Origin of the sequence: Reyranella soli, assembly GCF_007992495.1 — a bacterium.
Classification (GTDB): domain Bacteria; phylum Pseudomonadota; class Alphaproteobacteria; order Reyranellales; family Reyranellaceae; genus Reyranella; species Reyranella soli.
Map to the genome: position 1 here is coordinate 112,599 of NZ_BKAJ01000032.1, position 109,032 is coordinate 221,630.

General features: G+C 65.6%; 103 protein-coding genes, 2 tRNA genes and 1 riboswitch (1 of these 106 cut by a window edge). Of the genes, 66 read left to right on the forward strand and 39 right to left on the reverse strand.

Annotation, left to right across the window (positions count from 1 at the left end; all coding sequences use genetic code 11):
• The 3 genes from clpX to RSO01_RS09970 all read left to right on the forward strand — a co-directional run.
• Window positions 1-138: the final stretch of an ATP-dependent Clp protease ATP-binding subunit ClpX gene (clpX, locus tag RSO01_RS09960; protein WP_147148738.1), read on the forward strand. 1,134 nt of this gene lie to the left of the window's left edge; 138 of the gene's 1,272 nt are visible here — the last part of the coding sequence; its start codon lies beyond the left edge, outside the window; it ends in the stop codon at window positions 136-138.
• Window positions 139-311: 173 nt separating this feature from the next.
• Window positions 312-2,708, forward strand: a complete 2,397-nt coding sequence (lon, locus tag RSO01_RS09965) for an endopeptidase La (protein ID WP_147148740.1) — start codon at window positions 312-314, stop codon at window positions 2,706-2,708.
• Between the two features lie 193 nt (window positions 2,709-2,901).
• On the forward strand, window positions 2,902-3,234 hold the full coding sequence (locus RSO01_RS09970; RefSeq protein WP_373867887.1) for an HU family DNA-binding protein: 333 nt from the start codon (window positions 2,902-2,904) through the stop codon (window positions 3,232-3,234).
• 111 nt (window positions 3,235-3,345) lie between these two features.
• On the opposite strand, the gene RSO01_RS09975 is transcribed toward RSO01_RS09970, so the two are convergent.
• Window positions 3,346-3,420: transfer RNA gene (locus RSO01_RS09975), tRNA-Val, on the reverse strand.
• A 233-nt stretch (window positions 3,421-3,653) separates the two neighbouring features.
• Between RSO01_RS09975 and RSO01_RS09980 the strand changes: the two genes are divergently transcribed.
• The 20 genes from RSO01_RS09980 to RSO01_RS10075 all read left to right on the forward strand — a co-directional run bounded on the left by RSO01_RS09980 (window position 3,654) and on the right by RSO01_RS10075 (window position 21,821).
• Window positions 3,654-3,730, forward strand: a tRNA-Asp gene (locus tag RSO01_RS09980).
• Window positions 3,731-3,780: 50 nt separating this feature from the next.
• The gene (locus tag RSO01_RS09985; RefSeq protein ID WP_147148742.1) at window positions 3,781-4,146 is read left to right on the forward strand and encodes an NADH-quinone oxidoreductase subunit A; all 366 of its coding nucleotides are present in this window, start codon (window positions 3,781-3,783) and stop codon (window positions 4,144-4,146) included.
• Window positions 4,137-4,670, forward strand: a complete 534-nt coding sequence (locus RSO01_RS09990) for a NuoB/complex I 20 kDa subunit family protein (RefSeq protein ID WP_147148744.1) — start codon at window positions 4,137-4,139, stop codon at window positions 4,668-4,670. Before RSO01_RS09985 ends, RSO01_RS09990 begins: the two co-directional genes overlap by 10 nt.
• Window positions 4,667-5,281, forward strand: coding sequence for an NADH-quinone oxidoreductase subunit C (locus RSO01_RS09995; protein WP_147148746.1), 615 nt, complete (start codon window positions 4,667-4,669; stop codon window positions 5,279-5,281). Before RSO01_RS09990 ends, RSO01_RS09995 begins: the two co-directional genes overlap by 4 nt.
• Window positions 5,282-5,285: 4 nt before the next feature.
• Entirely contained in the window at window positions 5,286-6,470 is a 1,185-nt protein-coding gene (locus tag RSO01_RS10000) for an NADH-quinone oxidoreductase subunit D (RefSeq protein WP_147148748.1), read from the forward strand.
• 16 nt (window positions 6,471-6,486) lie between these two features.
• Complete coding sequence (nuoE, locus tag RSO01_RS10005) at window positions 6,487-7,077, forward strand: NADH-quinone oxidoreductase subunit NuoE (RefSeq protein WP_147148750.1); 591 nt, start codon at window positions 6,487-6,489, stop codon at window positions 7,075-7,077.
• Window positions 7,078-7,080: 3 nt separating this feature from the next.
• Window positions 7,081-8,364, forward strand: coding sequence for an NADH-quinone oxidoreductase subunit NuoF (gene nuoF, locus RSO01_RS10010; RefSeq protein ID WP_147148752.1), 1,284 nt, complete (start codon window positions 7,081-7,083; stop codon window positions 8,362-8,364).
• 15 nt (window positions 8,365-8,379) lie between these two features.
• Window positions 8,380-10,455 (forward strand): NADH-quinone oxidoreductase subunit NuoG, encoded by a 2,076-nt coding sequence (gene nuoG / locus RSO01_RS10015; protein WP_147148754.1) that lies wholly within the window; start codon window positions 8,380-8,382, stop codon window positions 10,453-10,455.
• Between the two features lie 8 nt (window positions 10,456-10,463).
• Window positions 10,464-11,489, forward strand: a complete 1,026-nt coding sequence (nuoH, locus tag RSO01_RS10020; protein WP_218037302.1) for an NADH-quinone oxidoreductase subunit NuoH — start codon at window positions 10,464-10,466, stop codon at window positions 11,487-11,489.
• An 11-nt stretch (window positions 11,490-11,500) separates the two neighbouring features.
• A complete protein-coding gene (nuoI, locus tag RSO01_RS10025; protein WP_147148758.1) occupies window positions 11,501-11,989 on the forward strand; it encodes an NADH-quinone oxidoreductase subunit NuoI in 489 nt (162 codons plus the stop codon).
• Between the two features lie 23 nt (window positions 11,990-12,012).
• Complete coding sequence (locus tag RSO01_RS10030) at window positions 12,013-12,627, forward strand: NADH-quinone oxidoreductase subunit J (protein WP_147148760.1); 615 nt, start codon at window positions 12,013-12,015, stop codon at window positions 12,625-12,627.
• A complete protein-coding gene (gene nuoK, locus RSO01_RS10035; protein ID WP_147148762.1) occupies window positions 12,627-12,935 on the forward strand; it encodes an NADH-quinone oxidoreductase subunit NuoK in 309 nt (102 codons plus the stop codon). The genes RSO01_RS10030 and nuoK overlap by 1 nt, the downstream gene beginning before the upstream one ends.
• Before the next feature lie 12 nt (window positions 12,936-12,947).
• Window positions 12,948-14,918: an NADH-quinone oxidoreductase subunit L gene (gene nuoL, locus RSO01_RS10040; protein WP_147148764.1), complete on the forward strand. Its 1,971-nt coding sequence runs from the start codon at window positions 12,948-12,950 to the stop codon at window positions 14,916-14,918.
• Window positions 14,919-14,922: 4 nt separating this feature from the next.
• Complete coding sequence (locus tag RSO01_RS10045; RefSeq protein ID WP_147148766.1) at window positions 14,923-16,434, forward strand: NADH-quinone oxidoreductase subunit M; 1,512 nt, start codon at window positions 14,923-14,925, stop codon at window positions 16,432-16,434.
• A gap of 16 nt (window positions 16,435-16,450) precedes the next feature.
• Window positions 16,451-17,896, forward strand: coding sequence for an NADH-quinone oxidoreductase subunit NuoN (gene nuoN / locus RSO01_RS10050; RefSeq protein ID WP_147148769.1), 1,446 nt, complete (start codon window positions 16,451-16,453; stop codon window positions 17,894-17,896).
• Window positions 17,893-18,627, forward strand: coding sequence for a biotin--[acetyl-CoA-carboxylase] ligase (locus RSO01_RS10055; RefSeq protein ID WP_218037298.1), 735 nt, complete (start codon window positions 17,893-17,895; stop codon window positions 18,625-18,627). The genes nuoN and RSO01_RS10055 overlap by 4 nt, the downstream gene beginning before the upstream one ends.
• Before the next feature lie 18 nt (window positions 18,628-18,645).
• Entirely contained in the window at window positions 18,646-19,416 is a 771-nt protein-coding gene (locus tag RSO01_RS10060) for a type III pantothenate kinase (RefSeq protein ID WP_147148771.1), read from the forward strand.
• The gene (locus RSO01_RS10065; RefSeq protein ID WP_147148773.1) at window positions 19,413-21,065 is read left to right on the forward strand and encodes a ribonuclease J; all 1,653 of its coding nucleotides are present in this window, start codon (window positions 19,413-19,415) and stop codon (window positions 21,063-21,065) included. The genes RSO01_RS10060 and RSO01_RS10065 overlap by 4 nt, the downstream gene beginning before the upstream one ends.
• A 17-nt stretch (window positions 21,066-21,082) precedes the next feature.
• Window positions 21,083-21,487: a methylmalonyl-CoA epimerase gene (mce, locus tag RSO01_RS10070; protein ID WP_147148775.1), complete on the forward strand. Its 405-nt coding sequence runs from the start codon at window positions 21,083-21,085 to the stop codon at window positions 21,485-21,487.
• 91 nt (window positions 21,488-21,578) lie between these two features.
• The gene (locus RSO01_RS10075) at window positions 21,579-21,821 is read left to right on the forward strand and encodes a DUF1467 family protein (RefSeq protein WP_147148777.1); all 243 of its coding nucleotides are present in this window, start codon (window positions 21,579-21,581) and stop codon (window positions 21,819-21,821) included.
• 274 nt (window positions 21,822-22,095) lie between these two features.
• Here the strand turns inward: RSO01_RS10075 and RSO01_RS10080 are convergent, their stop codons facing one another.
• Complete coding sequence (locus tag RSO01_RS10080) at window positions 22,096-23,388, reverse strand: NCS2 family permease (RefSeq protein ID WP_147148779.1); 1,293 nt, start codon at window positions 23,386-23,388, stop codon at window positions 22,096-22,098.
• 189 nt (window positions 23,389-23,577) lie between these two features.
• On the opposite strand from RSO01_RS10080, the gene proS reads away from it, so the two are divergent.
• From proS to RSO01_RS10175, 19 genes are all read left to right on the forward strand, one after another.
• On the forward strand, window positions 23,578-24,891 hold the full coding sequence (gene proS, locus RSO01_RS10085) for a proline--tRNA ligase (RefSeq protein WP_147148781.1): 1,314 nt from the start codon (window positions 23,578-23,580) through the stop codon (window positions 24,889-24,891).
• A gap of 3 nt (window positions 24,892-24,894) precedes the next feature.
• Window positions 24,895-26,208, forward strand: a complete 1,314-nt coding sequence (locus tag RSO01_RS10090; RefSeq protein ID WP_147148783.1) for an ABC transporter permease — start codon at window positions 24,895-24,897, stop codon at window positions 26,206-26,208.
• Complete coding sequence (locus tag RSO01_RS10095; RefSeq protein ID WP_147148785.1) at window positions 26,201-27,472, forward strand: ABC transporter permease; 1,272 nt, start codon at window positions 26,201-26,203, stop codon at window positions 27,470-27,472. The genes RSO01_RS10090 and RSO01_RS10095 overlap by 8 nt, the downstream gene beginning before the upstream one ends.
• Window positions 27,465-28,148 carry an ABC transporter ATP-binding protein gene (locus tag RSO01_RS10100; RefSeq protein WP_147148788.1) on the forward strand — a complete coding sequence of 228 codons (684 nt, stop codon included), beginning with the start codon at window positions 27,465-27,467 and terminating at the stop codon, window positions 28,146-28,148. Before RSO01_RS10095 ends, RSO01_RS10100 begins: the two co-directional genes overlap by 8 nt.
• Before the next feature lie 109 nt (window positions 28,149-28,257).
• Entirely contained in the window at window positions 28,258-31,704 is a 3,447-nt protein-coding gene (dnaE, locus tag RSO01_RS10105) for a DNA polymerase III subunit alpha (protein WP_147148790.1), read from the forward strand.
• Window positions 31,701-32,714 carry a DUF72 domain-containing protein gene (locus RSO01_RS10110; RefSeq protein ID WP_218037299.1) on the forward strand — a complete coding sequence of 338 codons (1,014 nt, stop codon included), beginning with the start codon at window positions 31,701-31,703 and terminating at the stop codon, window positions 32,712-32,714. Before dnaE ends, RSO01_RS10110 begins: the two co-directional genes overlap by 4 nt.
• A gap of 57 nt (window positions 32,715-32,771) precedes the next feature.
• Entirely contained in the window at window positions 32,772-33,761 is a 990-nt protein-coding gene (locus RSO01_RS10115) for a Bug family tripartite tricarboxylate transporter substrate binding protein (RefSeq protein WP_147148791.1), read from the forward strand.
• 182 nt (window positions 33,762-33,943) lie between these two features.
• Window positions 33,944-34,738, forward strand: coding sequence for a 30S ribosomal protein S2 (gene rpsB / locus RSO01_RS10120; protein WP_147148793.1), 795 nt, complete (start codon window positions 33,944-33,946; stop codon window positions 34,736-34,738).
• A gap of 199 nt (window positions 34,739-34,937) precedes the next feature.
• Window positions 34,938-35,864, forward strand: coding sequence for a translation elongation factor Ts (tsf, locus tag RSO01_RS10125; RefSeq protein ID WP_147148795.1), 927 nt, complete (start codon window positions 34,938-34,940; stop codon window positions 35,862-35,864).
• Window positions 35,865-35,937: 73 nt separating this feature from the next.
• Window positions 35,938-36,663, forward strand: a complete 726-nt coding sequence (gene pyrH, locus RSO01_RS10130) for a UMP kinase (RefSeq protein ID WP_147148797.1) — start codon at window positions 35,938-35,940, stop codon at window positions 36,661-36,663.
• A 2-nt stretch (window positions 36,664-36,665) separates the two neighbouring features.
• Window positions 36,666-37,220, forward strand: a complete 555-nt coding sequence (frr, locus tag RSO01_RS10135) for a ribosome recycling factor (protein WP_147148799.1) — start codon at window positions 36,666-36,668, stop codon at window positions 37,218-37,220.
• Window positions 37,220-37,960, forward strand: a complete 741-nt coding sequence (locus tag RSO01_RS10140; protein ID WP_147148801.1) for an isoprenyl transferase — start codon at window positions 37,220-37,222, stop codon at window positions 37,958-37,960. The genes frr and RSO01_RS10140 overlap by 1 nt, the downstream gene beginning before the upstream one ends.
• 37 nt (window positions 37,961-37,997) lie before the next feature.
• The gene (locus RSO01_RS10145; protein WP_246158273.1) at window positions 37,998-38,636 is read left to right on the forward strand and encodes a phosphatidate cytidylyltransferase; all 639 of its coding nucleotides are present in this window, start codon (window positions 37,998-38,000) and stop codon (window positions 38,634-38,636) included.
• A complete protein-coding gene (gene dxr / locus RSO01_RS10150) occupies window positions 38,627-39,835 on the forward strand; it encodes a 1-deoxy-D-xylulose-5-phosphate reductoisomerase (protein ID WP_246158275.1) in 1,209 nt (402 codons plus the stop codon). The genes RSO01_RS10145 and dxr overlap by 10 nt, the downstream gene beginning before the upstream one ends.
• Before the next feature lie 30 nt (window positions 39,836-39,865).
• Complete coding sequence (rseP, locus tag RSO01_RS10155; protein ID WP_147148803.1) at window positions 39,866-41,242, forward strand: RIP metalloprotease RseP; 1,377 nt, start codon at window positions 39,866-39,868, stop codon at window positions 41,240-41,242.
• 135 nt (window positions 41,243-41,377) lie between these two features.
• The gene (gene bamA, locus RSO01_RS10160; RefSeq protein WP_218037300.1) at window positions 41,378-43,681 is read left to right on the forward strand and encodes an outer membrane protein assembly factor BamA; all 2,304 of its coding nucleotides are present in this window, start codon (window positions 41,378-41,380) and stop codon (window positions 43,679-43,681) included.
• 19 nt (window positions 43,682-43,700) lie between these two features.
• On the forward strand, window positions 43,701-44,180 hold the full coding sequence (fabZ, locus tag RSO01_RS10165; RefSeq protein WP_147148806.1) for a 3-hydroxyacyl-ACP dehydratase FabZ: 480 nt from the start codon (window positions 43,701-43,703) through the stop codon (window positions 44,178-44,180).
• An 11-nt stretch (window positions 44,181-44,191) separates the two neighbouring features.
• The gene (gene gloA, locus RSO01_RS10170; protein ID WP_147148808.1) at window positions 44,192-44,596 is read left to right on the forward strand and encodes a lactoylglutathione lyase; all 405 of its coding nucleotides are present in this window, start codon (window positions 44,192-44,194) and stop codon (window positions 44,594-44,596) included.
• A 97-nt stretch (window positions 44,597-44,693) separates the two neighbouring features.
• Window positions 44,694-45,182 carry a hypothetical protein gene (locus RSO01_RS10175; protein WP_147148810.1) on the forward strand — a complete coding sequence of 163 codons (489 nt, stop codon included), beginning with the start codon at window positions 44,694-44,696 and terminating at the stop codon, window positions 45,180-45,182.
• A gap of 1 nt (window position 45,183) precedes the next feature.
• Here the strand turns inward: RSO01_RS10175 and RSO01_RS10180 are convergent, their stop codons facing one another.
• Window positions 45,184-45,393, reverse strand: a complete 210-nt coding sequence (locus RSO01_RS10180; protein WP_147148812.1) for a hypothetical protein — start codon at window positions 45,391-45,393, stop codon at window positions 45,184-45,186.
• A gap of 87 nt (window positions 45,394-45,480) precedes the next feature.
• Between RSO01_RS10180 and RSO01_RS10185 the strand changes: the two genes are divergently transcribed.
• Genes RSO01_RS10185 through RSO01_RS10195 form a run of 3 tightly spaced genes read left to right on the forward strand, consistent with a single transcriptional unit; the run spans window position 45,481 to window position 48,484 of the window.
• Window positions 45,481-45,747, forward strand: coding sequence for an acyl carrier protein (locus RSO01_RS10185; protein WP_170302968.1), 267 nt, complete (start codon window positions 45,481-45,483; stop codon window positions 45,745-45,747).
• On the forward strand, window positions 45,729-47,381 hold the full coding sequence (locus tag RSO01_RS10190) for a fatty acyl-AMP ligase (RefSeq protein WP_147148816.1): 1,653 nt from the start codon (window positions 45,729-45,731) through the stop codon (window positions 47,379-47,381). Before RSO01_RS10185 ends, RSO01_RS10190 begins: the two co-directional genes overlap by 19 nt.
• Window positions 47,382-47,440: 59 nt before the next feature.
• Window positions 47,441-48,484: a tetratricopeptide repeat protein gene (locus tag RSO01_RS10195; protein WP_147148819.1), complete on the forward strand. Its 1,044-nt coding sequence runs from the start codon at window positions 47,441-47,443 to the stop codon at window positions 48,482-48,484.
• A 155-nt stretch (window positions 48,485-48,639) separates the two neighbouring features.
• On the opposite strand, the gene RSO01_RS10200 is transcribed toward RSO01_RS10195, so the two are convergent.
• Genes RSO01_RS10200 through RSO01_RS10230 form a run of 7 tightly spaced genes read right to left on the reverse strand, consistent with a single transcriptional unit; the run spans window position 48,640 to window position 54,970 of the window.
• A complete protein-coding gene (locus RSO01_RS10200) occupies window positions 48,640-48,972 on the reverse strand; it encodes a ferredoxin family protein (protein WP_147148821.1) in 333 nt (110 codons plus the stop codon).
• Window positions 48,972-49,748, reverse strand: coding sequence for an enoyl-CoA hydratase-related protein (locus RSO01_RS10205; protein WP_147148823.1), 777 nt, complete (start codon window positions 49,746-49,748; stop codon window positions 48,972-48,974). Before RSO01_RS10205 ends, RSO01_RS10200 begins: the two co-directional genes overlap by 1 nt.
• On the reverse strand, window positions 49,745-50,941 hold the full coding sequence (locus RSO01_RS10210) for a CaiB/BaiF CoA transferase family protein (RefSeq protein WP_147148825.1): 1,197 nt from the start codon (window positions 50,939-50,941) through the stop codon (window positions 49,745-49,747). The genes RSO01_RS10205 and RSO01_RS10210 overlap by 4 nt, the downstream gene beginning before the upstream one ends.
• The gene (locus RSO01_RS10215) at window positions 50,938-52,293 is read right to left on the reverse strand and encodes an FAD-dependent oxidoreductase (RefSeq protein ID WP_147148827.1); all 1,356 of its coding nucleotides are present in this window, start codon (window positions 52,291-52,293) and stop codon (window positions 50,938-50,940) included. Before RSO01_RS10215 ends, RSO01_RS10210 begins: the two co-directional genes overlap by 4 nt.
• Before the next feature lie 25 nt (window positions 52,294-52,318).
• The gene (locus RSO01_RS10220) at window positions 52,319-53,164 is read right to left on the reverse strand and encodes an ABC transporter permease (RefSeq protein WP_147148829.1); all 846 of its coding nucleotides are present in this window, start codon (window positions 53,162-53,164) and stop codon (window positions 52,319-52,321) included.
• Window positions 53,164-53,928 (reverse strand): ABC transporter ATP-binding protein, encoded by a 765-nt coding sequence (locus tag RSO01_RS10225; RefSeq protein ID WP_147148831.1) that lies wholly within the window; start codon window positions 53,926-53,928, stop codon window positions 53,164-53,166. The genes RSO01_RS10220 and RSO01_RS10225 overlap by 1 nt, the downstream gene beginning before the upstream one ends.
• A 4-nt stretch (window positions 53,929-53,932) precedes the next feature.
• A complete protein-coding gene (locus tag RSO01_RS10230) occupies window positions 53,933-54,970 on the reverse strand; it encodes an ABC transporter substrate-binding protein (protein ID WP_147148833.1) in 1,038 nt (345 codons plus the stop codon).
• A gap of 134 nt (window positions 54,971-55,104) precedes the next feature.
• On the opposite strand from RSO01_RS10230, the gene RSO01_RS10235 reads away from it, so the two are divergent.
• Together RSO01_RS10235 and RSO01_RS10240 are read left to right on the forward strand one after the other, a co-directional pair.
• Window positions 55,105-56,049 (forward strand): LysR family transcriptional regulator, encoded by a 945-nt coding sequence (locus RSO01_RS10235; protein ID WP_147148835.1) that lies wholly within the window; start codon window positions 55,105-55,107, stop codon window positions 56,047-56,049.
• A 1-nt stretch (window position 56,050) separates the two neighbouring features.
• On the forward strand, window positions 56,051-57,325 hold the full coding sequence (locus tag RSO01_RS10240; protein ID WP_147148837.1) for an amidohydrolase family protein: 1,275 nt from the start codon (window positions 56,051-56,053) through the stop codon (window positions 57,323-57,325).
• A gap of 73 nt (window positions 57,326-57,398) precedes the next feature.
• On the opposite strand, the gene RSO01_RS48375 is transcribed toward RSO01_RS10240, so the two are convergent.
• The 4 genes from RSO01_RS48375 to gltX all read right to left on the reverse strand — a co-directional run bounded on the left by RSO01_RS48375 (window position 57,399) and on the right by gltX (window position 61,334).
• Window positions 57,399-57,599, reverse strand: coding sequence for a hypothetical protein (locus RSO01_RS48375; protein ID WP_176605665.1), 201 nt, complete (start codon window positions 57,597-57,599; stop codon window positions 57,399-57,401).
• A gap of 34 nt (window positions 57,600-57,633) precedes the next feature.
• Window positions 57,634-58,932, reverse strand: a complete 1,299-nt coding sequence (gltA, locus tag RSO01_RS10250; protein ID WP_147148841.1) for a citrate synthase — start codon at window positions 58,930-58,932, stop codon at window positions 57,634-57,636.
• An 83-nt stretch (window positions 58,933-59,015) separates the two neighbouring features.
• A complete protein-coding gene (locus RSO01_RS10255) occupies window positions 59,016-59,897 on the reverse strand; it encodes a DMT family transporter (RefSeq protein ID WP_147148842.1) in 882 nt (293 codons plus the stop codon).
• A gap of 33 nt (window positions 59,898-59,930) precedes the next feature.
• A complete protein-coding gene (gene gltX / locus RSO01_RS10260; protein WP_147148844.1) occupies window positions 59,931-61,334 on the reverse strand; it encodes a glutamate--tRNA ligase in 1,404 nt (467 codons plus the stop codon).
• 116 nt (window positions 61,335-61,450) lie between these two features.
• Between gltX and RSO01_RS10265 the strand changes: the two genes are divergently transcribed.
• On the forward strand, window positions 61,451-63,580 hold the full coding sequence (locus RSO01_RS10265) for a ComEC/Rec2 family competence protein (protein ID WP_147148846.1): 2,130 nt from the start codon (window positions 61,451-61,453) through the stop codon (window positions 63,578-63,580).
• A 523-nt stretch (window positions 63,581-64,103) separates the two neighbouring features.
• Here RSO01_RS10265 and lexA read toward each other — a convergent pair.
• From lexA to trpD, 5 genes are all read right to left on the reverse strand, one after another.
• Complete coding sequence (lexA, locus tag RSO01_RS10270; RefSeq protein ID WP_147148848.1) at window positions 64,104-64,844, reverse strand: transcriptional repressor LexA; 741 nt, start codon at window positions 64,842-64,844, stop codon at window positions 64,104-64,106.
• 129 nt (window positions 64,845-64,973) lie between these two features.
• Complete coding sequence (locus RSO01_RS10275; protein ID WP_147148850.1) at window positions 64,974-66,185, reverse strand: molybdopterin molybdotransferase MoeA; 1,212 nt, start codon at window positions 66,183-66,185, stop codon at window positions 64,974-64,976.
• Between the two features lie 75 nt (window positions 66,186-66,260).
• Window positions 66,261-66,746, reverse strand: a complete 486-nt coding sequence (moaC, locus tag RSO01_RS10280; protein ID WP_147148852.1) for a cyclic pyranopterin monophosphate synthase MoaC — start codon at window positions 66,744-66,746, stop codon at window positions 66,261-66,263.
• The gene (gene trpC / locus RSO01_RS10285) at window positions 66,743-67,549 is read right to left on the reverse strand and encodes an indole-3-glycerol phosphate synthase TrpC (protein ID WP_147148854.1); all 807 of its coding nucleotides are present in this window, start codon (window positions 67,547-67,549) and stop codon (window positions 66,743-66,745) included. The genes moaC and trpC overlap by 4 nt, the downstream gene beginning before the upstream one ends.
• Complete coding sequence (gene trpD, locus RSO01_RS10290; RefSeq protein WP_147148944.1) at window positions 67,546-68,559, reverse strand: anthranilate phosphoribosyltransferase; 1,014 nt, start codon at window positions 68,557-68,559, stop codon at window positions 67,546-67,548. Before trpD ends, trpC begins: the two co-directional genes overlap by 4 nt.
• Window positions 68,560-68,643: 84 nt before the next feature.
• On the opposite strand from trpD, the gene RSO01_RS10295 reads away from it, so the two are divergent.
• From RSO01_RS10295 to RSO01_RS10310, 4 genes are all read left to right on the forward strand, one after another.
• Window positions 68,644-68,844 (forward strand): heavy-metal-associated domain-containing protein, encoded by a 201-nt coding sequence (locus RSO01_RS10295; protein ID WP_147148856.1) that lies wholly within the window; start codon window positions 68,644-68,646, stop codon window positions 68,842-68,844.
• 204 nt (window positions 68,845-69,048) lie between these two features.
• The gene (locus RSO01_RS10300; RefSeq protein ID WP_147148858.1) at window positions 69,049-69,516 is read left to right on the forward strand and encodes a MarR family winged helix-turn-helix transcriptional regulator; all 468 of its coding nucleotides are present in this window, start codon (window positions 69,049-69,051) and stop codon (window positions 69,514-69,516) included.
• The gene (locus RSO01_RS10305; protein WP_147148860.1) at window positions 69,509-70,648 is read left to right on the forward strand and encodes an HlyD family secretion protein; all 1,140 of its coding nucleotides are present in this window, start codon (window positions 69,509-69,511) and stop codon (window positions 70,646-70,648) included. The genes RSO01_RS10300 and RSO01_RS10305 overlap by 8 nt, the downstream gene beginning before the upstream one ends.
• Window positions 70,649-70,737: 89 nt before the next feature.
• Entirely contained in the window at window positions 70,738-72,267 is a 1,530-nt protein-coding gene (locus tag RSO01_RS10310) for a DHA2 family efflux MFS transporter permease subunit (protein ID WP_246158278.1), read from the forward strand.
• 14 nt (window positions 72,268-72,281) lie between these two features.
• Here RSO01_RS10310 and pgm read toward each other — a convergent pair whose 3' ends face one another.
• Together pgm and RSO01_RS10320 are read right to left on the reverse strand one after the other, a co-directional pair.
• Window positions 72,282-73,916, reverse strand: a complete 1,635-nt coding sequence (gene pgm / locus RSO01_RS10315; protein ID WP_147148863.1) for a phosphoglucomutase (alpha-D-glucose-1,6-bisphosphate-dependent) — start codon at window positions 73,914-73,916, stop codon at window positions 72,282-72,284.
• A gap of 12 nt (window positions 73,917-73,928) precedes the next feature.
• Window positions 73,929-76,421, reverse strand: a complete 2,493-nt coding sequence (locus RSO01_RS10320; protein WP_147148865.1) for a glycogen/starch/alpha-glucan phosphorylase — start codon at window positions 76,419-76,421, stop codon at window positions 73,929-73,931.
• 252 nt (window positions 76,422-76,673) lie between these two features.
• Between RSO01_RS10320 and zwf the strand changes: the two genes are divergently transcribed.
• Window positions 76,674-78,140, forward strand: a complete 1,467-nt coding sequence (gene zwf, locus RSO01_RS10325) for a glucose-6-phosphate dehydrogenase (RefSeq protein ID WP_147148867.1) — start codon at window positions 76,674-76,676, stop codon at window positions 78,138-78,140.
• 73 nt (window positions 78,141-78,213) lie between these two features.
• Window positions 78,214-78,396: riboswitch (yybP-ykoY riboswitch) on the forward strand.
• 2 nt (window positions 78,397-78,398) lie between these two features.
• Window positions 78,399-78,962 (forward strand): TMEM165/GDT1 family protein, encoded by a 564-nt coding sequence (locus RSO01_RS10330; RefSeq protein WP_147148869.1) that lies wholly within the window; start codon window positions 78,399-78,401, stop codon window positions 78,960-78,962.
• A 236-nt stretch (window positions 78,963-79,198) separates the two neighbouring features.
• Here RSO01_RS10330 and RSO01_RS10335 read toward each other — a convergent pair whose 3' ends face one another.
• On the reverse strand, window positions 79,199-79,384 hold the full coding sequence (locus tag RSO01_RS10335) for a hypothetical protein (protein ID WP_147148871.1): 186 nt from the start codon (window positions 79,382-79,384) through the stop codon (window positions 79,199-79,201).
• On the reverse strand, window positions 79,354-79,851 hold the full coding sequence (locus RSO01_RS10340) for a sugar-binding transcriptional regulator (protein ID WP_147148873.1): 498 nt from the start codon (window positions 79,849-79,851) through the stop codon (window positions 79,354-79,356). The genes RSO01_RS10335 and RSO01_RS10340 overlap by 31 nt, the downstream gene beginning before the upstream one ends.
• Before the next feature lie 96 nt (window positions 79,852-79,947).
• Between RSO01_RS10340 and RSO01_RS10345 the strand changes: the two genes are divergently transcribed.
• The 3 genes from RSO01_RS10345 to RSO01_RS10355 all read left to right on the forward strand — a co-directional run bounded on the left by RSO01_RS10345 (window position 79,948) and on the right by RSO01_RS10355 (window position 83,026).
• Window positions 79,948-81,156, forward strand: a complete 1,209-nt coding sequence (locus RSO01_RS10345) for an ABC transporter substrate-binding protein (protein WP_147148875.1) — start codon at window positions 79,948-79,950, stop codon at window positions 81,154-81,156.
• Complete coding sequence (locus RSO01_RS10350; RefSeq protein ID WP_170302969.1) at window positions 81,153-82,208, forward strand: uroporphyrinogen decarboxylase/cobalamine-independent methonine synthase family protein; 1,056 nt, start codon at window positions 81,153-81,155, stop codon at window positions 82,206-82,208. Before RSO01_RS10345 ends, RSO01_RS10350 begins: the two co-directional genes overlap by 4 nt.
• Before the next feature lie 143 nt (window positions 82,209-82,351).
• Window positions 82,352-83,026 carry an OmpA family protein gene (locus RSO01_RS10355; protein ID WP_147148879.1) on the forward strand — a complete coding sequence of 225 codons (675 nt, stop codon included), beginning with the start codon at window positions 82,352-82,354 and terminating at the stop codon, window positions 83,024-83,026.
• A gap of 33 nt (window positions 83,027-83,059) precedes the next feature.
• Here RSO01_RS10355 and RSO01_RS10360 read toward each other — a convergent pair whose 3' ends face one another.
• A complete protein-coding gene (locus tag RSO01_RS10360; RefSeq protein ID WP_147148881.1) occupies window positions 83,060-83,338 on the reverse strand; it encodes a hypothetical protein in 279 nt (92 codons plus the stop codon).
• A gap of 720 nt (window positions 83,339-84,058) precedes the next feature.
• Here RSO01_RS10360 and RSO01_RS10365 point away from each other — a divergent pair.
• On the forward strand, window positions 84,059-84,994 hold the full coding sequence (locus RSO01_RS10365) for a hypothetical protein (protein WP_170302957.1): 936 nt from the start codon (window positions 84,059-84,061) through the stop codon (window positions 84,992-84,994).
• Between the two features lie 99 nt (window positions 84,995-85,093).
• Complete coding sequence (locus tag RSO01_RS10370) at window positions 85,094-86,299, forward strand: CaiB/BaiF CoA transferase family protein (protein ID WP_147148885.1); 1,206 nt, start codon at window positions 85,094-85,096, stop codon at window positions 86,297-86,299.
• 17 nt (window positions 86,300-86,316) lie between these two features.
• On the opposite strand, the gene RSO01_RS10375 is transcribed toward RSO01_RS10370, so the two are convergent.
• From RSO01_RS10375 to RSO01_RS10435, 14 genes are all read right to left on the reverse strand, one after another.
• Window positions 86,317-87,192: an isocitrate lyase/PEP mutase family protein gene (locus RSO01_RS10375; protein ID WP_147148887.1), complete on the reverse strand. Its 876-nt coding sequence runs from the start codon at window positions 87,190-87,192 to the stop codon at window positions 86,317-86,319.
• Between the two features lie 12 nt (window positions 87,193-87,204).
• Window positions 87,205-88,179, reverse strand: a complete 975-nt coding sequence (locus RSO01_RS10380) for a Bug family tripartite tricarboxylate transporter substrate binding protein (protein WP_147148889.1) — start codon at window positions 88,177-88,179, stop codon at window positions 87,205-87,207.
• Between the two features lie 121 nt (window positions 88,180-88,300).
• Window positions 88,301-89,047, reverse strand: a complete 747-nt coding sequence (locus tag RSO01_RS10385) for a Bax inhibitor-1/YccA family protein (RefSeq protein ID WP_147148891.1) — start codon at window positions 89,045-89,047, stop codon at window positions 88,301-88,303.
• 109 nt (window positions 89,048-89,156) lie between these two features.
• Window positions 89,157-90,131 carry a Bug family tripartite tricarboxylate transporter substrate binding protein gene (locus RSO01_RS10390; protein ID WP_147148893.1) on the reverse strand — a complete coding sequence of 325 codons (975 nt, stop codon included), beginning with the start codon at window positions 90,129-90,131 and terminating at the stop codon, window positions 89,157-89,159.
• A 22-nt stretch (window positions 90,132-90,153) separates the two neighbouring features.
• The gene (locus tag RSO01_RS47185; RefSeq protein WP_170302970.1) at window positions 90,154-90,984 is read right to left on the reverse strand and encodes a hypothetical protein; all 831 of its coding nucleotides are present in this window, start codon (window positions 90,982-90,984) and stop codon (window positions 90,154-90,156) included.
• Complete coding sequence (locus tag RSO01_RS10395) at window positions 90,977-92,404, reverse strand: deoxyguanosinetriphosphate triphosphohydrolase family protein (protein ID WP_147148895.1); 1,428 nt, start codon at window positions 92,402-92,404, stop codon at window positions 90,977-90,979. Before RSO01_RS10395 ends, RSO01_RS47185 begins: the two co-directional genes overlap by 8 nt.
• 16 nt (window positions 92,405-92,420) lie before the next feature.
• A complete protein-coding gene (locus RSO01_RS10400; protein WP_147148896.1) occupies window positions 92,421-93,242 on the reverse strand; it encodes a DUF8758 domain-containing protein in 822 nt (273 codons plus the stop codon).
• A 6-nt stretch (window positions 93,243-93,248) separates the two neighbouring features.
• Window positions 93,249-94,175 carry a DUF488 domain-containing protein gene (locus RSO01_RS10405; RefSeq protein ID WP_147148898.1) on the reverse strand — a complete coding sequence of 309 codons (927 nt, stop codon included), beginning with the start codon at window positions 94,173-94,175 and terminating at the stop codon, window positions 93,249-93,251.
• A gap of 188 nt (window positions 94,176-94,363) precedes the next feature.
• Entirely contained in the window at window positions 94,364-94,765 is a 402-nt protein-coding gene (locus tag RSO01_RS10410; RefSeq protein WP_147148899.1) for a PPOX class F420-dependent oxidoreductase, read from the reverse strand.
• 51 nt (window positions 94,766-94,816) lie between these two features.
• Entirely contained in the window at window positions 94,817-95,371 is a 555-nt protein-coding gene (locus tag RSO01_RS10415; RefSeq protein WP_147148901.1) for a cytochrome b, read from the reverse strand.
• A gap of 17 nt (window positions 95,372-95,388) precedes the next feature.
• Complete coding sequence (locus tag RSO01_RS10420) at window positions 95,389-96,450, reverse strand: catalase family peroxidase (RefSeq protein ID WP_147148903.1); 1,062 nt, start codon at window positions 96,448-96,450, stop codon at window positions 95,389-95,391.
• A gap of 26 nt (window positions 96,451-96,476) precedes the next feature.
• A complete protein-coding gene (locus tag RSO01_RS10425; protein ID WP_147148905.1) occupies window positions 96,477-97,325 on the reverse strand; it encodes a carbohydrate ABC transporter permease in 849 nt (282 codons plus the stop codon).
• Window positions 97,326-97,485: 160 nt separating this feature from the next.
• A complete protein-coding gene (locus RSO01_RS10430; protein WP_147148906.1) occupies window positions 97,486-98,415 on the reverse strand; it encodes a carbohydrate ABC transporter permease in 930 nt (309 codons plus the stop codon).
• 4 nt (window positions 98,416-98,419) lie between these two features.
• On the reverse strand, window positions 98,420-99,595 hold the full coding sequence (locus RSO01_RS10435; protein ID WP_170302971.1) for an ABC transporter substrate-binding protein: 1,176 nt from the start codon (window positions 99,593-99,595) through the stop codon (window positions 98,420-98,422).
• Window positions 99,596-99,894: 299 nt separating this feature from the next.
• Here RSO01_RS10435 and RSO01_RS10440 point away from each other — a divergent pair, with 299 nt between their 5' ends.
• The 5 genes from RSO01_RS10440 (at window position 99,895) to RSO01_RS10460 (ending at window position 106,272) form a co-directional block, all read left to right on the forward strand.
• Window positions 99,895-101,433 (forward strand): acyl-CoA synthetase, encoded by a 1,539-nt coding sequence (locus RSO01_RS10440; RefSeq protein WP_147148911.1) that lies wholly within the window; start codon window positions 99,895-99,897, stop codon window positions 101,431-101,433.
• A gap of 19 nt (window positions 101,434-101,452) precedes the next feature.
• Window positions 101,453-102,466, forward strand: a complete 1,014-nt coding sequence (locus RSO01_RS10445) for a DODA-type extradiol aromatic ring-opening family dioxygenase (protein ID WP_218037301.1) — start codon at window positions 101,453-101,455, stop codon at window positions 102,464-102,466.
• 82 nt (window positions 102,467-102,548) lie between these two features.
• Window positions 102,549-104,252, forward strand: coding sequence for an N-acyl-D-amino-acid deacylase family protein (locus RSO01_RS10450; protein ID WP_147148913.1), 1,704 nt, complete (start codon window positions 102,549-102,551; stop codon window positions 104,250-104,252).
• Between the two features lie 63 nt (window positions 104,253-104,315).
• Window positions 104,316-105,236, forward strand: coding sequence for an NADP-dependent oxidoreductase (locus RSO01_RS10455; RefSeq protein WP_147148916.1), 921 nt, complete (start codon window positions 104,316-104,318; stop codon window positions 105,234-105,236).
• Between the two features lie 145 nt (window positions 105,237-105,381).
• Window positions 105,382-106,272, forward strand: a complete 891-nt coding sequence (locus RSO01_RS10460; RefSeq protein ID WP_147148918.1) for an NAD(P)-dependent oxidoreductase — start codon at window positions 105,382-105,384, stop codon at window positions 106,270-106,272.
• Between the two features lie 62 nt (window positions 106,273-106,334).
• Here RSO01_RS10460 and RSO01_RS10465 read toward each other — a convergent pair whose 3' ends face one another.
• The gene (locus RSO01_RS10465; RefSeq protein ID WP_147148919.1) at window positions 106,335-107,396 is read right to left on the reverse strand and encodes an enolase C-terminal domain-like protein; all 1,062 of its coding nucleotides are present in this window, start codon (window positions 107,394-107,396) and stop codon (window positions 106,335-106,337) included.
• A gap of 33 nt (window positions 107,397-107,429) precedes the next feature.
• Here RSO01_RS10465 and RSO01_RS10470 point away from each other — a divergent pair, with 33 nt between their 5' ends.
• Together RSO01_RS10470 and RSO01_RS10475 are read left to right on the forward strand one after the other, a co-directional pair.
• Window positions 107,430-107,624, forward strand: a complete 195-nt coding sequence (locus tag RSO01_RS10470; protein ID WP_147148921.1) for a hypothetical protein — start codon at window positions 107,430-107,432, stop codon at window positions 107,622-107,624.
• Window positions 107,624-109,012, forward strand: coding sequence for an amidase (locus RSO01_RS10475; protein ID WP_147148923.1), 1,389 nt, complete (start codon window positions 107,624-107,626; stop codon window positions 109,010-109,012). The genes RSO01_RS10470 and RSO01_RS10475 overlap by 1 nt, the downstream gene beginning before the upstream one ends.
• Window positions 109,013-109,032 lie beyond the last annotated feature (20 nt).

Below are 109,032 nucleotides of genomic sequence, written 5' to 3' on the forward strand. Positions count from 1 at the left end.
CTCGACACGATGTACGACCTGCCGTCGCTCGACGGGGTCGAGGAAGTCGTTATCAATCGCGAAGTCATCGAAGGACGGGCTCAGCCGCTGTATGTGCACGGTGAGCGCAAGGAAGGCATCGCTGCCGCCCCGGCCTGACTTTTGCAGCGCCGGTGGCAGCCCCCGCCGGCGACCCGCCGTGGTCTTGAACAACCCTCTGTTCGGGCCAATCTTTGCTAGTGAGTGCGCGTGCCGGCAGGTCGCGGATCGCCCATTGCGGGGATCGCGGCCAGGGTGCGGGTAGCTCTAACAGCGTATGTAGCGAGGCAGTCATGAACGCCCCCACTGTAGGCACCACCTATCCCGTCCTGCCGTTGCGCGACATTGTCGTGTTCCCCGGCATGATCGTGCCGCTCTTCGTCGGCCGCGAAAAGAGCGTGAAGGCCCTCGAAGAGGTCATGAAGGACGACAAGCAGATCCTGCTGATCGCCCAGAAGAACGCCAGCCAGGACGATCCCGGGCCTGAGGACATCTACACCATCGGCACGCTCGGCACGGTGCTGCAGCTGCTGAAGTTGCCTGACGATACCGTGAAGGTGCTGGTCGAAGGCGGCAAGCGCGTCAGGATCGTCAGCTACACCGGCAAGGCGGACTTCGTCGAGGCCAACGCCGTCGACATGGAGGAGACGGTGTCGGACGCCTCCGAACTGCAGGCCGCGGCGCGGTCCGTGGTCTCGGAGTTCGAGAACTACGTCAAGCTGAACAAGAAGGTGCCGCCTGAGGTGGTCGTCTCGATCGCCAAGATCGACGAGCCCGCCAAGCTTGCCGACCAGATCTCCCAGCACCTGGCGCTCAAGGTCCCCGAGAAGCAGCAGCTGCTCGAGCTCGACTCGGTCAGCAAGCGGCTTGAGCGCATTCTCGGCCTGATGGAAGGCGAGATCGGCGTGCTGCAGGTCGAGAAGAAGATCCGCAACCGCGTGAAGCGTCAGATGGAGAAGACGCAGCGCGAATACTATCTCAACGAGCAGATGAAGGCGATCCAGAAGGAGCTTGGCGAGACCGAGGACGGTCGCGACGAGATCTCCGAGATGGAGAAGCGCATCAAGAAGACGCGTCTCAGCAAGGAGGCGCGCGAGAAGGCAAATGCCGAGCTGAAGAAGCTCCGCACCATGAGCCCGATGTCGGCCGAAGCGACGGTGGTGCGTAACTACCTCGAATGGCTGCTGTCGATCCCGTGGCGCAAGCCCACGAAGATCATCAAGGACCTCAAGTACGCCGAGGACGTGCTCAACGCCGATCATCACGGCCTTGAGAAGGTCAAGGAACGTATCCTCGAGTACCTCGCGGTTCAGCAGCGCGTCGACAAGATGAGGGGCCCGATCCTGTGCCTGGTCGGCCCGCCGGGCGTCGGCAAGACTTCGCTCGGCAAGTCGATCGCCAAGGCGACCGGCCGTAATTTCGTGCGCATGTCGCTGGGCGGCGTGCGTGACGAAGCCGAGATCCGCGGCCATCGCCGGACCTATATCGGCTCGCTGCCGGGCAAGGTCCTGCAGAGCATGAAGAAGGCGAAGTCGTCGAACCCGCTGTTCCTGCTCGACGAGATCGACAAGCTCGGCGCGGATTTCCGCGGCGATCCGTCGTCGGCGCTGCTCGAGGTCCTGGATCCCGAGCAGAACTCGACCTTCAACGACCATTACCTCGAGGTCGATTACGACCTGTCGAACGTGATGTTCATCACCACGGCGAACTCGCTGCGCATGGCGCAGCCGCTGATGGATCGCATGGAGATCATCCGGCTGGCCGGCTACACCGAGGACGAGAAGGTCGCGATCGCCCGCAAGCACCTGATCGTCAAGCAGATCGAGGCCAACGGCCTCAAGGAAGGCGAGCTCGACATCGGCGACGATGCCGTGCGCGACCTCGTGCGCTACTACACGCGCGAGGCCGGTGTGCGTAACCTCGAGCGCGAGATCGCCAACCTGGCGCGCAAAGCCACCAAGGAAATCCTCATGAAGGGGACGGCCAAGGTGAAGGTGCGGGCCAAGAACCTCGACAAGTATGCCGGCGTCCGTCGCTTCCGCTTCGGCGAGGCCGAGCTCGAGGATCTTGTCGGCATCACGACGGGTCTGGCGTGGACAGAGGTCGGCGGCGAGCTGCTGCAGGTCGAAGCCGTGCTGGTGCCCGGCCGCGGCCGGGTGACCGTCACCGGCAAGCTGGGCGATGTCATGCAGGAGTCGGTGCAGGCGGCCAACGCCTATGTCCGGTCTCGTGCCAACTCGTTCGGCATCAAGCCGGTGATGTTCGAGAAGCGCGACATCCACGTGCACGTGCCCGAGGGCGCCACGCCGAAGGACGGCCCGTCGGCGGGTGTCGCGATGATCACCTCGATCGTCTCGGCGTTGACCGGCGTGGCGGTGCGCAAGGAAGTCGCCATGACCGGCGAGATCAGCCTGCGCGGCCGTGTCATGCCGATCGGTGGCCTGAAGGAGAAGCTGCTGGCCGCGTTGCGCGGTGGTCTCAAGACCGTGCTCATCCCCAAGGAGAATGAGCGCGATCTGCCGGAGATTCCCGACAACGTGAAGAAGGGCCTGGAGATCGTGCCGGTCTCGACGGTCGACGAGGTCCTGGCCCGCGCGCTGGTCAAGCCGCTGGTCGCCATCGAGTGGCCGAACGACCTCGAAGTGGCGGCCGCCAAGCCGGCCGAAGGCGCCGAAGTCCGCGCCCACTGAGCGGTCCACAACGAACGAACGGTGAAGCCCCGGAGCGATCCGGGGCTTCGTCGTTTTGGGTTCTTCCGGACCGCCGGCCTCCGGCCGGCTCATGAGCCGGCGAGATGCCGGCGACCCGGAAGGGGGAAAAGGCCTTTCCTCGCTACCTATGCGGTTTTAGGCCCGTCTTTCCTACAAAATATGGTATTCAACGTTGACGCGGTTTTCCGCGCGCCCTTACACTCCCGCCAGCCGGATCATTGGGGGTCTGCCTGTGAATAAGCACGATTTGATTGCCGCCGTTGCCGCTTCGACCAACCTGTCCAAGACCGACGCAGCCGGCGCGATCGAAGCGATGCTGACGGTCATCACCAAATCATTGAAGAAGAAGGAAAAGGTCCTTCTGGTCGGCTTCGGCACCTTCCAGGTGTCCAAACGCAAGGCCGCCGAGGGCCGCAACCCCCAGACCGGCGAGAAGATCAAGATTCCGGCCGCCAACGTCCCGCGCTTCAAGGCCAGCAAGCAGCTCAAGGACGCGATTAACTAGACGGGGAGAGGGGTGGGGCTGGCTCGCCAAGCCGTAGCTCGCGGGCCACAAAGCCCGCCTTCGCCCTTTGGGCTTCGGCGGGCAGCCTTCACTCGCTTCGCGAGCGAAGGCTGGTGGGCGATGACGGGATCGAACCGCCGACCTGTCCCGTGTAAAGGGAATGCTCTACCGCTGAGCTAATCGCCCGGCGGCGCTTCTAGCACATCTCGACGGATTGCGGCGGCATAACGCAAGTCGTTCACAGATGTCCGGGTGACGTGCTCGCTGCAATTTGCAAATCACCCGACACTCTTTCGCGGCTCTCTGCCAACGTGCGGAAAGCGTCGATATTTCCGGCACTTACGCACGCCTTCGCGATTGCGGTATGCTTGACACTATATAGGGTGTCCTATATCTCTCGCGCGCCGTTGGGGACTTACGCGGGCGTAGTTCAGTTGGTTAGAACGCCGGCCTGTCACGCCGGAGGTCGCGGGTTCGAGTCCCGTCGCTCGCGCCAGCCCCAACGCTGGCAGCCCGAACGGGCGCCACACGCAGCGAGGGGTGGCGATGGAAGATCTTCTCAGGGAATACCTGCCAATCCTGATCTTCCTTGGCCTCGCCCTGGTTATTTGTTGTGCCGCGGTTGGTGGCTCCTACCTCGTCGCCCGCCAGAACCCGAATTCCGAGAAGCTATCGCCCTTCGAATGCGGCTTCGCGCCCTTCGACGACGCCCGTGGCCAGTTCGATGTCCGCTTCTACCTGGTTGCCATCCTTTTCATCATTTTCGACCTCGAGGTCGCGTTCCTTTTTCCGTGGGCTGTGGCGTTAGGTGACATAGGCCTGTTCGGATTCTGGTCGATGATGCTGTTCCTGGCCGTGCTCACGGTCGGATTCATCTACGAGTGGCGTAAGGGAGCGTTGGAATGGGAGTGATCACCCCAGCCAAGACCAATCCCGCTGCTGAGGCGGCGCTGTCGCGCGCGCTGAACGATGAGCTCGCCGACAAGGGCTTCGTCGTCGCTCAGCTCGACAAGCTGATCACCTGGGCGCGCACCGGTTCGATGTGGGGCCTGACCTTCGGTCTCGCCTGCTGCGGCGTCGAGATGATCCACTGCTGGATGAGCCGTTACGACCTCGACCGTTTCGGCTTCGCGCCGATGCCGAGCCCGCGCTCGGCCGACGTCATGATCGTGGCCGGCACGCTCACCAACAAGATGGCGCCGGCCCTGCGCAAGGTCTACGACCAGATGGCCGAGCCGCGCTACGTGATCTCCATGGGCTCCTGCGCCAACGGCGGCGGCTACTACCACTACAGCTACTCCGTCGTGCGCGGCTGCGATCGCATCATACCCGTCGACATCTACGTCCCGGGCTGCCCGCCGACCGCCGAGGCGCTGCTCTACGGCGTGCTGCAGCTCCAGAAGAAGGTCCGCCGGACTGGGACGATCGTTCGGTGAGCGAACCCCTTCAAGAACTCGGCGAGCACATCAAGCAGGCGACCGCTGGCGCGGTCGTTGCCGCGAATGTACGCCTGGGCGAGCTGATGCTTGAGACGACGCCAGACAAGCTGATCGCGCTGCTGACCTTCCTGCGTGACGATCCGCGCTGCCTGTTCAAGCAGCTGATCGATGTCTGCGGCGTCGACTGGCCCGAGCGCGAGAAGCGCTTCGACGTCGTCTACAATCTGCTCAGTCTCAAGAACAATCAGCGCGTCCGCGTCAAGGTCGCGACCGACGAGACCACGCCGGTGCCGTCTGCCGCGCCGCTGTTCAGCTCGGCCGGCTGGTTCGAGCGCGAGACCTACGACCTCTACGGCGTCTGGTTCGCCGACCATCCCGACCTGCGCCGCATCCTCACCGACTACGGTTTCGAGGGCCATCCGCTGCGCAAGGATTTCCCGCTGACCGGCTTCGTCGAGCTGCGCTGGGACGACCTGCAGAAGCGCGTCGTCTACGAGCCGGTGAAGCTCACCCAGGAGTTCCGTCGTTTCGACTTCCTGAGTCCGTGGGAAGGCGCGCACCAGGTGCTGCCCGGGGACGAGAAGGCCGACGAGAAGGCAAAGAGTTAGCGTCATGTCCGACGTCGAGATCAAAACGCTGACGATGAACTTCGGGCCGCAGCATCCGGCGGCCCACGGCGTGCTGCGCCTGGTCGTCGAGATGGACGGCGAGATCGTCGAACGCTGCGATCCGCACATCGGGCTGCTGCATCGCGGCACCGAGAAGCTGATCGAATACAAGAGCTACCTGCAGGCGGTGCCGTACTTCGACCGGCTCGACTACGTCTCGCCGATGAACCAGGAGCATGCCTACGCGCTCGCCGTCGAGAAGCTTTTGGGCATCACCGTACCGGAGCGCGGTCAGTACATCCGCGTCCTGTTCTCCGAGATCACGCGCATCCTCAACCACCTGCTGAATGTCACCACTTTCGCGATGGACACCGGTGCGCTCACCCCGCCGTTGTGGGGCTTCGAGCAGCGAGAGCTCCTGATGGAGTACTACGAGGGCGTCAGCGGCTCGCGCATGCATGCGGCGTACTTCCGGCCCGGCGGCGTACATCAGGACCTGCCGGATGGCATGCTCGACTCCATGGATGCGTGGATCAAGCAGTTCTACCCGTTCATGAAGGACATCGAGAATCTGCTGAACGACAACCGCATCTTCCGTCAGCGCACGGTCGATATCGGCGTCGTCAATCCGCAGCAGGCGCTCGATTGGGGATTCTCGGGCCCGATGATCCGCGCCTCGGGCCTGCCGTGGGACCTGCGCAAGTCGCAGCCCTACGACGTGTACGACCGTATGGATTTCGACATCCCGGTCGGCAAGACCGGCGACTGCTTCGCGCGCTACCTGGTGCGCATCGAGGAGATGTACCAGAGCGCCCGCATCATGGAGCAGTGCGTCCAGGCGCTGCGCACCGTGAGCGGCCCGGTGCGAGTCGACGACCGCAAGATCTCGCCGCCGCGCCGCGGCGAGATGAAGGGCTCGATGGAAGCCCTGATCCACCATTTCAAGCTCTACACCGAGGGCTACAAAGTGCCGGCCGGCGAGACCTATACCGCCGTCGAGGCGCCCAAGGGCGAGTTCGGCGTCTATCTCGTGTCCGACGGCACCAACAAGCCCTATCGCTGCAAGATCCGCGCGCCGGGTTTCCCGCATCTCGCTGCGCTCGACATGATGACCAAGGGCCACCAGCTCGCCGACATGTCGGCGAACATCGGCTCGCTCGACATCGTGTTCGGCGAGATCGACCGCTAGGAGACGATCGCAGGCCATGATCACCGCTGATCCCGTGGACGTGCCCTATGTCGAGGAATTCCGATTCACGCCGGAGTACCTGGAGAAGGTCAAAGCCCTGATCGCGAATTATCCGCCCGGCCGTCAGGCCAGCGCGGTGATCGGCGTGCTCGACCTGGCGCAGCGCCAGGAAGGCTGGCTGTCGCGCGCGGCGATGGATGAGGTCGCCAAGCTTCTCGATATGGCGCCGATCCGCGTCTACGAGATCGCGACCTTCTATACGATGTTCCAGCTCAAGCCGAAGGGTAAGTACCTGCTGCAGGTGTGCACCACGACGCCGTGCTGGCTGCGCGGCTCCGACGCGATCATGAAGGCCTGCCAGCATGCCGCCGACGGCGAGACCTTCAGCGTGCAGGAGGTCGAATGCCTCGGCGCCTGCGTGAACGCGCCGGTCGTGCAGATCAACGACGACTTCTACGAAGACCTCGACGAGGCCTCGCTGCAGAAGGTGCTTGATGCCTTCAAGCGCGGCGAGACGCCCAAGCCCGGCCCGCAGGTCGACCGCCAGACATCGGCGCCCGAAGGCGGCCCCACCACGCTGACGTCTGCCACCTTGAGGAGCGAGTAGGCGATGCTTGCCGACAAGGACCGCATCTTCACCAACCTCTACGGTTTCCACGACTGGCGGCTGCCGGCCGCCCGCGCGCGCGGCGCCTGGGACAACACCAAGGCCATCCTCGACCGCGGCGTGGACGCCATCATCGACGAGATGAAGAAGTCGGGCCTGCGCGGGCGCGGCGGCGCGGGCTTCCCGACCGGCCTCAAGTGGTCGTTCATGCCGAAAGAGGTGAAGGACCGGCCGCATTACCTGGTGGTCAACGCCGACGAGTCCGAGCCGGGCACCTGCAAGGATCGCGACATCATGCGTCACGACCCGCATCTGCTGGTCGAAGGCTGCCTGGTCGCGGGCTTCGCCATGCGCGCCAACGCCGGCTACATCTACGTGCGCGGCGAGTTTTACAACGAGGCCGAGACGCTGAAGGCCGCCATCAAGGAGGCCTACGACGCGGGACTCCTGGGCAAGAACGCCTGCGGTTCGGGCTGGGACTTCGACCTCTACGTGCATCGCGGCGCCGGCGCCTATATCTGCGGCGAGGAGACGGCGCTGCTGGAGAGCCTGGAAGGCAAGAAGGGCATGCCGCGGCTGAAGCCGCCGTTCCCGGCCGGATCGGGTCTCTATGGCTGCCCGTCGACGGTGAACAACGTCGAATCGATCGCCGTCGCCCCGACCATCCTGCGCCGCGGTGCTGCGTGGTTTGCCGGCATCGGCCGCCCCAACAACACCGGCACGAAGCTCTTCTGCATCTCCGGCCACGTGAACAAGCCGTGCAACGTCGAGGAGGAGATGGGCATCCCGCTGCGCGAGCTCATCGATCGCCATGCCGGCGGCGTGCGCGGCGGTTGGGACAACCTCCTGGCGGTGATTCCAGGCGGCGCCTCGGTGCCGCTGCTGCCCAAGTCGATCTGCGACACCGTCCTGATGGATTTCGACTCGCTGCGTGACCAGAAGTCGGGGCTGGGCACAGCGGCCGTCATGGTCATGGACAAGTCGACGGACATCGTGAAGGCGATCGCGCGGCTCAGCCAGTTCTACAAGCACGAGAGCTGCGGCCAGTGCACGCCGTGCCGCGAGGGCACCGGCTGGATGTGGCGGGTCATGGAACGCATGGTCGTGGGCAATGCGCGCATCGACGAGATCGACGCGCTCGAGGACGTCACCAGGCAGGTCGAGGGCCACACGATCTGTGCGTTGGGCGACGCGGCGGCCTGGCCGATCCAGGGCCTGATCCGCCATTTCCGGCCCGAGATGGAGCGTCGCATCCGCGCGCGCACCGAAAAGCTGGCGGCCGAGTAGGGCAGGGAGCAGGTAATGCCCAAGATCAAGATCGACGGCGTCGAGATGGAGGTCCCGGCCGGGATCACCATCCTGCAGGCCTGTGAGCTCGCTGGCCTCGAGATCCCGCGCTTCTGCTATCACGAGCGCCTGTCGATCGCCGGCAACTGCCGCATGTGCCTGGTTGAGGTGAAGCCCGGCCCGCCCAAGCCGCAGGCGAGTTGCGCGCTGCCTGTCGCCGACAAGCAGGAGATCTTCACCACCACGCCGATGGTGCAGAAGGCACGCAAGGGCGTGATGGAATTCCTGCTGATCAATCATCCGCTCGACTGCCCGATCTGCGACCAGGGCGGCGAGTGCGACCTGCAGGACCAGGCGATGGGCTACGGCTTCGACCGCAGCCGCTTCCACGAGAACAAGCGCGCGGTGCCCGACAAGGAGCTGGGCCCGCTGGTCAAGACCTCGATGAACCGCTGCATCCATTGCACGCGCTGCATCCGCTTCGCCACCGAGGTGGCGGGGACGGAAGAGCTCGGTGCCACCGGCCGCGGCGAGTCCATGGAAGTCACGACCTATGTCGAGCATGCGCTGACCAGCGAGCTCTCGGGCAACCTGGTCGACCTCTGCCCGGTCGGCGCGCTCACCTCCAAGCCCTACGCCTTCGAGGCGCGGTCCTGGGAGCTTGCCAAGACCGAATCGGTCGACGTGTTGGACGCGCTGGGTTCCAACATCCGCATCGACACGCGCGGCGCGCAGGTCATGCGCGTGCTGCCGCGGCTGAACGACGACGTCAACGAGGAGTGGATCTCCGACAAGACGCGGCATGCCATCGACGGCCTGCGCTATCAGCGTCTCGATCGGCCGTACGTGCGCAAGGGCGGCAAGCTCGTCGAGGCGACGTGGGACCAGGCCTTCACCGCCATCGTTGACAGGCTCGGCAAGCTCGAAGGCTCCAAGATCGCGGCCATCGCCGGCGACCAGTGCGATGCCGAATCGATGCTGGCGCTCAAGGATCTGATGACGGCGCTCGGTTCGCCCAACATCGACTGCCGCCAGGACGGCGCCAAGCTCGAAGGCGGGCCCCGCGGCAGCTACATCTTCAACGCGGGCATCCGCGGCATCGACCAGGCGGACGCCATCCTGCTGATCGGCACCAATCCGCGCTGGGAAGCGCCGGTGCTGAACGCGCGCATCCGCAAGCGCTACCTCCACGGCGGCTGCCCCATCGCCGGCATCGGGCTGGTTGACGACCTGAGCTACCCGGTCGAGCGCCTCGGCATGGGGCCGGCGACCTTGCGCGAGCTGGTCGACGGCAAGCTCGGCTTCTTCGAGAAGCTGAAGGCGGCCAAGAACCCGCTGATCATCCTCGGCATGGGCGCGCTCGCCCGATCCGACGGCGCCGCGGTGCTGGCGTTGGCGCGCGATCTCGCCGACAAGCTCGGCGCCGTACGCGAGGATTGGAACGGCTTTGCCGTCCTGCACACGGCGGCGGCGCGCGTCGGCGGCCTCGATCTCGGCCTGGTGCCGGGTGAGGGCGGCCGGGACGTCGAGGGGATTTTGGCCGGCTGCGAGAGGGGCGAGATCGGCGCGGTCTATCTGCTGGCCGCCGACGAGATCGACACCAAGCGGCTGGGCAAGGCCTTCGTGATCTACCAGGGCCATCACGGCGACGCCGGCGCCAATCGCGCCGACGTGGTGTTGCCGGGGGCGGCCTACACCGAAAAGCCCGGCACCTACGTGAACACCGAAGGCCGGGTGCAGCTGGCGCGCCGTGCCGCCTATCCGCCGGGCGACGCCCGCGAGGACTGGGCGATCCTGCGCGCGCTGTCGGAGCGCCTGGGCAAGACCCTGCCGTACGACACGCTCGACCAGGTCCGCGATCGGCTTATTCACATCAACAAGAGCTTTGCCGCCATCGACCAGCAGCAGGCCGGCGGCTGGGGCACGTTCGGCGCGATGGGCCCGATCGGCGACGCCATGTTCGCTTCGCCGATCGGCAACTTCTACATGACCTGCGCCATCAGCCGCTCGTCAAGGACCATGGCCGAATGCATCGCCTCGCGTGAGGAGTTTGCCAAGCGGTCCCTCGAGCGGGCGCGGAGGATGGGATGACCGCCGACCTGATCCGCTTTTTCACGACCAACTGGATCGGCCAGGCGATCGTCATCGTGGCGCAGTGCCTGGCGGTCACCATCCCGCTACTCGTCGCAGTGGCCTACATGACGTACGTCGACCGCAAGGTCTGGGCCTCGATCCAGCTGCGCCGCGGCCCCAACGTGGTCGGCCCGTTCGGCCTGCTGCAGCCCATGGCCGACGGCCTGAAGCTGGTGCTGAAGGAGACCATCGTCCCGTCGAGCGCCAACGGCGTGCTGTTCATCATCGCGCCCATGATCGCCTTCATGACGGCGCTGGTCGCCTGGGCGGTCGTGCCGTTCGACGACGGCTGGGTCATCGCCGACATCAACGTCGGCATCCTCTACCTGTTCGCCATCTCGTCGCTCGGCGTCTACGGCATCATCATCGCCGGCTGGGCCTCGAACTCGAAGTACGCCTTCCTGGGCGCGCTGCGCTCGGCGGCGCAGATGGTGTCCTACGAAGTCTCGATCGGCTTCGTGCTGATCACCGTCCTGCTCTGCGTCGGCTCGCTCAACCTCTCCAAGGTCGTGCTCGCCCAGTCCGGCTGGTTCTTCAACTGGTTCTGGCTGCCGCTCCTGCCGATGTTCGTCATCTTCTTCGTTTCGGCGCTGGCGGAGACCAACCGCACGCCGTTCGACCTGCCGATGTCGGAAGCCGAGCTGGTAGCGGGTTTCCACACCGAATACTCGGCAATGACCTTCGGCCTGTTCTTCCTTGGCGAATACGCCAACATGATCCTGTTGTCGGCGCTGGGTGCGGTGCTGTTCCTGGGCGGCTGGATGTCTCCCATCCCGTACGCGCCTTTCACCTGGGTCCCCGGCATCGTCTGGTTCGCCTTCAAGATCGCGTTCCTGCTGTTCATCTTCTCATGGACCAAGGGGACGCTGCCCCGTTACCGCTACGACCAGCTGATGCGGCTGGGCTGGAAGGTCTTCCTGCCCGTGTCGCTGGGCTGGGTCGTGCTCACCGCCGCCGTGCTGCAGTTCGGCGGCTGGGTTCCGAAGCTTTAGGGAGTCGCAGGATGGCCTCTCTCGACCGTACCGCGCGTTCGTTCCTGCTCTCCGAGCTGGTGACGGGCTTCGCGCTCACCCTGAAGTACATGTTCAAGCCCAAGGTGACGGTGAACTATCCCTATGAAAAGGGACCGCTCAGCCCGCGCTTCCGCGGCGAGCACGCGCTGCGCCGTTATCCCAATGGCGAGGAACGCTGCATCGCCTGCAAGCTCTGCGAGGCCATTTGTCCGGCCCAGGCCATCACCATCGAGGCCGAGCCGCGCGACGACGGCAGCCGGCGCACGACGCGCTACGACATCGACATGACCAAGTGCATCTACTGCGGCTTCTGCCAGGAAGCCTGCCCGGTCGATGCCATCGTCGAGGGCCCCAACTTCGAGTTCTCGACGGAGACCCGCGAGGAGCTGATGTACAACAAGGACAAGCTGCTCGCGAACGGCGACCGTTGGGAGCCGATGCTCGCGGCCAACCTCCACGCCGACGCGCCGTATCGGTGAGCCGGGACGGGTAGGGGGAGACAATGATTCTTCAGGCTCTGGCCTTTTATGTGTTCGCGTTCGTGGTCATGGCGTCTGCCGCCATGGTCGTGGTGTCGCGCAATCCCGTCTACTCGGTGCTGTTCCTGATCCTGGCCTTCTTCAACGCCGCCGCGCTGTTCGTGCTGATAGGCGCCGAGTTCATCGCCATGATCCTGGTCATCGTCTATGTCGGCGCCGTCGCCGTGCTGTTCCTGTTCGTGGTCATGATGCTCGACATCAACCTGACGGAGCTGCGCGAGGGCTTCCTGAAATACCTGCCGGTCGGCGCGCTGATCGGGCTCGTCCTGCTGGCCGAGATCCTGCTGGGACTGGGCGTGATCGGCGGCGGCACGACCAGCCTGACGGGCCTCGACAAAGCCACGCCGCAGGTCATCGCAATTGACAACACCCGCGCAATCGGGCGTGTGCTCTACACCCAGTACTTCTACCTGTTCCAGGTCGCGGGCCTGGTGCTGCTGGTCGCCATGATCGGCGCCATCGTGCTGACCCTGCGCACCCGTCCCGGCGTGCGCCGCCAGAGGGTCAGCGAGCAGCTCTACCGGCCCAAGGGCGACGCCGTCACCGTGGTCAAGGTGCCGACCCGGGGAGGCGTGTGATGGTGATCGGGCTCGGCCACTACCTGTTCGTCGCCGCGGTGCTCTTTACCCTGGGCATCCTCGGCATCTTCCTGAACCGCAAGAACGTCATCGTCATCCTGATGTGCGTCGAGCTGATGCTGCTCGCGGTCAATATCAACCTCGTCGCCTTCTCGGTCTTCCAGGGCAACGTCGTGGGCCAGGTCTTCGCCATGCTGGTGCTGACCGTGGCCGCCGCCGAGGCGGCGATCGGCCTTGCCATCCTCGTGGTCTATTTCCGCAACCGCGGGACCATCGAGGTCGAAGACATCAACGCGATGAAGGGCTAGGGACGCCGCGTCATGGATCTCGCCATCAAGCTCATCGTCCTGCTGCCGCTGCTCGCCGCCGCAATCGCCGGGCTTTTCTGTCGCGTGATCGGCGACCGCCCGGCGCAGATCGTCACCTGCGCGGCGCTCCTGATCGCCGCGGCGCTCTCGATCTTCGTGTTCGTCAAGATCGGCTTCGGCCCGGAGAACGCCAAGCTGATCGTGGTCAAGCTCTTCACCTGGATCGATTCCGGCACCTTCGACGTCGCCTGGTCGCTGCGCGTCGACACGCTGACGGCCGTCATGCTGATCGTCGTCACCGGCGTGTCGTCGATGGTCCACGTCTACTCGATCGGTTACATGGCGGAGGATCCCAGCATCCCTCGCTTCATGTCGTATCTCAGCCTGTTCACCTTCTTCATGCTGATGCTGGTGACGTCGGACAACCTGGTGCAGCTGTTCTTCGGCTGGGAAGGCGTGGGCCTGGCGTCCTACCTGCTGATCGGTTTCTGGTACGACAAGCCCTCGGCCAACGCCGCCGCCATCAAGGCCTTCATCGTGAACCGCGTCGGCGACTTCGGCTTCGCGCTCGGCATCTTCGCCGTCTGGATGCTGTCGGGCTCGGTGAACTTCGCCGAGATCTTCGCCAAGGCGCCTGAGATCGCGCAGATGCGCATCCACTTCCTGGGCATGGACCTGCCGGCGATCGAGACGGCCTGCCTGCTGCTGTTCGTCGGCGCCATGGGCAAGTCGGCCCAGCTCGGCCTGCACACCTGGCTGCCGGATGCCATGGAAGGCCCGACACCGGTCTCGGCGCTGATCCATGCCGCCACGATGGTGACGGCCGGTGTGTTCATGGTTTGCCGGCTCTCGCCGCTGTTCGAGCTGGCGCCGACCGCATCGACGGTCGTGACGCTGATCGGCGCTGCGACGGCCTTCTTTGCCGCAACGATCGGCCTCACCCAGTTCGACATCAAGCGGGTGGTTGCCTATTCGACCTGCAGCCAGCTCGGCTACATGTTCTTCGCCGCCGGCGTCGGCTCCTATCAGGCGGCGATGTTCCACCTCACGACGCACGCCTTCTTCAAGGCGCTGCTGTTCCTGGGCTCGGGCTCGGTCATCATGGCCCTGCATCACGAGCAGGACATGCGCAAGATGGGTGGCGTGAAGGAGAAGGCGCCGCAGACCTTCTATCTCATGTGGGTCGGTACCTTGGCCTTGTCGGGAATCGGCGTGCCATTCCTGCTCGGCAACGGCATCGGCTTCGCTGGCTTCTACTCCAAGGACATCATGCTCGAATCGGCCTACGGCGTGCACACCACGGTGGGCCTGATCGCCTTCTGGCTGGGCACGATCGCAGCCGGCCTGACGGCGTTCTACTCGACCCGCCTGATGTTCATGACCTTCTACGGTAAGTACCGCGGCGACCATCACACCTGGGACCACGCCCACGAATCGCCCGCCGTCGTGCTGATCCCACTTTACGTGCTGGGCGCCGGCGCGGCCCTGTCGGGCTTCATCGCCTACGACTGGTTCGTCGGCCACGACTGGCACCACTTCTGGGGCAACTCGGTCGCCGTCAAGGTGAGCGAGGAGGTGCTGCATCACGCCCACGAGGTGCCGCTATGGGTGAAGCTGGCGCCGCTGGTCTTCGCACTCTCGGGCATCGCGTTGAGCTACATGTACTACATCACCATGCCCTGGCTGCCCGACGCGACGGTCAAACGCTTCCCAGGCCTGCACGCGCTGTTCTACAACAAGTGGTACTTCGACGAGATCTACGAGGCGATGATCGTCCAGCCGGCGCTCCGGATCGGACGCTTCTTCTGGAAGAAGGGCGATGGCGCCACCATCGACGGTCTCGGCGCGGACAACATCGCCGCGCGCGCCCAGGACATGGCGGGCGTGCTGATGCGCTTCCAGTCGGGCTACCTCTACCACTACGCCTTCGTGATGCTGGTCGGCGTGGCGGCCCTCGTCACCTACTTCATGTTCGTGAGGTAGGACGATGACGAGCTGGCCCATCCTCTCGCTGGTCACCTTCCTGCCCCTGGTCGGCGCGTTCTTCTGCCTGATCGTCAACGGGCCGAAGGAGGCGGTGGAGCGCAACTGCCGCAGCATTGCGCTCGTCACCTCGGGCGTCACCTTCCTGATCTCGCTGATCCTGTGGGCGCGTTTCGATCCCACCAAGGCGGGCTTCCAGTTTGAGGAGAAGCTCGACTGGGTGCCGGCGCTCGGCATCGGCTACCACATGGGCATCGACGGCATCTCGCTGTTCTTCGTCCTGCTGTCGACCCTGCTGACGCCGATCTGCATCCTGGCGAGCTGGGAATCGGTCCATGTGCGCGTCAAGGAGTACATGGTCGCCTTCCTGGTCCTCGAGACCTTCATGGTCGGCATGTTCTGCGCGCTCGATCTCGCGCTGTTCTATGTCTTCTTCGAGGGCGTCCTGATCCCGATGTTCCTGATCATCGGCGTCTGGGGTGGCCCGCGGCGCGTCTATGCCGCTTTCAAGTTCTTCCTCTACACGCTGCTCGGCTCCGTGCTGATGCTGCTGGCCATCATCGCCATCTACTGGCAGCTCGGCACCACCGATCTCGTGGTGGCAATGGAGCGCCTGCAGCTGCCGTTCACCTGGCAGTGCTACCTGTGGCTCGCCTTCTTCGCCTCCTTCGCCGTCAAGGTGCCGATGTGGCCGGTCCATACCTGGCTGCCCGACGCTCACGTCGAGGCCCCGACGGCAGGCTCGGTGATCCTGGCCGGCGTGCTGCTGAAGATGGGCGGGTACGGCTTCCTGCGGCTCTCCATCCCGCTGCTGCCCGAGGCGACGCAGTACTTCGCGCCGCTGATCTTCGGCCTCTCGGTCGTGGCCGTGATCTACACCTCGCTGGTGGCGCTGGTGCAGGAGGACATGAAGAAGCTGATCGCCTATTCGTCGGTTGCCCATATGGGCCTGGTGACGATCGGCGCCTTCATCCTCAACATACAGGGCGTGCAGGGCTCGCTGTTTCAGATGCTGAGCCACGGCATCGTCTCGGCCGCGCTCTTCCTTTGCGTCGGGGTGGTCTATGACCGCATGCACACCCGCGAGATCGCGGCCTATGGCGGCCTGGTCCATCGCATGCCGCGCTATGCCTTCACCTTCATGGTGTTCACCCTGGCAAGCGTCGGTCTGCCCGGCCTGTCGGGTTTCGTCGGCGAGTTCCTGGTCCTGGTCGGTGCCTTCAAGGCCAACACCTGGGTGGCGACCCTGGCGGCGACCGGCCTGATCCTGGGTGCGGCCTACGCGCTCTGGCTCTACCGCAAGATCATCTTCGGCGAGCTCACCAAGGATTCGTTGAAGGGCATCGTAGACATGAACCGCCGCGAGATCGTGGTGTTCCTGCCGCTCTTGCTGCTCAGCCTGTGGATGGGCATCTATCCGGCCTCCTTCCTCGATCCCATGGCGGCCTCGGTCGACAAGCTGGTCGGCGACTACCAGGCAGCCATCAAGCTCGCCCGCACGGCGGCGTTGCCGTGACCCGGGAGTGACGAACATGGTTGTCGGTCTCGAATCCTGGACCCTGGCTCGGCCCGAGCTGTTCCTCGCGGCGGTCACGGCCCTGCTGTTGATCTACGGCGTGGTGCGCGGCGAGGCCTCGACCGCCTTCGTGGCGGTGTCGACGTCGGCGGCGTTGCTGGTCACCGCCGTCCTGCTGTTCATGCCCTATCGCGAGGGCACGGCCTTCGCCTCGCTGTTCATCGTCGACCGGCTGACCACGACCATGAAGGCGCTGGTGCTGGTGGGGGCGGCCGTCACCGTCCTGATGTCGCGGGCTTATTTCGAGCAGGCCAAGGCCTGGCGCTTCGAGTATCCGCTGCTGGTGGCGCTGGCCACCCTCGGCATGATGCTGATGATCTCGGCCAACGACCTGATGGCCCTGTATGTCGGCCTCGAGCTGCAATCGCTGGCGCTCTACGTCGTCGCCGCCTTCCAGAGGGACAGCATCCGTTCGACCGAAGCGGGCGTGAAGTACTTCGTCCTGGGCTCGGTCGCCTCGGGCATGCTGCTGTTCGGCGCCTCGTTGATCTACGGCTTCTGCGGCGGCACCGCCTTCGTGGAGATCTCCAAGGCCCTGATCGACGGCAAGGGTGCCGAGGCCGGCGTCATCATCGGCTTGGTGTTCGTGGTCGCGGGCCTCGCCTTCAAGGTCTCGGCCGTGCCGTTCCACATGTGGACGCCCGACGTCTACGAGGGCGCGCCGACGCCGGTGACTGCGCTGTTCGCGGTCGCGCCCAAGATCGCCGCCATGTCGCTGCTGGTCTCGGTCCTGATGGGCCCGTTCAAGCCGTTGTTCGCGCAGTGGCAGCAGATCATCGTCGCGGCTTCGGTGCTGTCGATGGCGCTCGGCGCCTTCGCGGCGCTCCGCCAGCAGAACATCAAGCGCCTGATGGCCTATTCCTCGATCGGCAATGTCGGCTACATCCTGCTGGGCTTGGCGAGCGGCAGCGAGAAGGGCATCCAGGCGGTGGTCTTCTACCTCGCCATCTACCTGGTCATGACGCTGGGCGTATTCGCCACCATCCTGCTGATGAAGCGTCGCGGCGTCATGGTCGAGGGCATCGGCGACCTCTCGGGCCTGGCGCGCAGCCACCCGATGATGGCCTTCGCGCTGCTGCTGTTCATGTTCTCGCTGGCTGGCATCCCGCCGCTCGCGGGCTTCTGGGGCAAGCTCTACATCTTCATGGCGGCCGTCGAAGCCAAGCTCTACTGGCCGGCCGTGCTCGGCGTGCTGGCCTCGGTGGTGGCGTCCTACTACTACCTGCGCATCGTCAAGGTGATGTACTTCGACGAGCCGGCGGCCGAGGCACTCGACCAGCCCGTGTTCGGCGTCAACCGCGTCGTGGCCTTCGCGTCCGCCGTCCTCGTGGCGGTGTTCTCGCTGGCGCCGCAGCCGCTCAGCGTCGTCGCCGCGGCCGCGGCCAAGGGCCTCTTCCCGTGAGTTCCGCACCCGTCCTGCCGGACGGGTGGCGGCTGGTCGCGCTAGAGAGCGTCGGCAGCACCAACGACGAGGCCGCACGCCTGGCCGATGACGGCGCGACCGAAGGCACCGTCGTGTGGGCGCGCGAGCAGACCGGGGGCAGGGGCCGCCGCGGCCGCCGCTGGGCCTCCCCGGTGGGCAACCTCTACACCTCGACCATCCTGCGGCCCGACTGCCCGGCCGCGCGCGCCGCCGAGCTGGGCTTCGTCTCGGCGCTTGCCGTCGCCGACATCGTGCCGGCTGGCCGCACGGTCCGCGTGAAATGGCCCAACGACGTGCTTGTCGACGGCGGCAAGGTCGCCGGCATCCTGCTCGAGAGCGCGATCGCCCAGACCGGCGTGGTGCAGCACGTCATCGCCGGCATCGGCATCAATGTCGGCTTCGCGCCCGAGCTGCCCGAGATGCGATATCCAGGTGCAGCGCTGGGCGGCTCGGTAGAGACGACGCTGGAGAAATTCACGGCAGCGCTCGCCGCGCGGCTGGCCGAATGGCGGCGTGACGGCTTCGCCGCGGTGCGCGCCCATTGGCTGGCCAAGGCCGGCCCGCTCGGCGCCGAGGTCGACGTCAAGCTGGGCGAGGAGCTGGTGCGCGGCCGTTTCGGCGGTGTCGATCACGAGGGCGCCCTACTGCTGGAGACAGCATCCGGTCCGCGCCGGATCGTGTCGGGTGAGCTGTTGGGCCGCGCGGCCTGAGTTGAGTAGGAGGACGTCATGCTGCTCGCCATCAACTGCAACAACACGAACATCAAGTTCGGCGTCGTCGACGGCGACCGCATCGTCGGCGAATGGCGTCAGCACACCTCGGCCATGCGCACCGCCGACGAGCATGCGGTCTGGCTGTTCGAGCTGATGCGCATGGAAGGCATTGATCCCAAGACGGTCACCGACGCCATCATTGGCAGCGTCGTGCCCCAGGCCAATTTCAACCTGCGCCGGCTGTGCACGCGCTACCTCAATTGCGAGCCGCTGTTCATCGGCGAGCCTAACGTCATCCACGGCATCAAGATCAAGGGCGTGGGCGCGGGCGCCGACCGGATCTGCAATACGGTCGGCGCGAGCCTGATGTTCCCCCGGACGCCGGTGGTCGTCGTTGATTTCGGCACGGCCACCAACTTCGACGTCGTCGACGAGGAAGGCAGCTACTGCGGTGGCGCCATCGCGCCAGGCCCAAATCTCAGCATCGAGGCGTTGGTCAGGGCCGCGGCGCTGCTGCCGCGAATTGTCGTGGAGAAGCCGCAGAATGTGATCGGGACTACGACGGTGGCCTGCATGCATACGGGCGTGTTCTGGGGCTATGTCGGGCTGATCGAAGGTATCGTCACCCGCATCAAAGCCGAGTTCGGCAAGCCGATGAGGGTCGTCTCGACCGGCGGCCTCGCCCCGGTGTTCGAAGGCCACATCTCGGTGATCGACCAGGTCGCGCCCGATATCACGGCGCGCGGCCTGATCGAGATCTGGAAGCGCAGCAAGAACGTGGCATGACCGTTCCGGGCAAGGACGAGCTGCTGTTCCTCGCGCTGGGCGGTGCGGGCGAGATCGGCATGAACCTCAACCTCTACGGCCATGCCGGCAAGTGGTTGATGATCGATCTCGGCATCGGCTTCGCTGACGATTCCATGCCGGGCGTCGAGGTCGTGATGCCCGATCCCGCCTTCATCGAGGAGCGCCGGGCCGACCTTTTGGGCATCGTGCTGACCCACGCCCACGAGGACCATCTCGGCGCCGTCGCCGATCTGTGGCCGCGGCTCAAGGCACCGGTCTACGCCACGCCATTCGCGGCCTCGGTGCTGCGCCGCAAGCTCGTCGAGGCGGGCCTCGTCAATGAGGTGCCGATCACCGAGATCCCGTTGGGCGGCAAGCTCAGCCTGCCGCCGTTCGAGCTCGAGCTGATCACCATGACGCACTCGATCCTCGAGCCCAATGCGCTGGCGATCCGCACCAAGCTCGGCACGGTATTCCATACCGGCGACTGGAAGATCGACCCCGAGCCGCTTCTGGGCGAGGTCACCGACGAGGCGATGCTGCGGCGCATCGGCGATGAGGGCGCTCTCGCCATGGTGTGTGACAGCACCAACGTCTTCGTCGAGGGCGAGGCGGGGTCGGAGTCGACGGTGCGCGCCAACCTCGAGAAGCTGGTGAAAACGGCCAAGTGCCGCGTCGCCGTGACCTGCTTTGCCTCCAATCTCGCCCGCGTCGAGAGCGTGGCGCTGGCGGCCGTGGCGGCCGGGCGCCACCCCGTGCTGTCGGGCCGGGCGCTGACGCGCATGGTCGAATCGGCCCAGGAATGCGGCTACCTGCTCGACTTTCCGCAATGCATCCCCGAGCAGCAAGCAGGCTACCTGCCGCGCGAAAAAGTCCTGTTCATCTGCACCGGCAGCCAGGGCGAGCCGCGCGCCACCATGGCCAAGCTCGCCAGCGGCGATCATCGCGACCTGGTGCTGGAAGACGGGGACACCGCGATCTTCTCCTCGCGCGTCATCCCGGGCAACGAACGGGCGGTCGGCCGCCTGCAGAACGCGCTGATGGCGCGCGGCGTCGAAATCATCACCGACAGCGAGGCCAATATCCACGTCTCCGGCCATCCGGCGCGCGACGAGCTGGTCCGGGTCTATCAGTGGATCCGGCCCGAGATCGCCGTGCCGGTCCATGGCGAGGTCCGCCACATGGTCGAGCACGCGGCCCTCGCCCGGGCCTGCCAGGTGCCGGAGACGGTTTTGGCGCCCAACGGCACGCTGGTCCGCCTGGCACCGGGGCCGGCCGAGATCATCGATCACGTCCATGCCGGCCGGCTGGCGCGCGACGGCGACGGGTTGGTGCCGCTCGACGGCGAATCGCTGCGCGAGCGGCGCAAGCTCCTGTGGAATGGCGCGGCGGCGGCCACGCTGGTGATCGACAAGGGTGGCCGGGCCGTGGCGCCGCCCAAGGTGTCGCTGCGCGGCATCGACGACGGCGACGGCACGCTGGGCGAGGCCATCACCGCGGGGCTGAGCGAGATGCTGGCCGATCTCAGCGCCGCCGAACGGCGCGACGATGGCCGGATCGAGGAGGCGGCGCGCCAGGCGGTGCGGCGCGTCGTGCGCGCGCACCTCGGCAAGAAGCCGTTGACGGACGTGCACATCGTCCGCATCTAAGTCCGCAGGAGACCCCGATGATCGGACGCCTGAACCACATCGCCATCGCCGTGCCCGACCTCGCCAAGGCGGCTGAGCTCTATCGCACGGTCATGGGCGCCAAGGTGAGCGCGCCCAAGGCGCAGCCGGCCCACGGCGTCACCGTGGTGTTCGTGGAACTGCCCAACACCAAGATCGAGCTCCTGCATCCACTCGGTGAGAAGTCGCCCATCGCCAACTTCCTGGCGCGCAACGCCGATGGCGGCATTCACCACGTCTGCTACGAGGTCGAGGACATCTACGCCGCTCGTGACAAGCTGAAGGCCGGCGGCGCCCGCGTGCTGGGCGACGGCGAGCCCAAGATCGGCGCCCACGACAAGCCCGTGCTGTTCCTGCACCCCAAGGATTTCACGGGCACGCTGATCGAATTGGAGCAGGTCTGAGCGGTGTCATCCCGAGCGCAGCGAGGGACCTTTGATCGGCACCGCGACAGGTCCCTCGCTGCGCTCGGGATGACAGCGAGCAGGTAGCACCATGTCTTGGGCCACCGGCATCATGGTCTACTTGGTGATCTGGTGGACGATCCTGTTCACCGTGCTGCCGCTCGGCGTGCGCAGGGTGGAAAATCCCGGTAAGGGGGAGGATCGGGGCGCCCCGGAGCGGCCACAGCTCCTCCGCAAGGCGATCATCACTTCGATCGTCGCCGCCGTTCTGTGGATCGGCTTCTATTTCCTCCACCAATCGGACGTCTTCAGCTTCCGCCGCATGGTGGAATGACCTTAATCCAATTTCTCAAGATCGTTGCCTAACCTATTGTCCCAAAAAGAAACAGCGGGCCCATGGCCCGCCGTTCCTCTACCCCCGAAACTCGTCACAGGCAGCTTGCGCTGCTCTCCTCCCTAAAACTCGGGCTGTGCCCAAGACCCAGGCTACTTAGCCGGAAGCCAGCGTCTTGCCAAGACCTTTTCTTTCGATCACCCGCTTTCAATTAGAACAATTGTAAGCGCAATGATCGTTCGACGACAAACAAATGACCGCGCTTCGGATGTGATCATCCGATGTACACGTATTTGATCACGAAGAGGACAGCGAGAATTCCGACTGCCGGATGGACATCGCGATAGCGTCCGGTCGCGACCTTGATTGCGGCGTACGAAATGAATCCGAACGCGATGCCTTCGGCAATCGAGAAGGTGAAGGGCATCGTGATCGCCGTGACGACGGCGGGCGCCGCTTCGGTCACGTCGCCCCACGCGACCTCGGTGAGGCTGCGGACCATCAGGCAGGCGACATAGAACAGCGCGGGAGCCGTGGCGTAGGCGGGGATCGAGCCCGCCAGCGGCGACAGGAACAACGCCAGGATGAAGAGGATGCCGACGGTCGCCGCCGTGAGGCCGGTGCGGCCGCCTTCGTTGATGCCCGAGGCGCTCTCGATATAGCTGGTCGTCGTCGAGGTGCCGACGGCGGCGCCGATCATGGCCGCACCGCTGTCGGCCATCAGGGCGCGATGCAGGCGCGGCACCGTGCCGTCCGGCTTCATGAAACCGCCACGATGGGCGAGCGCGATCAACGTGCCGGTGTTGTCGAACAAGTCGACGAACAGGAAGGCGAAGACCACGGTCACCAGCCCGACCTTCATTGCACCGGACAGATCCATCTGCAGCAGCACCGGGCTGAGCGACGGCGGCGTGTCGAAGATTCCGGCGAATTTCTGCTGGCCGGCGGCGATGGCGACGATGGTGACGACCAGGATGCCGATGATCACGCCGCCCATGATCCGGCGGCGTTCCAGCGCGACGATCAGGAAGAAGCCGAGCGTCGCCATGACGACGGGGAAGCTCGTGAGCTTGCCGTGCGTCACCAAGGTCGCCGGATGGGCGACGACGATGCCGGAGTTCTTGAGCGCGATCAGCGCCAGGAACAGGCCGATACCGGCGGCGATCGCCATCTTGAGCGACATCGGGATGGCGTTGACGATCCATTCGCGAATCGGCAGCACGCTGATGATGAAGAAGATGACGCCCGAGATGAAGACGCAGCCCAGCGCCACCTGCCAGCTGTGGCCCATGCCGCCGACCACGCCGAAGGCGAAGTAGGCGTTGAGCCCCATGCCGGGCGCCAGCGCGATCGGGTAGTTGGCCAGGAAGGCCATCAGGAAGCAGCCGATGGCGGCGGCCACGCAGGTCGCGGCGAATACCGCGCCGAACGGCATCTTGGCCTCGGCCAGGATCGCCGGGTTGACGAAGATGATGTAGGCCATCGTCAGGAAGGTCGTGATGCCGGCCACGATCTCGGTCCGGACGTTGGTCTTGTTCTCGCTGAGCTTGAAGACCTGCTCGAGCATTGTTGTTCTCCCCCGATTGTCGCGTGAAGTGTGCGGGCATCCGCCTGTGCAAAGCTAGCCAGCCTCTCGTTCCTCCCCCAGTTTGCCTTTAGACCCCCCGTTTCCTACAGTCCGCGGCCACCCCGCCTGCGCGGCCGAAGCCGCTACGGCGCGGCGAAGGCCCGCCAGCCCAGCAAGGATCAAACCAGAATGCGGATGAGTCAGTACTTTCTGCCGACCATGAAGGAAAACCCGGCAGAGGCGCAGATCGTATCGCACCGCCTGATGCTGCGCGCCGGCCTGATCCGCCAGACCTCGGCCGGCATCTATGCCTGGCTGCCCCTGGGCTTCCGCGTGCTGAAGAACATCGAGCGCATCGTGCGCGAGGAGCAGGACCGCTCGGGCGCCCAGGAAGTGCTGATGCCGACCATCCAGTCGGCCGACCTGTGGCGCGAGAGCGGCCGCTACGACGCCTACGGGGCGGAAATGCTGCGCATAAAAGACCGGCACGACCGCGAGATGCTCTACGGTCCGACCAACGAGGAAGTGATCACCGTGCTCTTCCGCGACGGCGTGAAGAGCTACCGCGACCTGCCGAGGAACCTCTATCACATCCAGTGGAAGTTCCGTGACGAGGTCCGCCCGCGCTTCGGCGTGATGCGCGGCCGCGAATTCCTGATGAAGGACAACTACTCCTTCGACATCGACAAGAAGGGCGCTATCCACTCCTACAACAAGATGTTCGTCACCTACCTGCGCACCTTCGCGCGCATGGGCCTGAAGGCGATCCCGATGCGCGCCGACACCGGTCCGATCGGCGGCGACCTCAGCCACGAGTTCATCGTACTGGCCGACACCGGCGAGAGCGCCGTGTTCTGCCACAAAGGCCTGGTCGACAAGGACATCCTCAGCCGCAAGATCGACTACGATTCCGACCTGCAGCCGATCGTGAACGAATGGACGTCGCTCTACGCCGCGACCGACGACATGCACGACAAGGCCGCCTTCGAGGAGATCCCCGAAGGCGAGCGGCTTTCAGCGCGCGGCATCGAGGTCGGCCATATCTTCTACTTCGGCACCCAGTATTCGGCGCCCATGAAGGCGGTGGTGGCGGGCCCCGGCGGCGAGCAGATCACGGTCGAGATGGGCTCCTACGGCATCGGCGTGTCGCGCCTGGTCGGCGGCATCATCGAGGCGAGCCACGACGAGGCCGGCATCGTCTGGCCGGAGGCGGTGGCGCCCTTCAAGGTGGCGATCGTCAACCTCAAGCCCGACGACGGCGCGGTGTCGGGCGCCTGCCAGAAGCTCTATGACGGGCTTGCCGCCAAGGGCATCGAGGCTCTGCACGACGACCGTGACCTCAGGCCAGGCGCCAAGTTCGCCGACATGGACCTGATCGGCATCCCCTGGCAGGTCATCGTCGGACCCAAGGGCGTGTCGGCCGGCAAGGCCGAGGTCAAGGACCGCAAGACCGGCCAGCGCGAGGAAGTGCCGTTCGACCAGGTCGTCCAACGCTTCGGCTGAGACATGGCCTTCGCCGCCGTCGAACGCCTCATCGCCTTCCGCTATCTGCGCGCCCGCCGCGAGGAGGGCTTCATCTCGGTGATCGCCGCCTTCTCGTTGATCGGCATCACCCTGGGCGTCGGCACCCTGATCGTCGTCATGTCGGTCATGAACGGCTTTCGCTTCGAGATGCTGCGCCAGATGTCGAGCATCAGCGGCCAGCTCGGCGTGCAGGGCAGCCGCGCTGGCATCGACGCCACGCCCGAGCTGCTGGCCGCCATGACCAAGGTGCCGGGCGTGCTGAGCGCCACGCCGACCGCCGAGGGCCAGGTCATGGCCGTGGCCGGTGACAAGGTGAGGGGGGTGGTCCTGCGCGGCGTCCGGCCCGAGGATTTCAAGGCGCGCGCACCGCTTTCGGCGGCGATCGAGGGGCCAGCAGAGCTGCGCGACCGCTATCGCGGCCTGTGCCGCGCCGACGACGACAAGCCGATCGACTGGGGATCATTGAAGGATTTCGGCAAGGACTTCTCGGTCGTGGTCGGCCGTCGGTTGGCCGACCTGTTGAAGCTCAAGATCGGTGACACCTTCCAGCTCGTCTCGCCGGTCGAGGTGGCAACGCCGTTGGGTGTCGTGCCGCGTGCGGTGCAGGCACGCGTCGCGGCGGTCTTCTGCGCCGGCATGTACGACTACGACGCCAACTTCGTCTACGCGCCGCTGCCTGACGTTCAGCGCCTGCTGAACTACGGCGACATGGTCACGGGCATAGAGGTCTTCGTGGCCGACGATGCCTCGCTCGCCGGCGCCCGCCGCCAGCTCTCACAGATCGTCGGCACGCAGGCCTGGGTGTTCGACTGGTGGCAGGCCAATATCGGCTTCTTCGCGGCGATCCAGGGCCAGACCAACGTCATGTTCATCGTGCTGTCGATGATCGTGCTGGTTGCCGCCTTCAACATCGTGTCGAGCCTGGTGATGCTGGTGCGCACCAAGACCGCCGACATCGCCATCCTGCGCACCATGGGGGCGACGCGCGGCGCCATCATGCGCATTTTCCTGCTCGACGGCATGGCGATCGGCGGCATCGGCACGCTGCTGGGTCTCGCGCTGGGCCTGGCCTTCGCCCGCAACATCGAGGCGATCCGGCAATGGCTGCAGCGCACCTTCGACATCGTCCTGTTCGACGAGACGCTCTACCTGCTGGCTGAGATGCCCTCGCGCATCGAATGGAACGAGATCGCGGTCATCGCCGTCATGGCGCTGGTCTTCGCGCTGCTCGCCTCGCTCTATCCGGCGGCGAAGGCGGCGCGGCTCGATCCGGTCGAAGGACTGCACCGTGAATGACCGCGCCGGCACGGTCGAACGCTGGCTGGCCTGGCGTTATCTCGCCACCCGCCAGCGCGAGGGCTTCGTCTCGTTCATCGCCATCTTCTCCCTGATCGGCGTGGCGCTGGGCGTGGCGACGCTGATCGTCGTGCTGTCGGTGATGGGCGGCTTTCGACAGCAGCTTCTCGGCCGCATCATCGGGCTGAACGGCCATATCGTGATCACCGCCCGCGACGGCGGCATGGTGCAGGCCACGCCCGACCTGCTGGCCAAGCTGAAGGCCTTCCCAGGCGTGCGCGCCGTCAACCTGACCCTGGAGCGCCAGGCACTGGTCACCAACGCCAACAACCAGACGCGCGGCGCCCTGGTGCGGGGCGTGCGGCCGGAAGACCTGCAGGGGCGGGACATGGTGTCCAAGAACATCGTGCATGGCGACCTCAGCGCCTTTGGCACGCGGCCCGGCGTCGTCATCGGCGAGCGCCTGCGCCAGGCCCTGAACCTCAGGGCTGGCGACAAGCTCACCCTGGTGACGCATCGGGTGAACGACAACGGCACGATCTCGCCGCGCTACTCCGACTACGAGATCCTGGCGAGCTTCATTACGCGCCGCTACGAGTTCGACAATGGCCTGGTCTTCGTGCCGCTGCCGATGCTGCAGAGCGACCTCGAATACGGCGACGAGGCGGTGAGTTCGATCGACCTCGACATCGCCGACCCGCAGGCGGCGCCGCAGTTCGCCGAGGAGCTGCGCAAGGCGCTCGGCCGTGACGACCTCAGGATCGCGCACTGGCTCGGCCTCAATGCCCGCTTCGTCGGCGCCCTGCAGGTCGAGCGCGTGATGATGTTCATCATCCTCACCCTGATCGTCGTGGTCGCGGCCATGAACGTGGTGGCGAGCTTCACCATGCTGGTGCGCGTGAAGCGCGGCAGCATCGCCATCCTGCGCACCATGGGCGCGACGCCGGGCACGATCGTGCGCGCCTTCTTCCTGTCGGCGGCGGCGGTCGGGCTGGTCGGCACGGCCGTCGGTGCCGGCCTCGGCCTGCTGGTCTGCGCCAACATGCAGGGCATCGCCCGGCTGCTCGTGCTGCTCACCAACGCCGGCGGTCCGGGGGCGGGCTGGAGCGAGGTCGAGTTCATCACCTCGGCGCCGGTGCGCGTCCAGCCGATCGAGGTGCTCTCCATCATCGCCATCGCCATCCTGCTGTCGCTGGCGGCGGCGGCCTACCCTGCCTGGCGCAGCACGCGCGTCGAACCGGTCGAAGGGCTGCGTCATGAGTGATCCCGGGTTTCCCCTGTCCGTGCGCGACATCAAGCGCACCTTCGTGCAGGGCGATCGTCGCCTGGAGGTGTTGAAGGGCATCACCCTCGACCTCCGGCCGGGCGAGATCGTGGCCCTGGTCGGCCAGTCGGGCAGCGGCAAGTCGACCCTGCTGCATATCGCGGGGCTGCTCGAGCGGCCGGACGCGGGCGACATCGTGGTCGGCGGCAAGTCGGCCGGCGCCGCCGGCGATCGCGAGCGTACGGTGATGCGCCGCCAGTTCCTGGGCTTCGTCTACCAGTACCACCATCTGCTGCCGGAGTTCTCGGCGATCGAGAACGTGATGCTGCCGCAGATGCTGAACGGCCGGTCGCGCGCCGTGGCCCGCCGCCACGCTGCCGAGCTTTTGGCCATGGTCCAGCTCAAGGAGCGCTCCGACCATCGGCCGGGCCGGCTGTCGGGCGGCGAGCAGCAGCGCGTGGCGATTGCCCGCGCCATCGCCAATGCTCCGCGCGTCCTGCTGGCCGACGAGCCGACCGGCAACCTCGATTCGACGACGGCCGACGCCGTGTTCCGGCAGCTTCTGGCGCTGGTACGCGAGACCGGCATGGCGGCACTGGTGGCGACGCACAATCCCGAACTGGCCTCGCGCATGGACCGGACGGTGACCCTGAAGGACGGGGTGCTGTCAGGCTAGCGTCATTGGAGCGCGGGCCTCTGGCCCGCATCATGAGCGGGCCAGAGGCCCGCGCTCCAATGACAAAACTTGCCTCGCTTTCCACAAGTTTGCGGCGCGATAGTGGCACGTGCCCATTGCCGATTTCGTCCATCTGAAAGTCCGGTCCGCCTATTCGCTCACCGAGGGAGCGAACAAGGTCGACAAGATCGTTTCGCTCGCCAAGGCGAACGCGATGCCGGCTGTCGGCGTCACCGACCGCAACAACCTCTTCGGCGCGCTGGAGTTCGCGCAGTATGCGGCCAAGGACGGCATCCAGCCGATCATCGGTTGCGAACTCGGGATCCGCCGAGAGGACGGCACCGGCAACGGGTCGCCCGGCAAGATCGTGCCGGCCGACTGGCTGACCCTGCTGGTCCAGAACGAGACGGGTTACCGCAACCTGATGCGCCTGGTGAGCCGCGCGCATCTGGAGTTCAAGACGGGTTCGCTGTCGACCCTGCCGCTGTCGGAACTGGAGGACAACACCGAAGGCCTGCTGGCCCTGGCCGGCTATGCCAGCAGCGCGCTCGGTCGCCTGTTGCTGTCCGGCCAGACGCCTGCGGCGGCCCACCAGCTCGAGCGGCTGCAGGCCTTGTTCGACGGCCGGCTCTATCTCGAGCTGCAGCGCCACGGCGACGATGCCGAGCGGCGGATCGAGCCCGCGCTGCTCGATCTCGCCTACGAACGCGGCGTGCCGCTCGTGGCCACCAACGATGTGCATTACCCGAAGGCCGAGATGTACGAGGCGCACGACGTGCTGCTGTGCATCGAGCAGGGCGCACATATCGAGGACCCCAACCGGCGTCGCTTGACGCCCGAGCATTATTTCAAGTCGGCCGCCCAGATGCGGGAGGTCTTCGCCGACCTGCCCGAGGCCTGCGACAACACCCTGACCATCGCCCGGCGCTGCGCCTACATGCCGACGCCGCGCAAGCCGATCCTGCCGCGCTACACCAAGCTCGCCGACCGCACCGAGAAGGAAGCGCTGCAGGAGATGGCCGAGACGGGCCTGAAGGCCCTGAAGCGAAGCGGCCGCCTGTCGTCCGACATCGAGTTCAAGGCCTACCAGGATCGCCTGAGCTACGAGCTCGACATGATCGAGAAGATGGGCTTCTCGGGCTACTTCCTGATCGTTGCCGACTTCATCCAGTGGGCCAAGGACCATGACATCCCGGTCGGGCCGGGCCGCGGCTCGGGCGCGGGCTCGCTGGTCGCCTGGTCGCTCAAGATCACCGATCTCGACCCGCTGCGCTGGGGCCTGATCTTCGAGCGCTTCCTCAATCCCGAGCGCGTGTCGATGCCGGACTTCGATATCGACTTCTGCCAGGACAAGCGCGACCAGGTCATCCGTTACGTGCGCGACGAGTACGGCCACGACCGTGTCGCCGCCATCATCACCTTCGGCAAGCTGCAAGCGAGGGCGGTGCTGCGCGACGTCGGCCGCGTCCTGGGCATGCCCTACGGCCAGGTCGACCGCATCTGCAAGCTGGTGCCCAACAATCCGGCCAAGCCGGTGACGCTCGCCCAGGCGCTGGAGAGCGAGCAGCTCCTGAAGGAGCAGTACGCCGCCGATGAGGAGATCAAGCGCCTGATCGACCTGGCGCTGCAGCTCGAAGGCCTCTACCGCAACGCCTCGACTCATGCCGCCGGCGTGGTGATCGGAGACCGGCCGCTCGACGAGCTGGTCCCGCTCTATCGCGATACCGACAACAAGGAATCGCTGCCGGCCACCCAGTTCAACATGAAGTGGGTCGAGACGGCAGGCTTGGTGAAGTTCGACTTCCTCGGCCTCAAGACGCTGACCGTGATCGAGAAGGCCTGCGAGCTGGTTGGTCGGGACAAGATCGACATTGCCAAGATACCGCTCGACGATGCGCCGACCTTCAAGATGCTGGCCAAGGGCGATGCCTACGGGGTCTTCCAGATGGAAGGCAGCGGCATGCGCGACATCCTGGCCAAGCTCAAGCCCAACCGCTTCGAGGACCTGATCGCGCTGGTGGCGCTCTATCGCCCGGGCCCGATGGACGACATCCCAACCTACATCAGCGTCAAGAACGGCCAGGAGAAGCCGGACTACCTGCATCCCTCGCTGAAGCCGATCCTCGAAGAGACCTACGGCATCATGGTCTACCAGGAGCAGGTGATGCAGATCGCCCGCGTCCTGTCGGGCTATTCCCTGGGCGGCGCCGACCTGCTGCGCCGTGCCATGGGCAAGAAGATCCAGTCCGAGATGGACGCCCAGCGCAACCTGTTCGTCGAGGGCGCCCGCAAGAACGAGGTCGAGGAAGCGCGCGCCTCGATGATCTTCGACAAGGTGGCGAAATTCGCGGGCTACGGCTTCAACAAGTGCCATTCCGCGCCTTACGCCCTGGTCGCCTACCAGACGGCCTTTCTCAAGGCTAACCACCCGGTCGAGTTCTTCGCCGCGTCGATGACGCTCGATATGGGCAATGCCGACAAGCTCGGCAATTTCCGACGCGAGCTCGAGCGCCTGCAGATCCCGCTGCTGCCGCCCGACATCAACAAGTCGATGGCCGAGTTTGCCGTCGAGCGGACGGACGAAGGCAAGCTCGGCGTGCGTTACGCGCTGGCGGCGATCAAGGGCGTCGGCCGCGACGCTATGCACCGACTGGCCGAGGAGCGCGCGACCAATGGTCCATTCAAGGACCTGTTCGACGTTGCCGAGCGGCTCGACCAGCGCGTCATCAACAAGCGCCTGCTGGAGAGCCTTGTGAAGGCCGGCGCCTTCGATTCGTTGAACAAGAACCGCGCCCAGACCTTCGTGGCGGTCGAGGCGTTGTCCCGCCATTCGCAGGCCACGCATGAATCGCGCGGCAGCAACCAGAACAGCCTGTTCGGCGACGACACGGCCCAGCGTCGGCCGCAGCTTCCCAAGGTGCCGGACTGGGCACCGATGGAGCGCCTGCAGCAAGAGTTCTCCGCCATCGGCTTCTATCTCTCGTCGCATCCACTGGCGGCCTACGAGCGCAGCCTGGAGCGACTGCGCGTGACGCGCGCCGCCGACCTGCAGGCACTGCTCACGCGTGGTGTATCCGGCCGCATCAGGCTCGCCGGTACGGTCATCGACCGCCAGGAGCGCACCTCGGCCAAGGGTAACCGCTTCGCCTTCGTGCAGTGCTCGGATCAGTCCGGCGCCTTCGAGCTCACCGTCTTCAGCGAGCTTTTAGGCAGCAAGCGCAACCTCCTGGAGCCAGGCCAGGCGATCCTGGCCTCGGCCGACGGCCGGCTCGACGGCGAGCAGGTGAAGCTGACGGCGCAGACGGTGGAGAAGCTCGACGACGCGGTCGCCAATGCCGCCGCCGGCCTGCGCATTGTCCTGTCCGATCGGGCGGCGGTCGAGCCGTTGCACAAGACGCTGCAAGGCAAGCGCGGCCGAAGCCGTGTGACCCTTGTCGTTCCGATGACGGACGACACCGAAGCCGAGGTCACCTTGTCCGAGACCTATTCCATCGCGGCCGGCCTGCGCGACGCCATCGGCGGCTTGCCGGGCATCGCGCAGGTGGAGGAGATTTGAGCCGGCAACCCGGCCTGTTCGAACAACCCGCACCTCCGCCCAAGCGGCGCGCCGCAGCCGGCGAGGTCAGGCCGGCCTGGGATTCGCCCTTGCTTGGGGCGCCGACACTGCCGGTCGACATCCGGCTCGGCACGTCATCGTGGTTCTTTCCCGGCTGGCGCGGCCTTGTATACGACGGCGTCCATCCGCAGGTGGAGCTCAGCAAGCGCGGACTGGAAGCCTACGCCCAGATCCCGCTGCTGCGCACCGTCAGCCTCGACCGAACGTTCTACGCGCCGATCACCACCGTGCAGTACCAGGGCTACGCCCGCCAGGTGCCCGATCATTTCAGCTTCGTGGTCAAGGCGCCGGCGCTGGTATGCGATGCCGTGATGCGCGACGAGGAGGGCAGGGGAAAGGTGCCCAACCCGCACTTCCTCGACGCCGCCATCGCCACGCGCGAGTTCGTCGTGCCCTGCCTGGAAGGGTTGGGTGACAAGGCAGGCCCTCTGGTCTTCCAGGTGTCGCCCCTGCCGCGCAGCCTGGTCGAGGAGGCAACGACCCTCATCGAGCGACTGGCGGCGTTCTTCGCCGCCCTGCCACAGGAGCTCGGCAAGCAGCGTCCGCTCTACGCCCTGGAGCTGCGCAACGCCGAGCTGCTGACGCCGCGCCTGATGAAGATGCTGGCGTCGTCCGGCGTGCGCTATTGCGTCGGCCTGCATGACCGCATGCCCGAGGTCGAGCGCCAGGAAGCGGCACTCCGGGCGCTGGATGGCGATACGCCGGGACCTCTGGTCGTGCGCTGGAACCTGCACCGCGGCTTCCTCTACCAGGCCGCCAGGCAACGCTACGACCCGTTCGACCGCCTGGTCGACGAGGACCCCGAAACCCGGCTGGTCCTGGCGCGTATGGCCGTCAATGCCTTCAAGGCCAAGCGCAAGGTCTGGATCACCGCCAACAATAAAGCCGAGGGGAGCGCGCCACTTTCGCTGCTCAAACTGGCCGAGGAAATCGCCAAGCTGCTTGCGTAAGTCTGCGCTTAGAATTCCCCCAGCAAAACCAATCGCTAAAAAGGGGGAGGACACTCAATGCAGGCCACGAAATGGTCCCGACGTGCTGCAGTCGCAGCAGCGATGGTGGGCATCGCCGCGGGGGCGATGCAGATACCGGCAGGCGCACAGGACTTTCCGAGCAAGCCGATTACGATCGTCGTTCCGTTCGGTCCTGGCACGGCCAACGACATTATTGCACGTCAGCTCGGGCAGGACATGACCGGGACGCTGGGCCAGAGCGTCATCGTCGACAATCGCGCCGGCGCCACTGGCAACATTGCGACCGACTTCGTCGCGAAATCGCGACCCGACGGCTACACATTGCTGATCGCCTCTACGAGCCTCCTTCTGAACCAGGTCACCGGAAACGCGACGGCTGACCTGACGAAGGATTTCACGCCTGTCGCCTTCAGCGGAAGCACAGTCTATTCGACGTTCGTGCCCAACGAGGTTCCGGCGAAGAATGTGGCCGAACTGGTCGAACTCGCCCGCCAGCAGCCCGGCAAACTCAACTACGCAGGCTATGTCGGCGGTCTGCCGCAGTTCTTGGGCGAGATGTTGAACCGTGCGGCCAAGATCAACACGGTTATGGTGCCTTACAAGAGCACCACTGACGCTCTGGTCGACTTGATGGCCAATCGCATCCAGATCTGGTTCACCCCTATCGCGTCGGGCGTTCCGGTCCAGAGCGCCAAGCAGGCCCGCATGATCGCCGTCACCGGCGAGACGCGGTCGCGCGTGCTGCCAGATATCCCGACGTTCAAGGAAGCGGGCTACCCCGACATGACTGTCGACGTCGCCTACTTTTTGCTCGCAGCGAAGGGTACACCGCAGCCGGTGGTCGACAAACTTGCCGGAGCGATCGGCAAGGCCCTCGAAAATCCAAAGATCAAAGAAGCGCTCCTCGCCCAGGGCGTTGAGGAAAAGCGGGGGACGCCCAGCGAGGTAGGCGCTTATCTCGCCGCAGAAATCCGCCGCTGGACCGATATCGCCAAGCTTTCAGCGCCGTCCGGTACCGGCAAATAGCCCTAAGTCGCTGATTTTATTGACACTTGCATTCGAGGGCGTAAGCCTTTAGAACCACGCCCACTTCGCACGCGGGTTTGCGGTCGACGGGGAGACATCCCGCCGCTCGCTCCGGTGCCCTCCGAAGCCTCGGCTGAGGAGAGCGACGCCCGCGGAGGCCCAACCGGAAAAGGAGAAACGGCATGGCTATGCCGACTTTTACAATGCGTCAGTTGCTGGAAGCGGGTGTCCATTTCGGTCACCACACCCGGCGTTGGAACCCCAAGATGAAGCCGTACCTGTTCGGGGTGCGCAACGGGGTCCATATCATCGATCTCACCAAGACCGTGCCGCTGCTGGAGCAGGCGCTGCTGCAGGTCCGCCAGGTCGTGTCCAACGGCGGCCGCGTGCTGTTCGTCGGCACCAAGGCGGCCGCGGCCGAGCGCATCGCCGATGCCGCCAAGCGCTGCGGCCAGTACTACGTCAACCACCGCTGGCTGGGCGGCATGATCACCAACTGGCAGACCATCTCTGCCTCGATCAAGCGCCTGCGCGAGCTCGATGACCGCCTGAAGGGCGACGTCGTCGGTCTGACGAAGAAGGAGCAGCTCGATCTCACGCGCGAGCGTGACAAGCTCGAGCGGTCGTTGGGCGGCATCAAGGAAATGGGCGGCACGCCCGACATGCTGTTCATCATCGACACCAACAAGGAAGCGATCGCGGTCCAGGAAGCCCGCAAGCGCGGCATTCCAATCGTGGCGGTGCTCGACAGCAACTCCGATCCCGACGGTGTTGATTACCCGATCCCGGGTAACGACGACGCCATCCGCGCTGTGTCGCTCTACTGCGAGCTGCTTTCGGGCGCCGTGCTCGATGGCATCCGTGCCGAGATCGCGGCTTCCGGCGGCGACGTCGGCGAGCTGAGCGAGCCGCCGGCCGATGAGGTTCCCGCCGCCGATACCGACGGCGCTGGCGCCGAGGCCTCGCCGGCCGAATAGCCGGCTCCGGCTCTTCCTCATACTCCTGTCCCCCTTGGGGGAGAGGCTGGGTGAGGGGGTGATGCAGGAGACAGCCTTCTCGTTGACCCCCTCACCTAACCTCTCCCCCAAGGGGAGAGGAACATGAGAGTCATGACGCGCCACTAGAGTGGCGCGCTTCAATCAGTGAACGCGCACGATGCGCGATACGGAGTGACACATGGCTGAGATCACGGCCTCCCTGGTCAAGGAACTGCGCGAGAAGACCGGCGCGGGCATGATGGATTGCAAGAAGGCGCTGGGCGAGGTCGCGGGCGATCTCGAGAAGGCGATCGACTGGCTGCGTACCAAGGGCCTGTCGGCGGCCGCCAAGAAGGCGGGCCGCGTCGCGGCCGAGGGCCTGGTCGGCGTGGTCGCCAACGGCACCCGCGGCGCGGTCATCGAGGTCAACGCCGAGACCGACTTCGTCGGGCGCAACGACCTGTTCCAGAAGTTCGTGGGCGACGCCGCGAAGCTCGCGCTCGACAATGGCGGCGACCTCGCCAAGGTCGCGGCGACGCCGTACCCCGGCACTGGCCGCGACGTGCAGGGCGAGCTCACGCATCTGATCGCAACCATCGGCGAGAACATGTCGCTGCGCCGCGCCGGCATGCTGTCGGTCTCCGACGGCGTCGTGGCGTCCTACATGCACAACAAGGTGGCGACCGATCTCGGCAAGATCGGCGTCCTGGTGGCGCTCGAATCGACCGGCGACAAGGCCAAGCTCGAGGCGCTCGCCAAGCAGCTCGCCATGCATGTGGCCTCGGCCAACCCGCAGTCGCTGACGGTGGCCGAGCTCGACAAGGCGCTCGTCGAGCGCGAGCGCGCGGTGCTGAGCGAGAAGGCCGGCCAGAGCGGCAAGGCGGCCGACATTGTCGCCAAGATGGTCGAGGGCGGCATCCGCAAGTTCCACCAGGAGGTGGTGCTGCTCGAGCAGGCCTTCATCATGGACGGCAAGACCAAGGTCTCGAAGGTCGTCGATGACGCTGCCAAGCAGGTCGGCGCCCCGGTCCGCCTGGCCGGCTACCTGCGCTTCGGCCTGGGCGAGGGCATCGAGAAGAAGTCCGAGGACTTCGCGGCAGAGGTGGCTGCCCAGCTTAAGAAGTAGTATGACAACGAACACTGGCGCGCGGGCCCCCGGGCCCGCGTTGCCCAAGAAAACTGGAGTCTGAGGCACCCCGATGCCGCCGAGCCCCCGCTATCGCCGCGTATTGCTGAAGCTCTCTGGCGAGGGGCTCATGGGGAATCGGGAATATGGGCTCGATCCCGCCATGGTCACCATGGTGGCCCAGGAGATAAAGACCGTGCACGAGATGGGGGTGCAGGTCTGCCTGGTGATCGGCGGCGGCAACATCTTCCGTGGCGTGTCGGCCGCCGCATCGGGCATGGACCGGGCGAGCGGCGACTACATGGGCATGCTGGCGACCGTCATTAATTCACTGGCTATGCAGAGCGCGCTCGAGCGCCAGGGCCTGCAGACACGTGTGCAGTCCGCCATTCCCATGACCACCGTGTGCGAGCCCTACATCCGCCGTCGCGCGGCGCGCCACATGGAGAAGGGACGCGTGGTGATCTTCGCCGCCGGCACGGGCAATCCGTTCTTCACGACCGATACAGCCGCCGCCCTGCGCGCCGCCGAGATGAGCGTCGATGCCATGCTGAAGGGCACCCAGGTCGACGGCGTCTATTCGTCCGATCCCAAGAAGGACAAGACGGCGAAGCGCTACGATTCGCTCACCTACATGGATGTGCTGCAGCGCGACCTGCAGGTCATGGACGCCTCGGCGATCTCGCTGGCCCGCGAGAACCGCATCCCGATCATCGTGTTCGACATCCACAAGCCCGGCGCGTTCGCCGCCACGATGCGCGGGGAGGGGACCTTCACCATCATCAGAGACGAGGGCTGACGATGACCGCCGATATCAAGGAACTTGAAAAACGCATGCATGGCGCCATGGATGCGCTGAAGAAGGAGCTGGGCGGTCTCAGGACCGGCCGCGCTTCGGTGAACCTGCTCGACCCGGTCATGGTCGACGCTTACGGCCAACGCATGCCCCTGAATCAGGTCGGCACGGTGAGCGCGCCCGAGCCGCGCCTGCTCGCCGTCAACGTCTGGGACAAGGGCCTGGTCGTCTCGGTCGCCAAGGCGATCCGCGAAGCAGGCCTCGGTCTCAACCCGTCGCCGGACGGACAGCTCGTCCGTGTGCCGATTCCCGAGCTCACCGCGGAGCGGCGCGGGGAGCTTGCCAAGCTCGCGCACAAGTATGCCGAGCATGGCCGGGTGGCCGTGCGCAACGTGCGCCGCGACGGCATGGAAGCGCTCAAGAAGCTCGAGAAGGACCACAAGATCTCGCAGGACGAGCACCGCCAGAAGTCCGACGAGGTGCAGAAGCTCACCGACCGCTACGTCAAGCAGGTCGACGAAGTGCTGGCCCACAAGGAAAAAGAGATCAAGACGGTCTGATGTCGACTGCGTCGCTGCCCGCCGCTGCGGACCCGACACCGGGTCCCCACCACGTCGCCATCATCATGGATGGCAATGGACGGTGGGCCAAGGCGCGCGGGCTGCCAAGGGTCGCCGGGCACCGGCGCGGCGCCGATGCGGTGCGCCGCGTGGTGCGTGGGGCGGGCGAGCTCGGCATTCCCGTGCTGACGCTCTTTGCCTTCTCGACCGAGAACTGGACGCGCCCGGCCGACGAGGTCAACGACCTGATGGGCCTGCTGCGCCACTATCTGCGCAACGAGCTCGAGGAGCTGCACAAGAACGGCGCGCGCCTGCGTGTCATCGGCAACCGCGATGGCCTCGCCGCCGACATCGTGCGCGACATCGACGAAGCCCAGAAGATGACGAAGGCCAACGCTCGCATCGACGTCAATATCTGCATCAACTACGGCGCACGTGACGAGATCCTGCAGGCGACGCGGAGCCTGGCGCGCAGTGTCGCCGCGGGCGAACTCGCCGCCGATGGAATCGACGAGGCGCGTTTTGAGCAGGAGCTGTTGACGGCGGGCGTGCCCGATCCGGACCTGCTGATCCGTACGAGCGGCGAGCAGCGCATCAGCAATTTCCTGCTCTGGCAGTGTGCCTACGCCGAGCTGGTGTTCGTCGACACGCTGTGGCCGGATTTCGGGAAGGAGCACCTGGAGCGGGCGATCGCCGAGTTCCGTCGACGTGAACGGCGATATGGCGGCGTCGGCGGCTGACGCCCCAGTCGGGCGTTTCGGGCGGCATCGTAGTCTGGTGCTGCGCATCGTGTCGGCGGTCGTCCTGGGGCCGCTGCTGTTGGCGGCGCTCTGGGTCGGCTTTCCCTGGATCGACCTGGTGGCCGCCGTTGCGGCGCCGCTGTTGCTCTCGGAATGGATCGCGCTGACACGCGGACGATGGCTGCTCCGCCTCCTTGCGATCGTCTACACCCTGGCCGCCATTGTCGCGCTGCTGTGGTTGCGCCATCAGCCGGGGGACGGGCGCGAGACCATCATCTGGATCGTGGCCTGCATCTGGGCGACCGACATCGGCGCCTATGCCGTCGGCCGCGCCGCCGGCGGGGCCAAGCTCGCGCCGCGCATTAGCCCGGGCAAGACCTGGTCAGGGCTCATAGGCGGCATGGCGTGGGCGGCGGTAGCCAGTTCGGGTGTCGGCTACGCCTTTGGCCTGGGGCATACGTTCACCCTGGCCGCCATTGGCGCTGGCCTGGCGGTGGTGGGGCAGGTCGGCGACCTGCTCGAATCGGCGGCCAAGCGCCGGGCCGGCGTGAAGGACAGCGGCACGCTGATCCCCGGCCATGGCGGCCTGCTCGACCGCGTCGATGGGCTCCTGGCTGTCCTCGTCGTTGTGGCGTTGACTAGGCTGATCTTAGATGGAGGGTGGCCATGGACATGACGGGCTGGCACGCGCCTTCCGCCGCGCGGCCGCGCGGCGTGACGATCCTGGGGTCGACCGGGTCGGTCGGTCAGAGCACCGTCGATCTCATTGCCCGCGATCCGGACAGCTATCGGGTCGAGGCGCTGGTCGCCGGCAACTCCGTTGAGGCATTGGCCGAGCAGGCGCGCCGACTGCGGGCGCGCATGGCCGTGGTGGCCAACGAGCAGCGCTACCGGGCGCTCAAGGATGCCCTGGTCGGCACCTCGATTGAGGCGGCGGCCGGCCCGGCTGCCGTCATCGAAGCGGCGGCGCGGCCGGCGGAGTGGGTGATGGCCGCCGTCGTGGGCTTTGCCGGCCTGGAATCGACGCTTGTGGCGGCGCGGCGTGGCGCCATGGTGGCGCTTGCCAACAAGGAAGCGCTGGTGTGCGCCGGCAGGCTTCTAATCGGGGCGATCGAGGAATCGGGCGGCGCACTGCTGCCGGTCGATTCCGAGCACAATGCGATCTTCCAGGTGCTCGAACCGCGCCATCGCCATGCCATCGACCGCCTGATCTTGACGGCGTCCGGCGGGCCGTTCCGCAACTGGGCGCTCGCCGACATGGCCGAGGCCACGCCCGAGCAGGCGTTGGCCCATCCCAATTGGGACATGGGCGCCAAGATCTCGATCGATTCGGCGACCATGATGAACAAGGGCCTCGAGCTGATCGAGGCGCATCTGCTGTTCGGCATGCCGGCCGAGCAGATCGAGATCGTCGTGCACCCGCAATCGGTGATCCATTCCATGGTCGCATACCGCGACGGCTCGGTGCTGGCCCAGCTCGGCACGCCGGACATGCGCGTGCCGATCAGCCATGCGCTGGGCTGGCCGTCGCGCATCGACAGCCCTGCCGAGCGGCTCGATTTCACGACCTTGGCGCCGCTCACCTTCGAGCGGCCCGATTCCGGCCGCTTTCCCTCGCTACGTCTGGCGCGAGAGGCTCTGGCTCTGGGTGGATTTGCACCGACCGTGCTCAATGCGGCCAATGAGGTGGCGGTGGCGGAGTTCCTGGCGCGTCGCATCGGCTTCCTCGACATTGCCCGCGTGGTCGAGGAGGTGCTGGCAACAAGCACCCTGTCGTCGGAGCGGGTGGAATCGGTCCAGCAGGTCCAGGCCGCCGATCGGGAGGCCCGTAGCCGGGCCGAGAAAGCCGTGAAGGGTCGCTTGCTAAGTAATTGAAGTGAAAAGAAATTCGTGGTGTACTGAACCATGTCGCTGTTCACGACCTACCTGCCGTACTTCGTCCTGGTCCTGACGCTTCTCGTGTTCGTCCACGAGTACGGCCATTACTGGGTGGGTCGCCGCTTCGGCATTCATGCTGAAGTCTTTTCCATCGGCTTCGGACCCGAGCTGATCGGCTGGACCGACCGCAACGGCACGCGCTGGAAGATCTCTGCCGTGCCGCTTGGCGGCTACGTGAAGTTCCTCGGCGACAGCGATGCGACGAGCGCAACACCCTCGGGCGAGCCGCTGACGCCCGAGCAGCAAAAGCGCGCCTTCTTCAGCCAGCCACTCTATGCCCGCGCCGCCGTCGTGCTGGGCGGGCCGCTGGCGAATCTTATCTTCGCCTTCGTGGTGCTGACCGCCGTTTTCTTCGTCGCGGGCGAGCCCTATACGCCGACCACGGTTGCCGTGCAGGTCGACGGGCCGGCAGCGAAGGCGGGCCTTCGCACCGGCGATGAGGTCGTGCGGTTGGGGGACAGCCGGGTCAACCGTTACGAGGATATCACCGAGGCGCAGTTCCTCCATCTCAGCAAGCCGATGCCCGTCGAGTATCGACGCGGCAACCAGCTGCTGAAGGGCGTGATCGCTCCGAAGTACTGCGAGCGAACCGACCGGTTCAGCAACACCATGCGGCTCGGCGATTACGGCCTGGACCAGCTGGTCCGGCCCGTGGTCGGCGGCTTCACGGCCGAAAGCCCCGCCGAGGCGGCTGGGCTCAAAGTCGGCGACCTGCTGATGGAGATCGACGGCAAGCCGGTCGACTACTTCTCGCGTATTCCGGAACTGATCGGCGATCGCGCCGGCAGCCCCGTCACCATCGCCTACGATCGCGACGGCAAGCGCGGCGAAGCGGTCGTCACCCCGATCGCCGACAAGGCCGTCGACTGCGCCGGCAAGGAATACACGATCGGCCGCCTGCGCATCCGTCCGGCGAACGTCACCGAGGTCCGCAACCATGGCCTGCTCGGCGCGATGGGCGCCGGCGTGCGCGCCGTGTGGGGCATGACCTCGATGTTCTATACGTCGATGGGTCAGATCCTGACCGCGGCTCGGCCTGTGGATGAATTGGGCGGACCGATCCGCATCGCCAAGGCGGCGGGCGAGGCGTCCTATGCCGGGTGGGCGGGTATTCTCAATCTTGTCATTGCCTTGTCGGTCGTGCTGGGCATCTTCAATCTCTTGCCGGTGCCGATGCTCGATGGCGGTCACCTGGCGATGTATCTCTACGAAGCTGTGCGCGGCAAACCGCTCAGCCTACGTGCACAGGAACTCGGTCTGAAGGTAGGCTTCAGCTTGGTGATCGGTCTCGCGCTGCTGGCGACCTTTAACGACATAAAGCAGATCCTGCGCATGTTCACGTAAGCCTTTGCTGCGGTCACGTGACGCGATCTCCGGGCTGCGGACAACCGGGGACAAAGGGGTAGCTAAGTGCGTATTGCCGGTTTATGAAATTGCGGTCCTGAAACTGGCCGGCAGGTCGTCTGGGAGATGCCCGGGGTGAGATTGATCGTTCGTTGGGCTGTTCTGGCCGTTGCGGCAATTCTGACGTTCGGCACGGCGGCGCATGCGCAGCGTGGGCCCGCCGCTGCGCCCGCTGGCGGCACGATCACGGGCGTGCAGATCCAGGGCAATGTGCGTGCCGAGCCGGAGACCATCCGCTCCTACCTGCAGCTCAAGGAAGGGCAACCCTACGATCATGCGGCTGCCGACCGGTCGCTGAAGGCGCTGTTCGGCACCGGCCTTTTTTCCGACGTCACGATCGAGATGCAGGGCTCGACCCTGGTCGTGAAGGTCGTGGAAAACCCCATCATCAATCGCGTCGCCTTCGAAGGTAACCGCAAGATCGAGGACGACAAGCTGCGCGACGAGGTGCAGTCCAAGCCGCGCCAGGTCTTCACGCGCGCCCGTGTGCAGGCCGACGTCGAACGCATCCTGACGATCTATCGGCGCAGCGGCCGCTACAACGCCTCGGTCGAACCCAAGGTCATCAAGCTCGACCAGGGCCGCGTCGATCTCGTGTTCGAGATCAACGAAGGCGACGTCACCGGCGTGCAGCGCATCAGCTTCGTCGGCAACGAGGCGTTCAGCGACGGCACGCTGCGCGGCAAGATCAGGACCAGCGAGAGCGCCTGGTACCGCTTCCTGTCATCCGACGACCGCTACGATCCCGATCGCCTCAATCTCGATCGCGAGCTGCTGCGCAAGTTCTACCTCTCGGAGGGCTACGCCGACTTCCGCGTCGTGTCGGCGGTGGCCGAACTCGCGCCCAATCGCGAAGGCTTCTTCATCACCTTCACAATCAGCGAGGGCGACCGCTACAAGTTCGGCAAGGTCGAGGTGTCGACTCGCTTCCAGGGCCTCGATGTCGACGTGCTGCAGAGTTACCTGACCATGTCGGAAGGCGAGTGGTACGACGCCGACGAGGTCGAGAAGTCGGTGACGGCGCTGCAGGACATCGTTGGTTCGCTGGGCTACGCCTTCGTCGAGGTGCGCCCCAACATCCGGCGCAACAAGGACAATCTCACCGTCGACGTCACCTTCGAGATCCAGGAAGGTCCGCGCGTCTACGTCGAGCGCATCAACATCTCGGGCAACACGCGCACGCTGGACAAGGTGATCCGCCGCGAGTTCCGCCTGGCCGAGGGCGATGCCTTTTCGACCGCCAAGGTGCGGCGCAGCCAGCAGCGCCTGAAGAACCTCGGCTTCTTCGAGAAGGTCGACATCTCCGCACAGCCCGGCTCGGCGCCGGACAAGACCAACCTCGAGGTCCAGGTGGTCGAGCAGAGCACCGGCGATATCTCGTTCGGCGCCGGCTTCTCGACGACATCGGGCGTACTGGGCGACATCGCGATCAAGGAGCGCAACCTGCTCGGCAAGGGCCAGGAACTGCGGCTCGGCGTGTCGATCGGTACCTTGAGCACCTTGATCGACTTGAGCTTCACCGAGCCTTACTTCCTGGACCGCCCGATGGCGGCAGGCTTCGACATCTTCCGCACCTCCAACGACCGCCAGGCGGTGGCCTCGTACAGCGACCGCAGCATCGGCTTCGCGCTGCGCGCCGGCTGGGCCTATACCGAGCACTTGCGGCAGAACGTCCGCTACACGCTGCGCCAGACCGACATCTACAACGTGCAGCCCTGGGCCTCGACCATCGTGCAGCTCAACGCCGGCACCTCGGTCGTCAACGAGGTCTCCGAGACCCTCGCCTGGGACACCCGCGACACCCGCCTCAACACGACCAAGGGCTTCCTGCTGCGCAACTCGATGGCAGTGGCGGGGCTGATCGGCACCGAGCAGTACTATCGAACGACGGCCGATGCGGTTTACTACCAGAGCATCTTCGAGGACGTCGTCGCCTCGATCGGCGGCTCGGCCGGCATGGTGCTGCCCTACAACGCCTCCTCGCTCAGGCTGAACAACCTGTTCTTCATTGGCGGCGATACGCTGCGCGGCTTCGCGGTCGGTGGCATCGGACCACGCGATTCGATCACTGCCGACGCGTTGGGCGGCACCTACTTCTATACCGCCACGACCGAGCTCAGCTTCCCGCTGGGCCTGCCCAAGGAAATCGGCATCTTCGGCAAGGCCTTCGTGGATGTCGGCTCGCTGTGGGGTCTGGGCGGGCCGGCGATCTACAGCAACACGGTGCTGACCAGCAATACCATGCGCATTTCGACCGGCGTCGGCGTCCAATGGATTTCGCCCTTTGGGCCGATCCGTATAGACTACGCCTTCCCGCTGCAGCAGGACCCTTGGGACAAGACGGAGGCCATCCGCTTCAGCTTCGGCACGCGCTTCTGATTGGGGGAATGGCGCCAGGATGAACATGCAAACCGACAAGACCAGCATGGCGGGGACCACGACGGCGACCGTCGCCGACATCAAGCGGATCCTGCAGCTGATCCCGCACCGCTATCCCATGCTGATGGTCGACCGGGTAACCGAGATGCGGCTCGACAGCAGCGCCATCGGCATCAAGAACGTCAGCATCAACGAGCCCTTCTTCCAGGGCCACTTTCCGTCCGAGCCGGTGATGCCGGGCGTGCTGATCATCGAGGCCATGGCCCAGACCGCCGCCGTGCTGGTCATGTCGAGCCTCGGCCAGGAGGCCGACGGCAAGCTGGTCTATTTCATGTCGATCGACGACGTGCGCTTTCGCCGGCCGGTCGTGCCCGGCGACCGCCTGGAGCTGCATGTCGAGAAGATCCAGAGCCGGGCCAATGTCTGGAGGTTCTCCGGCAAGGGGATTGTCGAAGGCAAGGTCTCGGCCGAGGCGACCTTCGCCGCCATGATCAGATAGAGGAGGGGACGATGCCCGACGCCGTAACCAACGCCCGCATGCTGCACACGATGATCCGGGTGCACGATCTCGACAAGTCGATCGCCTTCTATACCGGCCCGATGGGCATGAAGCTTCTGCGCAAGCGCGACGTGCCCGAGGGCAAGTACACGCTGGCCTTCGTCGGCTACGGCGACGAGAGTGAACACTGTGCCGTCGAGCTCACCTACAACTATGGCCATGAGCCCTACGAGCTCGGGTCGGGCTTCGGCCATCTCGCGGTCGGCGTTCCCGACGTCGCCGGGATGTGCGCCGAGGTCGCCAAGGCCGGCGGCAAGGTCACGCGCGCACCCGGGCCGGTGAAGTTCGGCACAACCGTGATCGCCTTCGTCGAGGATCCGGACGGTTACAAGATCGAGCTGATCGAGCGCAAGTAACCTCATGCTCTTCCGGACTGCGCGCTCATGATCATGAGCGCGCAGGATGCGCGCGGTCCAGAAGACTCTGTTCACCAACCCATGTGATCCAGCCGTCATGATGAAGCTTGCGCGATTCGTTTGCCTCTCGAGCCTTGTTGTCGGCCTGCTCGCCGGCGGAGATGGATCGGCAAACGCGGCGGATTGCGAAGCCACCATCGGCAAATACATGATCGGCCAGGCGCTGCTGGCGGCCAACTACGTCGCTGCCGCCGAGAAGGCCGGCATGAAGCCGGCCGAGATCAACGCCGCGCTGAAGGACATTGCCGCGAGCTCGCCGATCGAGGAGTTCTGGATCACCGATTCCAACGGCCGTGCCTATCTCACCAACACCGGCATCGATTTCACTTTCAATCGCGATCCGGCCACGCAGCCGCAGGCTTCGGCCTTCTGGCGGCTGATCGCCGGCACGGCGACGGTGGTGGTGCAACCAGCGCAGAAGCGCGAGATCGACAACCGCGTCTTCAAGTATGTCGGCGTGGCCGGGGTCGACAAGCCGCGCATCGTCCAGGTCGGCGTCAGCGCCGATAACCTGGCCTGTCGCTAGATCAGGCGTCGTCCTCCCGAATCGCCGGCATACGCGAGCCTTCCCGGGGCTTGATCGTGCAGCGCATGAGTGCGCCGGCAAGGCCGTCGCCATGACCCAGTGTCGCCGGCAGATCAGAAATCTCGAACCGCCGCCACACCAAGGCGAAGCCGATCGATTTTCCATTGCTGGGCTCCTCTCCGAGCGAGAGGGCAGGCACGTCGGTGGGCATTCGCATGCCGGCCAGGCGGTACGGCTCTGGACGATGCCGGCGTGTACGCCGTAGCATCGTCGCAATCTTACATACTTGGGGCCACCTTTGGAAAATCTGAATGAAGTAGTTCAGTGGGTGCGAGCCGAGCTGGCCCAAGTCCTCGATCGTCCGATCGAGGAAATCGATTCGAAGCAGAACTTCTCTCGACTCGGCGTGGACTCCGCTACGGCCACGCACCTCATGATCGCATTGGAAGATGCGTTGCAGGTCGAGCTCGATCCTGATGTCGTTGACCGGCTGTTCACGATCGATTCACTTGCTGCCTATGCCTTCAACCTGACCCGGGGCCAAGAGTGGAAGCCGCCGCAGTGAATATCGGTCGACGGCTCCTTCATTTGGCCGAACGAACGCCGGACGCTCCAGCTTTCGAGTTCGCCACGCGCGAAACGAAGATCGACAACCGGCTGACCTTTGGTAGTTTGGCCGCAAGATCAACTGCGCTCGCCGCGCAGCTACAGGTATTGGATGGCCGCGGCAAACGAGCCGCGCTCATCTTCTCTCCGGGTCTCGACTTCATGGTGGCATTGCTCGGCTGCATGCTTGCAGGGGTCATTGCCGTGCCCATGGCGCTACCGCGCCGACTTGCATCGCGCGATTCGGCGGATGCCATCATCCAGAACTGCACGCCGCATTTTGTTCTCACGACAAAAGCTCTGGTAACCCGTCTGAGCGCCGGCCTCGCCGACCGCCCACAGTGGCAAGGACGCACCTGGTTGGTGACCGATGCCGACGCCGAATACACCGCAATAGCAGCGAACTTCACGCCCACGCCGATCGATATTGCCATTTTGCAATACACCTCCGGTTCCACTTCAGCGCCAAAGGGCGTGATGGTCAGTCACGCCAATCTTCTCAGCAATCTCTCCATGATGCGGAAGTCCTTTGGTACATCGAGCGCTTCGACTTTCGCGTGCTGGGTTCCGTTGTTCCATGACATGGGATTGGTGGCGAATGCGTTGCATGCTTTGTTCGTCGGCGGTCGTTGCATTCTGATGGCTCCGTTGTCATTCATGCAGCGGCCGTTAGCCTGGCTGAAGGTGATCTCCGACCATCGGGTAGACGTCGCCGGGTGTCCCAATTTCGGCTATGACCATTGCGTCGACTACCTGCGGAATCGTCCCGTTGAGGGAATCGACCTGTCGTCCTGGCGAGTGGCGTTCAATGGCGCCGAGCCCATCCGGTCGGCGACTCTCGACCGGTTCGCGACCGCTTTCGCCCCATTCGGTTTCGACCGACGCGCGCTCTTTCCCTGCTACGGGATGGCCGAAGCCACTGTCATCATTTCAGGCAAGACCGATCGCAATGGTCCCGTACTCGAGTGCAGGGTCGGTAACAGGTCGCTCGTAAGCTGTGGGAGCGCCCTTGACGGCGAGGAAGTCGCGGTGGTGCATCCCGACACCTGCTCCAGGCAGGCCGCCGGCATTGAGGGCGAAATCTGGGTGCGCGGCCCACACATCGCGGCAGGTTATTGGGAGAATGCCGAGGCCACCGCCACGAACTTCAATGCCTGCGTCGAGGGTGAAGACGGGGGATGGTTGCGGACTGGAGATTTGGGATTCCTCGACGCGCGCGGCGAACTTTTCGTCACAGGGCGGTTGAAGGACCTGATTGTCGTGCGCGGACAGAACTATTACCCACAGGACATCGAGCTCTCCGTACAGGAGGGGCATGCCGCATTCGGGCAACAACTCGGTGCGGCTTTCGTCGCACCTGCGGGTCGCAACGAGTCGGCGGTCGTCGTGGTACAAGAGGCCGATCACCGCCTGCTCCGGCTGGCCTCGCCGGGCGAGCTTGAGGCGGCTGTCCGTGAAGCGGTCGCGCTGGATCATGGTCTTGCAGTGCATAAGGCCGTCATCGTGGCGCCCGGCGCCGTGCCGCGTACGACAAGCGGAAAGGTTCAGAGAGCCAAGGCGCGTGCGCTATGGTTGGCTGGCTTTTTTGGGTGAGATCGGATCGTATGTCAGGTGCACCCCAGGTTTTCGAGATTTTTAGGAGTGCGCAGTTGGTGGCGCGTGCCGTGCTGGGCATGTCGGCTGATCGATGCGTTGTGACGTTTTCACCGTTCGATGACAATCGCTCACTGGGTCGTCCCGGCTTCGAGCAGGGTTCCTTCCGCAAATCTCGAATAGATGCCATTCATGTAATCCCCGGAGGAAATCAAGGGTATCAGTACCCGGAGCTTCCGCAATTGTGCTCGCAGATAGCGGAAGTGACGGCGACCTATGAGCACGTCGTTGCTTATGGGTCGAGCATGGGCGGATATGCAGCAATACGGTACGGAGGATGGGCTGGAGCCCATGTAGCCCTTGCCCTGTCACCTCAGTTCACACTTGATCCTTCGCAGCGGCCTTACGATGGACGTTGGCGGAAGCATGTCAAAGAGGTTCGGTTTCTGCACGAGCACGGGAACAATGCCGTCAGGCAAGCCATCGTATTGTATGATCCATCGGATGACTACGATTGTGCTCACGCAGGGCTTCTCCACACGATCACAAACGTCGTCGCTGTGCCTCTGCCCGGAAGCGGTCATCCAAGCACCAGCTTCCTCTCCGAACTGGATTTACTTCATCGGATTGCTATCGAGGTCTGTTATGAGAGGTTCGTCCCCGAGCCTTTCCTCGCGGAAGTTAACCGTCGACGAGAAGAGTCGCCGCAATTTCATGTTGTGCGTGCATTGCGCGCGCGCAATCGCAAGGAGCGGTATCGCCTCATATCTCAGGCAGCAGCGCGCACGCCAACGCACTCGGGGACACTTCACGCTCTTGCTGAGATAGCCATTGAGGCAGGATTTCCGGAAGTAGCCCTGGACGCATTGGACAGAACTACAAGGGCGGAGCCGGGACGTACGCAGTATCTGCGCAGTCTGGCTCACGAGAAGGCCGGCCAGCTCGAGCAGGCCATCGAGATCATGGAAGAGCTGTGCCGGCCCAACACCGAATCGCCAGTCTATCGGTCGGCATTGTCGAGGCTCAAGCGACGAAGGACGCTTCAGGCGTGGGTACGCCAGCCCTGGCGATGGCTTGCGCGCCGCCGCCATGCCAATGACTAGACTCGCCGTGATGATGAAGGGAGCCAGTGCAGCCGGCTCAGAAGCGCGAGATCGACAATCGCATCTTCAAGTATGTCGGCGTGGCCGGGGTCGACAAGCCGCGCATCGTCCAGGTCGGCGTCAGCGCCGACAACCGGGTCTGCAAGTGGGCTGCTTCAGGGTTTGCCGACGCGAAAGGCCCCGACGAGGGGAGCGTCGAGCTTGCTGACGTGGTCAAGGGTAATGCCGCCGGGACTTCCCCAACCGGTGACCCCGGCTCCGAAGAATTCGACGTTGGCGGCAATGAAGGCCTGCTCCGCAGCCGGCACGTCGGCATCCTCATAGATCGCCTGCACCGGGCAGACCGAGACGCAGATGCCGCAATTGATGCACTCGTCGGGCTGGATGTACATCATGCGGCCGCCCTCGTAGATGCATTCTACGGGGCAGACTTTCTGGCAGATGCCGTCCTTCACGTCGATGCAGGTCGAGGTGACGACATAGGTCATTAGCGGCCCTGCCACTGCGGCGGGCGCTTCTCGATGAACGCCTGCACGCCTTCATCCTGATCCGTCGACTGGAGGGCAGCGACCAGAGCGGGCAGGCGCAGCTGCTGTGCCTCTCGCGGCGAGAGGCCGGCGCCGCTGCGCACCATCTGCTTGATCGCCTTGACCGAGAGCGGCGCGCAGGCAAGGACGTCGGCAAGCCAACGCTCGACCGCTGCGTCGAGATCGGCCGGAGGCACGACTTCGTTGACCAGGCCGAGGCGCAGCGCCTCTGCCGCCGGCACGCGCCGGCCGGTCAGCAGCATGCCCATCGCCCAGACGTGCGGGATGCGCCGCGGCAGGATGGCGATTCCGCCGTCCAGCGCCAGCCGCCCAACGCGCGGTTCGGGCAAGCCGAAGCTGGCATTCTCGGCGGCGACGACGATATCGCAGCCCAGCACCATCTCCATGCCGCCGCCCAGGGCGTGGCCGTTGACGCGGGCGATCACCGGGACATCGAGGGTATCGCGCAACGCCAGGCCGCCGAAGCCGCCGGGCCGCGCCGCTGCCCAGTATTCCAGTCCGGTCTTGTTGCCGCTCTGCTTCATGTCGGCGCCGGTGCAGAAGGCGCGCTCGCCGGCGCCGGTGAGAACGACGCAGCGCACCTGTTCGTCGCGTTCTATAGCCGACCAGATGTGCATCAGCTCGGCTTCGGACGCCTCGTCGATGGCGTTCATGCGGTCGGGGCGGTCGATCGTGACGCGCGCGACGTGGTTCTCCACGGCAAAGCGGATGGTCATGAAAGCACCTTGCCCTTGCGCAGCTCGGCGATGCGGTCGGGCGCGTAGCCCAGCTCGCCCAGGATCTCCGAACCATGCTCGCCGAGGCTTGGCGGCGCATGGCGCAGCCGGAACGCCGAGGCGTCCATGGTGATCGGCGAGGCGACCAGCTTCAGCGGCTCGTTGCGGCCGCTGCCGTTGGCGTCGAGCGACACGATCATGTTGTTCGCGGCGGTCTGATCCGACGACAGCGCCTCGCCCAGGGTCTGCACCGGCGCGCACAGGAGATCCTGCTCTTCGAGCCTGGCGAGCCAGTGTGCCGTCGTGTCGGTCGAGAGCTTGCTGCGGAACAGGCGGTGCAGTTCTGCCTTGTTCTCCACCTGCTTGGCGAAGGTGGCGTAGTTCTGGTCAGCCGACAGGTCGGGCAAGCCCAGCGCGCGGCAGATGTCCTGCAGCGGATTGGCCTTGAAGGCGCCGACGATCACCAGCGCGCCGTCGGTGGTCACGAACACGCCGGTTAGCGGGAAGGCGCCCCAGTTCAGCTCGCGCTTGCGCTGCAGCCACATCGCTGCTTCCTGCATCTGCATGGCGAGCATGGAATCGTAGAGCGACACCGAGAGGGCCTGCCCGACGCCGGTCTTCTCACGCTGCATCAGGGCGAGAAGAATGCCCTGCACGAGATGCATTCCGGCCGAATAGTCCGCCAGCGCCGTGGCATAGACCGACGTCGGCAGACTTTGGTCGGGCTTGCGCGCCATCACGCCGCTCAGCGCCTGGGCCAGGATGTCCTGGCCGCCCTTGTGCGACAGCGGTCCGCTCTGGCCGAAGCCCGAACCGAAGGCGCAGATGATGCGTGGGTTTATCTTGGAGAGCGCCTCGTAGCCGAAGCCCATGCGGTCCATGACGCCGGCGCGGAAATTGTTCACCACCACGTCGGCGGTCTTCACCAGATCATAGACGACCGCCTTGCCGGCCTCGCCGCGCAGGTCGAGGGCGATCGAGCGCTTGTTGCGGTTGAGGCTTCTGAACACTGGATTGTTGAGCCCATCCGGATCGTCGGCCAGCGACGTCCTTGACAGGTCGCCCGCGCCTGGCCGCTCGATCTTGACGACGTCGGCGCCGTAGTCGGCGAGCATTTGCGTGGCGCACGGTCCCATCATGACCTGCGTGAAATCGAGCACTTTTATGCCGGTGAGGGGCTGGGCGGCAGTCATTCGGCGGCCCTCAGGACGGTGGCGTTGGCTGCCGGTCGGTCTCCCGGATCGGCGCCGCGGTCGCGCAGGCGAGCCTGCAGCTTGCCGACGTCGACGCGGTCGAGCGCGACATCGCCTTCCAGCGCCAGCGCCGCCGCTTCGCCCGCGGCCTCGCCCATCGCCATGCAGGGCGGGATCTCGCGCGACATGCGCTGGGCCGACGAGGTCGCTGAATAATGCCGGCCGGCGACGATCAGGCCCTTGATCTCGCGCGGCAGCAGCGCGCGGTAGGGCGTGTAGTAGTCGCGGCCGCGCGCCACGCTGTCGGCGAAGTGCCGGCGTTCGGTCACGTCCTCCTTGGTCACGACATAGAGGCCCTCGAGCAGCCGGGTCTGGCGGATGCCGAGCTGGGGCGCCACGTCGACCACGAAGCAGTCGCGGAAGCCTGGCATCTTCTCGTGCAGATAATCGACCAGCTTGGCGATCCGCTTGCGGCCCTCGAAGTCGGCGCGCGTGAGGTCGTCGACCTTGAGGCCGTCGTAGTTGGCCATGTGCGGGCAGTTGCACCAGACGACGCCGGGCAGCGGCGTCTTCAGCCACCACTTGTCCCACGAGCCGCCGATCAGGCGCTTGGCCTCGCGGTCGATCGCCTTGAACGCCTCGGGCTCCTCGTATTCGAAGCGCTCGGCCGCCTCGACCTCGACGCCGCCCAGGCGAAACACGGTGGTGACGATGTAGGCGCCTTCGATGAACGGCGCGCCGGCCGAGGCGGCGACGTCGAGATCGCCGGTGGCGTCGACGACGATCTTGCCGAGGATCGCCTGGCGGCCTTCCTTGCTCTCGCAGACGACGCCCTTGATCACGCCATCCTCGACGATGGCGCGGCTGAACCAGCTATGCAGGCGCAGATTGACCTTGGCCTCGGCGATCATGTCGTTGGACACGCGCTTGAAGCCGTCGGGATCGAAGGCCGCGGCATAGACGATGGGCTGCGGCTTCAGGTGCGAGGTGAAATCGAACACGCCCCAACGCGACCATTTGTGCCACATAGCGGCATCGGACCGGCGATCGGCTTCAGGCGGTGTCACCGCGAGCCCAAGCCGCTCCAGCCGCGCGATGAGGTCGGCACAGAGGCCGCGCACGGCGATCTCCTGGCCATTGCACATGTCGTCGAGCACCAGGACCATGCCGCCGGAGGCGAGGCCGCCAAGATACGGGTAGCGCTCGAGCAAGGTGACGCTGAGGCCGTTGCGCGCGCCGGCCAGCGCCGCGGCGATCCCGGCCGGGCCGCCGCCGACGACCACGAGATCGGATACCGCAGCGACGGGCGCTTGGCCGGCCGGCTCGCTGATGAACTGGGGGGTCGAGGTCATGAGGCCTCCTTGGCTGATGAGGGGATCAGGCGTTGTGCGCTACGTTCCAGCGCAGCAGGCGCTTCTCGGCGAGCGAGATGACGCCGAAGAACAGGGCCGAGAAAGTCGAGCCGACGACGATGGTGGCGTAGAGCAACGGCGAATCGAAATTGTAGGTCGACTGGATGATCAGCGCGCCGATGCCCTTGGTCGATCCGATCCACTCGCCGACGATGGCGCCGATCACGGCGGTGGACGCGGCGATCTTCAGCGCGGAGAACAGGTAGGGGAGCGCGTTGGGCACGCGGATGCGCAGGAAGACCTCGCGCGGCGTGGCCGACAGGATGCGCATCAGCTCGAGCTGCTCGGCGCGCACGTCGCGCAGGCCGCGCGTCATGTTCACGAGCGTCGGGAAGAAGCAGATGATGGCGGCTATGGCGATCTTGGGTTCCATCCCATTGCCCAGCAGCAGCACCAGGATCGGCGCCTTGGCGACGACCGGGATGGTGTTGACCATCACGGCGATGGGGAACAGCGCCTCTTCCATGGTCTTGCGATAGACGAAGGCGGTGGCGAGCGTGATGGCGGCCAGGTTGCCCAGGATGAAGCCTGAGACGGCCTCGATCGCCGTCGGCAGCAGATTGGCCATCAGCATGTCGAAGCGATCGTAGAGCACTTTGGCCACCGCCACCGGCGAGGGCGCGATGAACGGTTGGATGTCGAAGATCTCGACCGCCTGCCACCACAGCAGCAGGAAGATGGCCACTGCGGCGACCGGCAGCAGGCGGCCGCGCCAAGCGAGATAGCGCTTGTGGGCGCGGAAGCGCGCCTGCGCCTCGGCGTCCTCGGCGAAGGCGGTGGCCATGGTGACCGGTTCGGCCTGGTTCGCCATCAGCAGGTCTCCAGCACGCGGCGCAAATGGCCGGCGAGGGCCACGAACTCCGGCGTCTCGCGCATCGCCAGCCGCCGCGGCGTCGGCAGGGTGACCGGCACCAGCTCTCGCACCCGGCCCGGCCGGGCCGCCAGCAGCAGCACCTTCTGGCCGAGGAAAGCCGCCTCGTAGATCGAATGGGTGACGAACACGATCGTGGTTCCGGTCGATTCCCAGACCTGCAGCAGTTCCTCGTTCAGGCGATCGCGGGTGATTTCGTCGAGGGCGCCAAACGGCTCGTCCATCAGCAGCAGCCGCGGGCCCGAGACCAGGGCGCGGGCGATTGCCACGCGCTGGCGCATGCCGCCCGACAGCTCATGCGGATAGGCCTGCTCCCAGCCGGTAAGGCCGACCAGGGTCAGCAGGTCCTGCGGCGAGCGCGCGCCGGGCAGGGCCTTGCCGCCGCCCACTTCGAGCGGCAGCGTGACGTTCTCGAGCACGGTGCGCCACGGCAGGAGAGCGGCGTCCTGGAAGACGAAGCCGATCTCGCGGTTCTGCCGCGCGGTCGCGGGCGCATCGTCCAGCACGGAGATCCGTCCGCCGGTGGGCTCGATCAGGTCGGCCATCACCCGCAGCAAGGTCGACTTGCCGCAACCCGAGGGGCCGAGCAGGGTGAGGAAGCTGCCGCGCGGGATCGTGAGATCGATGTTTTCCAGCGCTGTGACCGTGCCGCGCTCCGTGGTGAAGCGTACGGTGATCCGCTCGCACTGAACGGCGATGGCCATCGGCTCAGCCGACCTTGGCGCGGGCGCCCTTGGTGGCTTCGAGGATCTTGGTGGTGATCACGTCCTCGAGCTTGGGGGCGCCGGCGGAGAACTGCTTCAGGTCGTCGTAGAGCGCGATCTGCTCCTGCCAGATCGCCGGGTCGAAGGCGCCCCAGCCGTTGGCCTGCGTGTTGGCATTGAAGGCGAAGGTGAGCAGCACCTTGCTGCCCTCGACCTCGTCGGCGAGGTTGAGGTTGGAGTACTCCTTGACCAGCATCGCCGCGGCCTTGTCGGGATTCTTGAGCGCATATTCCCAGCCGCGCGACGCGGCGCGGACATAGGCGGCGAGCATCTCGGGCTTCTTCTCGATCGTGGTCTTGGTCGCGTAGTAGGGCAGTGCATAGAGCCGCACGCCGGCGTCCCACAGGCGGAGGTCGATGCGGTCGGGGCCGAGCGGCTTCAAGGTCGTGGTGTTGGTGATCCAGCCGCTCACCACATCGGTCTGGCCGGTCAGGATCGGCGTCATCTCCGAGCCGATGATCACGATCTCGACGTCCTTCTCGGCGATGCCGTGCTTCTTCATCAGCGCATTCAGGAGGACCTTGGCGGTCGCCTGGATGCCGACCTTCTTGCCGATGAAGTCCTTGGGCGCCCGTACCGGCTTCTTGGGCAGCGAGAAGTAGGCGTAGGGATGCTGCTGCAGGCCGGTGGCGAAGCACATCACCGGGATCTTCTGCGAGGCCGCCAGCATCAGCGAGGGGCTGGACGAGACCTGGCCGATGTCGTGACGTCCCGAGGCGACGACGGCGACGCCGTCGATGCTGGGCCCGCCGGGATGGATCACGACGTTGAGCTTCTCCTCCTCGAAGTAGCCGAGCTGCTTGGCGGCGATCTCGCCGATCTGGTTGTTGCCGGCGAGCCAGCCGAGCTGGAGATTGACGGTCTGGGTCTTGGCCTGGGCGAAGCCGCCTGAGGGCAGGAGGCCGGCGGCGGCGAAGCCGGTGGCCGCGGCTCCGGTCTTGAGCAGTGAGCGGCGGCGGATGCTGGAACCGAGCTGGCGCATGGCGACTTCCCCTTCGTCGTTCCCCGGTGAAACGCTATTGACGCGCGGTGCTCTAGAAAAGAACATTAATTCGCGCGGTGTGCTGCTATTTCGGCATCACCCCGCCCAGGGCCAAAAGGGGAGGCCGAATCGCCATGCATGCCGCGGTCCTGCGCTACTTCGACCATGTCGCGCGCCACGGCTCGATCCGCAAGGCCGCCGATGCCCTGAGCGTCGCCTCGTCGGCGGTCAACCGGCAGATCCTGCGGCTCGAGGACGAGATGGGCGTGACGCTGTTCGAGCGCGGCCGCAGCGGCGTGCGCCCGACGGCGGCCGGCGAATTGCTGCTGCGCCACGTGCGCGAGACGCAGAACGAATACCAGCGCACGCGGGCGGAGATCGCGAGCCTCGGCGGCACGGTGAGCGGCGACGTCCGCATCATCTCCCTGGAATCGATGCTGGTGCGCTTCCTGCCGCAGGTCGTCGACGAGATGTCGGCGCGCCATCCCAAGGTGACCTTCACCGTCCTCGCGGTGCATCCCAGCGAGATCGGCGAGGCGCTGCGGTCGGGCGACAACGACTTCGGCGTGCTGTTCGTCGATGCCCGCCATCGCGGCGTCGACGTCATCGCCGAGTTCCCGACCTCGGTCGGCGCGCTGATGCGGCCCGACCATCCGCTGGCCGGGCGAAAGTCGTTGACCTTGACCGAGTGCGTCGGCCACCCGGTGGTCATGCTGCAGGACCGCTGGCTGCTCGACGCCATCATGGCGATGGAGTTCGCGGGTTCGGGCGCGCGCCTGTCGCCACGCGTCGTCTCCAACTCCATCGAGTTCATGCGCCAAGTGATCCGCTCGGGCCTCGGCATCGGCTTCTTCACGCCGATCGGCTTCATCGACGAGATCCGTCGTGGCGAGCTGGTGCACGTGCCGTTGGTCGAGCCGGGCCTGGCGCAGAGCCGCATCGGCATCCTGGTGCCGCGCTATCGCCGCCTGTCGCCGCCCGCCCGGCTGATGATCAATCACATCAGCGAGCGGTTGGGCGCGTTCGCCGATTTTTTAGCCGCGCCGCCGCGCCGGCCGAAGCGACGGGGCAGGACCTGACATGGCGATCGTTCTCACCGGCGGCGCCGTCCTCACGGTCAATGCTGCCAACGAATTCCTGCCGTCGGCCGATATCCGGATCGAAGGCGAGGTCATCGCGGCACTCGGCCCGGCGGGCAGCCTGGCCCGGCCGAGCGACACGCTGCTCGACTGCAGCGAGGCGCTGATCACGCCCGGGCTGGTCAACGTCCACACTCATGCCGCGACCGCCTTCTATCGCGGCATGGCCGAGGACCAGCCGCGCGAATTCTGGTCGGCGGGCTATGCGATGCCTGGCCAGGAGAGCTTCACGGTCGAGGACCACGTGCTCTCCGTACGCGCCGCCTGCGCCGAGTTCCTGCTGAATGGCGTCACCTGCATCGCCGATCGGCTGGGCAACATGGACCGCATCGCGCCGGGCATCGAGGCTTCGGGCATCCGCGCCGTGGTCGGCCATTCCCTGGTCGATGCCAGGGCGCCGGCCGACTGGAAGACGGCCGACGCGGTCATCGAGCGCTATGGCACCGACCCGAGCTGCCGCATCTTCGCCGGCATCGCCCCGCACGCTCTCGATACCTGCTCCGATGCGCTCCTGAGGGAGTGCGCGCGGCGCGCCGAGAAGACGGGCGCCCGTGTCTTCATCCATGTTGCGCAGAACGAGCCGGAGGTCGCCGCCGTGCGGCGGCGCGGCCATGACGGTGCGCTGGCCTGCCTGATCGCGACCGGTCTCGCGACGCCGAGCACCGTCGCCGCGCACGCGATCTATCTCAGCGACGCGGAATTCGATGCCTGGCCGACCTATGGCATCGCCATCGCCCATTGCCCGGCGAGCAATCTAAAGATCGAGGCGCGAACTCTGCCGCTGGCATGCCTGGCAGGCCGCGTGACGATCGGGCTCGGCACCGACTGGACCGCCTCGAACAACGCCATGGACATGTTGGCCGAGGCGCGACTTGCCGCGCTGGTCGGCAAGATGCGGGCCGACGATCCGCAGGCGCTGCCGGTCCAGCAGATGGTGCGCATGCTGACCATCGACGGCGCGCGCGCCCTTGGCCTCGACGGACTCACAGGCAGCATCGAAGTCGGCAAGCGCGCGGACCTCGTCGTGTTCGACGGCAACAAGCTCGAGGCCACGCCGGTGCATGATCCGGCGGCGAACCTGATCTATTCGCTCAATCCGCGTGCGGTGCGCGACGTGCTGGTCGACGGTGCGCTGTTGGTGCGCAATGGCAAGCTGACATGGGACGACGAGGCTGCCCTGGCGCGGCAGCAGCGGACGCGTGGCGCCAGACGCTAGATAGCAGCTGCCCTTAGATCAGCTGCCCTTAGATCAGCTGCCCTTAGATCAGCTGCCCTTAGATCAGCTGCCCTTAGATCAGCTGCCAGTGCACCAAGGCACACAGGGCGACGGCAGCAGCGAACGTCCCGTACAGCGCGAGCGTCAGCGGTCGGAGCTGGCGGACATTGTCGTTGGCCGGCCGGCCGAGCCGCACGATGCGCGGCAGCGGCCTGGAGTTCTGCTCGGCCGCCCAAGTCGTTGCCAGGCGCGGCCCTCGCGATGATCTTGCCATGTCTCGCTTCCTCCCAGGATAGCGATCTGGTTCTTTAGCCTCTCATATGCAGCGGCTTGTAGGGCCGCTCGGTCTGGCCGTTGTAGAGCTGGCGCGGCCGGCCGATCTTCTGGTCAGGGTCCTCGATCATCTCGTTCCACTGCGAGATCCAGCCGACGGTGCGCGCGACGGCGAACAGCACGGTGAACATCGAGGTCGGGATGCCGATCGCCCGGAAGATGATGCCCGAGTAGAAGTCGACGTTCGGGTAGAGCTTCTTGGAGATGAAGTAGTCGTCCTTGAGCGCGATCTGCTCCATCTCCATGGCGAGCTCGAGCAGGGGGTCGTGGGTGATGCCGAGCGAGGTCAGCACCTCGTGGCAGGTCTGGCGCATCACCTTGGCGCGCGGATCGTAGTTCTTGTAGACGCGATGGCCGAAGCCCATCAGGCGGGTATGGTCCTGCTTGTCCTTCACGCGGCTCAGGAAGCCCGGGATGTTCTGCTTGCCGCCGATCTCGTTCAGCATGTTGATGACGGCTTCGTTGGCGCCGCCGTGGCTCGGGCCCCACAGCGAGGCGATGCCGGCGGCAATGCAGGCGAACGGGTTGGCGCCCGAGGAACCGGCCAGGCGCACCGTCGAGGTCGAGGCGTTCTGCTCGTGGTCGGCGTGCAGCATCAGGATGCGGTCGACCGCCTTCTCGAGCACCGGGTTGATCTCGTAGTCCTCGGCCGGAACCGAGAACATCATGCGCAGGAAGTTGCCGGCGTAGGAGAGGTCGTTGCGCGGATAGACGAACGGCTGGCCGACCGAATACTTGTAGGCCATGGCGGCGATGGTCGGCATCTTGGCGACCAGGCGGTACGAGGCGACCATGCGCTGGTGCGGGTCATGGATGTCGAGCGAGTCGTGATAGAAGGCCGAGAGCGCGCCGACCACGCCGCAACACACCGCCATCGGATGGGCGTCGCGCCGGAAGCCGCGATAAAACTGGCTGAGCTGCTCATGCACCATGGTGTGCATGGTGATGTCGTGGACGAACTTCTCCTTCTGGGCCTTGGTCGGCAGCTCGCCCTTCATCAGCAGGTAGCAGACCTCCATGTGGTCGCTCTGCTCGGCCAGCTCGGCGATGTTGTAGCCGCGGTACAGCAGCACGCCCTGGTCGCCGTCGATGTAGGTGATCTTGGAGCCGCACGAGCCGGTCGAGGTGAAGCCCGGATCGTAGGTGAACATATCCGATTCGCCGTACAGCTTGCGGATGTCGACCAGACGCGGTCCGACCGTGCCGTGGATGATGGGAAACTCGTAGGATTTGCCGGTTTCGTTATCGGTCAGCGTTGCGGTCGACTTGGCCATAGCTCACTCTTTCAGCTCGATTTCACGGGTTCGGGGGCACCCTAACAAGCCCCCTCCGGGGGCGCAATTGTACTGGCCAGCCGCTATTTCGCGGCCCGCAGCAGCCCTGCGATCCGGCCGTCGATCAGCGCCAACCCGACGCCGATCAGGGCCATTCCCGCGAAATGCCGCGGCGCCAGCCGCTCGCCCAGCACGAGCGCTCCCAAAAGGATGGCGGTGACTGGGATCAGGAATGTGACAAGCAGCAGATTGGTGGCGCCGGCGGCCTCGAGGATGCGGAAATAGAGCACATAGGCCAGCGCCGTCGACAGCAGCGCCAGGCCGACCAGCGCCAGGCACACCGTGAGTGACGGCGGCGCGGGCAGCAGCCATGGCTGGTCGACGAGCAACATGATCGGAAGAATCAACACTGCACTGGCCGTGACTTGTCCTGCCGCAGCCTCGGTCGGCGCGATCCCCATGCGCCGGAAGCGCCGGCCGTAGACGCCGGCGAAGGAATAGGAGAGGGCCGCCGCCAGGCAGGCCGTTTGGCCCCACAGCGCTGAGCCGCCGACCAGGGCGCTCCGTCCGATCAGAGTGACGACGCCCAAAAGGCCCGTCAGCAGGGCTGCGATCTTGGTGCGGTCGATCTTCTCGTCGGCCGTGAGGAAGTGGGCGACGACCAGGGTGAAGAGCGGCGTGGTGGCGTTGAGGATCGAGGCCAGTCCTGACGCGATCTCGGTCTGGCCCCAGAAGATCAGGCTGAAGGGCAGCGCGTTGTTCAGCAGGCCCATGGTGAAATAGGCACGCCATGGCGCGTCGCGCCGTAGCGGCACGACCATCGCCAGCGCCAGCGCCGCCAGCGAAACGCGGACGAACACGACGGTGAACGGACCGATCTCGCTCAACGCCACCTTGGCGAAGAAGAACGAGCCGCCCCACAGAACGGAGAGCGAGAGCAGCCAGATCCAGACGCGCGCAGCCATCCGCCGAGTGTGGCGGCCGGCTCGGCGCCGCTTCTATCCGCCGGCGGCCAGCAATCTTTTCTTGGTCTCGACGGGTCCGAGGATCGCCACGACCTCGAAGATGCCGGGCGACGCCGTCGAGCCGGTGAGGGCGACGCGCAACGGCTGGGCGACCTGGCCCAACTTCACGTTCTCGGCCTCGGCGAAGCGGCGCACGGCTTCCTCGAGCGGCTTCTCGCTCCAGTCCGTGACGCCGTCGAAAGCGGCGGCGAGCCGGGCGAGCAGCGCCTTGCTGTCGGGCGTGAGCTGGGCGCGCGCCTTGTCGTCGGCGATCGGCGGGGCGCCGTCGCTGGCATAGAAGACGAGGTTGTCGCCAAGCTCGGTCACCGTGCGCGAGCGCTGCTTGACCCCGCCCAGGCCGCGCGCGATGCGCGCCACACCGACCTGATCGACGGCGCGGCCGAGCTTCGCCTCGACGCGCGGCAGCACCAGCGGCAGCAGCTCGGCGTCGGGCGCCTCGCGCAGATAGTGGGCGTTGAGGTTGGTGAGCTTCACCGTGTCGAAGCGCGACGCCGAGCGGCCGACGCCTGGCAAGTCGAACCACTCGATCGCCTGCTTGGTCGAGATGATCTCGTCGTCGCCGTGGCCCCAGCCCAGCCGCAGCAGGTAGTTGCGCAGTGCCTCGGGCAGGAAGCCCATGTCGCGGTAGGCATCGACGCCGAGCGCGCCGTGGCGCTTGCTGAGCTTGGCGCCGTCGGATCCGTGGATCAGCGGGATGTGGGCATAGACCGGCTCGGGCCAGCCCATGGCCTTGATGATCTGCAGCTGGCGGAAGGCGTTGTTGAGATGGTCGTCGCCGCGGATCACGTGCGTGATGCCCATGTCGTGGTCGTCGACCACGACGGCATGCATGTAGGTCGGCGTGCCGTCGGCGCGCAGCAGGATCATGTCGTCGAGCTGGGCGTTCTCGACCTTGACCTCGCCCTGCACGGCGTCCTGGATCACCGTCTGGCCGTTCTGCGGCGCCTTCAGACGGATCACCGGCGCCACGCCCGGCGGCGCGTCTTTCGGGTCACGATCGCGCCAGCGGCCGTCGTAGCGCATCGGCACGCCGGCGCGCTTCTGTGCCTGGCGCATCTCGTCCAGTTCCTGGGGCGAGGCGTAGCAGTAGTAGGCCTTGCCCTCTGCCAGCATCTGGCGCGCGACCTCGGCATGCCGCTCGGCGCGCGGGAACTGGTAGATGACGTCGCCGTCCCAATCGAGGCCGAGCCACGACAGGCCGTCGATGATCGCCTCGACGGCCGCGGGCGTCGAGCGGGCGCGGTCGGTGTCCTCGATGCGCAGCAGGTACTTGCCACCGTGATGGCGGGCGTACAGCCAGTTGAAGAGCGCCGTGCGTGCGCCGCCGATATGCAGAAAGCCGGTGGGCGAGGGGGCGAAACGGGTGACGACGGTCATGACCTAGAGGGGCATTGTTCAGGGTTCGCGCGGGTTTTGCCGCATTTCGGCCGAAAAAGCGCGCCGTAGGTAGGCGAGCGTCCCAACGCTGTCAAACAACGGGAGGGGGAGACGGCGTGGCGGGCGCGCGTGCCTGGATCCTGAACCAGCTCGATGCCGAGCGCAGCCGCTGGATGCTGTGGCTGCCGGTGGCGCTGGGCCTGGGCATCGCGATCTACTTCGAACTGCCGAGCGAGCCCGCCCTGTGGCTGGGGCCGGTGCTGGCGGCCGTCGCCCTGGCGCTGGTGTTCTTCGCGCCGGCCGGCAGTCTTGCCCGCGCGGTGGCGATCGGACTGGTCGCGGCCGCCGTAGGCTTCGGCCTGATCGCCTGGCGCACGGCGAGCGTCGCTGCGCCGACGCTCAGCCGGCCATTGTTCAACGTCAACGTCGAGGGCCGCATCGCCGACATCCAGCGCCTGCCCGAGGGCGTGCGGGTCGTGCTCGAGGCGGTGCGGCTTAAGGGCAGCGGCGTGCCGCCGCCGGAGATGACGCCGGTGCGGCTGCGCGTCTCGCTGAGCAAGGGGGCACCGCCGCTGCATGTCGGCGATCGCATCCTTGTGCTGGCCAACATCTCGCCGCCCGCCGGGCCCGCGGCACCCGGCGCCTTCGATTTCCAGCGCGTCGCCTGGTACCAGCAGCTCGGCGCGGTGGGCTATGCGCTGGCGCCCGCCGCCGTCATCGAGCCCGGCAAGCCCGACGGCTTCGTGCGCGCCATCGATGCGCTCAGGGCCGACGTCGTCGACCGCATCATGAAGGCGCTGCCCGGGCCTGAAGGCGGTGTGGTCGCGGCCTTGCTGGCGGGCGAGCAGACCGCGGTCGACAAGGACGTCACCCAGGCGATGCGCGATTCGGGGCTGGCCCACATCCTGTCGATCTCGGGCCTGCACATCGTGTTCGTCGTCGCCCTGGTCATGGGCCTGGTGCGCCACGGCATCGCGCTCATCCCGCCGCTCGCCTTGCGCATCGACGCCAAGAAGATCGCGGCCGTGCTCGCTCTCATGGTGGCGTTGTTCTACACCGCGCTCGCAGGCGCTCCTGTGCCCGCGCAGCGCGCCTGCGCCATGGCGGGCTTCGCCTTGCTCGCCATCCTGCTCGACCGGACGGCCTTGTCGCTGCGCCTGATCGCCTGGTCGGCGGTGATCGTGCTGGCCATCGCGCCCGACTCGCTGACCGGCGCCTCGTTCCAGATGTCGTTCGCCGCCGTGGTCGCCCTGATCGCGGCCTGGGAAGCGGCGGCCGGCTGGCGCCGCCGCCTGCATGAGCGCGCCGACCGCGCGCGCTATCGCTGGCTGTGGCGGCTCGGCGCCGCCATCGCGGCCAGCCTCGCCACCACGCTGATCGCCTCGATCGCCACCGGCGCCTTCGCCGCCTACCACTTCAACCGCCTGTCGCTGCTCGGCGTCGTCGCCAACCTCTTTGGCGTGCCGCTCACCGGTTTCTGGATCATGCCGTGGGGGCTTCTGGCGATGCTGCTGATGCCGCTCGGGCTGGAGCGCTTCGCCCTGGTGCCCATGGGCTGGGGCGTCGACTGGCTGAACGCCATCGCCAAGTATGTCGGCAACTGGCCGGATGCGGCGACCCTGGTGCCGTCGATGCCGGGCGCCAGCCTGTGGCTGATCACCGTCGGCGGGCTGTGGTTCTGCCTGTGGCGCCATCGCTGGCGCTTCGCCGGGCTGCCGGTCGTGGTGGCCGGCCTGCTGCTCGGCCCGCCACCGGCGCCCGACCTGCTGATGAGCGACGACGGCCGCGTGCTCGGCCTGCGCGACGAGAAGGGCGTGGTCCATGTCGCGTCCTCGCGCGTCGACCGTTTCGTCGCCGACACCTGGGCGCGGCGCAGCGGCCAGGAGGGCGCCAAGCGCTGGCTCGCCAGCGCCGACGAGGAGGCTGCCGGCCTCGGCTGCCGCACCGGCCTCTGCCGCTGGCGCAAGGGGCCGTGGCGCATCGCCCTGGTGAGCGACGACCGGCGGCTGGCCGAAGCCTGCGCCGACGCCGACATCGTGCTGGCGACCGTCGACGCCCAGGGCCGCTGCCGCGGCCCGCGCCTGGTGATCGACCGCCGCGACGCCTGGCGCGAGGGCGCGCAGGCGCTGTGGCTCGACGAGCAGGGCGTGCGGCGCGAGACCGCCAATGCGCGACGCGGCGATCGGCCGTGGGTGCCGGGCAGCCCGAGCCGTCAGGCCGTGCCGGTGAAGGCGCCGGGAATCTGAGGTCGGCAGTAGGCGGCGAAGGGGTGGCGGGTTTCATCTCCCACGCGCGACGAGCGGGATCGCGTTCGCAGTGCTTCTCGCGAAATCGCCGCAAGCCATTGACGCCTCTGATCCTTCTGGCACTGGCGGCGGCCGGGCACTGTCGCCTGAACAGCAACACAAGCGACAATGCGCATTCCTCGGCGCGTTGGCGGCCGAGTGCATGCAGTGCCGCCATTGTTGGCGGAGGTTTCCGAGGTTAGCGAGGTTTCCGAGAGAGGTCGTAGCGGTGCCTCGGAGACCGACCCACTATCAATGGGCCTCGCCGGCGAATTTCGATAGTTAAGATAGTTTAAATATGGGTTTCGACGCAGGAAAGGCCGACGCGGCGTCTGCCGGGCGCGATGGACTTCGGATGAACAATGCAAAGAGCGGAGCCGCCGGGAGGCGAGCACACCGCTAATATAACTTAAGTCCTCGACAAAGTCCACTAAAGTTATATTCGGCGCTGTGCAGGCGCGCCAAAAAACTCTGCGGCGAGCCGCTAATTGTAGCGGCGGTACAGCCCGGCCAGCTTGCCCTGGATCTTGACCCGGTCGGGTCCGAAGATCCGCGTCTCGTAGGCGGCGTTGGCGGGCTCGAGCGCGATCGAGGCGCCTTTCTTGCGTAGCCGCTTCAGGGTGGCCTCGGCATCGTCGATCAGCGCGACGACGATCTCGCCCGATTCGGCGGTGTCGGCGCTCTTGATGATGGCGATGTCGCCGTTGTGGATGCCGGCCTCGACCATCGAATCGCCCTGGACCTCCAGGCAGTAATGCGCGCCCGAGCTCAGGAGCGTGACCGGCACATCGACGGTCGTGGAGTTGTCGCGCAACGCCTCGATCGGCGTACCGGCGGCGATCCGGCCGTAGAGGGGGAGGCTCAGCGCCTGCGCCTCGTTGGCGACCTGGATGGCGCCGGCCAGCGGCACCTTCTCGCCACGGATGATCTGCGGCACGAACCCTTCGCGGCTTTCGGCCAGACCCGGGCGGCTGAGCAGGGGCGTCACATTGGCTGCAGGCATCGCCGCGGCGTCGGGCAGCTTCAGAACCTGCAGGGCCCGCGCGCGATGCGGCAGGCGGCGCAGGAAGCCGCGCTCTTCGAGACCGGTGATCAGGCGATGGATGCCCGACTTTGATTTCAGGCGCAGCGCCTCTTTCATTTCGTCGAACGACGGCGACACCCCGTCGTCGTTGAGGCGCTTGTTGATGAACATGAGCAGTTCATTTTGCTTGCGGGTTAACACCGTCTTCTCCCCAGACTGCCTACCAGATTTCGGAACAAATCCTGAAACCCAGCACATGTTCTAGTTTAGTTCTTTCACAATGTCAACTTATCCCAAGGATACCGGGGACAGCCCAAGGATGAGGAGGGATCAGTAGGCGCCAGGGAGAACAGAAAGATCGATGACCTGCACGGTGTCTCCCGCTTTGCGGGCGGGATCGTGGGCCGGCCGGACCAAGAGCGCCGACGACCAGGCGAGCACGGACAGCATGGAACTGTCCTGCACGGGATGAGGTTCCACCAAAAGGCCGTCGGCCGTCCGTGTGAGCTTGGAGCGGACGTAGTCCTCGCGGGTGTCGTTCGCCTTCACGTCGACGGCAAGGCGAGCCGGCTCGGTTGCGACAAGCTCGCCCGGCTGGCCCAGCATGCGGTCGATCGCGGGCTTCAGGAACAGGAGCGCGCAGACCATGGTCGAGACCGGGTTGCCTGGCAGGCCGAGCACGCGGGCGCGGTCCTTGGCGGCGAACATCAGCGGCTTTCCCGGGCGCATGGCGATGCGCCAGAAATCCATGGCGAAGCCCTGCGCCTTGAGCGCGCCCTGGACCAGGTCGTGATCGCCCACAGAGGCGCCGCCCAGGGTGATCAGAAGGTCATGCTGGGCGCCGGCGGCGATGCGCTGCTGGATCAGCGCGGCGTCGTCGCGCGCGATGTCGAACAAGGTGGGCTCGCCGCCCCAGGCGCGCACCAGGGCGGCCACGGCGATGCCGGAGGAGGAGACGATCTGGTTGCGGCCGACCGGCTCGCCCGGCATCACCAACTCATCGCCGGTCGACAGGATCGCGACCCTGGGCTTTCGATGGACCGACAGCCACGGCAGGTTCATGGCCGCAGCCAGCGCCACGTCGCGCGTGGTGAGCGTGCGGCCCGCGGCGAGAGGGCGGTCGCCCGTCGTGAAGTCGAGCCCGGCCTTGCGGATGTGGCGGCCGATGCGCGGCGCCTCGACGATGGTAATCGTGGTCCCGTCAGCCTTGGTGTCTTCCTGGATGACGATGGCGTCGGCGCCCATGGGCAGCGGCCCGCCGGTGAAGATGCGCACCGTCTCGCCGGGTTTCAGCGCATGGTCGTAGGAGCCGCCGGCCGGCGCCTCGCCAACCAGCTTCAGCGTCATCGGCGCGGCCGGCACGTCCTCGGCACGCACGGCATAGCCGTCCATGGCCGACAGGTCGGCGGGCGGCTGGGTGAGCCGCGCCGCGGGCGAGACCGCGAGCACGCGGCCGGCCGCGTCGGCGACCGAGACCATCTCAGCGGGCAGTGCATCGAAGGCCGCGATCACGCGGGCATGGGCGTCTCGAACGGTCAGCATCTTCCGGACCGCCGGCTTCCAGCCGGCTCATGCTCATGAGGCCGGCTGGAAGCCGGCGGTCCGGAAGAGCATGAGCTACGCATTGTACGTTCCCGATTTGCCGCCCGACTTATGTAGTAACCGGACGTCGGAAATCACCATGCCGCGATCGACCGCTTTGCACATGTCGTAGACGGTCAGCGCGGCGACCGAGGCCGCCGTCAGCGCCTCCATCTCCACGCCGGTGCGGCCCTTCAGCTTGCAGGTCGCCTCGATGTCGACGGCGTTGCGCTCGGCATCGAGCGAGAGCTTCACGTTGACCGAGTTCAGGGCCAGCGGATGGCAGAGCGGGATCAGGTCGGGGGTCTTCTTGGCCGCCATGATGCCGGCAAGCTGAGCCACCGCCAGCACGTCGCCCTTCGCAGCCTTCTTGGCCGCGATCAGCTTGAGCGTCGCTGGCTGCATGCGGACGCTGGCACGCGCCACCGCGACGCGCTCGGTGACGTCCTTGGCGCCGACATCGACCATGTGCGCGTTGCCGCGCTCGTCGAAGTGCGTGAGCGTCTTCTTGCTCCTGCTCATGCCGCGGCAGCCTCGCGCACCAGGATTTCGCGCACGGCCGCCTCGACGTCGGGCTTGCGCATGAAGCTCTCGCCGATGAGGAAGGCCGAGGCGCCGACCTTGGACATGCGCAAAAGGTCAGCCGGGGAACCGAGCCCGCTCTCGGCCACCAGCACGCGGTCCTTGGGCACCTTGGGCGCGAGCTGCTCGGTCGTGGCCAGATCGACGGCCAACGTCTTGAGATTGCGGTTGTTGACACCGACAAGATCACTGTCGATGCGCAGCGCCCGCTCCAACTCGGCCGCGTCGTGCACCTCGACCAGCACATCCATGCCCCAGCGATGCGCCAGCCTCGCCAGCTCACTTGCCAGCGCATCGTCCAGGCACGCCATGATCAGCAGCACGCAATCCGCTCCCAGCGCCCGCGCTTCGACGATCTGGTAGGGATCGATCATGAAGTCCTTGCGCAGCACCGGCAGCCCGGTCGCCGCGCGTGCCTGCACCAGGAACTCGTCTTTGCCCTGGAAGTAAGGCTCGTCGGTCAGCACGGACAGGCACGTCGCGCCGCCGCGTTCGTAGGCGCGGGCGAGGGCAGGCGGGTCGAAGTCGGGGCGGATCAGTCCTTTGCTGGGCGAGGCCTTCTTGATCTCGGCAATCAGGCCGTAATGGCCCGCGGCGATGGTGGCCTTGAGCGCCTTGGCGAAGCCGCGCGGCGAATCGGTGTCGCGCGCTAACGCCTCGACCATGCGCAGCGGCCTCTGGGCCATGCGGCCGCCGACGTGACTGCGCTTGCGGGCGACGATTTTGTCGAGCGTGTCGCTCATGCGCAGATCCTTTGCAGGGTGGCGAGCGCGTGGGCCGCCTTGCCGTTGTCGATCGATTGGATGGCGAGTGCGGCGCCCTGCTTGAGGTCGGCCGCCTTGCCTGAGACCATCAGGGCCGCCGCGCTGTTCAACACGACGATGTCGCGAAACGCGTTCTTCTCGCCGCCCAGTACGGCTTTGATGGCCGCGGCGTTGTGTGCGGCATCGCCGCCCTTGAGCTCGGTCATCGAGGCGCGCTTCACGCCGACATCCTCGGGCGCGATCTCGATCTCGTGCACCTTGCCGTCCTCGAGCGAGGCCGCCCAGCTCTTGGTCGTGGTGGTGAGCTCGTCCATGCCGTCCTGCCCATGCACGACCAGCGCGCGTTCCAGCCCGAGCTGGCCCAGCGCCTCGGCCACCGGTTTCAGCCAGCGCCGGTCGAACACGCCCACGAGCTGGCGCTTCACCGCGGCGGGGTTCGACATTGGGCCCAGCAGATTGAAGATGGTGCGGGTAGGCGCGAGCTCGACGCGCGGGCCCGCGACGTTGCGCATGGAACCGTGATGGCGCGGCGCCATCAGGAAGCAGATGCGCGCCTCGACCAGCGCCTGCTCGAGCTTCTCGATCGGCAGTTCCAGGCCGATGCCCAGAGCCGACAGGACATCGGCCGCACCCGACTTGGAGGTGAAGGCGCGGTTGCCGTGCTTGGCTACCGGCACGCCGGCACCGGCGACCACGAAGGCCGAGCAGGAGGAGACGTTGTAGGTGCCATGGTGGTCGCCACCGGTGCCGACGATGTCGATGGCGCCGTCCGGCGCCTTCACGCCCTGCATCTTGGCGCGCAGCGCACGGGCGCCGCCGGCCAGTTCCTGGGCGGTCTCGCCGCGCACCTTCAGGCCCATCAGGAAGGCACCCATCTGGGCCGGGGTGGCGTCGCCCGAGGTCATGATGTCGAAGGCACGCTCGGCTTCACCGATGGTGAGCGTCTCGCCGTTGCCCACCTTGGCCAGAAGACCGCGAAAATCGTCGATGTCGCCGCTCACCAAAACCACCCCTCACCGAGCCCTGCGTATTTGCCCTTGCCGGCCGGGCCGGCGGGCGCGTAGCTATATCACATGGCTCAAGAACTCATCCTCAAGGTCACCGGCATGGATTGCGACGGCTGCGTAAAGGCCGTCACGCGTGCCGCCACGGGCGCGGGCACCGCGCCCATTTCCGTCGATCTCAAGAGCGGCGAGATGCGCCTGCCTGCCGGCGCCGACGTGCCCGCGATCAGCAAGGCGATCCAGCGCGCGGGCTTCGGCGTCGCGTCCTGAGCCTATAACCGCAGTATAGAACGTAAGACGAACGTGCGCCAGCAGGATCTGGGCGCGAACGCTTTTGCGTGCCTTTGCGCACGATAGTTTTTGCGCCCCATAGGCCGCATTAACTCCAAAAATTGGCAATGTTTTCAATGAGTTGGGGTTGGCTTGAAAATATCATGAGCATGCTTATTTTAGGCATACTTAGGAATAGGCCAAATGGACCATCTCGATCGAAATCTCGGTTTCCTGCTGCACGACGTGGCGCGGCTGATGCGCAAACGCTTCGAGCAGAATGCGCGCGAGCTCGGGCTCACGCGCTCGCAATGCTCGGTGCTGGCGCACCTGGCGCGGCACGACGGCATCCAGCAGGGCGTCCTGGCGGAAATCCTCGAGGTCGAGCCGATCACGCTGACCCGCCTGGTCGACCGCCTGGAGCAGATGGGCCTGGTCGAGCGGCAGTCCCATTCCACCGACCGGCGTATCCGTCTGCTGCGGCTGACTGAGGCCGCGCGCCCCAAGCTGGCCGACATCTTTGCCGTCGGCGCGGTGACCCGTGGCGAGGCGATGGAAGGCGTGAGCGAGGAGGACCGCGAGCGCCTGCTCGACATTCTTTCCAGCATGAAGGCCAACCTGATCGGCAAATCGTCCGCCGTCGTTGGCGAGAGGAGAGCAAGCCATGGCTAATCGCGATTTCTTCCGGCGGCTGGGGCTGGCCGACGAGGTCGCAGCCCCCGCCATTACGAAACTCGGCGCCAAGTTGAAACAGCCCAGGAACCTGCGCCGCGCCTTGCTGGCGCTCGGTCCGATCGTCGTGCTGGCGGGCGGCCTGTTCGCCTACACCACGGGCGGCCGCTATGTCTCGACCGACAATGCCTATGTGCATGCCGGCAAGCTCACGGTCGCGACCGACGTGTCGGGCATCGTGGCCGACGTCGCGGTGAAGGAGAGCCAGAAGGTCGAGAAGGGGCAGGTGCTGTTCACCCTCGACCAGGAGCCGTTCAGGATCGCGCTAGCGGGCGCGGAGGCCAATCTCGGCACGGTGCGCAACCAGCTCGTGACGATGCAGGCGACGTACCGTCAGAAGCTCGCTCAGGTGGCGCAAGCCAAGACCGACGTCGCCTTCTACGAGACCAGCTTCCAGCGCCAGCAGGATCTGTTGAAGCGCGGCGTCTCGGCCCAGGCGACCTACGACCAGGCCGGGCACGACCTCGACGCGGCGCGTGAGCGCGTGACCATGGCGCAGAACGACGCCGCGGCGACTCTGGCGCAGCTCGGCGGCAACGTCGACGCGCCGATCGAGCAGAACCCGAACTACCTCGCCGCGCAGGCGCAGGTCGACAAGGCCAAGCGCGACCTCACGCGCACCACCGTGCTGGCACCGATCCCAGGCATCGTCACCAATGTCGATGCCCTGCAGGTCGGCGAGTACCTGCCGGCGGCGCAGCCGGCGTTCAGCCTGGTGTCCTCGGCCGACGTGTGGATCGAGGCCAATCCGAAGGAATCCGACCTCACCTATCTGAAGGAGGGCGCGTCGGCCGTCGTCACGATCGACGCCTATCCCGGCCGCGAATGGAAGGCGAAGGTGACCAGCGTGGCGCCCGCGACCGGCACCGAGTTCTCGGTCCTGCCGGCGCAGAACGCCACCGGCAACTGGGTGAAGGTGGTACAGCGCGTGCCGATCCGGCTGGCCGTACATATGCCGGCCGACGCCCCGTCGCTGCGCACCGGCATGAGCGCCACCGTCGAGATCGACACCGGGCACCAGCGCAGCATCGCCGACCTGTTTGGCTCGGCGAAATCGATGGTTGGGATGTGACTCATGATCTTCCGGACCGCGAGCCTCCGGCCCGCTCAGGAGCTTGAGCGAGCCGGAGGCTCGCGGTCCGGAAGACGAAGAACATGACCATGCAGAGCAAACCCAAACACCTCGCGCTGCTGACCGTGTGCATCATGCTGGCCACGATCATGCAGGCGCTGGACACGACCATCGCCAACGTGGCGCTGCCCTACATGCAGGGCTCACTGTCGGCGACGGCCGACCAGATCAACTGGGTGCTGACCTCCTATATCGTCGCCGCTGCCATCGCGACGCCCGTCACCGGCTTCCTCGAGGCGCGGCTCGGCCGCAAGCGGCTGTTCCTGATCGCCGTCGCGGGCTTCACCGCGGCCTCGGTGCTGTGCGGCATTGCTGTCAGCCTGCCGGAGATGGTGGCATTCCGCCTGGTCCAGGGCCTGTTTGGCGCCTCGCTGGTGCCGCTGAGCCAGGCCGTGCTGCTCGACTCCTATCCGAAGGAGAAACACGGTTCGGCCATGGCAATGTGGGGCATGGGCGTGATGGTGGGCCCGATCCTGGGCCCGACCTTGGGCGGCTGGCTGACCGAGGCCTACAACTGGCGCTGGGTGTTCTATATCAACGTGCCGATCGGCATCGTCACGTTCCTCGGCCTGTCGGCCTATCTCAGCGAGACCAAGACGAGCAGGACCGGCTTCGACTGGTTCGGTTTCGCCATGCTGTCGATCGCCATCGGCTCGTTGCAGATGATGCTGGACCGCGGCGAGCAGCTCGACTGGTTCTCCGCGACCGAGATCTGGATCGAGGCGGTGCTGGCGGCGCTCGCCTTCTACCTCTTCCTGGTGCAGACCTTCACCATCAAGATCGCGGAGGGGAAGCAACCCTTCATCGATCCGTCGATCTTCAAGGACCGCAACTTCACCATCGGCCTCTGTTTCATCTTCGTGGTCGGCATCATCCTGCTGGCCTCGCTGGCTCTCATTACGCCGTACCTGCAGAACCTGATGGGCTATCCCGTGGTCACCGCCGGGCTGGTTCTGGCGCCGCGCGGCATGGGCACGATGGTGGCCATGATGATCGTGGGCCGGCTGATCAACCGCGTCGATCCGCGGATCCTGCTGGCGAGCGGCCTGCTGATGACCGCGGCCGTGCTGTGGGAGATGACCGGCTTCACGCCCGACGTCTCGGAATGGACGCTGATCCGCACCGGCATCCTGCAAGGGATGGGGCTCGGCTTCATGTTCGTGCCGCTCAGCACGATCACCTTCGCCACACTGCCGGGCAGCCTGCGCACCCAGGGCACGGCCCTCTACAGCCTGGTGCGCAACCTCGGCTCCAGCATCGGCATCTCGCTGGTGATCTTCCTGCTGACGCGCAATACACAGCTGGTGCATGCCGAGCTGGCGGGGCAGGTGACGCCATTCAACGATGCGCTGGCCGCCCTGGCGCCGGGCCGCATCTGGGACATGGCGACGACGCTTGGCAAAGCGGCGCTCAACGCCGAGGTCACCAAGCAGGCGGCGGTAGTGGCCTATGCCAACGACTTCAAGCTGATGATGGTCGTGGCGCTGGTGGCGCTGCCGCTGATCTTCCTGCTGAAGCGCGCCAAGGCGCGGCCGGGCGAGGCGGCGATCCTGGAGTAGGGGCGTCCCTGCCGTCACACGTCCTGTATGATCTGCCGCGCCTCATCCACGATGGTCTCGAGGTGTGCCTCGTCCCGGAAGCTCTCGGCGTAGATCTTGTAGACCGCCTCCGTGCCGGATGGGCGCGCCGCGAACCAGCCATTGGCGGTGACGACCTTCAAGCCGCCGATCGGGGCGTCATTCCCCGGCGCGCGCGTCAGTTTCCGAATGATCGGTTCGCCGGCAAGGTCGGATGCCGTGACCGCCTCGGGCGACAGCCGGGCCAACGTCGCCTTTTGCTCCGGCGTCGCGGGCTCATCGATCCGGGTGTAATGAGCGGCACCGAATTCCTGCGTAAGCGTCTGATAAAGCTCTCCGGGATCCCGGCCAGTACATGCCGTGATCTCGGCGGCCAGCAAGTCCATGACCGGTCCGTCCTTGTCGGTCGTCCACACGCTGCCGTCGCGGCGCAGGAAGCTGGCGCCGGCACTCTCCTCGCCGCCAAAACAGTAGTCGCCGTTGAACAGGCCGGGTGCGAACCACTTGAATCCGACGGGCACCTCGGACAAGCGCCGGCCGCGCTTCTGCACGACCCGGTCGATCATGCTGCTGCTGACAAGGGTCTTGCCGATTGCGGCCGATGGCGACCAGCGGGGCCGGTGGGTCAGCAGATAGTCGATGGCCACCGCCAAATAGTGGTTGGGGTTCATCAGGCCGGCACTTGGCGTGACGATGCCGTGCCGATCGGAATCCGGGTCGTTGGCGAAGGCGAGTTGATAGCGGTCCTTGAGGCTGACGAGCCGGGCCATGGCGTATGGACTCGAGCAGTCCATCCGGATGACGCCGTCATGGTCGACGGTCATGAATGAGAAGGTCGGGTCGATCACTGGATTGGTGACGACAATGTCGAGGCCGTAGAGCCGGTTGATGGGTTCCCAATACGCCAGCGCCGCGCCGCCAAGCGGGTCAACGGCAAGCGACAGCCGGGCGTTACGCACTGCGTCCATGTCGATGACATGTCGAAGGTCGTCGATATAGGGCGTCATCAGATCGCGCTGACGCGTCGTCTCCGCGGCGACCGCAACGGCAAACGCGACGCGCCGGACACCGGCATTGCCGGCAAGCAGCAACTCGTTCGCCCGGCGCTCGATCCACTGCGTCACGTCGGTGTCGGCCGGCCCGCCGTTGGTCGGATTGTACTTGAACCCGCCGTCCTCCGGCGGATTGTGCGAGGGCGTAATGACGATGCCGTCGGCGAGCCGGTCGTTCCGCCCCCGATTGTGGGTCAGGATGGCGTGCGAGATCACCGGCGTCGGCGTGAAGCCATCGTCGCGCTGGATGACGGCCTCGACATTATTGGCCGCCAGCACCTCGAGCGTCGTGCATTGCGCCGGGTTCGACAGCGCGTGCGTGTCCTTGCCGACGAACAGCGGGCCGGTCACGGAGTGCGCCTGCCGGTAGTCGCAGATCGCCTGCGTGATGGCCAGGATATGGGCCTCCGTGAACGAGCCGCGCAGCGAGGATCCGCGATGCCCGCTGGTGCCGAAGCTCACACGCTGCGCCGGATCCGCCGGATCCGGTCGCGCGGCAAAATACTCCCGTTCCAGCCGGCCGAGATCGACCAGCATCTCCTTCGTGGCCGGCTTGCCGGCGAGGGGTGACAGGGCCATGTCGCCCGGAGCCTACGCGACCGGGCAGGGTTTGACGTGCCAGATTTCCCTCGCGTATTGCGCGATGGTCCGGTCGCTGGAGAACTTGCCCGAGCTCGCGACATTGAGGATCGCCTTGCGAGCCCATGCCTCGCGATCCGCGTACAGCGAGCACAGCGCCCGGTCCGCCTCCAGATAGGCGGTCAGGTCCGCGAGATGCATGTAGTGGTCGCCGTGTTTCAGCAGCGTGTCGTGCAGCAAGCGGAAGGCCCCGCGCTCGTTCCGACTGAAGTAGTCGCTGGCGATCAGGTCGAGCGCGGCCCGCGTCTCGGTGTCGTTCTCGTAATGCCAGTACGGGCTGTACCAGCCGCGACTGTCGACGACCTGCTGCGCGGTAAGCCCGAAGAGGAACAAATTCTCTTCGCCTGCCTCTTGCGCCATCTCGATGGTCGCGCCGTCCCGCGTGCCGACGGTCAACGCTCCGTTCATCATGAACTTCATGTTGCTCGTGCCGCTGGCTTCGAAGCCGGCCGTCGAGATCTGGTTCGAAACGTCCGCCGCCGGCATCAGCCGCTCGGCCAGCGAGACGCAGTATTCCGGGAGAAAGACGACCTTGATCCGTCCGCGGATCGCGGGGTCGCCGTCGATCGTGCCTGCCAGGTTGTTGATGAACTTGATGATGAGCTTGGCAAGGCGATAGGCCGGCGCCGCCTTCCCTCCGAAGAAGAAGGTGCGGGGCGCCATATCGAGAGCCGGGTTCGCGCGCAGCCGGTTGTAGAGCACGACGATCCGCAGGGCATTGAGCATCTGGCGCTTGTATTCATGGATGCGCTTGATCTGGCAGTCGAAGATGCTGTCGGGATCGACCACCTGGCCCGAGGTCGATTTCAGCCAGTTGGCGAACCGCGCCTTGGCGTCGCGCTTGGCTTGCAGAAAGGAGCGGCGGAACGCGGCGTCTTCGGCGGCAGGTTTCAGCCGGGCGATCTTGTCGAAGTCGGTCGTCCAACCGTCGCCGATGGCACCGGTGATGGCGCCCGACAGAGCAGGGTTGGCCAGAAGCAGCCATCGCCGCGGCGTGACGCCATTGGTCTTGTTGTTGAAGCGCTCGGGAAAGAACTCCGCCAGGTCGCGAACCGTCGTCGTGCGCAGGAGCTCGGAATGGATGGCGGCAACGCCGTTCGTGCTGTGCGAGCCGACGATCGCCAAGTTTGCCATTCGGACCTTGTCCTTGTTGTCCGGGCCTTCCTCGATCAGGCTCACGCGTTCCACGCGGGCCTCGTCGCCGGGATAACGACGGCGCACGTCGCTGAGGAAGCGATGGTTGATCTCGTAGATGATCTCGAGGTGTCGCGGCAGCATCTGCTGGAAGTAGCGCAGCGGCCACTTCTCCAGCGCCTCGGGCAACAGCGTGTGGTTCGTGTAGGCCAAGGTCCGCTGCGTGAGGCCCCACGATTGTTCCCAGTCGAGGTGCGCCTCGTCGAGCAGGATGCGCATCAGTTCCGGCACCGCCAGAGTGGGATGGGTATCGTTGAGCTGGATAGCAACCTTGTCGGGAAGCAGATTCCAGTCGCGGTTGTCGCGACGGAAGCGCCGCACCAGGTCGGCCAGCGAACAGGCGACCAGGAAGTATTCCTGTGCAAAGCGCAGACCTTGCCCCATCTCGGTCGAGTCGTCCGGGTAGAGAACGCGGGTCAGCGTCTGCGCCGCGATGCCGCCGACCAGGGCGCCCACGAAGTCGCCTGAGCTGAATTCCTGGAAGTCGAACGCGTCTTGTGCTGTCGCGCTCCACAGCCGCAGGCTGTTGATCGTCTTGCCGCCAAAGCCGACCACGGGCCGGTCGTACGGAATGCCGATCAGGGTCGAGGGCCGATTGGCGACGATCTGCAGGCCGCCCCTATGCATCTCGAAGGTGCAGCCAAGCGCGACCTCGACGAACTGGCTGCGGCGCGAGACTTCCCAGGGATCCTGCCGGCGCAACCAGCCGTCCGGATGCTCGCGCTGCCAGCCGCGTTCGATCGATTGACGGAACATGCCGTACTCGTAGCGCAGCCCGTAGCCCATCGCCGGAAGCTGCATGGTCGCCATCGAATCGAGGAAGCACGCGGCCAGCCGACCGAGGCCGCCATTGCCGAGCCCGGCATCGGGTTCCTGCTCGACCAGGCCGAGCCAGTCCAGGCCGCCCTCGTGCGCCGTGCGCTCGATGAACGGTTTCAGCATCAGGTTCATGACATTGTTCGCGAGCGACCGGCCGATCAGGAACTCCATCGACATGTAGTAGATGCGCTTGGGGTTCTGCTGATCGTAGGTGCGCTGGGTCTCGATCCAGCGCCGGGAGAGGAGGTCGCGCACCGAGCGGGCGAGAGCCTCGAAGCGCTGCCGATCGTAGGCGGTGGACGGTTCGACCACGGCATCGGACAGCAGATGACGCTCGAATAGCGCATCCGGTCGACCGGAAAACGGAACGGAGCCGAATTCGTGACGTGCCGGCTGCTCCGGCTTCGCGCTCACGCTGGTGGCCTCGTTCATGATGCTCTCCTGTAAGCTGTTTCGCCTGCAACTCTATTCGACGAGACGCCGGATGACGGTGACTACGAGGGGGCATCACCGCAGCTACATTGACGGTAACGTAAATGCGAAGATTCCATGAATTTTATGGTCTGCAATCCGATTGGGAGTCGGAAAGACTTGAAACGTGGAGGCGAAGTTGAACACGATCAAGCACCAAGTCAGTCGGCAGGGGCGGGCTGGCGAGCCGTTCTACGAAGCCCTGGAGTCCACATGTTGGCGAAGAATGCTTCAAAGGTCGGTCCGCGATATCCGCAGGTCGTCGTTCTCGTGGGCGCCACGGGTGATTTGTCGCGACGGAAGCTGTTGCCGGGATTGTTCCATCTCGTCAGTTCCGGCTTCATCCCGGCCTGCCGGATCATTGGCGTCTCGCTGGACGAGCTCGACGCTGACGGCTTGCGGAAGATCGCCAGGGAAGCGATTGATCAATTCTCCAGCCACAAGGTGAACGAGGCCGACTGGACCGCTTTCTCGGCGACCCTGGAATACGTTCCGATGTCGGCCGGCCCGGTCGCCCTGAAGGCCGCGGTCGATGCGGCCGAGGCTTCCCTGGCCGGCGAGAGCCGTCGCCTGCACTATCTCAGTGTACCGCCTGTCGCCGCCCTGCCGGCGGTGCGGCTGCTGGCCGAGGCCGGCCTTGTCGACCGCAGCCGCGTCATCATGGAAAAGCCCTTCGGCACCGACTTCGCCAGCGCGGTGTCGCTGAACGCCAGGCTGCATGAAGTCTTCGCCGAGGAGCAGATCTTCCGCATCGACCACTTCCTGGGCAAGGAAGCGGCGCAGAACATCCTGGCGTTCCGCTTCGCCAACGGACTGTTCGAGCCGATCTGGAACCGGAACTTCATCGACCACGTGCAGATCGATGTGCCGGAGACGCTGGGCCTCGGCACGCGTTCCGGCTTCTATGAGGCGACCGGCGCGTTCCGCGACATGGTGGTGACCCATCTGTTCCAGATCCTCGGCTTTGTGGCCATGGAGGCTCCAACCTCCCTGGAGCCGGCGCCGATCAGCGAGGAGAAGAACAAGGTCTTCCGCAGCATGTCCGTGATCGAGCCGAGGAACGTCGTGCGCGGGCAGTACGCCGGCTATCGGTCGGAGCCGGGCGTCGATCCCGAATCGGACACCGAAACCTTCATCGCCCTGAAGTGCGGCATCGACAACTGGCGCTGGGCCGGCGTGCCCTTCTACCTGCGCACCGGCAAGCGGCTGGCCGAAGGGCAGAGGATCATCTCGCTGGCCTTCCGGGAACCGCCCAAGAGCATGTTTCCCGCAGGCTCGGGCGTCGGCGCGCAGGGACCGGATCACCTCACCTTCGACCTCGCGGATGCCTCGAAGTTGTCCTTGTCCTTCTATGGCAAGCATCCTGGTCCGGGCATGCGGCTCGACAAGTTGAGCATGCAATTTGCCATGCACGATACCGGCTGGATCGGCGACGTCCTCGAGGCCTATGAGCGCCTGATCCTGGATGCGATGCGCGGCGACCACACGCTGTTCAACACCGCCGAAGGCATCGAGCGCCTGTGGCAAGTGTCGCTCCCGCTGTTGGAATCGCCGCCGCCCGTCCGGCTCTACCAGCCGGGGTCATGGGGACCGATGTCGATCCACCAGCTCATCGCCCCGCATGCCTGGCGCCTCCCGTTCGAGAGGGGCTGGCGGGACCCCAATCGCACAGGCGCCTGAACGAGCGAGAACCGCGACGCGCCACAGGCATGTTGCCGCAGGGGGATGCACCTTTCACGCTGAGGGATTAAGAGACTTCGTCCTCGGGGAGTAACCGTCCGCGCGCATAGCGGAGCTTGCGTCAACAAACTTGGCTACGGCCATGGCGCCAGCAGCGGACCGCAAGGTCCGAATTGGCCAGACCGACGACATGGGATCCCCACTTCGGGTCGAGGGGATGTCGTGTCGTCGTGCAGCTTCGGCCCCCGGATTCGTTTCATGGAAGCCATACTGACGTCGATCGCGGTCGTTGCGATCGCAGAAATCGGCGACAAGACGCAGCTCCTGGCAATCGTCCTGGCCGCCCGGTTCCGAAAGCCGATTCCGATTGTCCTGGGCATACTCGCCGCGACTCTCCTCAATCACGCGGTTGCGGCCACGTTCGGCTACTTGATAGCCCAGTGGCTGACAGGCGAGACCTTTCAGATCGTTCTTGGTGTGGCCTTCATTGCCATGGCCGCCTGGGCGCTGGTGCCCGACAAGCAGGAGGACCCCGGGAAGCGTTCCTCGCGCGGCATCTTTGTCGCGACGCTGATCGCGTTCTTTCTCGTTGAGATCGGCGACAAGACGCAGATCGCGACCTCGCTGCTGGCGGCGCAATTCCACAACGTCACGCTCGTAACGATCGGGACAACTGCCGGCATGATGTTGGCCAACGTACCAGCCGTCTATTTTGGCGAGGCAGTGACGAAGATCATTCCACTCAAATTCGTGCGGACCGCCGCGGCGTTGATCTTTGCGGCCATCGGGCTCTGGGTCGTGCTGGCTGCCGTTGCTTTATGAGTACAGCCCTGCTTGAATTCCATTGCCCATGTGATCAGCGCTTCCGTCCGCCGCTCGTAATTCTCCGGCCGGGCGGGAAGCGTCAGCATAGGGAAACGCCGTGACCGCGCTGATCGATCGACCAGGTCGCCATACTCGACGATCCACTGTTCCACGCCGGCGCCACCGGAAAGGCCACGCGCTTGCGCCTATGGCGATTGCCCTGCTGTAAGCGCGTCGGCCGCTCTGCCGGCGCGTCAGTCCCTCACAGAAAATCGTGCCTCGGCGACCTCCTGGGCGGTGTAGCCGTCGGCTTTCAGTCGTTCGCGAGCGCGGTCGATGAAGTCTTGTTCGAACAGGGGAGCGTGGGTCATGTCCCACGCCATCGTGTAGGTTCGCACCAGGACGTCCCTCAGGAAGACGTCGACAATCTTGTCTGCCACCGGCGCCTCGTCTCTCGCTGGAGGCTGCTTAGCGGCGATGGTTGTCGGTTGCGTGAAGCTTCTGCGTCGGTCTGGCGAAAGCCTGCGCGGCCCCTCAATTCAGCCGTCGATCCGCCGGCCCGGTCCTGGTCGTGATGTCCGCGATCTGAATTGATATCCGGCAGACCGGATCTGGAAATTGCTGCGTCGGCCGGCGGCGTCGGCACGACGATGGCGCGACGCAAGCCGAAGGCGGACTGCAGTCCGGCCTCGGGCTCGGCGCAGGCGCTGATCGGATCGTTGATCGTGATCTGCACGAAGCCGCTGGCGCGCGCGTCATTGAGGATGCGGTTGACGCACTTGCGCGTCGGGCCCAACCGCTGGGCGACCGCCTCCTGTGTCTGGCCTTCTTTGAAGTAGGACCAGCAGACCCGCGCCACGACGGCGCTGTCTTCCCTTTGGCCGTCAGCTTCGCTCTCGGACTTCATGTTTCCCCATATTCCCGCATCGGCGGCCCTCGACGGTCATAAATACGCAATGGCTCATTTGTACCACAACAGGGACAAATGTGTCGGAGGGGAATCATGCGATCGATCTTGGCTTTGGGCGTCGTCGTGCTGACCGGGCTGATGGGCGCCGCCCAGGCGCAGACCGGCGACAAGTTCGTCGTCGGCGTGATGGGGGACCAGAGCGGCGTGGTGTCCGATGTCGGCGGCAAGGGCTCGGTGCTGGCCGCCCGCATGGCCGTGGCCGACTTCGGCGGCCAGGTGCTGGGCAAGCGCATCGAGATTCTGGTCGCCGATCACCAGAACAAGCCGGACGTCGCGTCGCCGATCGCGCGGCGCTGGTTCGATACGGAAAATGTCGAGGCGATCTTCGACCTGCCGCATACCGGCGTCGTGCTGGCGCTGCAGGACATCGCGCGCGAGAAGCAGAAGTCGCTGCTGGTCTCGGGGGCGGCGAGCGTGGAGATCACCGGCAAGTCCTGCTCGCCTTTCACCACGCACTGGACCGACGACACCTACGCGCTCGCCAACGCCACGGCCAAGGCGGTGACCAAGGGCGAAGGCGAGACCTGGTACTTTCTGACCGCCGACTACAGTTTCGGCCACGATCTCGAGCGCGACGCCAGCAACACCATCCGCGCGCTGGGTGGCAAGGTGCTGGGCAGCGCCCGCCATCCGCTGTCGACGCAGGACTTCTCGGCTTATCTGCTGCAGGCGCAGTCGACCAAGGCCCGGGTCATCGGCCTGGCGAGCGCCGGCGCCGACACGGTGAACGCCATCAAGCAGGCCAAGGAGTACAAGCTCGACGCCAACGGCGCGCGGCTCGCCGCTCTCCACGCCTTCATCACCGACGTCAACAGCCTCGGCCTGGCGACGGCGCAGGGCCTGATCATCACCAGCGGCTTCTACTGGGATGCGACGGACGGCACGCGCGCCTGGGCGCGGCGTTTCATGGCCGAACATGGCCGCATGCCGACCCGCGAGCAGGCCGGTGTCTACGTCTCGGTGTCGCACTATCTCAAGGCGGTCCAGGCCGTGGGCAAGGCCGACGCAGCGGCCATCAATCTTGCGATGCGCAAGATGGCGGTCGATCGCTTCGGCGAGACGGCGAAGGTGCGTGACGACGGCCGCGTCATCTACGACATCGGCGTCTATCAGGTGAAGACGCCGGCCGAGAGCACCGGTCCATGGGACTACTATCGTCGCCTTGCCACCGTGTCCGGCGCGGATGCTTTCCGCCCGATCAACGACGGCGGCTGCGCCACAGCGCAGAAGGCCGGCCAGTGAAGCCGCAGGTGTCCGGCGGCCCGATCCGGGCGACCATCGTCGGCAGCCTGCCCAAGCCCGCCTGGCTCGCCGTACCCAATATCCTGCAGGCGCCCTGGAAAGTGCCGACGGAGGATCTTCCCGAGGCGTTGGCCGACGCGACGCGGCTCAGCGTGGAAAGCCAGGTCGCCGCGGGCCTCGACGTCGTGACCGACGGCGAGCAGCGCCGGCGCCACTACATATGGGGCTTCCTCGACGGCATGGCTGCGGTCGACACGGTGAACCTGGTGCTCAAGCCGACGCGTGGCCAACGCTTCCGCGAGGAAGCGCCGGTGGCGCGCCTAGTCGGTGAGCCGGAATGGACAGGGCCGCGGCTGGTCGAGCATCTACGTGCCGTGCGCGCGCTTACCAAGCGGCCCGTCAAGGTAACCTTGCCGGGGCCGATGACCATCGTCGACAGCTTGCGGGACGAGGTCGGACGCCATTCGACGGCGGACCTCGCCATGATCTTCGCCGATCTTTTGAACCGGGAGGCCAAGGCGCTGGCCGACGCAGGGGCGGCGGTCGTGCAGTTCGACGAACCCTGCTTCAACATCTATCTCGATCAGGCACGCGAGTGGGGCGTCGTCGCCCTCGAGCGGGCCATCGCCGGCGTCGGCACCACGACGGGCGTGCACATCTGCTACGGCTATGGCGGCGCGGAGGTCAGCGACTGGAAAGCGGCCAATCGCGACTGGAGCCAATACGAGCAGAGCCTGGCGCTGGTGGCCCGCACCGACATCGACCAGGTCTCGGTCGAGACCGCGGCGGTCGGCGTCGACATCGGCGTGATCGAGTTGCTGCGTGGCAAGGACGTGCTGCTGGGGCTGGTCGATGTCGGCAAGGAGGCGGTCGAGACACCGGAGGTGATCGCCCGTGGCCTGCGGCGTGCCCTCGACCACGTCGCGCCGCAGCGGTTGTTTGCCTGCACCGATTGCGGCCTGGTGCTGCGCAGCCGTGAGGCGGCCGCGGCGAAGATGCGGGCCCTGGCCGAGGGGGCGGCGATCGTCAATCGCGAGCTGGCGGACGGGTAGGGGCGCCTTCGCCCCTTCCCGTCATGACGGGGGTGCGGTCCGTGCACGGCCCCGGCAAAAGCTGTTTCGGGCTTCGCAATGCGGGGCCTTGTTGCTAACAAGGCGCCGTCGCCCGCTTGGCCACGACGTAAGGGTAATCGGTCATGTCATCGTCTGCGGTCGCTGTCGGCCGTGTGGCACTGGTCGCGCTGATCATTGGCGCCGCCCCGGCCTTTGCGCAGCAAGCACAGCCCTCGAACGAGTCGGGCATCATTGTCGTGCATCCGGCGCGCGTGCCGGTCCCGGGCTCGCCTCAGGCCGCCGAGCGCAACGCGAACCTGCGTCCGCCGCCGCCCGGACCGATCGAAAGCCGTCTCATACCCATCCCCGAAGGCGGTCTGCGCGGGTCGCGCGACCCCTCGTCGGACCAGGCGGCCAGCGCTCCGCTGTCAGGACCGATCTTTGCGAATCCGCCTGTGGCCGCGTTGGCCGAACCGACCGGCCCCGCCGTGGCCGCCGGCCGGCCCGCCGAGCCTGCGGCTTCGGGTCCCGGGGCGCCGCTGGGCGTCATCGGCTTCGCCGGCCAGTCGGCCAATTTGACCGACGCCACGCGAGCCGAGCTCGACCAGGTTGCCAAGCGCATCGCCGACCAGGGCGTGCGCCGCATCGAGGTGCGCGGCTATGCCTTCGGCGGCAGCATCGACAGCCGCAAGGTCGCACTGGCGCGCGCCCTGGTCGTGCGCGCCTACCTGATCGACGCCAAGATCAAGGCGCGCATCGAGGTCGGCAGCTTCGAAGGCGAGGGCAGCCACGTCGAGATCCTGGCGCCCAAGTCTTGAACGCCAAGTCGTAAACCGCCTCGCAGCGTCGTCCTACTGCAGGGCCGCCTTGATGCACGCCTCTGCGGCGATCGCATTGTCGCGTGCGCTGCCGCGGGCGATCTTATTGTTCATGGCGAGGCTCCTGGTTTCCTTTTCCAAGACGTCGCGCTGGTTCTGCGTCGTCGGCTTCGCAGCCATGGTCGTCGTGTAGATGGACTGTCCGTCCGGCGTCAGGTTCGCTGCGCAGGCATTGCCCGCCGCGCTGTCCGCCAGCGCGGACGCGGTGAATGCGATCGACAAAGACATCGCTGCAACAGCGAACTTGAACATCGGACTACTCCTCAACTTGTGAAATCGAATTTCCTCAGCGCCGGCCGGGGCGATCGACGGGTCCGCCGCGATTCGGGCCCGCTTCGGGCGCTACGCCGGCGCCAGGCGCGCCTGCGCCAGCTCCCGGTGCGACGCCAACTCCGGGTGCTCCTGCTCCGGCTCCGGGGGCGACGCCCACACCCGGCGCTCCGGCGCCGACTCCCGGTGCCACGCCCACGCCGGGCGCTCCCGCATCAGGGCCGCGCCGCACCACGCATCCCTTCGGTATGCCGGCCGCCCTGCAGTAGACCTCGGCATTCGCCGATTGAGCGACGACCAGCAGGCCGGCGAACGCGAGTCCTGTTCGAAGCAGCATGGATCCCTCCCTGAGTGCACTTCGACTGAGTTATGTCATATGTTTGCCTTACCAGTGCAGAAATGGGGAATGCCCAATTAATGGTATTGCGCGACGCGCAGCCGGTGGGTTGCCTTGCCGTCGCCATCGCCGCCGCGGCGGCAGCTCAAGCGACGGCCGTCGAGCGTCTCATCCGCGCCACTTGAATGTCACAGCGGCTTGCCGGCCGCGGACGATCGCGTGGAGCGACGATTCGAGTGGTCTGTCCACGCACCTGTTGATTAAGAAATCCGCGACGGGCGAAGGCGACGCAATACACTGACAACCGACATGCAGATGAACACAACGCGCATAGGCCGAGCACGATGACGATGACCGTCACTGGGATGCGCTCCAACAAACTGGTGAACATGGATATCGAGCAGCTTCGCGGGTGGGCGACGTTCATGGACAGGGCCATGGTCGCGAGCCTCGTTGCCACCATCCTGGCCGTCGCGGCGCTCGGCATCACGACCTGGCTGTCGTTCAGGTTCAGCAATGCCGTGCGTGCCCAGGAATACGCCGCCATACATCGATACAAGGTCGAGATGGGCAAGCATGCCGCCGACCTCGAACAGGAGATCTCGCGGGCGCGTGAGCGGACGATGGCGCTCGAGCAGGCGGCCTCCGACGCCGACGCCCGGGCGGCACGCGCTGCTCGCGAGAGCGCGGCCGCCAGCGAGAAGGCGCGGTCGGCCGAGGTCGACGCCGAGGAAGTGCGCAAGCGCGTGGCCGAGCTCGGCAAGCAGGTGAGGGAGGCGGCTGCGCGCCCGCCGGAGCCGAAACCAGAGCCGAAGCCGGAGCCGGCCCCGGCTCCGGTCGTCGCGGCGGAACCGCCGCCACCGGTGACCAAGGAAGAGGTGACGCCCGAAAGCACCGCGGCAAGCCCGGCGGCGCCACCGTCGCCGATCGTTGCCAGCCTGAAAAAATATGCCGGCACCAAGGCCGCCGTGTACGTGCTCGACGAAGCCTCCGACGCGCCGGCGATCGGCGCCACGATCTCGGGCTACCTCAGCGACGCCGGCTGGGCGCCGCTCACCTGGACGTGGAGCGGCGTGGGCGGGATCGTCGGCGTGGTCGTGCTGATCAAGGACGGCAGCGACCCGGCAACCGACGAGGCCGCATCCGCGGTCCTGGAGGCCCTGCGCTCGGCCGGCTTCAACGCGGCGAAGGGAAACTGGCCCGCCGACTGGCGTCGCTTCCGCGGCACGCTGAACGGCCCGCAGACGCCGGGGCCGACGGAAGCACCGATCCGCATCGTCATCGGCTCGCGAGCGCGCTGAGCTGGGGGCGCGCGACTCCAGTCGCGCGTCTTTGCTGATGCGAGAGATGATCGCGCCACTGGAGTGGCGCGCCCCCAGCAAGCCTCTGGAGTCCGTTCGATGAGTGAAAAGAAAAGAGCGCTGGAGGGTGTGCGCGTCCTCGACCTGTCCAACGTCCTGGCCGGGCCGTTCTGCGCTACCGTGCTGGGCGAGTTCGGCGCCGATGTCGTCAAGGTCGAGCTGCCCGGCAAGGGCGACACGATGCGCACCTTCGGCACGATGACGGCGACCGGCGCTACGCTCAACTGGCTGAGCGAGGCGCGCAACAAGCGCTGCATCACCCTCGACCTGCGCAAGCCCGCCGGCCTTCTGATCGCCAAGCGCCTGGTCGCCCAGTCCGACATCGTCGTCGAGAACTTCACGACCGGCACCCTCGAAGGCTGGGGCCTGGGCTACGAGGACATGAAGAAGGTCAATCCCGAGGTCATCCTCGTGCGCATCACGGCCTACGGCCAGACCGGGCCGTACAACGACCGGCCGGGCTTCGCCCGCATCGCTCACGGCTTCGCAGGCCTTGCCCACCTGGCTGGCGAGCCTGATGGCCCGCCGGTGATCCCGGGCTCGACCTCGCTCGCCGACTACATCAGCGGGCTCTACGGCGCGCTCGGCGCCCTGATCGCCTATATTGGCCGGCAGCGCCACGGCGTCGGCCAGACCATCGACATCGGCCTCTACGAAGGCGTGTTCCGCATGCTCGACGAGATGGCGGCGGCCTACGCCAAGTCGGGCTACGTGCGCCAGCGCATGGGCGCCGACACCGTCAACGTCGTACCGCACAGCCACTACCGCACGCGCGACGACAAATGGATCGCGCTCGCCTGCACCAACGATCGCATGTGGCAGCGCCTGTGCAAGGCGATGGACCGGCTCGACCTTCTGGCTGCCGACAAGTACGCCACCATGGCGCAGCGGCTGGCAGAGCGCGATCGGGTGAACGGCATCGTCGCCGACTATGTCGGCAGCATGGACCGCGATGCTTTGCTCGCGCATTGCCTGCATCACGAGGTGCCGGCCGGGCCGATCAACAATATCGCCGACATCTTCCAGGATCCGCAGTTCGCGGCGCGCCAGAACCTGGTCGAGGTGTTCGATCCGCGCGAGGGCAGGGTGGTGGTGCCCAACGTGCTGCCCAAGCTTTCAGAGACGCCCGGCGAGCTTAGGTGGCTGGGACCAGACATGGGCCAGCACAACGACGAGATCTATCGTGGCGAGCTCGGGATCTCGGCCGAGGAGATCGAACGGCTGAAGCGCGAAGGCATCATCTGAGAAAGCTCAGGGGATGGTCACTCCGCGGCGCGCGGCGGCTGGTCGCGGAACTGGGTCCTGTAGCGATCCCACTCGTCGGCACCCGAGAGACGGAAGCCCTGCTGCGGCGTGATGTCGGACGCCGGCGCCGGATGGCGCCCCTGGGTCTTGAGTTCGCTCAAGGCCGCATCACAGGCGCCAACCACGGTGCGCGTCAACACACCGGGCAGGATCATGAAGCGGTAACCCATGGCTTCCGCCTCGGTGAGCGACAGGTCCGGCGTCTTGCCGCGCCACACCATATTCAGCATGCACGGGCCCTTCACGAGCTTCGGGACGGAAGCCGTCTCCTCGCGCGATTGCGGCGCCTCGACGAAGGCCATGTCGGCGCCGGCCTCGATCGCCGCGTTGGCCCGGCGGATCGCCTCCTCGAAGCCCAGCACGGCCCGCGAATCGGTGCGCGCGATGATCAGGAAGTCGGGATCGGCCTTGGCGCTGGCGGCGGCGCGGATCTTGGCCACGTAGTCGTCGAGCGGGACGATGGTCTTGTCCTCGAGATGGCCGCACTTCTTGGGAAAGCCCTGGTCCTCGATGTGGATGCCGGCAACGCCCTGCTTCTCGTACTCGCGCACGGTGCGGATGACGTTGAGCTCGTTGCCGTAGCCTGTGTCGGCGTCGGCGATCACCGGGAGCTTGATCGCCGTGGCGATGCGGCCTGCGTTCGCCGCCATCTCGGTCATGGTTACGAGGCCATAGTCGGGATAGCCGAGGCTCGCTGCGGTGCCGGCGCCGGTCATGTACGCCGCCGCGAAGCCCGCCCGTTCGATCGAGCGGGCCGTGATGCAGTCGAAGCAACCGGGTGCGGCCACCATTCCGCGCTTCATGGCGTCACGAAAGCTCTTGCCCTTGGACATGTCGCTCCTCCGTCAATCCGCCGTGATGCCGAGCCGGCGGATGGTCTCGCCGTGCTCCTTGATGTCGCGCTGGAAGCGCGCGCTGAAGGCGGCTGGCGTGTCGCCGCCGGGCAGCGAGCCAAGATCGACGAGCCTGGCCTGGAAGGCCGGTCGCGCCAGCACCTTGACGATGTCCTGCTGGATCGCCTCGATTGTCGCCGAAGGCGTGCCGGCCGGGGCGAACAGGCCGTACCAGGAGTTCTCGTCGAGGCCGCTAAAGCCCTGCTCACGGAAGGTCGCGACATTGGGCAGGGCACTGAGGCGCTTGGTGCCCATGATGCCGAGCGACTTGAGGCGGCTGGCATTGATCAGCGCGAGTGCGGAGGTGACGCTCGAGACGCCGGTGTCGACGCGACCGGCCGAGATGTCCTGCACGAACGCCGCGGCGCCCTTGTAGGGGATGTTGAGCAGCTTGATGTCGGCCTGCTCGAAGATGCGTTCGCCGGTGAGCCGCGTGCCCGTCTCGGAGCTGGCGAAGGTCCGCTTGTTGGGACCTTCCTTGCGCACGAGGGCCGTGAGCTCGCGCAGGTCGTTGGCCGGCAGGTCGGGCGTGGCGATCAACGTGCTGACCGGATAGGCGACGGCGGTGACCGGCGCGAACGCCGTCTCCGTGTCGTAGGGCAGCTTCATCAGATGGGCGTTGATGGCGATGCCCGACACGGCCAGCACCATGGTGTGCCCGTCGGGCGGGGCGCGCGCGACGATGGCGGAGCCGACCGACCCGTTGCCGCCGGTGCGGTTATCGACGATGACGGTCTGGCCCCACATCTCCTCGAGCTCCTTCGCCATCAGGCGGCCCACGGCGTCGGTGCCGCCGCCGGGGGTGTAGGGCACGATGACGGTGACCGTCTTCGTCGGATGGAAGGCGGGCTGGTCCTGGGCGATGGCGGCGGAAGCGACGAGGGCGCTGGCCACGAGGGTCGAGAGCAGTGCCGGGAAAAAACACATGAGCCGAATCTGGCTCACTCCACCGGGCCCGTCGATATGCGCGGTCCGTGGTGCAGAAGACTGCGTTGTCCCGACCGGAGCGGCTTCGTACTCCGGTCGGGATGACGCTATAGACGAGCTGTCAGCGCCTCTGGCCCATGAACATCATCAGGAACTGGAACAGGTTCACGAAGTCGAGATAGAGGCTGAGCGCGCCGAAGATCGCGACCTTCTCGGCGGTGTCGGTGCCCCAGGCCTGGGCATACTGGTCCTTGATCCTCTGGGTGTCGTAGGCGATCAGGCCCGAGAAGATCAGAACGCCCGCCACCGAGATGATGAAGGTCATCGTGCCCGACGGCCAAAACATGTTCACCAGGCTGGCCAGGATCAGGCCGATCAGGCCCATGAACAGGAACTTGCCGACGGCGCTCAGGTCACGCTTGGTGGTGTAGCCGAAGAGGCTGAGCGCGCCAAAGGCGGCGGCCGTGATGAAGAAGGTGCGGAACACCGACGCGCCGGTGTAGCGGAACAGCAGCAGCGACATGCTGACGCCCATCAGCGCCGTGACCGCCCAGTAGACGGCCTGCACCGCACCGACGCTCATCGTGGCGGCGCGGACCGATACCAGCAGGAGGAGGCCGAGCGGCGCGAAGATCGCGATCCAGCCCAGCAGGTTCATGCCGACGACGAAGCCGCCCTCGACCTGGAAGAACAGCTTGGCAATGTCGTTCGAGGCGAACACGGCGTAGGCCACGATGCCCGACAGCGCCAGGCCCGAGGCCATGTAGTTGTAGACGCGCAGCATGTGGGCGCGCAGGCCGACATCGTATGCCGCCTGGTCGGTGATCGTGCCGGTGCGGTTCACGCTGCCGAAGTTTGGATTGGCCATCTGACCTCCTATCCTCAATGGGATGCTTTCTGGCGTCATGATCGCGGTCTTGGGACCGCTTGTCCATGCGGCCAGACCCCGCCCCTGGACGGAGCTTGGCAGCCTGCCCCTAAAGCTTGATGTTGGCCGAGCGGATGACCTTGGCCCACTTCTCCGTGTCTTCGGCGATCAGCTTGCCGAAGTCGGCGGGGGAGCCCGGGATCAACGTGCCGCCGAGGTCGGCCAGCCGCACCTTCAGCTTGGCGTCGGCCAGGCCGGCATTGGTCTCCCTGTTCAGCCGGTCGATGATCTCGGCCGGCGTCTTCTGCGGCGCGCCGAGGCCGTACCAGGCGCTCGCCTCGTAGCCCGGCACGGTGTCGCCCACGGTCGGCAGGTCGGGGAGCGCGTCGGCGCGCATCGCCGTGGTGACGGCAAGCGCCTTCAGCTTGCCGGTCTTGATGAACTCCATCGAGGCAGGCGAGGTGGCGAACAACACATGCACCTGGCCCGACAGCAGGTCGGCGATCGCCGGCGCCTGGCCGCGATAGGGCACATGGACCATCTTGGTTCCGGTCATCGACTGGAACAGCTCGCCGGCGAGATGGGCCGCGCTGCCGTTGCCGGCGGAGGCCATGTTGACCTTGCCGGGATTGGCCTTGGCGTAGGCGATGAACTCCGCGACGGTGTTCGCCGGAAGCGACGGATTGACCACCATGACGTTGGGCACCGTCATGATGCCGGCGACCGGCGCGATGTCGCGGATGAAGTTGAAGGGCAGCGTCTCGTACAGCGTCGCGTTGATCGCGTTTGGCTGGCCGACCAGCAGCAGCGTGTAGCCGTCGGGAGCGGCGTTGACGACGAATTCGGCCGCGATGTTGGTGGCAGCACCCGGCTTGTTCTCGATCACGAAGGTCTGTCCCAGCCGATCCGAGAACCATTGCCCCATGAGCCGCGCGACGATGTCGTTGCCGCCACCTGGCGCGTAGCCGACGACCCAGCGCACGGGGCGGGTGGGCCAAGTCTGGGCGCCGGCTTGTGGGTGGAGGAACGATACTGTTGCAGCGCCCGCCGCGAGGTATTGGAAACGTCGACGGGAAAATTTCATCACACCGCGCGCACCGCGTTTGTTAACGGGGACTTGGCGATAAGCTCGTTCTCTCACAAAGAGAGAATGCAAACCTTGGTTGCCTCTCCCAGTGAGGAACGGGAAGGGTGGAAAGTATCCCATCAGTCATTTCGAGGGGCGCCAACCTCTGCATCAGGTCGTCTTTATCCAAATAGAATAGTACCGCCTCGCCAAACGCCCTCTTGTCCCTCGCAACAAGATCGCTCCAATCAAGTTCAGAGAGATAACGCCTGCTAAATTCTGTTAGCTGGACTCCGAACCTGACGTTCCAAAGCGCTGCCCGTCGCAATGCTCTGACGAGCGAACCACCAGGATTTGGATTGTCCTCCAAGCAAACATTCATAATGCCTGAATTTAGACGTGCAAGGTAATCTTGGCCAAAGATCAGCTGCCCCGTTCGCAAGTCAAATATGACCGAGTCCCAATCGAAGAAAGTGCAACTAAGCAGGTCTCTGAGTTCCTGCACTTGCCGAATTCCCGCAGTGCGGGCCCAGGTATCTTCCAAATGCCAGACGTCAACCTTCCAGTGTCGGAACGGCAGCGCGAATCCACCAAAACGATTGGGTCGGCCACTCGCATTCAACATGGCTTCCCGAAAATTCTCACGCGAACTGCCATAAACTACGAAATCCAAATCTGAGGTGAAGCCTTTGCGCCCACCTCGCGCCAAATCGCGAATTGCACCGCCAATCAAAGCAACTTCGCCCAGAGATCGTAGGTACGGAAGAATTCGGACCCGCAGCTCGTTTTGATCATTTTCGTCTCGGTCAAGGCGCAAGAGACGCTGAACGCGCTTACGCAGCACTTCCTTAGTTTCTGCGGTTCTAACCATGTGTCGCTGAAGTTAGCTCGGCATGAAGCTCAACGGCAAACCGGTCAGTCATGCCGGAGATCATGTCGGTCAAAAGCTGCATCTCTCTATATCGTATTGGCAGCCCAGAAGCACCAGAAGCTTGTTCGAAGTGCCAGCGATAACTGTCGCTGATTTTCGAGTAGACAAACGCTGCTTGTGGAGAAGTCCGTCTAGAGTTCAGCTTGGCGAACACTTCCCGACTCGCGATTGCGTCCCACATCAAGTCCATGAGGCCACTAATGACTCGGGCCCCTTGCAACTCAACTCGCAAGACATCTGGGCTGTTGTAAGCATGTGTTCGTGCGAACTCTTTAAGCGCGGCAGTCACCTCTGATGCGAACGATCTGCATTCCAGCAACGGTGCCGTACGCTGATAACTGAATATTGCCTCCCGATCTTTCAGGAATTCCTCAGCAGCACCTGTCAGCACTCTTTCGACCAGTCGAGTGCGGAGATAAGAGGCCTTAATCTCCTTTATGCGCGTGAGGTCGGCGATTGTCTCGTCCGCCTTCTTGAAGTCCTGCTCAAGTTGATTGACTAGGCCGCCACCCTCCGTGGTTTCGTAGAACTTGCTTCGAATAAACGCCCTCAAGTCTTCCGGCGATACGAGGTCCTTCTTTATCGCATCTTCTACGTCCAAAATGGAATAGGCGGCATCGTCGCTCGCTTCCATGAGCCAGGTGAGAGGGTGGCGTTGACCAGCGGCAAGGCCGGTCTTCTCTCGGATCCAATCGACTACATCGCCTTCGGAGGCGAAGTACCCAAATTTCTTCGTTGCAGCGTTTCCCTTCGCCGTACGGTGTGATGGTACCGTGTACTTCATGAGTGCTGCGAGTGTCCCTGCAGTTAGATTTAAGCCAGATGGGCCGGATGTGTTCTGCAAGCGAACTAGCAGGCGAAGCGTTTGGGCGTTCCCTTCGAACTTCAGGAAGTCTCCGCGCTGATCGGAAGCCACAGGAGTAAACTCGGCGGCCGGTACTACTTCGCCGGGGGCATCAAAGAGCGGCGTACAACGCGCAAACCATTTGCCGATTGCGGCCTCGCCTTGATGGCCAAATGGAGGATTTCCTAAGTCATGCGCTAGGCCGACAGTCGCCAGGATTACCGGTACGGATTCTTGGACTGTGGGATCGTCACCGAAGCAGCTCCTATTTGTTCGAAGGATGCGAGTCCCGAGCGACCTAGCCAAGTTGGACACCTCATGTGAGTGAGTCAAACGGGTGCGGACGCTGTCATTTTTCTCAAGCGGGAAGACCTGCGTCTTGTCAGCCAGACGCCTGACAGGAGTGGAAAACAGGAGCCTGTCAAAGTCCTGCTCAAAAGGCGTTCGCCTGTCCCCATCTCCGGAAGGTCGCGGTGGCGACTTCCGATCGGAACTCCATATTGACGGTTTGGACATATGCTGATCGGCTGTTTCAGAGCAGTGCTAGCTGGCGCTCGTGTGGAATTGGTAGCACTCCAATAATTACCCAAGGATTTGGCGCCACGAAGTGAAATTGCTGGGTTGTACCGAGAAAGAAATGCAAGTCTGTTTTCAGAAAGGCGGTCCAATACTTCTGATGTACTTTCTTGAGTGCCAGCGCTTCGTCGCCATCGGCAAGTCGTAGGCAGTTCCAGTAGAGCGCGCCTATTTCCCAATCTAGTATTTGTAGTTCACTGCTTTTACCTGCCGCGTCCTCGAAGCGATAAGAGAAGCTAAATGGCAACTTGGGAATAACTTGGAAGGTCTCTCGCCAACGATTATCGGAAAATAGTTCAAATTGATTCGTCAGTTCGCGCATTTGGCGTACCTTTGCCGGATCCCAATCACGAGTGTCTTCTTCCCAGGTGAAGTGGGTAACGCGCGTCGGTTTAAACACAGCCAACGAGGTTTGGTTGGCTTTTGCCCTGGCAATAAGCTCATCAAGTTGATCGTAGACCTTGGCTGTCTTCAGAAGAATCCGGCGACGCTCCTCCCAATTTCGGTCGGTACCGATATGGCCCATAGGCTCAAGTTCACTTTCATCGACTGGTCGAAATGTCTCTGGTCGCGGATCCGACGAGTTGCGCATCCAGCGGCATTCTAGCCAGTCGTATTTCCTGTATTGCTCCTGCTCGTCCAGTCGGCGAAAGGGTACAGGGTAGACGCGGACCCAAGTGCCATCCGGCCTGACGCCGGCTGTACAAACCGTCTCACCGTACTTCCTGGAGAGTGTTGGGTACGTTTTGACAGTGATCAGGACCCGCTCTTTGTCCATTCCGCCTCACAGATGCTTCGCAACAAACTCCTTACCAAACTGACGCTCGATCGCCTCCGCTACGCAATGCCGATGGCACTGGTGCGCCTCCCGTTCATAGCACGTTAAGGCAACCCGGTCTCCTGCCTGCATCCAATGGTAGATTTTTGTGAGGGAATGCTCTTGCCGACTGAGACTGTTTTTTTCGTAGTTAGCGAAAAGCGCGTCATAGTCCTGCTGGGTTTTCAGGTTCTGACGTTCCTCTGACGAAATACCCAACTCTGGGAGGTGCTCATATCGGATGCCCATTCGTTCGCACCCGGTCTCTAACGTCGCTTTTGAAAAGCCGTATTTTCGGCTGATAGGATTGCGTCGAACGTCGCAGAGAACGGTGGCGCCTGACCTTGTGAGGTCGTTCAAATAAGACTCAAGCGTCCGCCCCTCATAGCCAATGGTTGTTATACGTGGATGCCGGCCGGTGGGACGCGAAGATCGAATGCTCCGCAGGGCTGCCTTGTCACCGCATAACACGCGTTGCGCGATTTCACTCTTGATCGCGTAGTATGGGAACTGTCGATAGGTTTCCGCTACTAGGGCATCTCCACGAAGCGCATTCGTTCGCGCGACAAATGCGGCCACTAGCAGGTCTTGCATGCCACCAACGAAGGTCTCTCCTTTGTTGGTAAGGCGCCAGTGATGTTCGTCATTTGCGAGAAGGTCATAACTCACCAGTTTTCGGCGGTCGGCATAGGACGTGAAGGAGAATGCTCCAAACTTGTAAGGGACAAATTCATAGATGTTCTTGGTGCTTGGCTCTTGGCAGTACAAAAACAGCAATTTCTGGAAGTCGAGGTTTGTTGCTAGGCCTCCAAGACCCTTAAGCAGGCGCAAAAGGTGCCGATGTCGATCGAACAACACGGGAGCGCGTGGAGAAGGCAGCTTGGTTCGGGACATGGCCCTGTAGTTACTCAAATCCGACAATGCGGGTAATCGGCTTGGTTGATTCGAGGGCCTACATACCGGAGAAGCTTCTCACTGTCGAAGGTAAGGCCACCAGGGCAGCCCGTGCATCGAACGGTGAAGGCAAGGTGAGGGGTTCTACTAGGTAGGCCGTCCCTCGGTTAGGATGCCCTTGCGTCGGATCAACTCATGCCCTGGACGGAGAACACGGAGATCTCGAACATCACGCGCACGTCGGCCGGATTGGCATAGGGATTCTTGTCGAGCCCCATGTACTTGTACGCAAGCTGATCGATATGCGCGGCGGCAATCTCGTCCTGGCGCACGCGGGTCACGGTGCCGCGCAGCTGGACGTAGCGGTCCGGATTGCCCGGGTCGGAAATCGACAGAGCGACCTTGGCGCCGAGTTTCATGTTGCGCACCTTGGTCCGGCCGAGCGCCGAGTTCACGCGGATCTTGCCGTCGACGTAGTCGAACCACACCGGCGTGTTCTGCGGCGAACCATCGGGCATCACCGTCGCCAGATGGGCGAGCGGCTTCTTCTCCAGCAGCAGATCCATGTAGGCGGCGGGAATCTCTGTCATGGGCGAGGCACCTCGGTGTTGGGCGCAGTCAGCCCTCGACCGAGCCCGCCGTCAATCTCGCGGCGTCGTCGGGTTCAGCGGGGCCATGGCCTCGAAGACGCCATCGCGCCGCACGAGCAGATGGAACAGCGCCGCGGCGATGTGAACCAGGATCAGCGCGAAGAAGGCGAAAGCCAGGTAGAAGTGCGCGGCCCAGAACAGGGTATGCAGCGTATCGCTCCGGGGAAGGATGGCGGGGAGGCGCACGCCGCCCAGCAGCACGATCGGATAGTCCGCCGTGGACAACATTGCCCACCCGAGCAAGGGCATGGCGATCATCAGGGCATAGAACAGATAGTGGGACAGCCGGGCGGCGAGCTTCATCGGCTCCGGCAGGTCGGCCGGCAGCGCTGGCGCACCGCTGTAGAAACGCACGCCCAGGCGCAGCAGGGCCAGCACGAGGATCGCCATGCCCAGGGTCTTGTGGGTCGTAATCAGAGGAACGTATTTCGGCATCACCGTCGAGACCATGCCCACGCCGATGAAGAGCATGGAGATGATGCAGATCGCCATGAGCCAGTGCAGGAGTCGCTGAAGAGCGGTGAATCGGGGGCCGGGGCTGGTCATGTCTCGCGCTCCTCGGTTCAGGGCTTCGGGCTCGCCGGAGTGCGCGGGTAGTACCGGCTCTCCGCGGTGCGCAGGTCATAAGACCTGGCGTAGGCGGCCGAGCGTGCGGCCGGGAACGGGTCGTCCGAGACCCGGATGCCGGGCGGCAGCACCGTGGGATCGAAGTTGACATCGCGGCAGGATCCGTCGGCCTCCGCTTCGATCTTCTGCACGACGAGGGTGCCAACCTCGATCTTCCGCCGGTCCGCCGGCCAGGCCTTGGTCGGGTCCGCGGTGGCATCTCCGGGATTCGCGATAACGACGTTCATCGTCCAACGTTGGGGCGCCTGGCGCACCCGTTCCGTAATTTCCTTCTCGAGATAATCGGGCCCGCGCTTCTCGAGTTCGGCCTGCGTGATGGTCACCGCGGGTGCGGCCGGCACGAGCGACCAGCGCGCCGCACGCTCGGTGCCCGACGGGTCGATGAAGATGAAGGCGTTCAACCCGTTGTAGGGTTCCTCGGCATAGCTCGCCGTCCATGCGCCGTCGCCGGCCCATGCTCCGAATGACGCGAACTCCGGATGTGCCGCGACGAATGATTTCATTGCCTCGGGGTCTTTGCTGCCGGCCGCGTGGAGCAACTGGTAGAAGGCCTCCGGCGTCGCTACCGGGAAGACCGGCGCGTTGATCATCGCCGTACGCCAGACCTCGCCGTTCGGGGTGGCGATCTGAAGCCCCATGCCTCTCACCCGCACCGTTCCGTCGGGCGCTTGGGGATTTGGCGTGCCGAGGTTGAAACGCCCCAGGACAGGGTACTGGCCAGCCTTGAAGGCCTGCGCCTGCGACAGCTCCGCGCCTTTGCCGTTCGACTCGAACGTGCCGGTGAAGCAGATGCCCTTGGCGTGATTGCGCCGGTAGCCGAGCGCCGGACCGCCCGGCGGGGCCAAGGCGTCGACCAGTTTCGGCGGCGTCAGCCGCTGCGGAGAGAGCCATCCTGCCGTGTAGGCGAAGGCGGCCGCGCTGCCGGCGACGACGGCCGCGATGATTGCCGCGGCGCCAAAGGTGAGGCGAGGCGACGATGGGGAGTGTGGCATTGGCATCCTCTCCCTTTGATGAGGACGCCTAGTCAGCCCTTGACCGAGCCCGCCGTCAATCCCGCAACGTAGTGCTCGACGAAGAACGAGTAGATGATCGCCACCGGAATCGAACCGAGCAGGGCGGCGGCCATGAGCTGGCCCCAGTAGAAGACGTCGCCGCGCACCAGCTCGGCGATGGCGCCGACCGGCACGGTGCGGACCTCGGTCTTGGTGAGGAAGATCAGGGCGTAGAGGAATTCGTTCTGGGCGAGGGTGAAGGCGAAGATGCCGGCGGAGATGAAGCCCGGGCCGCAGAGAGGCAGCACGATCTTGACCAGGGTCTGCAGGCGGCTCGCGCCGTCGATGCGGGCGGCGTCCTCGAGCTCGACCGGGACGGTGCGGAAATAGCCCATCAGCAGCCAGGCGCAGAACGGGATCAGCAGGGTCGGGTAGGTGAGCATCACCGAGGTCAGCGTGTCGCCGAGGCCGAGGCGGTTTATGAGGTCGGCCAGCGGCACGAACAGCAGCGGCTGCGGCACCAGGTAGGTCGCGGCGACGGCGAAGGAGACGAGGGCCGCACCGGCAAAGCGCATGCGCGCCAGGGGATAGGCGAGCATGGCGCCCAGGATCAGGGAGATCGCCGTCGACACCACCGCCACCAGGAAGGTGTTCCAGGTCCATTCGAGGAAGCTCGTCTCGGTGAGCAGGTCGACATAGTGCTTCAAGGTCGGGTTATGCACGATCAGCGGCATGACCTTGCGGCTGTAGAGCTCCTGGTTCGACTTCAGCGAGGTGATCGCCATCCAGTAGAACGGGAACAGCGCGAAGAACAACGCGATGGCGAGCGGCAGCCACAGCGTCAGCAGCCGCACCCGCCAGCCGCGCCGATCGACAGTCATGGGGCGCCTCTTGCCGGACCGCGGGCCTCCAGGCCCGCTTCATATCTGTCGTCCTGAGCGAAGCGAAGGACCTCATCGCCGCTTGCAACCGGCATGAGATCCTTCCCTTCGCTCAGGATGACATGAGGCGGACCTGGAGGTCCGCGGTCCGGCAAGGTGCTCATGACTTGCTCGGGCGCATGTAGATCGCCATGGCGAGGATGATCAGGGCGAGCGGCGGCACCATGGAGAGGGCAATCGCGGCACCTTGGCCGAACTGGCCGGCGCCCATGGCGATGTCGAAGGCGTAGGTGGCGAAGACGTGGGTGGCGTTGGCCGGACCGCCGCGCGTCAGCACGTAGATCAGCTGGAAGTCGGCGAAGGTGAAGATCACCGAGAACATGGTGACGATGAAGATGATCGGCATCAGGAGCGGCAGGGTGACGTAGCGGAAGCGGCCCCAGCGGCCGGCGCCATCGATGGTCGCGGCCTCGTAGAGATCGGGCGGGATGGTCTGCAGGCCGGCCAGCAGGGTGATGGCGTAGAACGGCAGGCCGCGCCAGGTATTGACGATGACCAATGAGAACATCGCGAGGTGCGGATTGCCGAGCCAGCTCGGGCCGGGATCGGCGATGTCCGCAGCCTTCAGCACCCAGTTCACCACGCTGAAGGCGGGATCGAGGATCCACTGCCAGGCGATGGTCGACAGCACCGTCGGCACGATGAAGGGCAGCAGCAGCAAGGCGCGCGTCAGGTTCTTGAAGCGGAAGTCCTGGTTCATCACCAGGGCGAGGCCGAGCCCGCCCACCATCTTCAGGAGCGTCGCGGCTGCGGTATAGAAGATGGTGTTGACCGCGACCTGCCGGAACACCGGGTCGTGCCAGGCACGGATGAAGTTGGCCAGCCCGACGAACTCGCCGGGCTTGGCGACCGGCCGGTCCTGCAGGCTGATCCAGATGCCGTAGAAGAATGGATAGCCGACCAGCGCCACCAGGAACGCCACCGGCAAGGCGACCATCAGCCAGCTGAAGACGCTTTCGCGCTCCACCCAGCGTGATAGCGAGAAGGGCGGGCGCCGGCGCGTCAGCGCCGGCGCGAGGACGGCCGTCATCCGCCTACGATGCCCGGTAGATCTGCTTCAGCTGCGCCTGGGCGTCAGCAATGACCTCCTTGGTCGACTTGCCGGAGCAAGCCTTGGCGAACATGTCGATGACCACGAACTTGGCGATCGTCTCCGACTGCGCCCGGCTGAGCGGCGCGGGCCAGCCCGGCAGATGCGCCGTTTTAAGCGCATCTCGATAGGGCAGGTTGCGCGGCTCGACCTTCCACATCGGCGCCTCGTCGTAGTGGTGCAGGAACGGCTGGTAGTAGGTGACGGCGATGTCGTACCACGGGCCGGCCTGGGCCGGAGCCATCAGCCAGCGGAGAAAGTCCTTCGCCGCCTTCTGGTCCTTGGTGTGGGCGAAGATCGAGTGGCAGAGCGGGTTCAGCATGTGGAAGCGACCCTTCGGCCCCTTGGGGTTCTCCGACTGGTCGATCACCTTAGCCATGTCGGGGAAGTCCTTCTTGGCCGCCCACAGGATCGATTCGGCGTTGTTGGTGCAGGAGATCTGCTCCGACAGGAACGCCTTGTTGTTGTTGACGTCGGTCCAGCCGAGGCAGTCCTCGACCATGGTCTCCTTGTAGAAGCGGCGGCAGAAATCGACCGCGCGCGCCGTCTCGTCGGAATCGATGACGATGGTCTTGCCATCGGCCTCGACCTCGCGGGCGCCGTAGGACCACAGCAGCGGATAAAGCCAGCCGTGATTGTCGCCGAAGCCGTGGCCGAGCTCGAAGCCGAATGGATGGCCCGCCTTCTTGAGCTTGATGCCGGCCTCCAGGAGCTCGTCCCAGGTGTCGGGGAACTTCTCGTAGCCGGCCTGCTTGAACCAGTCGGTGCGCCAGTTCATGAGCTGGCCGATATTGCCGAATGGGATGGCTTTCCACTTGCCGTTGACCACCACCGATTCCTGGGCCGATTCGTACCAGCCGCCGCTTTCCTTGCCGATCTCGGCGGCGATGTCGCTGACATCGACGAACTTGTCGTCGAACAGGAAGGCCCAGTTGAAGCCGATCGCGGTCATGTCGGGGCCGGAGGCATTCTCGGCCGCGGTGGTGACGCGGGTCAGCAGGCTGCCGACGCTCACCACCTCGTAGTTCACCTTGATGCCTTTTTCTTTTTCATAGGCGGCCGCGAGCTTGTTCTTGAAGAAAGCGTCGTACGGCGGCACGAACGAACTCTCGTGCATCATCGTCAGACTCTTGGTCTGGGCTCGGACGGCGGGGGCGCCTAACAGGGCGCCGGCAGTGCTGTACGCGGTAAGCTTAAGGACGTCTCGACGAGACTTACGGGAACTCAACGCCATGGCGAAGTCCTCCCTTTTGCTTATAGCGGGCGGGAGCATAGCGGAGGGATTTGGCCTGCACCAACTCTTACTGGTCCGCTTATGACTATCCGAACTTTTGATGTGCAATGCGGCAAACGCGGCGGCGATGGACAAAACCCGACACCGGTCGGAAGCTCGATCCACATAAGCTGCAGGGGAAACGAATGACGTCGGGTATTCCGGCAGAGGATTGGATCGCCTATCACGCACGCTTCGCACCTCGGTCGGAGGCGGCGTACGACCTGGCGTCCGGCCGGCGCTTCACCTACGCCCAGTTCGATGAGCGCATCACGCGCGGTGCGCTCTGGCTCGCACATGCCTTCGGGATCGGCCAGGGCGACCGCGTGGCCGTGCTCAGCATGAACGACACCGACGTCTTCGAGCTTCAGTTCGCCTGCAGGCGGCTGGGAGCGATCTTCCTGCCGCTGAACTGGCGCCTCGCCGCGCCCGAACTCGAGTTCATCTGCAAGGACGCCGGGCCGGTCGTCCTGATCCATGGCCAGGAGTTCGCCGATGTGGCCTTGCAGGTGGCGAAGCTTGCGGGCGTGGCGCACACCGCCGATATCGCCAACGGCAAGGCCAGCGCCTACGAGGCGGGACTGGCAGCCGCGCGCGGCACGATCGATCCCCCGGTGCGCGAGCTTCCCGCCCTCGATTTGGCCGACATCTGGACCATCATGTACACCTCGGGCACGACCGGCCGGCCCAAGGGCGCGCAGATCACCTACCAGATGTGCATCTTCAACGCCATCCAGTCTGCCGTGATGGTCGGACTGACGGCGCAAAGCCGGAACCTGGTGTTCCTGCCGACCTTCCATACCGGCGGGCTGAACGTCTACGCCAATCCGACCTTCCACACCGGCGGCTGCAACGTCGTCATGCGCAGCTTCGACCCCGCCCGGTTCCTGCGGCTGCTGAGCGATAAGGCGCTCGGCCTCAGCCATGCGCTGGGCGTGCCGACCAACTTCCTGATGCTGGCGCAGGAGCCGGGTTTCGCCGATGCCGATCTCTCGCACATCGTGTCGCTCGGCATCGGCGGCGCGGCGGCACCCCTGGCGCTGATCGAGGAGTACGGCCGCAAGGGCATCAAGCTGCAGCAGTGCTGGGGCATGACCGAGACCGGGCCGATCGGCCTGCTGCTGTCGGGCGACATGGCGTTGAGCAAGGTCGGCTCGTCAGGCCTGCCGCCGCTCTATGTGCGGCTGAAGATCTGCGACCCCGACGGCAACGAGGTGAAACGCGGCGAGACCGGCGAGCTGATGATCAAGGGGCCGACCGTCACGCCGGGCTACTGGAACCGGCCGGAGGCCAACAAGACCTCTTTCACCCAGGACGGCTGGTTCCATACCGGCGATGCCGCGCGCCAGGACGACGACGGCTACTACTATATCGTCGACCGCTGGAAGGACATGTTCATCTCGGGTGGCGAGAACGTCTATCCGGTCGAGGTCGAGAACGTGATCTACCAGCTCGACGGCGTGCTGGAGAATGCCGTGGTCGGCGTGCCGCACGAGAAATGGGGTGAGGTCGGCCGCGCTTTCGTGGTGCTGAAGAACGGCGCTAATCTCGATGAGGCCGCGGTGATCGAGCACTGCGGCAGCCAGCTCGCCCGCTACAAGGTGCCGAAGGAGGTGCGTTTCATCGGCGAGCTGCCGCATAATGCGACCGGCAAGGTGCTGAAGCACCAGCTTCCGCGCACCTGAAAGGTCGGGAGGAACGCGCATGGCCAGCATCGTCTTCGGCGCCGGCACCTCGCACACGCCGATGCTCAACATGACGGCCGAGGAATGGCCGTTGTTCGAGGAAGTCGACCGGCACCGTCCGCACCAATATCCGGACGGGCGGGCCGCGACCTACGACGAGCTGCTGGTGAAGGCGCCGGCGTCGCTGCAGTCGGAGATCACGCCGGACAAGCATGCCAGCCGTCACGGGGAGGCGATGGCCGCTCTCGGCAGGCTGCGCGACGGGCTTGGCGAAGCCCGACTCGACGCGCTGATCGTCGTCGGTGACGATCACAAGGAGCTCTATCACGACGACAACATGCCGGCCGTGTTGGTCTATCGCGGCAAGACGATCGCCAACGTGCCGAACCGCACGGGACGGACGACCGCGGGCTCCCATGTCGACGGGGCACGCCGGCCGAACTGGATGCAGCGCGCCGCCGCGCGCTACTACGAGGAGAGCGAGACGCGGCATTATCCCGTCCATGCAGGGCTCGCCAATTACCTGATCGGTGCTTTGATCGATCGCGAGTTCGACGTGTCGTCGGCCAATGCTCTGCCGGCGGGAGAAGGCGAGGGGCACGCCTTCGGTTTCGTGCATCGCACGCTCATGACGGCGGCGATCCCGGTGGTGCCGATCGTGCTCAACACCTACTACCCGCCCAACCAGCCGTCGCCGCAGCGCTGCTACCGGCTCGGCCAGGCGATTCGCGAGGCCGTCGAAACCTATCCGGAGGACCTGCGGGTCGGCGTCGTGGCGTCGGGGGGCTTGAGCCACTTCACCATCGACGAGCAGCTCGACCGCGAGGTGGTCCGGGCGCTGAAGGAAAAGGATGCCGGTGCGCTCCAGGACCTGCCGCGCGCGCGGCTCAACTCGGGCAACTCCGAGATCCGCAACTGGATCTGCGCCGGCGGGGCGCTGGAACACCTCGATCTGCGCTGGGTGACCTACTGTCCGGGCTACCGGACGCCCGCTGGCACGGGCACCGGCCTGTGTTTCGCCCGTTGGGGGTGACGCGACGCAGCCATGCCCTGGCGACGTTGTTCCGGCAAGTTTTCTGCCGATACGATGCCGGCCACCCAATTGGAGTTTTCTCATGTCCGCACCCAGCCTGGTGATTCGCAATGGCACCATCGTCGATGGCTCGGGCGGCGATCCGTATGAGGCCGATCTCGCCGTCGCCGACGGCAAGATCACGGCGATCGGCGGCGCCATCCCCAAGGGCGGTGAAGAGATCGATGCGCGCGGCAAGCTTCTGACGCCGGGCTTCGTCGATGTGCACACGCACTACGACGCGCAGGTGACCTGGAGCGAGCGGCTGTCGCCCTCGTCGTGGAACGGCGCCACCACCGTCCTGCTGGGCAATTGCGGCGTGGGCTTCGCGCCCTGCCACGAAGACCAGCACGACATGCTGATAAACCTGATGGAAGGCGTGGAGGACATTCCCGAGGTCGTGATGACCGCGGGCCTGCCGTGGAACTGGCATAGCTTCCCCGACTATCTCGATGCCATCGCGGCCCGGCGCTACGACATCGACGTCGCGACCCAGGTGCCGCATGCCGCGCTCCGCGTCTACGTGATGGGCGAGCGCGGCGCCAATCGCGAGCCCGCCACCGAGGCCGACCGCCGGCGCATGGCCGAGCTCGCGGCCCAAGGCTTGCGTGCCGGTGCGCTCGGTTTCTCGACGTCGCGCACGCTGAACCATCGCGCCGCCGATGGCCGCAGCATCCCGACCCTGCGCGCCGAGGAGGCCGAGCTGACGGCGATCGCCCACGCCATGCGCGAGGCCGGCGCCGGCTGGCTGCAGATCGTGTCGGACTTCGAGGACCAGGCGGGCGAGATCGGCCTGTTCCGAAGGCTGGCAAAGGAGTCCGGCCGGCCGGTCACCATCTCGATGCTGCAATCGCATGTACGGCCGGACAACTGGCGCACGCTCCTGGCCGAGATCGACGAGGCCAACGCAGAGGGCTTCCGCATCACAGCGCAAGTGCGCTCGCGGCCGACCAGCGTGCTTTTGGGGTTCGAGCTGTCGCAGAACCCGTTCATGGGCCGGCCGTCCTACAAGGCGATCGCCCATCTGCCGTTTGCCGAGCGCTTGGCCCAGTTGCGCAAGCCGGAGTTCCGGGCGCGCATTATGAGAGAGGCGTTCGAGGGCGGCGGCCGAGAGCGCCGCGTCGATCGCTGGGATCGCATGTTCCCGTTCGGCGATCCGCCGGACTATGAGCCCACGCCCGACAAGAGCATCGCCGCCCGCGCCGCGCGGGAAGGGCGCACGCCTGAGGAGGTGGCCTACGACCTGCTGCTGGAGCGCGATGGCCGCGAGATGCTGTACCTGCCGGTGACGAACTTCGCCGCGGGCAACCTTGACGTCGTCGGCGAGATGATCGCTGCGCCCAACACACTGATCGGCCTGGGCGACGGCGGGGCGCATGTCGGCATCATGTGCGACGCCACCGCGACCAGCTACACGCTGACCCATTGGACGCGTGATCGCGGGCGCGGGTCGCTGTTCCCGGTGGCGTGGGGCATCAAGCGGCTCAGCCACGACAATGCCGCGGCGATCGGGCTCAACGACCGCGGGCTGCTGAAAGTCGGCATGAAGGCCGACATCAACGTGCTGGACTACGACAACATGTGCCTGCGCGCGCCCGAGGTGGTCTATGACCTGCCGGCCGGCGGCAAGCGGCTGGTCCAGCGCACCGACGGCTTCGACGCCACCATCGTGTCGGGCGAGGTCGTCTATCGGCACGGCGAGGCGACGGCTGCATTGCCGGGACGGCTGGTCCGCGGCGCGCGCTAAGTCTTTGCTGGGAGCGCGCCACTCCGTGGCGCATCATGCGCGGCACGGAGTGAGAGGAAACCCATGAAAGCAGCTTTCATCGAGAAATTCGGCGGACCAGAGGTCCTGACCTACGGCGATCTGCCCGATCCGGTCGCGGGACCGGGTCAGGTCGTGGTCGACACCGTGGCGGCGAGCATCAACGGCGCCGATCCGAAGGTCGCCTTGGGCGAGTACAAGCAGACCAAGTTCCCACTGATCCTGGGCCGTGATTTCTCCGGCAAGGTCAGCGCCGTCGGCGAGGGCGTCACCGACCTCAAGGTCGGCGACGACGTGTTCGGCGTGCTCGAGACGGGCCGCGACGGAACCTACTGCGAAAAGATCGCGGTCGGCGCCAATGTCGTCGCCAAGAAGCCCGCCGACCTGGCGCACGTCGATGCCGCGGCCATGGCGCTGACCGGCTTGACCGCGATCTGCGCGATCGAGAACTCGCTGCAGCTCAAGGCTGGCGAGACCATCCTGATCCAGGGCGGCGCGGGCGGCGTCGCAGCCTTCGCCATCCAGCTCGCCAAGCATATCGGCGCGGGCGTCATCAGCACCTGCAGCACGGGCAATGTCGATTATGTGCGCAGCCTGGGCGCCGATCACGTGATCGACTACAGCACCACCGACTTCACCAAGGAGGTCAAGGATTGCGACGCGGTGTTCGAGACGGTGGGCGGCGACGTCGCCACACGCTCCTTCGCCGTGCTGAAGCCGGGCGGACGCGCGACCTTCATCGCCTCCGGCCCGACGGCACCCAAGCCTGAGCGCGGCGACGTGACGGCGCTGAGGCCGGCGGTGCCGCGCGAGCGCAAGTACATGGAGCGGATCGCCGAACTCTATGGCAAGGGCGTAGTCCGGCCGCAGCACGTGACGCTGTACGAGCTGGCCAGGGCGCGCGACGCGCTCAGCGTCAGCGCGGCGCGGCACTTCAAGGGCAAGCTGGTGTTGAAGGTGAAGTAAGGCTCTTCGTCGTCTCGACCGGAGCGCGAAGCGCGGAGCGGAGAGACCTTCTCTCCACGACAGGCAGCTTATTGTAGACAGGAGGTCTCTCCGCTCGGGCCCGCGGCCCTCGGTCGAGACGACGGCGAAGATTAGGGAGGAAGCAGTGAAAGTCGGTTTCATCGGCGTTGGCAACATGGGCGGTCCCATGTGCCGCAACATCATCAAGCGCAGCAATCACCAGGTGACGGTGTTCGACCTGAACGCCGCGGCGGTGAAGGCCTGCACCGATCTCGGCGGCACGGCGGCCAAGTCCATCGCGGAAGTGACCAAGGGCGCCGACCTCGTGCTGACCTCGCTGCCCATGCCTAAGGACGTCGAGGCCGTGACCCTGGGCGACAACGGTATCCTCGCGAACATCACCAAGGGCCAGACCTACATCGACCTCAGCACCAACGCGCCGTCGATGGTGAAGAAGGTTGGCGCCGCCATGGCGGCCCGGGGCATCGCCATGCTCGATGCGCCGGTGAGCGGCGGCACGACCGGCGCCGAGGCCGCGACCATCGCCATCATGGTCGGCGGCGACAAGAAGGTGTTCGACGACGCGTTGCCCGTGCTGCAGTCGTTCAGCGCCAACGTCATCCACATGGGTGGGCTGGGCAGCGGCACGGTGGCCAAGCTGGTGAACAACATGTTGTCGTTCTGCAACATGTCAGCCCTGGTCGAAGGCATGATGCTGGGCACCAGCTACGGCCTCGATCCGGACAAGCTGCTGCACGTGATCTCGACCTCGAGCGGCAACTCCAACGCTATCAAGAACTTCACGCTGCGCGCATTGCCGGGCAAATACTCGCCGCCGTCCTTCGCCCTCGATCTCGCCTACAAGGACCTGCATCTCGCGCTCGAGCTGGGTGACGAGCTCGGCGTGCCGCTCTACCAGGGCGCCTCGACGCACAACCTGCAGCGCCTGGCCAAGGGCATGGGCTTCGGTCCCGACGACAGCACCTCCGTGCTGCGCGTCTACGAATCGATGCTGGGCCGCAAGGTCAAGGCGTAACGGGAGCGCGGGCCTCCGGTCCGCTCATGATCAAGAGGCGGGCCAGAGGCCCGCGCTCCCAACTACAGGCGATATTTCTCCAGGAAGGCCGGATCCGGATCGAAGCCGAGGCCGGGTCCGGTCGGGACATTGAGCTCGGGCTGCCAGCGCGTCAGCCCGCTGTCGCCGTACATGTCCATATGCGGCAGGGCCTCGATCACGGCGTAGTAGGCAGACTCCTTCATCGTTGCCAGGAAGTGCAGCGTGGCGAGCCCGGCCGGCCCAATAAACGGCGTGTGCGGTGCGATCGAAACGCCGCGCGGGCCGAGCAATTCCACGGCGCGCCGATTCTCCGACACGCCGCCAATCATGCAGATGTCGGGCTGCAGGACGCCGACCGGTGGCCTGGCATAGACCGCGAGCTGTTCGGCCGATCCGAGGTCGGCGCCCAGCCCAACGACGATGCCGTGGAGTTGCGGTGAGCCGAGCAGGGCTTCAGGCGGCCACACCGGATCTTCCAGCCACAAGAGGTCGAGCGCCTGCCAGCGTGTGCGGTGCGCTTCGACATCGGCCAGGGCATGGGCGTTGTTGCAGTCGGCGACGAAAGGCAGGCTCGGGCCGACGACCTTCCGTGCCGCTTCGATGACGTCGAGATCGAACTCGTGGACCTTGACGGCGGCGACCTTGGCGGCCAGCGCGTCGGCGACACGCGCCGTGACCTTGGCCGCGTCGTTGTAGCGATCGAGGCTCGCCATCACCGGCACGCGCGTTCGCTCGGCACCACCCAGCAAGTCCGACAGCGAACGGCCGGCCGCCTTGCCGGCAATGTCCCAGAGCGCCATGTCGATCGCGGCAAGGGCATTGAGATTGGTGCCCGAGCGGCCGAACGAAGCGAAACGAATCCGCGCTTCGACGTTCAGCCGCTCGCGGTCCTCCACAGACTTGCCGAGGAACAGCGGCGCGATGGCGTCGGTGATTGCCGAGACCAGGCTCTGCTGCATGGCCGGCCGCAGGCACAGGCATTCGCCGTAGCCGACCAGGCCAGACTTGGCAGTGACCTTGCATAGGACGAGATGCAGCGCGTCGGCGCCGCCCGTCGTCTTCGGAATCCGCAGAGCGATAGGGTCTATGCGATCGATGATCATGCGCTATCGTGCACCCTCCGGAAGATGAAAGGAATGCCCGTGCCTCCCTCGATCGACGAAGCCGAACTCGATGCCATCCTGAAGCGTGCCGGCCTCTCGCTGACGCCGGAGCAGGTGAAAGGAATCCTGCCCGGAGCCGCAATCTTCCAGCGCCTGATTGCGCTTGTGAACGCGCCGCTGCCGCGCGAGGCCGAACCTGCTCTTACCTTCGACGTGGAGCAGAAGTGATGTCGATCCTGACTATTGCGGAGGCCGCCAAGCTGATTGCGGCGAAGAAGCTGTCGCCGGTAGAGCTGGCCAAGACCCATCTCGACCGCATCGGCCGCCTCGATCCGCAGCTCAATGCATTCCTGATGGTGACGGCGGAGCGGGCGCTGGCCGACGCCAAGTCGGCGGAAGCTCGGCAGATGTCTGGGTCGCTGCACGGCAAGCTCGACGGCATTCCGATCGCGCACAAGGACATCTACAACACTGCAGGCATCCGCACGACGGCGCATTCCAAGCTCCTGAAGGACAACGTGCCGACGCGCGACGCACGCACCGTCGCCAAGTGGGTGGAGGCGGGCACCGTGATGCTGGGCAAGCTTTCCACGCACGAGTTCGCCTTCGGCGGACCGTCGTTCGACCTGCCTTGGCCGCCGGCGCGCAATCCCTGGAACCGTGAGCATTTCACCGCGGGCTCGTCCTCGGGCACCGGAGCGGCGGTCGCGGCTGGACTCATCATGGGCGGCACGGGGTCGGACACCGGCGGTTCGATCCGCGGCCCGGCGGCGCTCTGCGGCATCGCCGGCATCAAGCCGACCTATGGTTTGTGCAGCCGCGTCGGCATCCTGCCGCTCGCCTATTCGCTCGACCATGCCGGGCCGATGGCCTGGACGGCAGAGGACTGCGCGCTGCTGCTGCAGGGCATGGCCGGCCATGATGCCGAGGACCCAGCCAGCGCCGACCGCCCCGTGCCGGACTTCACTGCCGAGTTGGGCAAGGGCGCCAAGGGGCTGCGCATCGGCGTGGTCCGGCACTTCTTCGAGACCGACAATCGCGCGTCGGATGCCACGCGCGCCGGCATCGACGGGGCCTTGGATTTCTTCCGCAAGGAAGGGGCCGAGGTCCGCGACATCACTCTGTCGCCCATGGTCGAGTACTTCGCGGTCGGCTGGCTGATCATGATCACAGAAGCCTTCGCCCTGCACGGTCCCTGGCTGCGCGAGCGCTTCAACGACTACAGCGAGATGCTGCGCGATCGCGTGGCTCTTGCTGCGATGCTGACCGGGCCTGATATCGTCCAGGCGACGCGCCGCCGGCGCGTGCTGTGCCGCGAGATGGCCGAGGCGATGGCCGACCTCGACGTCATCGTCATGGCGTCGGCGCCCGCCGAGGCGCCGCGTATCGACAACGTGCCCAAGTGGTCGGGCATCGAGAAGCCGTCCTTCACCATGCCGTGCAACGTCACCGGCTTTCCGGCCATCAGCATCTGCACCGGCTTCGGCGAGGGCGGCCTGCCGGTGTCCATGCAGCTCGCCGGCAAGCCGTTCACCGAGCCGACGCTGTTCCGGGCTGCCCACGCCTACGAGACGGCGATGCCGTGGCGAGCGAAGCGGCCGGCGATGGCGTCATGATGGGCTGGGGGCGCGCCACT

Coding starts and splice junctions, on each gene's coding strand:
- RSO01_RS10415 (WP_147148901.1), bottom strand. CDS start 95,371: ATGACCAGCCCCGGCCCCCGATTCACCGCTCTTCAGCGACTCCTGCAC.
- RSO01_RS10295 (WP_147148856.1), top strand. CDS start 68,644: ATGGCTCAAGAACTCATCCTCAAGGTCACCGGCATGGATTGCGACGGC.
- RSO01_RS10450 (WP_147148913.1), top strand. CDS start 102,549: ATGTCCGCACCCAGCCTGGTGATTCGCAATGGCACCATCGTCGATGGC.
- RSO01_RS10220 (WP_147148829.1), bottom strand. CDS start 53,164: ATGGCGAACCAGGCCGAACCGGTCACCATGGCCACCGCCTTCGCCGAG.
- RSO01_RS10065 (WP_147148773.1), top strand. CDS start 19,413: ATGACCGTTCCGGGCAAGGACGAGCTGCTGTTCCTCGCGCTGGGCGGT.
- RSO01_RS10200 (WP_147148821.1), bottom strand. CDS start 48,972: ATGACCTATGTCGTCACCTCGACCTGCATCGACGTGAAGGACGGCATC.
- gloA (WP_147148808.1), top strand. CDS start 44,192: ATGCCCGACGCCGTAACCAACGCCCGCATGCTGCACACGATGATCCGG.
- RSO01_RS10115 (WP_147148791.1), top strand. CDS start 32,772: ATGCAGGCCACGAAATGGTCCCGACGTGCTGCAGTCGCAGCAGCGATG.
- RSO01_RS10370 (WP_147148885.1), top strand. CDS start 85,094: ATGAGTGAAAAGAAAAGAGCGCTGGAGGGTGTGCGCGTCCTCGACCTG.
- RSO01_RS10305 (WP_147148860.1), top strand. CDS start 69,509: ATGGCTAATCGCGATTTCTTCCGGCGGCTGGGGCTGGCCGACGAGGTC.
- pgm (WP_147148863.1), bottom strand. CDS start 73,916: ATGGCCCTGTCACCCCTCGCCGGCAAGCCGGCCACGAAGGAGATGCTG.
- RSO01_RS10180 (WP_147148812.1), bottom strand. CDS start 45,393: ATGCCCACCGACGTGCCTGCCCTCTCGCTCGGAGAGGAGCCCAGCAAT.
- nuoL (WP_147148764.1), top strand. CDS start 12,948: ATGGATCTCGCCATCAAGCTCATCGTCCTGCTGCCGCTGCTCGCCGCC.
- RSO01_RS10365 (WP_170302957.1), top strand. CDS start 84,059: ATGCGCTCCAACAAACTGGTGAACATGGATATCGAGCAGCTTCGCGGG.
- RSO01_RS10300 (WP_147148858.1), top strand. CDS start 69,049: ATGGACCATCTCGATCGAAATCTCGGTTTCCTGCTGCACGACGTGGCG.
- frr (WP_147148799.1), top strand. CDS start 36,666: ATGACCGCCGATATCAAGGAACTTGAAAAACGCATGCATGGCGCCATG.
- RSO01_RS10430 (WP_147148906.1), bottom strand. CDS start 98,415: ATGACGGCCGTCCTCGCGCCGGCGCTGACGCGCCGGCGCCCGCCCTTC.
- RSO01_RS10090 (WP_147148783.1), top strand. CDS start 24,895: ATGGCCTTCGCCGCCGTCGAACGCCTCATCGCCTTCCGCTATCTGCGC.
- RSO01_RS10100 (WP_147148788.1), top strand. CDS start 27,465: ATGAGTGATCCCGGGTTTCCCCTGTCCGTGCGCGACATCAAGCGCACC.
- RSO01_RS10380 (WP_147148889.1), bottom strand. CDS start 88,179: ATGTGTTTTTTCCCGGCACTGCTCTCGACCCTCGTGGCCAGCGCCCTC.
- zwf (WP_147148867.1), top strand. CDS start 76,674: ATGTTGGCGAAGAATGCTTCAAAGGTCGGTCCGCGATATCCGCAGGTC.
- RSO01_RS10465 (WP_147148919.1), bottom strand. CDS start 107,396: ATGATCATCGATCGCATAGACCCTATCGCTCTGCGGATTCCGAAGACG.
- nuoG (WP_147148754.1), top strand. CDS start 8,380: ATGCCCAAGATCAAGATCGACGGCGTCGAGATGGAGGTCCCGGCCGGG.
- RSO01_RS10205 (WP_147148823.1), bottom strand. CDS start 49,748: ATGACCATCCGCTTTGCCGTGGAGAACCACGTCGCGCGCGTCACGATC.
- RSO01_RS10340 (WP_147148873.1), bottom strand. CDS start 79,851: ATGAAGTCCGAGAGCGAAGCTGACGGCCAAAGGGAAGACAGCGCCGTC.
- RSO01_RS10000 (WP_147148748.1), top strand. CDS start 5,286: ATGTCCGACGTCGAGATCAAAACGCTGACGATGAACTTCGGGCCGCAG.
- RSO01_RS10475 (WP_147148923.1), top strand. CDS start 107,624: ATGTCGATCCTGACTATTGCGGAGGCCGCCAAGCTGATTGCGGCGAAG.
- lon (WP_147148740.1), top strand. CDS start 312: ATGAACGCCCCCACTGTAGGCACCACCTATCCCGTCCTGCCGTTGCGC.
- RSO01_RS10425 (WP_147148905.1), bottom strand. CDS start 97,325: ATGACTGTCGATCGGCGCGGCTGGCGGGTGCGGCTGCTGACGCTGTGG.
- RSO01_RS10175 (WP_147148810.1), top strand. CDS start 44,694: ATGATGAAGCTTGCGCGATTCGTTTGCCTCTCGAGCCTTGTTGTCGGC.
- RSO01_RS10345 (WP_147148875.1), top strand. CDS start 79,948: ATGCGATCGATCTTGGCTTTGGGCGTCGTCGTGCTGACCGGGCTGATG.
- tsf (WP_147148795.1), top strand. CDS start 34,938: ATGGCTGAGATCACGGCCTCCCTGGTCAAGGAACTGCGCGAGAAGACC.
- RSO01_RS10230 (WP_147148833.1), bottom strand. CDS start 54,970: ATGCGCCAGCTCGGTTCCAGCATCCGCCGCCGCTCACTGCTCAAGACC.
- nuoE (WP_147148750.1), top strand. CDS start 6,487: ATGATCACCGCTGATCCCGTGGACGTGCCCTATGTCGAGGAATTCCGA.
- trpC (WP_147148854.1), bottom strand. CDS start 67,549: ATGAGCGACACGCTCGACAAAATCGTCGCCCGCAAGCGCAGTCACGTC.
- RSO01_RS47185 (WP_170302970.1), bottom strand. CDS start 90,984: ATGGTTAGAACCGCAGAAACTAAGGAAGTGCTGCGTAAGCGCGTTCAG.
- nuoN (WP_147148769.1), top strand. CDS start 16,451: ATGGTTGTCGGTCTCGAATCCTGGACCCTGGCTCGGCCCGAGCTGTTC.
- RSO01_RS10310 (WP_246158278.1), top strand. CDS start 70,738: ATGCAGAGCAAACCCAAACACCTCGCGCTGCTGACCGTGTGCATCATG.
- proS (WP_147148781.1), top strand. CDS start 23,578: ATGCGGATGAGTCAGTACTTTCTGCCGACCATGAAGGAAAACCCGGCA.
- mce (WP_147148775.1), top strand. CDS start 21,083: ATGATCGGACGCCTGAACCACATCGCCATCGCCGTGCCCGACCTCGCC.
- rseP (WP_147148803.1), top strand. CDS start 39,866: ATGTCGCTGTTCACGACCTACCTGCCGTACTTCGTCCTGGTCCTGACG.
- RSO01_RS10420 (WP_147148903.1), bottom strand. CDS start 96,450: ATGCCAATGCCACACTCCCCATCGTCGCCTCGCCTCACCTTTGGCGCC.
- RSO01_RS10440 (WP_147148911.1), top strand. CDS start 99,895: ATGACGTCGGGTATTCCGGCAGAGGATTGGATCGCCTATCACGCACGC.
- RSO01_RS10470 (WP_147148921.1), top strand. CDS start 107,430: ATGCCCGTGCCTCCCTCGATCGACGAAGCCGAACTCGATGCCATCCTG.
- RSO01_RS10215 (WP_147148827.1), bottom strand. CDS start 52,293: ATGACCTCGACCCCCCAGTTCATCAGCGAGCCGGCCGGCCAAGCGCCC.
- RSO01_RS10445 (WP_218037301.1), top strand. CDS start 101,453: ATGGCCAGCATCGTCTTCGGCGCCGGCACCTCGCACACGCCGATGCTC.
- RSO01_RS10410 (WP_147148899.1), bottom strand. CDS start 94,765: ATGACAGAGATTCCCGCCGCCTACATGGATCTGCTGCTGGAGAAGAAG.
- RSO01_RS10320 (WP_147148865.1), bottom strand. CDS start 76,421: ATGAACGAGGCCACCAGCGTGAGCGCGAAGCCGGAGCAGCCGGCACGT.
- RSO01_RS48375 (WP_176605665.1), bottom strand. CDS start 57,599: ATGGCAAGATCATCGCGAGGGCCGCGCCTGGCAACGACTTGGGCGGCC.
- RSO01_RS10455 (WP_147148916.1), top strand. CDS start 104,316: ATGAAAGCAGCTTTCATCGAGAAATTCGGCGGACCAGAGGTCCTGACC.
- RSO01_RS10235 (WP_147148835.1), top strand. CDS start 55,105: ATGCATGCCGCGGTCCTGCGCTACTTCGACCATGTCGCGCGCCACGGC.
- RSO01_RS10060 (WP_147148771.1), top strand. CDS start 18,646: ATGCTGCTCGCCATCAACTGCAACAACACGAACATCAAGTTCGGCGTC.
- RSO01_RS10395 (WP_147148895.1), bottom strand. CDS start 92,404: ATGTCCAAACCGTCAATATGGAGTTCCGATCGGAAGTCGCCACCGCGA.
- RSO01_RS10240 (WP_147148837.1), top strand. CDS start 56,051: ATGGCGATCGTTCTCACCGGCGGCGCCGTCCTCACGGTCAATGCTGCC.
- RSO01_RS10400 (WP_147148896.1), bottom strand. CDS start 93,242: ATGGACAAAGAGCGGGTCCTGATCACTGTCAAAACGTACCCAACACTC.
- RSO01_RS10075 (WP_147148777.1), top strand. CDS start 21,579: ATGTCTTGGGCCACCGGCATCATGGTCTACTTGGTGATCTGGTGGACG.
- RSO01_RS10355 (WP_147148879.1), top strand. CDS start 82,352: ATGTCATCGTCTGCGGTCGCTGTCGGCCGTGTGGCACTGGTCGCGCTG.
- nuoI (WP_147148758.1), top strand. CDS start 11,501: ATGGCCTCTCTCGACCGTACCGCGCGTTCGTTCCTGCTCTCCGAGCTG.
- RSO01_RS10140 (WP_147148801.1), top strand. CDS start 37,220: ATGTCGACTGCGTCGCTGCCCGCCGCTGCGGACCCGACACCGGGTCCC.
- RSO01_RS10210 (WP_147148825.1), bottom strand. CDS start 50,941: ATGACTGCCGCCCAGCCCCTCACCGGCATAAAAGTGCTCGATTTCACG.
- RSO01_RS10080 (WP_147148779.1), bottom strand. CDS start 23,388: ATGCTCGAGCAGGTCTTCAAGCTCAGCGAGAACAAGACCAACGTCCGG.
- RSO01_RS10030 (WP_147148760.1), top strand. CDS start 12,013: ATGATTCTTCAGGCTCTGGCCTTTTATGTGTTCGCGTTCGTGGTCATG.
- RSO01_RS10405 (WP_147148898.1), bottom strand. CDS start 94,175: ATGTCCCGAACCAAGCTGCCTTCTCCACGCGCTCCCGTGTTGTTCGAT.
- RSO01_RS10375 (WP_147148887.1), bottom strand. CDS start 87,192: ATGTCCAAGGGCAAGAGCTTTCGTGACGCCATGAAGCGCGGAATGGTG.
- RSO01_RS10435 (WP_170302971.1), bottom strand. CDS start 99,595: ATGATGCACGAGAGTTCGTTCGTGCCGCCGTACGACGCTTTCTTCAAG.
- dxr (WP_246158275.1), top strand. CDS start 38,627: ATGGACATGACGGGCTGGCACGCGCCTTCCGCCGCGCGGCCGCGCGGC.
- moaC (WP_147148852.1), bottom strand. CDS start 66,746: ATGAGCAGGAGCAAGAAGACGCTCACGCACTTCGACGAGCGCGGCAAC.
- gltX (WP_147148844.1), bottom strand. CDS start 61,334: ATGACCGTCGTCACCCGTTTCGCCCCCTCGCCCACCGGCTTTCTGCAT.
- RSO01_RS09990 (WP_147148744.1), top strand. CDS start 4,137: ATGGGAGTGATCACCCCAGCCAAGACCAATCCCGCTGCTGAGGCGGCG.
- RSO01_RS10255 (WP_147148842.1), bottom strand. CDS start 59,897: ATGGCTGCGCGCGTCTGGATCTGGCTGCTCTCGCTCTCCGTTCTGTGG.
- RSO01_RS10330 (WP_147148869.1), top strand. CDS start 78,399: ATGGAAGCCATACTGACGTCGATCGCGGTCGTTGCGATCGCAGAAATC.
- RSO01_RS10045 (WP_147148766.1), top strand. CDS start 14,923: ATGACGAGCTGGCCCATCCTCTCGCTGGTCACCTTCCTGCCCCTGGTC.
- fabZ (WP_147148806.1), top strand. CDS start 43,701: ATGAACATGCAAACCGACAAGACCAGCATGGCGGGGACCACGACGGCG.
- nuoK (WP_147148762.1), top strand. CDS start 12,627: ATGGTGATCGGGCTCGGCCACTACCTGTTCGTCGCCGCGGTGCTCTTT.
- RSO01_RS10360 (WP_147148881.1), bottom strand. CDS start 83,338: ATGTTCAAGTTCGCTGTTGCAGCGATGTCTTTGTCGATCGCATTCACC.
- rpsB (WP_147148793.1), top strand. CDS start 33,944: ATGGCTATGCCGACTTTTACAATGCGTCAGTTGCTGGAAGCGGGTGTC.
- nuoF (WP_147148752.1), top strand. CDS start 7,081: ATGCTTGCCGACAAGGACCGCATCTTCACCAACCTCTACGGTTTCCAC.
- RSO01_RS10385 (WP_147148891.1), bottom strand. CDS start 89,047: ATGGCCAATCCAAACTTCGGCAGCGTGAACCGCACCGGCACGATCACC.
- RSO01_RS10275 (WP_147148850.1), bottom strand. CDS start 66,185: ATGCTGACCGTTCGAGACGCCCATGCCCGCGTGATCGCGGCCTTCGAT.
- RSO01_RS10390 (WP_147148893.1), bottom strand. CDS start 90,131: ATGAAATTTTCCCGTCGACGTTTCCAATACCTCGCGGCGGGCGCTGCA.
- RSO01_RS09985 (WP_147148742.1), top strand. CDS start 3,781: ATGGAAGATCTTCTCAGGGAATACCTGCCAATCCTGATCTTCCTTGGC.
- RSO01_RS10225 (WP_147148831.1), bottom strand. CDS start 53,928: ATGGCCATCGCCGTTCAGTGCGAGCGGATCACCGTACGCTTCACCACG.
- gltA (WP_147148841.1), bottom strand. CDS start 58,932: ATGGCCAAGTCGACCGCAACGCTGACCGATAACGAAACCGGCAAATCC.
- pyrH (WP_147148797.1), top strand. CDS start 35,938: ATGCCGCCGAGCCCCCGCTATCGCCGCGTATTGCTGAAGCTCTCTGGC.